General features: G+C 37.4%; 128 protein-coding genes (1 of these 128 running past the window's edge). 49 read left to right on the top strand and 79 right to left on the bottom strand.

Annotated elements, in window-relative coordinates; genetic code table 11:
• Positions 1-362: the final stretch of a MerR family transcriptional regulator gene (locus tag BS34_RS12735; RefSeq protein ID WP_051640855.1), read on the top strand. Its footprint begins 478 nt before the window's first position; only the last 362 of its 840 coding nucleotides appear in the window; its start codon lies beyond the left edge, outside the window; its stop codon occupies positions 360-362.
• A gap of 357 nt (positions 363-719) precedes the next feature.
• Here BS34_RS12735 and BS34_RS0110610 read toward each other — a convergent pair whose 3' ends face one another.
• The gene (locus BS34_RS0110610; protein ID WP_029408487.1) at positions 720-1,178 is read right to left on the bottom strand and encodes a PAS domain S-box protein; all 459 of its coding nucleotides are present in this window, start codon (positions 1,176-1,178) and stop codon (positions 720-722) included.
• Between the two features lie 173 nt (positions 1,179-1,351).
• Positions 1,352-2,326: a YbgA family protein gene (locus BS34_RS0110605; protein ID WP_029408486.1), complete on the bottom strand. Its 975-nt coding sequence runs from the start codon at positions 2,324-2,326 to the stop codon at positions 1,352-1,354.
• Between the two features lie 215 nt (positions 2,327-2,541).
• Between BS34_RS0110605 and hemH the strand changes: the two genes are divergently transcribed.
• The 9 genes from hemH to BS34_RS0110555 all read left to right on the top strand — a co-directional run bounded on the left by hemH (position 2,542) and on the right by BS34_RS0110555 (position 9,377).
• Positions 2,542-3,645, top strand: a complete 1,104-nt coding sequence (gene hemH, locus BS34_RS0110600) for a ferrochelatase (RefSeq protein ID WP_029408485.1) — start codon at positions 2,542-2,544, stop codon at positions 3,643-3,645.
• 48 nt (positions 3,646-3,693) lie between these two features.
• The gene (locus BS34_RS0110595; RefSeq protein ID WP_029408484.1) at positions 3,694-3,942 is read left to right on the top strand and encodes a TIGR02450 family Trp-rich protein; all 249 of its coding nucleotides are present in this window, start codon (positions 3,694-3,696) and stop codon (positions 3,940-3,942) included.
• A gap of 189 nt (positions 3,943-4,131) precedes the next feature.
• Complete coding sequence (locus BS34_RS0110590; RefSeq protein WP_038126753.1) at positions 4,132-4,635, top strand: lipocalin family protein; 504 nt, start codon at positions 4,132-4,134, stop codon at positions 4,633-4,635.
• Entirely contained in the window at positions 4,626-5,216 is a 591-nt protein-coding gene (locus BS34_RS0110585; protein WP_029408482.1) for a hypothetical protein, read from the top strand. Before BS34_RS0110590 ends, BS34_RS0110585 begins: the two co-directional genes overlap by 10 nt.
• A 244-nt stretch (positions 5,217-5,460) precedes the next feature.
• Complete coding sequence (locus BS34_RS0110575) at positions 5,461-6,456, top strand: alpha/beta fold hydrolase (protein WP_051640854.1); 996 nt, start codon at positions 5,461-5,463, stop codon at positions 6,454-6,456.
• Entirely contained in the window at positions 6,453-7,232 is a 780-nt protein-coding gene (pdxH, locus tag BS34_RS0110570) for a pyridoxamine 5'-phosphate oxidase (RefSeq protein WP_084151643.1), read from the top strand. Before BS34_RS0110575 ends, pdxH begins: the two co-directional genes overlap by 4 nt.
• Positions 7,233-7,301: 69 nt before the next feature.
• Positions 7,302-7,934: a hypothetical protein gene (locus tag BS34_RS0110565; protein WP_029408479.1), complete on the top strand. Its 633-nt coding sequence runs from the start codon at positions 7,302-7,304 to the stop codon at positions 7,932-7,934.
• Positions 7,935-8,167: 233 nt separating this feature from the next.
• Positions 8,168-8,998 (top strand): DUF2189 domain-containing protein, encoded by an 831-nt coding sequence (locus BS34_RS0110560; protein WP_029408478.1) that lies wholly within the window; start codon positions 8,168-8,170, stop codon positions 8,996-8,998.
• Positions 8,999-9,137: 139 nt separating this feature from the next.
• On the top strand, positions 9,138-9,377 hold the full coding sequence (locus BS34_RS0110555; protein WP_029408477.1) for a hypothetical protein: 240 nt from the start codon (positions 9,138-9,140) through the stop codon (positions 9,375-9,377).
• Positions 9,378-9,496: 119 nt separating this feature from the next.
• Here BS34_RS0110555 and BS34_RS0110550 read toward each other — a convergent pair whose 3' ends face one another.
• From BS34_RS0110550 to BS34_RS0110540, 3 genes are all read right to left on the bottom strand, one after another.
• A complete protein-coding gene (locus BS34_RS0110550; RefSeq protein WP_038126695.1) occupies positions 9,497-9,937 on the bottom strand; it encodes a hypothetical protein in 441 nt (146 codons plus the stop codon).
• 1 nt (position 9,938) lies between these two features.
• A complete protein-coding gene (locus BS34_RS0110545) occupies positions 9,939-10,751 on the bottom strand; it encodes an FAD-binding domain-containing protein (protein ID WP_051640853.1) in 813 nt (270 codons plus the stop codon).
• Positions 10,752-10,903: 152 nt separating this feature from the next.
• On the bottom strand, positions 10,904-11,416 hold the full coding sequence (locus tag BS34_RS0110540; RefSeq protein WP_051640852.1) for a CIA30 family protein: 513 nt from the start codon (positions 11,414-11,416) through the stop codon (positions 10,904-10,906).
• A 378-nt stretch (positions 11,417-11,794) separates the two neighbouring features.
• On the opposite strand from BS34_RS0110540, the gene BS34_RS0110535 reads away from it, so the two are divergent.
• Positions 11,795-12,649, top strand: a complete 855-nt coding sequence (locus BS34_RS0110535) for a TIGR01777 family oxidoreductase (RefSeq protein WP_029408473.1) — start codon at positions 11,795-11,797, stop codon at positions 12,647-12,649.
• A 316-nt stretch (positions 12,650-12,965) separates the two neighbouring features.
• Positions 12,966-14,333 carry an O-antigen ligase family protein gene (locus tag BS34_RS0110530; protein WP_029408472.1) on the top strand — a complete coding sequence of 456 codons (1,368 nt, stop codon included), beginning with the start codon at positions 12,966-12,968 and terminating at the stop codon, positions 14,331-14,333.
• 133 nt (positions 14,334-14,466) lie between these two features.
• On the opposite strand, the gene BS34_RS0110520 is transcribed toward BS34_RS0110530, so the two are convergent.
• The 3 genes from BS34_RS0110520 to BS34_RS0110510 all read right to left on the bottom strand — a co-directional run bounded on the left by BS34_RS0110520 (position 14,467) and on the right by BS34_RS0110510 (position 15,690).
• On the bottom strand, positions 14,467-14,961 hold the full coding sequence (locus BS34_RS0110520) for a GNAT family N-acetyltransferase (protein ID WP_029408471.1): 495 nt from the start codon (positions 14,959-14,961) through the stop codon (positions 14,467-14,469).
• Positions 14,961-15,236, bottom strand: coding sequence for a type II toxin-antitoxin system TacA family antitoxin (locus BS34_RS0110515; RefSeq protein ID WP_029408470.1), 276 nt, complete (start codon positions 15,234-15,236; stop codon positions 14,961-14,963). Before BS34_RS0110515 ends, BS34_RS0110520 begins: the two co-directional genes overlap by 1 nt.
• A 220-nt stretch (positions 15,237-15,456) precedes the next feature.
• Positions 15,457-15,690, bottom strand: a complete 234-nt coding sequence (locus BS34_RS0110510) for a hypothetical protein (RefSeq protein ID WP_158661011.1) — start codon at positions 15,688-15,690, stop codon at positions 15,457-15,459.
• 267 nt (positions 15,691-15,957) lie between these two features.
• Here BS34_RS0110510 and BS34_RS13005 point away from each other — a divergent pair, with 267 nt between their 5' ends.
• Positions 15,958-16,104, top strand: a complete 147-nt coding sequence (locus BS34_RS13005; protein WP_158661010.1) for a hypothetical protein — start codon at positions 15,958-15,960, stop codon at positions 16,102-16,104.
• Positions 16,105-16,272: 168 nt separating this feature from the next.
• On the opposite strand, the gene BS34_RS0110505 is transcribed toward BS34_RS13005, so the two are convergent.
• The 18 genes from BS34_RS0110505 to BS34_RS0110420 form a co-directional block, all read right to left on the bottom strand.
• The gene (locus BS34_RS0110505; protein ID WP_233993205.1) at positions 16,273-16,539 is read right to left on the bottom strand and encodes a prevent-host-death protein; all 267 of its coding nucleotides are present in this window, start codon (positions 16,537-16,539) and stop codon (positions 16,273-16,275) included.
• Positions 16,540-16,678: 139 nt separating this feature from the next.
• Positions 16,679-18,076: an undecaprenyl-phosphate glucose phosphotransferase gene (locus tag BS34_RS0110500; protein WP_029408467.1), complete on the bottom strand. Its 1,398-nt coding sequence runs from the start codon at positions 18,074-18,076 to the stop codon at positions 16,679-16,681.
• A gap of 591 nt (positions 18,077-18,667) precedes the next feature.
• Complete coding sequence (locus tag BS34_RS0110495) at positions 18,668-18,958, bottom strand: GIY-YIG nuclease family protein (RefSeq protein WP_029408466.1); 291 nt, start codon at positions 18,956-18,958, stop codon at positions 18,668-18,670.
• Positions 18,959-19,172: 214 nt separating this feature from the next.
• Complete coding sequence (galE, locus tag BS34_RS0110485; protein ID WP_029408465.1) at positions 19,173-20,171, bottom strand: UDP-glucose 4-epimerase GalE; 999 nt, start codon at positions 20,169-20,171, stop codon at positions 19,173-19,175.
• A 195-nt stretch (positions 20,172-20,366) separates the two neighbouring features.
• Complete coding sequence (locus BS34_RS0110480; protein WP_029408464.1) at positions 20,367-20,645, bottom strand: Txe/YoeB family addiction module toxin; 279 nt, start codon at positions 20,643-20,645, stop codon at positions 20,367-20,369.
• A complete protein-coding gene (locus BS34_RS0110475) occupies positions 20,639-20,881 on the bottom strand; it encodes a type II toxin-antitoxin system Phd/YefM family antitoxin (RefSeq protein WP_029408463.1) in 243 nt (80 codons plus the stop codon). The genes BS34_RS0110480 and BS34_RS0110475 overlap by 7 nt, the downstream gene beginning before the upstream one ends.
• A 479-nt stretch (positions 20,882-21,360) precedes the next feature.
• Complete coding sequence (locus tag BS34_RS0110470; protein WP_029408462.1) at positions 21,361-22,464, bottom strand: Fic family protein; 1,104 nt, start codon at positions 22,462-22,464, stop codon at positions 21,361-21,363.
• Positions 22,465-22,879: 415 nt separating this feature from the next.
• A complete protein-coding gene (locus tag BS34_RS0110465) occupies positions 22,880-24,091 on the bottom strand; it encodes an ATP-binding protein (protein ID WP_029408461.1) in 1,212 nt (403 codons plus the stop codon).
• Between the two features lie 709 nt (positions 24,092-24,800).
• A complete protein-coding gene (locus tag BS34_RS13000) occupies positions 24,801-24,971 on the bottom strand; it encodes a hypothetical protein (RefSeq protein ID WP_158661009.1) in 171 nt (56 codons plus the stop codon).
• Between the two features lie 3 nt (positions 24,972-24,974).
• Complete coding sequence (locus tag BS34_RS0110460) at positions 24,975-26,435, bottom strand: mannose-1-phosphate guanylyltransferase/mannose-6-phosphate isomerase (protein WP_029408460.1); 1,461 nt, start codon at positions 26,433-26,435, stop codon at positions 24,975-24,977.
• Positions 26,428-26,904: a GDP-mannose mannosyl hydrolase gene (locus tag BS34_RS0110455; protein ID WP_029408459.1), complete on the bottom strand. Its 477-nt coding sequence runs from the start codon at positions 26,902-26,904 to the stop codon at positions 26,428-26,430. Before BS34_RS0110455 ends, BS34_RS0110460 begins: the two co-directional genes overlap by 8 nt.
• Before the next feature lie 3 nt (positions 26,905-26,907).
• Complete coding sequence (locus BS34_RS0110450) at positions 26,908-27,144, bottom strand: DUF2442 domain-containing protein (RefSeq protein WP_029408458.1); 237 nt, start codon at positions 27,142-27,144, stop codon at positions 26,908-26,910.
• A 10-nt stretch (positions 27,145-27,154) separates the two neighbouring features.
• The gene (locus tag BS34_RS0110445; RefSeq protein ID WP_029408457.1) at positions 27,155-27,424 is read right to left on the bottom strand and encodes a DUF4160 domain-containing protein; all 270 of its coding nucleotides are present in this window, start codon (positions 27,422-27,424) and stop codon (positions 27,155-27,157) included.
• A gap of 46 nt (positions 27,425-27,470) precedes the next feature.
• Positions 27,471-27,680, bottom strand: a complete 210-nt coding sequence (locus BS34_RS0110440) for an addiction module protein (RefSeq protein WP_029408456.1) — start codon at positions 27,678-27,680, stop codon at positions 27,471-27,473.
• A 49-nt stretch (positions 27,681-27,729) separates the two neighbouring features.
• A complete protein-coding gene (locus BS34_RS0110435) occupies positions 27,730-28,014 on the bottom strand; it encodes a GIY-YIG nuclease family protein (protein WP_029408455.1) in 285 nt (94 codons plus the stop codon).
• Between the two features lie 450 nt (positions 28,015-28,464).
• Positions 28,465-29,424: a GDP-L-fucose synthase gene (locus tag BS34_RS0110430; RefSeq protein WP_029408454.1), complete on the bottom strand. Its 960-nt coding sequence runs from the start codon at positions 29,422-29,424 to the stop codon at positions 28,465-28,467.
• Positions 29,421-29,909, bottom strand: a complete 489-nt coding sequence (locus BS34_RS0110425; RefSeq protein ID WP_029408453.1) for a hypothetical protein — start codon at positions 29,907-29,909, stop codon at positions 29,421-29,423. Before BS34_RS0110425 ends, BS34_RS0110430 begins: the two co-directional genes overlap by 4 nt.
• Positions 29,906-30,202: a nucleotidyltransferase domain-containing protein gene (locus BS34_RS0110420; protein ID WP_029408452.1), complete on the bottom strand. Its 297-nt coding sequence runs from the start codon at positions 30,200-30,202 to the stop codon at positions 29,906-29,908. The genes BS34_RS0110425 and BS34_RS0110420 overlap by 4 nt, the downstream gene beginning before the upstream one ends.
• A 233-nt stretch (positions 30,203-30,435) precedes the next feature.
• Between BS34_RS0110420 and BS34_RS0110415 the strand changes: the two genes are divergently transcribed.
• The gene (locus tag BS34_RS0110415; RefSeq protein ID WP_029408451.1) at positions 30,436-30,795 is read left to right on the top strand and encodes a hypothetical protein; all 360 of its coding nucleotides are present in this window, start codon (positions 30,436-30,438) and stop codon (positions 30,793-30,795) included.
• Positions 30,796-30,883: 88 nt separating this feature from the next.
• Here the strand turns inward: BS34_RS0110415 and gmd are convergent, their stop codons facing one another.
• The 20 genes from gmd to BS34_RS12370 form a co-directional block, all read right to left on the bottom strand.
• Positions 30,884-32,002 (bottom strand): GDP-mannose 4,6-dehydratase, encoded by a 1,119-nt coding sequence (gene gmd, locus BS34_RS0110410; protein ID WP_029408450.1) that lies wholly within the window; start codon positions 32,000-32,002, stop codon positions 30,884-30,886.
• 62 nt (positions 32,003-32,064) lie between these two features.
• Positions 32,065-32,253 (bottom strand): hypothetical protein, encoded by a 189-nt coding sequence (locus BS34_RS0110405; protein WP_029408449.1) that lies wholly within the window; start codon positions 32,251-32,253, stop codon positions 32,065-32,067.
• A 141-nt stretch (positions 32,254-32,394) separates the two neighbouring features.
• Complete coding sequence (rhuM, locus tag BS34_RS0110400; RefSeq protein ID WP_029408448.1) at positions 32,395-33,336, bottom strand: virulence protein RhuM/Fic/DOC family protein; 942 nt, start codon at positions 33,334-33,336, stop codon at positions 32,395-32,397.
• Positions 33,337-33,728: 392 nt separating this feature from the next.
• The gene (locus tag BS34_RS0110395; protein WP_029408447.1) at positions 33,729-34,943 is read right to left on the bottom strand and encodes a glycosyltransferase WbuB; all 1,215 of its coding nucleotides are present in this window, start codon (positions 34,941-34,943) and stop codon (positions 33,729-33,731) included.
• Positions 34,940-35,806, bottom strand: a complete 867-nt coding sequence (locus tag BS34_RS13130; protein WP_029408446.1) for an ORF6N domain-containing protein — start codon at positions 35,804-35,806, stop codon at positions 34,940-34,942. Before BS34_RS13130 ends, BS34_RS0110395 begins: the two co-directional genes overlap by 4 nt.
• A gap of 79 nt (positions 35,807-35,885) precedes the next feature.
• Positions 35,886-36,815 carry a glycosyltransferase family 2 protein gene (locus tag BS34_RS0110385; protein ID WP_029408445.1) on the bottom strand — a complete coding sequence of 310 codons (930 nt, stop codon included), beginning with the start codon at positions 36,813-36,815 and terminating at the stop codon, positions 35,886-35,888.
• The gene (locus BS34_RS0110380) at positions 36,808-37,365 is read right to left on the bottom strand and encodes a WcaF family extracellular polysaccharide biosynthesis acetyltransferase (RefSeq protein ID WP_029408444.1); all 558 of its coding nucleotides are present in this window, start codon (positions 37,363-37,365) and stop codon (positions 36,808-36,810) included. Before BS34_RS0110380 ends, BS34_RS0110385 begins: the two co-directional genes overlap by 8 nt.
• 119 nt (positions 37,366-37,484) lie before the next feature.
• On the bottom strand, positions 37,485-37,676 hold the full coding sequence (locus tag BS34_RS0110375; RefSeq protein WP_029408443.1) for a hypothetical protein: 192 nt from the start codon (positions 37,674-37,676) through the stop codon (positions 37,485-37,487).
• 185 nt (positions 37,677-37,861) lie between these two features.
• Positions 37,862-38,938: a glycosyltransferase family 4 protein gene (locus BS34_RS0110370; RefSeq protein WP_029408442.1), complete on the bottom strand. Its 1,077-nt coding sequence runs from the start codon at positions 38,936-38,938 to the stop codon at positions 37,862-37,864.
• A complete protein-coding gene (locus BS34_RS0110365) occupies positions 38,935-40,017 on the bottom strand; it encodes a glycosyltransferase (RefSeq protein ID WP_029408441.1) in 1,083 nt (360 codons plus the stop codon). Before BS34_RS0110365 ends, BS34_RS0110370 begins: the two co-directional genes overlap by 4 nt.
• Positions 39,992-41,161, bottom strand: coding sequence for an O-antigen ligase family protein (locus BS34_RS0110360; RefSeq protein ID WP_029408440.1), 1,170 nt, complete (start codon positions 41,159-41,161; stop codon positions 39,992-39,994). The genes BS34_RS0110365 and BS34_RS0110360 overlap by 26 nt, the downstream gene beginning before the upstream one ends.
• Positions 41,158-42,408 (bottom strand): lipopolysaccharide biosynthesis protein, encoded by a 1,251-nt coding sequence (locus BS34_RS0110355; protein ID WP_029408439.1) that lies wholly within the window; start codon positions 42,406-42,408, stop codon positions 41,158-41,160. Before BS34_RS0110355 ends, BS34_RS0110360 begins: the two co-directional genes overlap by 4 nt.
• Entirely contained in the window at positions 42,377-42,814 is a 438-nt protein-coding gene (locus BS34_RS0110350) for an acyltransferase (protein ID WP_051640851.1), read from the bottom strand. The genes BS34_RS0110355 and BS34_RS0110350 overlap by 32 nt, the downstream gene beginning before the upstream one ends.
• 67 nt (positions 42,815-42,881) lie before the next feature.
• Positions 42,882-43,895, bottom strand: coding sequence for an NAD-dependent epimerase (locus BS34_RS0110345; protein WP_029408437.1), 1,014 nt, complete (start codon positions 43,893-43,895; stop codon positions 42,882-42,884).
• Positions 43,896-43,945: 50 nt separating this feature from the next.
• Entirely contained in the window at positions 43,946-44,962 is a 1,017-nt protein-coding gene (gene galE, locus BS34_RS0110340; RefSeq protein WP_029408436.1) for a UDP-glucose 4-epimerase GalE, read from the bottom strand.
• Between the two features lie 16 nt (positions 44,963-44,978).
• Entirely contained in the window at positions 44,979-46,832 is a 1,854-nt protein-coding gene (gene glmS, locus BS34_RS0110335) for a glutamine--fructose-6-phosphate transaminase (isomerizing) (protein WP_029408435.1), read from the bottom strand.
• Between the two features lie 207 nt (positions 46,833-47,039).
• Positions 47,040-48,278, bottom strand: coding sequence for a nucleotide sugar dehydrogenase (locus BS34_RS0110330; RefSeq protein ID WP_029408434.1), 1,239 nt, complete (start codon positions 48,276-48,278; stop codon positions 47,040-47,042).
• A gap of 907 nt (positions 48,279-49,185) precedes the next feature.
• Positions 49,186-49,818 carry a Fic/DOC family protein gene (locus tag BS34_RS0110325; RefSeq protein ID WP_029408433.1) on the bottom strand — a complete coding sequence of 211 codons (633 nt, stop codon included), beginning with the start codon at positions 49,816-49,818 and terminating at the stop codon, positions 49,186-49,188.
• A gap of 482 nt (positions 49,819-50,300) precedes the next feature.
• Positions 50,301-50,579 carry a DUF2442 domain-containing protein gene (locus tag BS34_RS0110320; RefSeq protein ID WP_029408432.1) on the bottom strand — a complete coding sequence of 93 codons (279 nt, stop codon included), beginning with the start codon at positions 50,577-50,579 and terminating at the stop codon, positions 50,301-50,303.
• Positions 50,576-50,791, bottom strand: coding sequence for a hypothetical protein (locus tag BS34_RS12370; protein WP_051640850.1), 216 nt, complete (start codon positions 50,789-50,791; stop codon positions 50,576-50,578). Before BS34_RS12370 ends, BS34_RS0110320 begins: the two co-directional genes overlap by 4 nt.
• Before the next feature lie 718 nt (positions 50,792-51,509).
• On the opposite strand from BS34_RS12370, the gene BS34_RS0110305 reads away from it, so the two are divergent.
• Entirely contained in the window at positions 51,510-52,823 is a 1,314-nt protein-coding gene (locus BS34_RS0110305) for an ATP-binding protein (RefSeq protein ID WP_029408431.1), read from the top strand.
• A gap of 385 nt (positions 52,824-53,208) precedes the next feature.
• On the opposite strand, the gene BS34_RS0110300 is transcribed toward BS34_RS0110305, so the two are convergent.
• Positions 53,209-53,604 (bottom strand): type II toxin-antitoxin system tRNA(fMet)-specific endonuclease VapC, encoded by a 396-nt coding sequence (locus BS34_RS0110300; protein ID WP_029408430.1) that lies wholly within the window; start codon positions 53,602-53,604, stop codon positions 53,209-53,211.
• A 2-nt stretch (positions 53,605-53,606) separates the two neighbouring features.
• The gene (locus BS34_RS0110295) at positions 53,607-53,834 is read right to left on the bottom strand and encodes an AbrB/MazE/SpoVT family DNA-binding domain-containing protein (protein ID WP_029408429.1); all 228 of its coding nucleotides are present in this window, start codon (positions 53,832-53,834) and stop codon (positions 53,607-53,609) included.
• Between the two features lie 479 nt (positions 53,835-54,313).
• On the opposite strand from BS34_RS0110295, the gene BS34_RS0110290 reads away from it, so the two are divergent.
• Complete coding sequence (locus tag BS34_RS0110290) at positions 54,314-55,546, top strand: RNA-guided endonuclease InsQ/TnpB family protein (RefSeq protein WP_029408428.1); 1,233 nt, start codon at positions 54,314-54,316, stop codon at positions 55,544-55,546.
• A 233-nt stretch (positions 55,547-55,779) separates the two neighbouring features.
• On the opposite strand, the gene BS34_RS0110285 is transcribed toward BS34_RS0110290, so the two are convergent.
• Entirely contained in the window at positions 55,780-56,544 is a 765-nt protein-coding gene (locus BS34_RS0110285; protein ID WP_029408427.1) for a hypothetical protein, read from the bottom strand.
• Positions 56,545-56,632: 88 nt separating this feature from the next.
• Here BS34_RS0110285 and BS34_RS0110280 point away from each other — a divergent pair, with 88 nt between their 5' ends.
• From BS34_RS0110280 to BS34_RS12720, 11 genes are all read left to right on the top strand, one after another.
• Positions 56,633-57,109, top strand: coding sequence for a hypothetical protein (locus tag BS34_RS0110280; RefSeq protein WP_029408426.1), 477 nt, complete (start codon positions 56,633-56,635; stop codon positions 57,107-57,109).
• A gap of 94 nt (positions 57,110-57,203) precedes the next feature.
• On the top strand, positions 57,204-57,449 hold the full coding sequence (locus tag BS34_RS12995) for a hypothetical protein (RefSeq protein ID WP_158661008.1): 246 nt from the start codon (positions 57,204-57,206) through the stop codon (positions 57,447-57,449).
• Positions 57,418-58,215: a metallophosphoesterase gene (locus BS34_RS12730; RefSeq protein WP_029408424.1), complete on the top strand. Its 798-nt coding sequence runs from the start codon at positions 57,418-57,420 to the stop codon at positions 58,213-58,215. The genes BS34_RS12995 and BS34_RS12730 overlap by 32 nt, the downstream gene beginning before the upstream one ends.
• Positions 58,196-58,768 carry a hypothetical protein gene (locus tag BS34_RS0110265; protein ID WP_029408423.1) on the top strand — a complete coding sequence of 191 codons (573 nt, stop codon included), beginning with the start codon at positions 58,196-58,198 and terminating at the stop codon, positions 58,766-58,768. The genes BS34_RS12730 and BS34_RS0110265 overlap by 20 nt, the downstream gene beginning before the upstream one ends.
• Complete coding sequence (locus tag BS34_RS12725; protein WP_051640849.1) at positions 58,761-59,558, top strand: metallophosphoesterase; 798 nt, start codon at positions 58,761-58,763, stop codon at positions 59,556-59,558. Before BS34_RS0110265 ends, BS34_RS12725 begins: the two co-directional genes overlap by 8 nt.
• Complete coding sequence (locus BS34_RS0110255; RefSeq protein WP_029408421.1) at positions 59,558-59,941, top strand: hypothetical protein; 384 nt, start codon at positions 59,558-59,560, stop codon at positions 59,939-59,941. Before BS34_RS12725 ends, BS34_RS0110255 begins: the two co-directional genes overlap by 1 nt.
• A complete protein-coding gene (locus tag BS34_RS0110250; RefSeq protein ID WP_029408420.1) occupies positions 59,934-60,257 on the top strand; it encodes a hypothetical protein in 324 nt (107 codons plus the stop codon). The genes BS34_RS0110255 and BS34_RS0110250 overlap by 8 nt, the downstream gene beginning before the upstream one ends.
• Positions 60,258-60,294: 37 nt before the next feature.
• Positions 60,295-60,957, top strand: a complete 663-nt coding sequence (locus BS34_RS0110245; RefSeq protein WP_051640848.1) for a metallophosphoesterase family protein — start codon at positions 60,295-60,297, stop codon at positions 60,955-60,957.
• Between the two features lie 39 nt (positions 60,958-60,996).
• A complete protein-coding gene (locus BS34_RS0110240) occupies positions 60,997-61,716 on the top strand; it encodes a metallophosphoesterase family protein (protein WP_029408418.1) in 720 nt (239 codons plus the stop codon).
• Positions 61,717-61,760: 44 nt separating this feature from the next.
• Positions 61,761-62,057: a nucleotidyltransferase family protein gene (locus tag BS34_RS0110235; RefSeq protein WP_029408417.1), complete on the top strand. Its 297-nt coding sequence runs from the start codon at positions 61,761-61,763 to the stop codon at positions 62,055-62,057.
• Positions 62,054-62,698 carry a metallophosphoesterase family protein gene (locus tag BS34_RS12720; protein ID WP_051640847.1) on the top strand — a complete coding sequence of 215 codons (645 nt, stop codon included), beginning with the start codon at positions 62,054-62,056 and terminating at the stop codon, positions 62,696-62,698. Before BS34_RS0110235 ends, BS34_RS12720 begins: the two co-directional genes overlap by 4 nt.
• A gap of 192 nt (positions 62,699-62,890) precedes the next feature.
• Here the strand turns inward: BS34_RS12720 and BS34_RS0110225 are convergent, their stop codons facing one another.
• Entirely contained in the window at positions 62,891-63,940 is a 1,050-nt protein-coding gene (locus BS34_RS0110225; protein ID WP_038126693.1) for a hypothetical protein, read from the bottom strand.
• A 17-nt stretch (positions 63,941-63,957) separates the two neighbouring features.
• The gene (locus tag BS34_RS0110220) at positions 63,958-64,392 is read right to left on the bottom strand and encodes a hypothetical protein (protein WP_029408414.1); all 435 of its coding nucleotides are present in this window, start codon (positions 64,390-64,392) and stop codon (positions 63,958-63,960) included.
• Positions 64,393-65,336: 944 nt separating this feature from the next.
• On the opposite strand from BS34_RS0110220, the gene BS34_RS0110215 reads away from it, so the two are divergent.
• The 3 genes from BS34_RS0110215 (at position 65,337) to BS34_RS13250 (ending at position 66,681) form a co-directional block, all read left to right on the top strand.
• Entirely contained in the window at positions 65,337-66,059 is a 723-nt protein-coding gene (locus BS34_RS0110215; RefSeq protein ID WP_029408413.1) for a hypothetical protein, read from the top strand.
• Between the two features lie 67 nt (positions 66,060-66,126).
• Positions 66,127-66,312 (top strand): hypothetical protein, encoded by a 186-nt coding sequence (locus BS34_RS0110210; RefSeq protein WP_029408412.1) that lies wholly within the window; start codon positions 66,127-66,129, stop codon positions 66,310-66,312.
• Between the two features lie 81 nt (positions 66,313-66,393).
• Positions 66,394-66,681: a transposase gene (locus tag BS34_RS13250; RefSeq protein WP_084151662.1), complete on the top strand. Its 288-nt coding sequence runs from the start codon at positions 66,394-66,396 to the stop codon at positions 66,679-66,681.
• A gap of 228 nt (positions 66,682-66,909) precedes the next feature.
• On the opposite strand, the gene BS34_RS13245 is transcribed toward BS34_RS13250, so the two are convergent.
• The 4 genes from BS34_RS13245 to BS34_RS0110195 all read right to left on the bottom strand — a co-directional run bounded on the left by BS34_RS13245 (position 66,910) and on the right by BS34_RS0110195 (position 68,444).
• Positions 66,910-67,053 carry an IS3 family transposase gene (locus BS34_RS13245; protein ID WP_369699489.1) on the bottom strand — a complete coding sequence of 48 codons (144 nt, stop codon included), beginning with the start codon at positions 67,051-67,053 and terminating at the stop codon, positions 66,910-66,912.
• A gap of 99 nt (positions 67,054-67,152) precedes the next feature.
• Entirely contained in the window at positions 67,153-67,515 is a 363-nt protein-coding gene (locus BS34_RS12710; protein WP_051640845.1) for a DDE-type integrase/transposase/recombinase, read from the bottom strand.
• 219 nt (positions 67,516-67,734) lie between these two features.
• A complete protein-coding gene (locus BS34_RS12990) occupies positions 67,735-67,890 on the bottom strand; it encodes a transposase (RefSeq protein ID WP_158661006.1) in 156 nt (51 codons plus the stop codon).
• 152 nt (positions 67,891-68,042) lie between these two features.
• Positions 68,043-68,444 (bottom strand): hypothetical protein, encoded by a 402-nt coding sequence (locus BS34_RS0110195; RefSeq protein ID WP_029408411.1) that lies wholly within the window; start codon positions 68,442-68,444, stop codon positions 68,043-68,045.
• Between the two features lie 214 nt (positions 68,445-68,658).
• On the opposite strand from BS34_RS0110195, the gene BS34_RS0110190 reads away from it, so the two are divergent.
• From BS34_RS0110190 to BS34_RS12700, 7 genes are all read left to right on the top strand, one after another.
• A complete protein-coding gene (locus BS34_RS0110190) occupies positions 68,659-69,651 on the top strand; it encodes a site-specific integrase (protein ID WP_029408410.1) in 993 nt (330 codons plus the stop codon).
• Between the two features lie 155 nt (positions 69,652-69,806).
• Entirely contained in the window at positions 69,807-70,364 is a 558-nt protein-coding gene (locus BS34_RS0110185; protein ID WP_029408409.1) for a hypothetical protein, read from the top strand.
• Between the two features lie 12 nt (positions 70,365-70,376).
• The gene (locus BS34_RS0110180; protein WP_029408408.1) at positions 70,377-71,072 is read left to right on the top strand and encodes a hypothetical protein; all 696 of its coding nucleotides are present in this window, start codon (positions 70,377-70,379) and stop codon (positions 71,070-71,072) included.
• Position 71,073: 1 nt separating this feature from the next.
• Positions 71,074-71,559: a DUF2207 domain-containing protein gene (locus tag BS34_RS0110175; protein WP_029408407.1), complete on the top strand. Its 486-nt coding sequence runs from the start codon at positions 71,074-71,076 to the stop codon at positions 71,557-71,559.
• A 573-nt stretch (positions 71,560-72,132) separates the two neighbouring features.
• The gene (locus tag BS34_RS0110170; RefSeq protein ID WP_029408406.1) at positions 72,133-72,486 is read left to right on the top strand and encodes an MbcA/ParS/Xre antitoxin family protein; all 354 of its coding nucleotides are present in this window, start codon (positions 72,133-72,135) and stop codon (positions 72,484-72,486) included.
• Positions 72,487-72,557: 71 nt separating this feature from the next.
• Positions 72,558-72,758, top strand: coding sequence for a hypothetical protein (locus BS34_RS12705; RefSeq protein WP_158661005.1), 201 nt, complete (start codon positions 72,558-72,560; stop codon positions 72,756-72,758).
• Between the two features lie 33 nt (positions 72,759-72,791).
• Positions 72,792-73,181 (top strand): RES domain-containing protein, encoded by a 390-nt coding sequence (locus BS34_RS12700; RefSeq protein ID WP_051640843.1) that lies wholly within the window; start codon positions 72,792-72,794, stop codon positions 73,179-73,181.
• A 360-nt stretch (positions 73,182-73,541) separates the two neighbouring features.
• Here the strand turns inward: BS34_RS12700 and BS34_RS0110160 are convergent, their stop codons facing one another.
• The 10 genes from BS34_RS0110160 to BS34_RS0110110 form a co-directional block, all read right to left on the bottom strand.
• Positions 73,542-74,267, bottom strand: coding sequence for a hypothetical protein (locus BS34_RS0110160; RefSeq protein ID WP_029408405.1), 726 nt, complete (start codon positions 74,265-74,267; stop codon positions 73,542-73,544).
• A 35-nt stretch (positions 74,268-74,302) separates the two neighbouring features.
• Complete coding sequence (locus tag BS34_RS13050; RefSeq protein ID WP_051640842.1) at positions 74,303-74,647, bottom strand: hypothetical protein; 345 nt, start codon at positions 74,645-74,647, stop codon at positions 74,303-74,305.
• Positions 74,648-74,807: 160 nt separating this feature from the next.
• On the bottom strand, positions 74,808-75,071 hold the full coding sequence (locus BS34_RS0110145) for a type II toxin-antitoxin system mRNA interferase toxin, RelE/StbE family (protein WP_029408404.1): 264 nt from the start codon (positions 75,069-75,071) through the stop codon (positions 74,808-74,810).
• Positions 75,068-75,325 carry a type II toxin-antitoxin system Phd/YefM family antitoxin gene (locus BS34_RS0110140; RefSeq protein WP_029408403.1) on the bottom strand — a complete coding sequence of 86 codons (258 nt, stop codon included), beginning with the start codon at positions 75,323-75,325 and terminating at the stop codon, positions 75,068-75,070. The genes BS34_RS0110145 and BS34_RS0110140 overlap by 4 nt, the downstream gene beginning before the upstream one ends.
• Positions 75,326-76,057: 732 nt before the next feature.
• Positions 76,058-76,780, bottom strand: a complete 723-nt coding sequence (locus BS34_RS0110135) for a tyrosine-protein phosphatase (RefSeq protein WP_029408402.1) — start codon at positions 76,778-76,780, stop codon at positions 76,058-76,060.
• 42 nt (positions 76,781-76,822) lie between these two features.
• The gene (locus tag BS34_RS0110130) at positions 76,823-79,066 is read right to left on the bottom strand and encodes a GumC family protein (RefSeq protein WP_029408401.1); all 2,244 of its coding nucleotides are present in this window, start codon (positions 79,064-79,066) and stop codon (positions 76,823-76,825) included.
• Complete coding sequence (locus BS34_RS0110125) at positions 79,067-79,615, bottom strand: polysaccharide biosynthesis/export family protein (RefSeq protein ID WP_029408400.1); 549 nt, start codon at positions 79,613-79,615, stop codon at positions 79,067-79,069.
• A 43-nt stretch (positions 79,616-79,658) separates the two neighbouring features.
• Positions 79,659-80,801, bottom strand: a complete 1,143-nt coding sequence (locus tag BS34_RS0110120) for an outer membrane beta-barrel protein (protein WP_029408399.1) — start codon at positions 80,799-80,801, stop codon at positions 79,659-79,661.
• 68 nt (positions 80,802-80,869) lie between these two features.
• On the bottom strand, positions 80,870-81,349 hold the full coding sequence (locus BS34_RS0110115) for a hypothetical protein (protein ID WP_029408398.1): 480 nt from the start codon (positions 81,347-81,349) through the stop codon (positions 80,870-80,872).
• A 517-nt stretch (positions 81,350-81,866) separates the two neighbouring features.
• On the bottom strand, positions 81,867-82,670 hold the full coding sequence (locus BS34_RS0110110; protein WP_199774099.1) for a fatty acid desaturase family protein: 804 nt from the start codon (positions 82,668-82,670) through the stop codon (positions 81,867-81,869).
• A 94-nt stretch (positions 82,671-82,764) separates the two neighbouring features.
• Between BS34_RS0110110 and BS34_RS0110105 the strand changes: the two genes are divergently transcribed.
• Positions 82,765-83,979 (top strand): multidrug effflux MFS transporter, encoded by a 1,215-nt coding sequence (locus BS34_RS0110105; RefSeq protein ID WP_029408396.1) that lies wholly within the window; start codon positions 82,765-82,767, stop codon positions 83,977-83,979.
• A 118-nt stretch (positions 83,980-84,097) separates the two neighbouring features.
• On the opposite strand, the gene adk is transcribed toward BS34_RS0110105, so the two are convergent.
• The 5 genes from adk to BS34_RS0110080 form a co-directional block, all read right to left on the bottom strand.
• Positions 84,098-84,745 (bottom strand): adenylate kinase, encoded by a 648-nt coding sequence (adk, locus tag BS34_RS0110100; RefSeq protein ID WP_029408395.1) that lies wholly within the window; start codon positions 84,743-84,745, stop codon positions 84,098-84,100.
• 94 nt (positions 84,746-84,839) lie between these two features.
• Positions 84,840-85,775, bottom strand: coding sequence for a fructosamine kinase family protein (locus BS34_RS0110095; protein ID WP_051640840.1), 936 nt, complete (start codon positions 85,773-85,775; stop codon positions 84,840-84,842).
• A 25-nt stretch (positions 85,776-85,800) separates the two neighbouring features.
• Positions 85,801-88,251 carry a penicillin-binding protein 1A gene (locus tag BS34_RS0110090; protein WP_029408393.1) on the bottom strand — a complete coding sequence of 817 codons (2,451 nt, stop codon included), beginning with the start codon at positions 88,249-88,251 and terminating at the stop codon, positions 85,801-85,803.
• 399 nt (positions 88,252-88,650) lie between these two features.
• Entirely contained in the window at positions 88,651-88,860 is a 210-nt protein-coding gene (locus tag BS34_RS0110085; RefSeq protein WP_029408392.1) for a hypothetical protein, read from the bottom strand.
• 279 nt (positions 88,861-89,139) lie between these two features.
• A complete protein-coding gene (locus BS34_RS0110080) occupies positions 89,140-90,057 on the bottom strand; it encodes a YicC/YloC family endoribonuclease (RefSeq protein WP_038126691.1) in 918 nt (305 codons plus the stop codon).
• Between the two features lie 293 nt (positions 90,058-90,350).
• On the opposite strand from BS34_RS0110080, the gene rdgB reads away from it, so the two are divergent.
• Positions 90,351-90,962, top strand: coding sequence for an RdgB/HAM1 family non-canonical purine NTP pyrophosphatase (rdgB, locus tag BS34_RS0110075; protein WP_029408390.1), 612 nt, complete (start codon positions 90,351-90,353; stop codon positions 90,960-90,962).
• A gap of 579 nt (positions 90,963-91,541) precedes the next feature.
• Here the strand turns inward: rdgB and BS34_RS0110070 are convergent.
• Complete coding sequence (locus BS34_RS0110070) at positions 91,542-92,939, bottom strand: MBL fold metallo-hydrolase RNA specificity domain-containing protein (RefSeq protein WP_029408389.1); 1,398 nt, start codon at positions 92,937-92,939, stop codon at positions 91,542-91,544.
• A gap of 336 nt (positions 92,940-93,275) precedes the next feature.
• On the opposite strand from BS34_RS0110070, the gene hemW reads away from it, so the two are divergent.
• The 3 genes from hemW to BS34_RS0110055 all read left to right on the top strand — a co-directional run bounded on the left by hemW (position 93,276) and on the right by BS34_RS0110055 (position 98,604).
• A complete protein-coding gene (hemW, locus tag BS34_RS0110065; RefSeq protein WP_051640839.1) occupies positions 93,276-94,433 on the top strand; it encodes a radical SAM family heme chaperone HemW in 1,158 nt (385 codons plus the stop codon).
• A gap of 153 nt (positions 94,434-94,586) precedes the next feature.
• Positions 94,587-96,089: a putative bifunctional diguanylate cyclase/phosphodiesterase gene (locus BS34_RS0110060; protein WP_029408387.1), complete on the top strand. Its 1,503-nt coding sequence runs from the start codon at positions 94,587-94,589 to the stop codon at positions 96,087-96,089.
• A gap of 232 nt (positions 96,090-96,321) precedes the next feature.
• Positions 96,322-98,604 (top strand): AsmA family protein, encoded by a 2,283-nt coding sequence (locus BS34_RS0110055; RefSeq protein WP_029408386.1) that lies wholly within the window; start codon positions 96,322-96,324, stop codon positions 98,602-98,604.
• Positions 98,605-98,682: 78 nt separating this feature from the next.
• Here BS34_RS0110055 and trmB read toward each other — a convergent pair whose 3' ends face one another.
• Entirely contained in the window at positions 98,683-99,405 is a 723-nt protein-coding gene (gene trmB, locus BS34_RS0110050; RefSeq protein ID WP_029408385.1) for a tRNA (guanosine(46)-N7)-methyltransferase TrmB, read from the bottom strand.
• A gap of 177 nt (positions 99,406-99,582) precedes the next feature.
• Here trmB and mutY point away from each other — a divergent pair, with 177 nt between their 5' ends.
• The 3 genes from mutY to BS34_RS0110035 all read left to right on the top strand — a co-directional run bounded on the left by mutY (position 99,583) and on the right by BS34_RS0110035 (position 102,379).
• A complete protein-coding gene (gene mutY, locus BS34_RS0110045) occupies positions 99,583-100,719 on the top strand; it encodes an A/G-specific adenine glycosylase (protein WP_029408384.1) in 1,137 nt (378 codons plus the stop codon).
• Positions 100,720-100,789: 70 nt separating this feature from the next.
• Positions 100,790-101,059, top strand: coding sequence for an oxidative damage protection protein (locus tag BS34_RS0110040; protein ID WP_029408383.1), 270 nt, complete (start codon positions 100,790-100,792; stop codon positions 101,057-101,059).
• A 96-nt stretch (positions 101,060-101,155) separates the two neighbouring features.
• Complete coding sequence (locus BS34_RS0110035; RefSeq protein WP_029408382.1) at positions 101,156-102,379, top strand: EAL and HDOD domain-containing protein; 1,224 nt, start codon at positions 101,156-101,158, stop codon at positions 102,377-102,379.
• A 91-nt stretch (positions 102,380-102,470) separates the two neighbouring features.
• Here the strand turns inward: BS34_RS0110035 and hemE are convergent, their stop codons facing one another.
• The 5 genes from hemE to trxA form a co-directional block, all read right to left on the bottom strand.
• A complete protein-coding gene (gene hemE / locus BS34_RS0110030) occupies positions 102,471-103,535 on the bottom strand; it encodes a uroporphyrinogen decarboxylase (protein ID WP_029408381.1) in 1,065 nt (354 codons plus the stop codon).
• Between the two features lie 110 nt (positions 103,536-103,645).
• Positions 103,646-104,479, bottom strand: coding sequence for a thermonuclease family protein (locus BS34_RS0110025; protein ID WP_029408380.1), 834 nt, complete (start codon positions 104,477-104,479; stop codon positions 103,646-103,648).
• A 245-nt stretch (positions 104,480-104,724) separates the two neighbouring features.
• Positions 104,725-104,973, bottom strand: coding sequence for a type B 50S ribosomal protein L31 (locus BS34_RS0110015; protein ID WP_029408379.1), 249 nt, complete (start codon positions 104,971-104,973; stop codon positions 104,725-104,727).
• 144 nt (positions 104,974-105,117) lie between these two features.
• Positions 105,118-106,374, bottom strand: a complete 1,257-nt coding sequence (gene rho / locus BS34_RS0110010) for a transcription termination factor Rho (protein WP_029408378.1) — start codon at positions 106,372-106,374, stop codon at positions 105,118-105,120.
• Between the two features lie 149 nt (positions 106,375-106,523).
• The gene (gene trxA / locus BS34_RS0110005; protein ID WP_029408377.1) at positions 106,524-106,838 is read right to left on the bottom strand and encodes a thioredoxin TrxA; all 315 of its coding nucleotides are present in this window, start codon (positions 106,836-106,838) and stop codon (positions 106,524-106,526) included.
• 507 nt (positions 106,839-107,345) lie between these two features.
• Here trxA and uvrD point away from each other — a divergent pair.
• The 4 genes from uvrD to BS34_RS0109985 all read left to right on the top strand — a co-directional run bounded on the left by uvrD (position 107,346) and on the right by BS34_RS0109985 (position 111,645).
• Positions 107,346-109,625 (top strand): DNA helicase II, encoded by a 2,280-nt coding sequence (gene uvrD / locus BS34_RS0110000; protein ID WP_029408376.1) that lies wholly within the window; start codon positions 107,346-107,348, stop codon positions 109,623-109,625.
• Positions 109,626-109,628: 3 nt separating this feature from the next.
• On the top strand, positions 109,629-110,270 hold the full coding sequence (locus BS34_RS0109995) for an ABC transporter ATP-binding protein (RefSeq protein WP_233993204.1): 642 nt from the start codon (positions 109,629-109,631) through the stop codon (positions 110,268-110,270).
• Between the two features lie 32 nt (positions 110,271-110,302).
• Positions 110,303-111,094, top strand: a complete 792-nt coding sequence (fetB, locus tag BS34_RS0109990; RefSeq protein WP_029408374.1) for an ABC transporter permease — start codon at positions 110,303-110,305, stop codon at positions 111,092-111,094.
• Between the two features lie 98 nt (positions 111,095-111,192).
• Positions 111,193-111,645 carry a rhodanese-like domain-containing protein gene (locus BS34_RS0109985; RefSeq protein ID WP_051640837.1) on the top strand — a complete coding sequence of 151 codons (453 nt, stop codon included), beginning with the start codon at positions 111,193-111,195 and terminating at the stop codon, positions 111,643-111,645.
• A gap of 244 nt (positions 111,646-111,889) precedes the next feature.
• Here the strand turns inward: BS34_RS0109985 and BS34_RS0109980 are convergent, their stop codons facing one another.
• Positions 111,890-113,623, bottom strand: a complete 1,734-nt coding sequence (locus tag BS34_RS0109980) for an SWIM zinc finger family protein (protein ID WP_029408372.1) — start codon at positions 113,621-113,623, stop codon at positions 111,890-111,892.
• 403 nt (positions 113,624-114,026) lie between these two features.
• Positions 114,027-114,560 (bottom strand): transposase, encoded by a 534-nt coding sequence (locus BS34_RS0109975; RefSeq protein ID WP_051640836.1) that lies wholly within the window; start codon positions 114,558-114,560, stop codon positions 114,027-114,029.
• Positions 114,561-114,842: the final 282 nt, after the last annotated feature.

Genomic DNA, 114,842 nt, shown 5'->3' with positions numbered 1-114,842 from the left:
CGCGTTTACGTTTTGCTAGTCGCCATATTGCCATGCATTCAGCCAAAATCTTATGGTTATTGCCAGAATCAGAAGATGATTTACGTTCATCATTAATTATTGCTGCGATTAGACTGGCTCAAAAAGGCTTTGTTTGTATTATTAATTCTGAACCCACGCACAATGATGCATTATTGTTTGAGAGGGTTAAAATTTCGAAAAGCCAAGGCGTGGTCGTTGTAGATACTCAAAAGGGTTTTGATGAAAGTCGTTGGACAAATTGGGTAGAAACGCATCCTGGTCTAGAATTGCATTATTTTTCGGAACTTGCTGAAAACACAGACTTAAGTAAAGAAATTCAATGTTACGCTTATAATATTTAGAGAACTTTATTTAAATAGGCTAACCGTATTTTGTGATTGATTAAACAAATCTTTTAACCACGAAGACACGAAAGCACGATGATTTCTAATGTCTAATACCAAACTAAACGTATAATCAAACTAAACATAATAAATTAATCGCTTTTACACTTTACAAATGCAGAGCTGCAGAGCTTATAGGCATGACTTAAGATCGTTAGGCTATGGTTTTCTAATCACTTTTATTTGTGTTTTTAATCTTCGTGCCTCTGTGTCTTCGTGGTTAATTTTTACAAAACTCGATAATCAATCACAAAATACGGATACCCTTTGGGACTCATAAATCTAAAGGTTTTTGCTACGGTCTCTAAAATAGTGTTATTTTTTCAATGCTTTTAATTCAGCGTTTAACTGCGCGATTTCTTCATTCGCTTTGTCTAAAGCCTCTTGCAATAAGACTTCTTCAGTCACATCTTTTTGAATACCAATGTAATAGGTCAGTTCATCAATTTCATCAAAGAATGGGGTAACGCTGAGTTCGTTCCAAAAAACCGTTCCGTCTTTACGGTAGTTTTTAAGAATGGTACGAACAGGGTCAGAGCCATCAATCGCACTTCGGATAATCTTAATAGACTCTTGTTGAGTATCTTCACCTTGTAAAAATCGACAATCTTGGTACAAGATTTCTTCAGATTTATAACCCGTTAACTTCTCAAAAGCGGGATTAACATAAATCAAAATGGTGTCATGGCCTTCTTTTTCGGCAACCACGATGCCTTCTTGCGCGTTTTCAACCAGTTGAAGCAGTAAATTTGTTCGTAATTTTGGATCTTTCATAACACCATCAAAGGATTTGGCTGTTTCTAATTTGTTCTATTATGCCTTTATCTCACCAAGGGTCAAGAGTACAAACCTTTATCCTTGATGATAAATAAAAATACTTAATGATTGCTTTTATTAAGCGTCATGTTTTGGCGATGCTGTTTAGCAATATTATTTAGCAGTATTAATTATCGATAAGCCGATGTTTTGGATCGCAATGCTAAATCGGCTGGGTATGGATGAAAGAAAACTTGAGATTCAAGATAATCGGAACCATAGTGTTTTAAGAACTGTTCTAAAAGCTTCATCACCGCAATTAATGGAATAATACCCTCCATAAATTCAGTCACAGTTTCGTGGTAAAGTTCTTTTTCGCTTGGGGTAATGTCATGTTTAAAGTAGCCATAAATGTGGTCTAAAACATTTTTGACATGGCCTTTTTTAGATCGACAGGCTAATAGTTGAAACATTTTTTGTTCATAATCCGCCATACTTTCAGATAGATTGTGCTTTCGAGTTGTGGCGACTAATGCGCCTAAATTACGATAGATATCTTCATTTTTTGAAAGAAACAGGTATTTATGGTCACGATGAAATTCCTGAAACTTACCAACGGTAGGATTGTTCTCGCTAAAGTCACGCCAACGAGCCGAGGTAAAGGCTTGTACCATAAAGGTTTCACGTAACCATGCATCATTTAAGCGGCCTTCTTCTTCAATGGCTAAATGCGGCATGGCATTTTTTAAATCACCCGTAAATAACCCAGATTGCATTGGATCTTTAGAACCATGCCATTCTCCAGAAGGTTGATAAACCTTAATACGTTCTAAACCACAACTTGGCGAGCGTGACTTAACCACCGCACCATCCATTTTCTTTTCGGCAAGTTTAGGCACAATATTATCGTTATAAGCTTGCAGGCCGTCGGTGTAGTCAGTATTAGATTTTGGCCCTATAACGCGAACTTCGTTATCAATGCCGACTAACCGAATAGTTTCTCTTGGTGTGCCAAGCACGGCGGCTTCGGGGCAAAAAGGATAAAAGTCTGCATATTTGGCAAGATGGTGGTTCACAAAATCATCTTGAGCATGACCGCCGTTATAACGGCATTCTGTGCCTCTCAAACAATCAGAAACCGCAATTTTTAGTCTTGGAAAGTGCATTTTAAATCCTCTTGGTAACTCAATCGATAATTCAGAAAATAATTCACAAAATTAAACCGATACATTCAATATTAAATATTATACAATACTTGTACATCAATTATTAGTTTTAATACACACCTCTCTATCCAGGCATAATTTTAGCTCAGGTTAAGTAAACGTTAAACTTAGTTTAAGCTCAGATTAAGCGTAGGATTTATACATTAAGGAATAACATGCACTATCAATCATACAGTCAGTATCAGCACGGTGATGCTTCCGTTATTGGGGTATTAATTACCAATTTAGGTACGCCAGACGCGCCCACTAAAGAAGCTTTAAAACCTTATTTAAAAGAGTTTTTATCAGATCCTAGAGTGGTTGAGCCGCCACCTGCTCGTTGGTTATGGCGTTTGATTTTAAATGGAATTATTTTAAATACTCGTCCAGCAAAATCCGCTGAAGCCTACAAAACTGTTTGGGATTCAGAAGGTCCAGGTGCGCCGTTATTAAATATTGCTCAGCGTCAGGTAGATGCCATTGCCAAACATGTTACCCCTCATCTTAAGACTCATGTAGAATTTGAATTAGGAATGCGTTACGGCAATCCTTCAATTGCATCGGCATTGCAAAAACTACAAGCCAAAGGTTGCCAAAAGATTTTAGTGCTACCTTTGTATCCTCAATACGCAGGTGCGACAACCGCCTCTACGTTTGATGCGGTAAATAGTGAACTTTTGCACTGGCGCTGGGTGCCAGAAATGCGTTCTATAAATCAGTATTATCGTCATCCCGGTTATATTGATGCCTTAGCAAATTCAATTCAAGAATATCAAGCCGAACATGGTAAACCTGATTTATTGGTTATGTCTTATCATGGCATTCCACAACGTTATTGGGACAACGGCGACTCCTATCCTTGTAATTGTCATTTAACATCACGTTTGGTAGCAGAAAAACTAGGGTTATCAAAAGACGAATATAAAGTGACCTTTCAGTCACGTTTTGGCCGTGAGCCTTGGGTCAAACCTTATACCGATGAAACCATGATGAATTTGCCAAAACAAGGCATTAAAAATGTGCAAGTGATTTGCCCAGGTTTTTCTGCCGATTGTTTAGAAACCATAGAGGAAATTGGTGAAGAGAACCGAGAATATTTTGAAGAAGCTGGCGGGGAGATTTTTGGCTACATTAAGTGCCTAAACGATCGAGAAGATCACACCCAAGCCTTAGGCGAGTTAGTCTTGCAACACCTGCAAGGTTGGGATGTAATTGTTGCCGATGAAGATTTAGCTAAAGTAAAAGCAAATGCCAAACTTCTCGGAGCGGACAATGCTTAGTGAAGCTCAGGCATTGATTTTACAAAATCACCAGGCCTGGTAAATCCTGTGAATAAGACAAACAAAGCGAATAAAGCCAATAAGTTTAACCCTAAAAAGCTATTAAATGCTAAGTGGACTGCCGTAAACCCACAAAATAAAGAACGTCATTTTATTGTTGTAAAATTGTTAGAAGATCCGCAAATAGAAGGCAAGATTGAAGCCTGTATATTGCAATCTGTTATGCATAAAAATGATTATGAAATACGTTGTGAACAGTTAAAGGATGCGGCCACTTGGCTTCAGGGCTGGAAGTGATTTGGTTTGGTTTGATTTAAATCGATTCCATCGACGGGGATAAGATAGTGATAATTAGAAAGTGATAATTACTTGAAAGAGATAATTTCTTTGATAACCATAGCAAAAAGAGGTTTTATGAATCAGGTTAAACCCAATCCTATTCAGAACAGAGTGTTTAATGTATTTAAACGATTCACTTTCAGTTTGATGATTGTGGGTGTCCCGGCTTTGTTAACAGGCTGTACGCAAGTGCCTAAAGGGGTGACACCCATTCAAAATTTTGAGTTAGAGCGTTATTTAGGTAAATGGTATGAAATTGCACGTTTAGACCATAGTTTTGAACGGGGATTAACTCAAGTTACGGCTGACTATTCTATGCGTGAAGACGGTGGGGTTAGAGTTATTAACTCAGGGATTAACACTGAAAATAATCAACCTAAAATTGCAGAGGGTAAAGCTTACTTTATTGGTGCTAAAAATATAGGTAGTTTAAAAGTCTCATTTTTTGGGCCGTTTTATGGAGGCTATCATATTGCAAAATTAGATCCTGATTATCAAATGGCATTGGTGATTGGCCCAAATACCGATTATGCTTGGATTCTATCCAGAACCAAGCAACCAGGCCTGGTTAAGTGTAATGAATATTACCAAACCGCTGAAAGTTTAGGCATTAAGCGTAGTGACTGGATTGAGGGGGAGAAATGCAAGTAAAGGATAAAGATAATTTGCAAGACCAAAACCATAAACAAGGCCATAAACATGACCAAAAGCAGGCAAATATACAATTAACGCCTAAACAAGTTGTGTTCTTGACGAGTGAGAATGTTTTAGCGGAGCGTATGCGTTATTTACTTGCCGCTTTAGAGGGGTATAAAATTCCATGGATGCTAGCAGAAGTGCTGTTGCAGTCGAGTGATGAAGAGCGCAAACTTTGGCAGCAATTAGAAGAGATGTTTGTTTATGCTAAAAAATCAAATGACGTTTTAGCAAAAGAGATAGCTAACAACTTAAAGCAATGGGTTAAGCAAGGGTGGTTAGAGTTTAGAGTTAAAAAAGCCCGTGCCGAGGGTTTGGATTTAGCTCGCTCTTTAGATCCCGAATTGTTAGTTGAACAAGGGCAGCAATTACAATTTTCTGAAAACCCTTATGACCTATTTAAAAAATCGGTCTTAGAATCCGCCCACCACATAACTGACACGGATTTAGATGAAGCTCTTAGAGTTCAAATGATAGAGGCCTGGCGCCAAGGTTTTCATAACTATCTTTGTTTAATTAGAGAAGAATCCTGGTAATTAAAGGTCTCTCATATAAACATTTTCATCATAGTCTCGCCTTCAAGCTTAATTAAAAAATATCAATAACCTTTACAATAGTTATACAGTTGTGTATATTTAATGTGTAATCTAATTTTAGATTCGGTACTTCCTCCTACTTTGCGATAAGAGAATTAAGCCTTACAAGCTTAATTTGGTTAAGTGGTTTACAGCCCGTTGCACGTAAAGTAGTTTTTTATCTTTTCTTTCGCCTGGAGTTTTCATGTCTTTTTTAAAAGCCATTGTTCTTGGCAGTCTTTTATTTCTTGTTCTTAACGTTCAAGCAAGTTTTACAACCCCTCCTTTGTCTGCTAATTGGCAGCAGCAAAAATTTAGTTATCATGTTAAGGGTGAAATTGATGCGCCTAAAGTTTTGTTACTTGGGGGTGGTCCTGGGTTTTCAAGCTGGAATTTAGAACCTATCCAAACCAAAATCGCCGCAATGGACTATCGAGTTTTTTTAGCTGATATGCTAGGTATCGGAGAAAATAGACACCTAAACCCGCAACCCGTTCTAAATGCTTGGGTAGAGCAACTTGATACCTTATTAACGCATCAGTTAAATGCGGGTGAAAAAGTTATTTTAGTTGGGCATTCTTGGGGAGCCCTTATGGCGATGCTTTATGCGCAATCTCATAATAACAAAGTCGCTAAAATTATCTTGCTTAACCCGGTAGATCCAGAAAAAGCCGCCATGCAAAACTTAACGGATGAGATTCATCTACGAAACCAAGAAAATGTGAATGTTGATTGGGATAGTGACCAGGCCTGGTCAAATGAGATTGGCGAGCAAAATCAAGATTTAGAACATTTAACCTTGAGACAAATTCAGCAAGTGTTGCCAACCTATTTTATGGATTATAACTTAGGGGTTAAATATGCCAAGCAATTTACCGTTAAAGACTTTAATATTGATTTAAATATTCAGGCCTGGAAAGAGTACGATCAAAATCCTATTAAATTCAAAACCATTAACCAGTTTAAACAACCGGTGAGTTTTATTGATTGTAACCAAGATTATTTAATGCCTTATAACCTTAATGCGATGCAAAACAAAATGCAGTTTCAACAGGTTGACTTAATTGATCAGTGTGGGCACTTTCCATGGATAGAGCAATCTAAAACGTTTTATCGTTTGCTTAAAGAGCACTTAGTTAATGACGCTACAGTTGCAATTAAACCTTCGCTCAGCCACTCTTTATTAGGAGGCTCTTCATGAGTTCTAATGTAAATCAAACTAAAAACGATGCGCCTACATTGGATACGCCTTTACTGAATGACGAGCAGCAAGAACAAAGTCAATCACAAAAAGACCTCTATTCGGCACGTAAAGCCTATAAAAAAGCGCATTTAACTGAAGACGTGGTGTCTAAAAACCCGTTTGCACAATTTAAACAGTGGTATGAAGAGGCCGAAAGCCAAGGTTTAGAAGAGCCCAATGCCATGGTGATTGCTACGGTAGATGAACATAATGCACCGAATACTCGTACGGTTTTACTAAAGGTATTTGATGAAAAAGGTTTTGTGTTTTTTACCAATTACACCAGCCAAAAAGCCAAAGAAATTGATCGGAACCCCAATGTGTCAATTCAGTTCTTATGGCTGGGTTTAGAGCGCCAGGTTAAAATTAGAGGCACCGCAAAGCGTATTGCCTTAAAAGAGTCGATGCATTATTTTTTTGCACGCCCTAAAGGCAGCCAAATTGGTGCCTGGGTAAGTCATCAAAGCCAGGTAATTAGCTCACGTTTTCTGCTTTCTAGTCAGTACCATAAGCTCAAAGATAAATTTATGCATGGTGAGGTTCCATTTCCTGATTTTTGGGGCGGTTATCGTATTGAACCAGAATATTTTGAGTTTTGGCAGGGAGGCGATAACCGCTTGCATGACAGAATTGTGTATGAACCGACTGAAACCTTAAATAAAAATTTAAACGAAACATCCACAATTCAAGATTCAGAACATAAGCAATGGAATATTAAGCGATTAGCTCCTTGATCAAGTTCGTTAATAATCAAGTTCGTAAATAATCCTGTTCGTTAGTACTTCAGTTGATTGAGGTGGTATATGTTATACAAAATTTATGCAAGTTTTACAAAAATGATACTTTTAGTATTCTTTGCATTCACCATGCAGGGTTGTGAGCAATCTGATAAAGCGCTGTCTACTGAACAGAGTGAGCAATCGAATAGTATCCGCCTAACCCCTAGCGAACTTAAAGCCGATCAAAAACAGATTGCCCAGGCTGTAGGTGAATGTTTACGTAATAAGGTTTCTAGTGTTGAACATTTGGCCGACAGCCGTAAAATCGTTGCCAAGCGTTTGCATCATGTCTGTTTGCCTCAATTTATAGCGTTAAGACAATCAAAATTGGCTTATGTCGATGTACCAGATGTATTTTCACCACCACCTAAAGTTTTGCAAGAAGAGCTTGATATGTCTTATCAAGTGGTTGATATTAGAAGAAAATACATTAAGGAGTTGGTTCATAAGCGTATGCAAGAAAACCCTATGGTGATTAATCCACATCAATACCGTCCTTATCAAAATAATCCTCATAAAAACTTACCTGAAGATTTATATCAGGATTTACCCCAGGATTTACCCCAGGATTTACCCAAAAATCATGGCAAAGATTCGCCACCATCAACTCCTTATCTTCTTGAAGACAAGCCATCAACCCCTAATGATAGAATTTAATTTTGGTTAGATGTTCGCCAAATTATATTTGGTGAATTTCTTGTTATGCCTGTAAAACCTAGTCTAGAAAACATCACTTTCTTCTAATATTTAAAATACCAATGGTACCTATTGATACTTTGTATTAGATATTTATGTATAGACTCTGTATAACTATATTCAGTACCTGAGTAAATTACTTGGTTATTAAATTACCTGGTTATCTAGTTGTTACTTAACCTTAGGAGGTTATCATGTCACAGTCTACATTAAATCAAACTTTACACCATCACTACACAGAAAGTGGTGAACACATTGTTACTAAAGATGCATCCATTGCCAGTATTGGTACTTGGCTAAAGAAAGGATGGTTTGATATGGCAAATGCGCCTGTTGAATCTGCTTTTTATGGCCTGGTTATGACATTGTCTGTCATGCTGGTATATTTTACATTTCAAAATCAACCGATAATGATGTTTAAAATTGCCACTTTCTTTGTCATTTTATCACCCTTTTTAGCGACTGGTCTGTATGCGATTTCATGTCAATTGGCTAAAGGAGAACGTCCTGACTTAATTCGTTCAATGTTTTCATGGAAACGTAATGCTACAGAGTTTGCATTATTTGCCTTGGCGTTAGGAATTATTGTTGCCATATGGGCGAGAATTGTGCCTTTAATTGCGGCAATAGTTAAATCTAATTCATTGCTAATCGTTGACCCTAGTGCCGGAGCCTTAGGGTTTTTAATGTCTGACGCAGGGCAAACCTTTATGTTGATATTTGGTGTTAGTGCCTCATTAGTTGCGGCTTTTGTTTTCACTATTAGTGTGGTGACAATTCCATTGTTACTAAGAGACTCTAAAATCGGAGTCATTTCGGCAATGGTGTTAAGTTTTCAGGTTGTTATGGAAAACAAAAAAGTGATGGCGCTATGGGCCTTAACCATTGCAGCGCTGGTTGCAGTTGGCATTGTAACCGTAGGTTTAGCAATGGTCATTGTTATGCCCTTACTGGGATACGCAAGTTGGCACGCATTTAATGACTTAATTGAAGTGGATGATAATCTAGAGAAATTACCACTTTAGAATAACGCTAATCCAAAGTGCTTTAATTCAATGATTAAGGCAAAGTAAATTTAATATTGACTAAAAGCCTGATGGCATTAAATTCATTAAATGATGTCATTAGGCTTTAATCTTGAAGGCTTTAAACAGGAGAAAAGTGATGGAGCTTAAAAATAAATTACTCATTACAGGGTTAAGCATGATGTTAAGTGCACCCATTTTCGCAGATCAAGCACAACAGACAACAGATATTAGAGCAATACAAAATCAGTATTCTGCTTTTGTAGAAAACGGTAAAACATTTAAAGATGCTTATGCGGCATTAGCTTATGAAATTGCCTATGAAAATGCGGCAGTACAGGCGACTAAACCTTGCCGTAAAATGGTCAGGGGTTTGTAGTCTTAATCAGGCATTTTTAATAGGGTATTAATGAAGGGGGCTAGAGTTTAGCCCCTTTTTTATGCGGGTTATTAAATGAACTTACCAGGCCTGGTAAGTTAGTTTAAGGTTGCTTATGATTAAGCTGACTTTGATAAGTGTGGTTTGTTGGGAAATAAGGTTTGTTCTGCTTGTTTCCAAAACTTAAAGAAGCCAAACGGAACTTTACCCTGGTAAACCAAAAACTGGGGTTGTTTGATTTTATCAATAAAACTCCAGCGGCTGTAATCTAAACGCCTGTCTTCTGGAGTGACGATTTTTATGTCTGGGCTTCTTTGGTAAATTGCCTTTAATACCTGGTCAGTTTCACCTTTAATCACCATTAAATTGCGTTTTTTAAAGTCTTGCAAACACTGCCAAATAAAGTATTGGCGTTTAATAGAAAAGCCCATTTTTTCAAAATAAGCTTCATCCCAAATAAATAAAGTCCCTACTCTGCCATCAATCTCTTGGTAAATAGGGTGGTTAGCATTAAGTTGACTTGGTGCTAACCAAACTAATGTATCCATATTTCTATTCATTTTAAATGCCCTCCAAATTGGGAAATAGCTGTTTTGTTAACACTTCATAAGATTTATCAATTTCAATGTTCTCAGGCCTGGCTGTTTTATATTTGTTATTAGCAAACTGAATAACATTGTCCAAATTAAAAATATAAGGTTTGCTACTGGCCGTACTGGCCACCCACTGCCAAGAATAATTGTTAGACGCTAAATTGCCATCCATTAGGTGGCTTAACATCCATTTAGCTCCAGCTTGCCATTTAATTCGGCGCCAATGCACAATATAAGCGGCTAAATATAAGCGAGCATGATTGTGTAAGTAACCTGTGTTATACAATTCTTCAATAAATTGATTAATGACGGCGACAGGGGTTTGTGCTTTTTGAATATCTTGGGGTAATTCATCCGCATAATCTTCTGCTTTAAACCCGGTTTTATAGTGGTCGGCATCTTTCCAAACTAATGTTGGGTCTTCAAGATACTTTTGTTCATAAAAGGCTCTCCAGCTTAGTTGCTGTAAAAAATGATAAGCCTCAATGCGAGCATTATTGGTATCAATAAATTTCAGAACTTCATCGGCTTGAATTAGCCCGTGTTCAATGTATGGAGACAAGCCACTGACTGCACCATCTAGGTTATTACGTGTTTTTTTGTAAGCAACAAAGTCTAGTGCGGCGAGTCTTTCTTGTGCAGCTTTAAGCCCACCACTAATGGGAGAAGAGACTAAAGGTTTTTCTAACAATGCCCAGTCTGTAAAACGTTCACGAGAATTTTTACCTTCTAGCGTGACCGGTACAAATTTTCCGTTTAGCAACGTTTCATAAAATCGCATAGTGAAATTCCTTACAGCAATAGCCTAATTTTGGTTGTTAAGCTTATTTAAATTGGATTTGAGAGCTTTATTCGAGTCTCTCTCTCGTGTTTATATTTTGTTTATAATGTGTCTATGTCGTGTTGATGCCTTTTGGGTGCAAGCCTATTAGCCTAACGATAAACCCCAAAATTTCTAATACATATATCCGCTTGAAAGACCTCTCCAATCGCCAGTATTCCTAAACGATTTATTTTTTTAGGATTAAGCTTAGAAAGCGTTTTGTACGACTTAAATTTGTCAAACGGCAAAAAGATTCTTTGCCACTCATTAGATGCATAAAACTCACTTCTAAAAGACTGCCAAGGCAACCATAATTGAGAGGTTCTAATGTGTAGGTTGTAGTTATGACTATTTCCTTTAACCTCGATGTATAAGCCTAAATAATCAGAAAAATTAATGGCTAGTTTGTCCAAATTCACCAACTGCATTTGTAAAAAACCGCCATTGTTTTCAAGGCTGACTTGACCGCTTAAGCAATGAAACGTTGAGTTTTGATCCGTTACAACATTAACTTGGCCTTGTGAAACGCCACCCATAACTTGGTCGCTTACAAAGCGCCAGGTTTGGCTTTTATGCATGTTTGGGTTATAGATTTCAAACATTTCATGAGTGCTATGTTGCATGATGAACCTTTAAGGTTTTTTGTGGCCAAATATAACTTTGTGTATAACTAACTATATGTATAACTATATGCTGTCTATCTGTAAATTTTGCTTGTGCATATTTTGTACAAAGGTCTTTAATTAAATAACCCTGATAATACTATGGTTTAAATAGGGTTTTTAGATCATGTTTTTAGATAATAATAAATATTAAGGTTTTCTTATTAGTATTAAATATTATACATATATTTTAAATAATGTATTATTAATGTACAAATATATTTTAAAAGTTGTACAAATGAGCCTAAGTTAACGCTGGAGGTAGTGCTTAAGATAGCGCTAACGGTAAGCGCAAAGGTTTCATCTGTATAAAATTCTAAGCAATGTGGGTAATTAAAAATGAAAATTACAATTTTGGGTGGCACAGGTTTTGTGGGAAGTTATTTAAAAGCAAATTTTGAAGAAAAGGGTTATGAAGTTCAGGCATTTGGTCGCAAAGCCTTTTTAGATGATTTCGACCTAGCCGCCGTGTTAGAAAAGCAAGATTTGTTAATCATGCTTGCAGGCGAAAATATTGGACAGCGTTGGAATGAGTCTTATAAAAAAGCTTTGCTAGAAAGTCGCACTCTAACAAATCAAAAGTTAAAGCAAAGTTTAGAAGCATGCAGTCATCCCCCTAAGCGCATATTTTCAGCATCCGCGATTGGTTTTTATCCAGAAAATGATTGTCAGCATCCTATAGATGAGAGCCAAGTAGAATCAGGCCTTGGTTTTTTAGGCAGCTTAACTAAACAGTGGGAGTTAGCCAGTTTAGAGTTAAGCCCTAAACCACTCATAATGCGTTTTGGAGTGGTGTTAGGTAAAAACGGTGGCGCACTGCAAAAAATGTTACCGCCATTCAAAATGGGATTAGGTGGTCCGGTTGCCGGAGGAAAGCAGTGCTTTAGTTGGATTCATATTGAAGATTTAGCCAGAGCGGTTAACTTCTTTATAGACAAACCCCAACTTAATGGAGTTTTTAATCTAACGGCACCCAACCCAGTGACGAATAATATGTTTGGCAAAAGTTTAGCTAAAGTATTACATAGACCTTTTTGGTTGCCATTGCCAGAGTTTCAACTCAAGTTAATGTTTGGTGAAGGAGCACAAGTGTTAACGCATTCATCAGCCATAGTCCCCACTCGACTACTAGAAAATGGTTTTACATTTAATTATTCAGAAGTAGAACCGGCATTAAAAAATATAGTGAAATAATAAACAAAATATAGGATTTCAAAAAATACTCTGCATTTTTCTGGAACATAAAACTTCAAGAGACCTTTGTTCGAGATAGGTGCGAAAGAAAAATGAGAGAAAATTTGCCTGATTGCGGCGGAAAACGCAGGGAATAGCTAGCTATTCGCAAGTTTTTCAACAAAAATCAGGTGAATTTTTACCCTCAAGGGGCACCTAGAACCATTTTTACTCGTGCATACTCTCGTGCAAAGGTCTCTTCACAATTAATTCTCCCGATTTAAGTATTTATCGGTAGAATAAACCCTATTCAAATTTTGGGTTAGTGAGCCTGTTTATGCAAAGTTTTGAACAAGAAGAAAAATCACGTTTAGAGCGTTTTATTGTAGCGGGTTTATTAGCCGTTATATTTTGGGCTCCTCTACCTTTAGGCAGTAACCGAGATTGGTCTGCCGCCTTACTTATCTTACTCATTGCCATATTAGCCTTACTTCGGGGTGTTAATTTATTGCGTCAATCGCAATCAGATCGCAATGCCAACCAAAGATTGAATCAACCAGGCCTGGTAATGTTAGTTTTGCTCTCTTCTACCCAAGTCTGGGTGGCTGCTCAATGGTTAATCGGTTGGTCAGATAATCCAGCCGCCAGCTTTCAGTATTTAATGCTAGGTATTGCATACACCTTAATGTTTGTAATGATTTTAAGTCTATTTAATACTCGTAAACGTCTTACCTTATTGCTCAGTGTATTTTTAGTGAGTGGAGCATTTCAGGCATTTTGGGGTGCTTCAATGGTGCTTTCGGGGGTAGAGTGGTTGTTTGGTGTGCCTAAAGAGTATTATCTTGGTAAAGCTACCGGTACATTCGTAAACCGTAACCATTTAGCCGGTTATTTAGAAATGACCATTGGTTTGGGCATAGGGTTAATGTTGGCCTTAAGAGATGGTAAAGCGTTTCGCTGGCGTAATATTATTGAATTGCTTTTGGGACCAAAAACCAAAATTCGTTTAGCTATTGTGATTATGGTTATTGGTTTGGTGATGACTCAATCACGTATGGGGAATGCGGGCTTTTTTAGTAGCTTATTAATTGTAGGCTCTATCTTTGTTTTGATTACTAAAGAACACCGTTTACGTAATAGTTTATTGCTGGCGAGTTTTATTATTATTGATATGATTGTTATCAGCCAGTATTTTGGATTAGAACGTTTAAAAGATCGTATTATTAATACAGAGGTGAGCATTTCGCAAGAAGATGGAAAGTTGGTATTTGATATTAATGATCTGCGGGGGTTAGCGTTTACTAACTCAATACCTTTGGCTCAAGAAAAACCCTTGATAGGGCATGGTGCAGGCAGTTTTGAAGTGGTCTTTATGGCTTACGCCGGCCCTAATTTTGGTGGCCATTTTGATAAGGCTCATAATGACTACATTCAATTTTGGGTAGAGTACGGAATTATTGGCGCTTTACCGCTACTAATCTTTGCATTATTTGCGCTTTATCAAGCCTTTAGAGCCTTAAAAAACAAACAATCCGCCTATCGAAGTGGTGTCGGTTTTGGAGCCGCTATGGCGATTATTGCCATTATCATCCACTCCGCTTCAGACTTTAATCTACAAATTCCTGCAAATGCCATGACGTTTGTCATTGTTTGCGCCATAGCCGTACTGGCAAATAGTCATAAAAATAAGAGATTAAGAGCTTGATTGAAAAGAATAACGTTTAAATTGAACCCCGCCAGGAGAGTATTGAAAAATTAAAGTGATTAAAATTTCACTCATCTTTCTTTAGCACCTATCTGGTGCTTATGCCCTTGGGAGCAAGGGGGCTCAGTTTAAATTATTGAAAACTTGCTCGGATATCTGAAATAGTTACAAAAAGACGGTTCTCGGTGTCAATAAAAGAGGTGAATCCATACTTTTGATAGAATTCTTTGGCGCCATCTTTTGCATCAACTAGAACTAAAGGAAAGCCTACAGTATCACTCGCCAGCAGTAGTTTTTTTAAGGCATCAATCAGTAACCACTCACCTAAGCCTTTGCCTTTATAATTTTTGTCAACCGCCAGACGAGCTATTAGGCCTGCTGACTTAGAATGTGCATATTTTTTTTGCAGTGCGGTAGGTAAGCTCTCTAAATTAAGGGTGGTCATCGTTAGAGTGTAGAACCCGGTAATTTGTGAATCATTTAACTCATCTTCCAAAACAAAGGTTCTGGCATTGTCTCTTTTAGAGCTTTGTCCGGCGGTAAGCTTTAGATAATTATTTAGCGAATCTATGCCGCAGTCAAATGTTTTTCGGTCATGCTTAACTTTAGATAGCAAAACGGTATTCATTAAGCTTGACTGTTTTCATAGCGATTGAATGCTGATTTAAGATTGTTATTTACCTGCTCTGGTCTATCCAGTGCTTCTATAAATAACATTGCATCCTTTTGAGATAACTTAATAGATTGTTCGCTTTCTATAATTTGCTTAGCTTTTTCAACAGCGGAATTTAAAACAAACGCATTAATGCTAGTAATGCCAGATAAAGCCGCCGCTTTAGTGAGTAACTCCTGTGTGTCTAAATCTACACGTGCAGTAATACGAGGTAAAGTTTTTGTAGTCATATTTGTACCTTGAGACCTTTACATGAGTCGTGGATGTAAGAAAATCAGAGAGAGAATTCTTTACATTTTTTAGGCTGAAGATTGATTAATAGCTTTTTTTATAAATTCATCTACTCTTGCAAAGGTCTCTCTTAATAAATAAACGTGACAATTTGTCGTACGAGTAAATTATGACACTGCAATATCTGTGTGTCAATATGGCACATTGGTTAATATTAGTTTACATTTTAATAATAGATAAACGTTTTAAAAGTAACTTCCAAACAATAAACGCTAACATCACACCGCTTAAATTTCCAAGCATATCGCCATAACTAAATTGTCTGCTAGTTTGTAAAAGCCCTTGTAAATACTCTAATGTAGGGGCGCAAACGACCAATACTATCCAAACTAGCCAAATCGCCTTATTACAAAATGCAAAACGTGCTGCTAAACTAAAACCAAAAAAAGCCAATGTATGCCAGATTTTATCCGCATTCTCGAAAGGTTGTGGGGGAGACTCCGGTCTAAAAATTCCCCACAATAAAATACTTAGGCATATCAAAAAAATAACATAACGAAGACGATATAAAAGAGTCAAATTGCACCTAGTTTCAATGAGGGATTAAATGGCTAAAAACAGATTACCCGATCAAGTCGGGTAATGACGATATAGAAATAGATTACCGGATTAAGTCGGGTAATGACGATATATTTATAGATTACCCAATCAAGTTGAGTAATGACGCTTGTTTGTTGTGTCATGTCCGATTGGTTTGGGTACAAAGGACTGTTATTACACTTCATCATGAGTGCCAATGCTGATTGGGATGATTTCTTCTTCAAGCAAGATAAAGTCAATCACAATCCGATATTTCATACTGATTGAAACACTGTGGTAAGTTTTTAATTTACCCTGAAGTTTATGTAAACGGAGCAACGGATGAAAAGGATTTACCTCAAGTAGCCCAATCGTTTTTATATATTTATCTAAAGCGTCAGGGTGCTTTTTTATAATTTTTTTAGTTTTTTAAAATATTTTTCGGTTCGAATTATTTTATAGCTCATTCATAAGCTCTTTGGTATGCTCTGAAGCGGTTTGAACTTTAAAACGCCCCTCCTTGATGTCTTGCATTACTTTTATATGAGCAAGGTCGAGTTCATTCTGTCTAAAATCGTTATAGCGCTCAATGTCCAAAACGACGTACTTGTTTTTCCCTCGTACATTAATGATTAATTCATCAGCCTTTTCAAGCATTCTTCCAAAAAGAGCAACTCTTTTTGTTTTAACGTCATTTGCGGTAATAATCATAATCGTATCCATAATAGTGCTTTTTAAAGAACCTTAACACGAGCTAACAACAAAAGTATAACTTAGACACGTTAAAGGTTATTAAATCAAGCCTGATGATAGCGTTGTATTTCTTAGGCAATGACTTTCACGATTGAATAAAAGCAATTTATCAATAAGCGTTTTTGTTGATAAAACCTTTAAATACGGTTAAAAATACAATTTTAATGTCCCACCATAATGACCAGTTACGAATGTATTGCAGGTCATATTCTATGCGTTTTTCCATTTTATCAACGGTATCGGTTTCTCCGCGCCAGCCGTTAATTTGCGCCCACCCAGTAATGCCAGGCTTAACCTTGTGACGTAACATATAGTAATCTACTAATTTACGATATTCTTCATTATGCGCTACCGCATGCGGTCTTGGGCCAACAACAGACATATTACCTATTAGCACATTAAAAAATTGGGGTAGTTCATCTAAAGAGGTACGTCTTAAAAAATTACCAACGGGAGTGATGCGGCTATCATTTTTAGTGGCTTGAGTAACTTTTTCAGAATTTTCCATCACTCGCATCGATCTAAATTTATACACGCCAATAAATTTACCATCTAAGCCATAACGATCTTGTTTAAATAACACCGAACCTGGTGAGGTCAATTTAATAGCCAGGGCAATAATAATAAATACCGGGCTCAATAATATGAGTACGCTAAGGCTAAATAAAATATCAAAAGAACGTTTATAAAACTCTTTACTGCCTCCCATAGGTTCTTCAAAAACACTAATGGTATCTAATTTTCCCAAGCTACCTACGTTGCCGTGCATTAATGTGCTTAATAAAAAGTCAGGAACCATAAATACATTAATGGTTGAATCACTTAAGGTGTGAATAATATTTGCAATACGAGATTCTGCAGTTAATGGAATGCAAATGTAAATACTATCAAGTTCTCCACTCTGAGCAAGTTTTAAGGCATCTTCAACAGACCCCTTTAACTGACTTAAATCGCCTTTTAAACGCTCTCTTTCTCGGTCGTCATAAAAACCAATAAATTTATAGCCTAATTCAGGGTATTGGTTAATTTCTTTTAATAAGGTTTTGCCTACAGGAGTTAATCCAATAATGGCAATATTTCGTACATTGATGCCTTGTGAATAGAGTTTTCTTTTGGTTAACCGGTATAAAATTCGCCAACTAATAAAACCAGCTAAAGAGACCAAATACCAACTAAATACCACGACTCTAGAAAAAGCTTCTCCTTGTTTTAATAAGAATAATAAGGCTGTAACCAGTAAAAAACTTAATGTGGTTACCGCAAAAACCGTCATCACTCTTTGTGTAAAACGCCCAAGTCTAAGCTTACGGTAGAGTTGCATTGATTCAGAAAGGTATAGAAAAGCTGCTATCGTAAAAGTCAGTAATAGTAAATATTCATCATTTAATTGGATTTTATACAACGCAGTAATAATGACTAAACTTAATGAAAGAATGACTAAGTCATACACTCTAAATAGAGAGGGCGCATTGTCATTAAAACGTAAGCTATTAAGATTGCTATCCATTTAGGTAAACCTATTTAAGTTTTGTTGTGAATTTAACTATACATCGTGTAAAAAGCTAAAATTGAATTACGTAAATAATGATACGTAATAATTAGCGCCTAGCTACTGATTTTATCATGAAAAAAAAGTATGTGATAAGTAAAAAAAGAATTTAAATAATCTACTTTTTTAGTTAGAAAATAGGGGGGGGTAAAGGTTATAAAATCATGTTCGATCATGACAATAATAAAAATGGATTACCCGATCAAGTCGGGTAATGACGCAAACGAAGCTTTATTACCGGATCAAGTTGAGTAATGACAATCTCCTAACGTCATCCTCGGGCTTGACCCGGGGATCTTGTCTAGGTAAAAACGAGATTATTGGAATACGTTTGATAACGACGAAATATTTAGAGATTACCCGATCAAGTCGGGTAATGACGTTATGGTGTCAGCTAATGATGAATCAGGATGCTCATATTCGAATAAAAACAGCTCATCATTATTCTTCAGTGTGAATAAATTGGCGGTAATTCCTTGAAACCAACGACTGTCATCCTCGGGCTTGACCCGTGGATCTTTAATTATTTATCTCAAATCTAAAATTTAATCAAGAAGTGATGGTTTCCCATAAGTCCTCCCATTTTGGGTTTTCTTGTTCAACTAATTTGTTCTTCCAATCACGATTCCACTTTTTTAAAGCCTTTTCGCGTTTAATCGCATTTTCCATATCTTCAAATTGTTCAAAATAAACAAGCTTATGCACTTTATATTTTTTAGTAAAACCATCGGTTAAATGGTTTTTATGCTGGTAAATACGTTGAACTAAATTAGATGTGACGCCAATATAAAGAGTAGAGTTGGATGAGTTAGACAAAATATAAACAGCAGGGGTTTTCATATGACGTTTCCTTTGAGTTTTAAAGGAGATTACCCAATCAAGTTGGGTAATGACGTTGGGGCGTCGGGTAATGACGAAAACTGGAATGGATTACCTAATTGAGACGGGTAATGACAATCACCTACCGTCATCCTCGGGCTTGACCCGGGGATCTTGTCTAGGTTAAAACGAGATTATCGGATCAAGTCCAATAATGACGAAAGATTAAGATATATTACGTTTTTCTGTTAAATACCTTTTTCTCCCAAGACCAGGCGTGGCGAATAATGGTTTCTAAATCGGCAAACTTGGGTTGCCAGTTTAAAACGGCTTTGGCTTGGGTGGCATCGGCGACTAATACAGCTGGGTCGCCAGGTCGGCGCTCACCATCTTCTACCTTTAAAGAATAACCATCTTCAGCCACCACCTTAATGACGGCATCAATCACTTGCTGCACAGAAAAACCTGTTCCATTACCCAAGTTATAAGCTAAAGCGCCGGATTGCTTTCCAGATAAAATTAAGTCTAATGCTAAGGCATGAGCTGAACATAAGTCATTAATGTGAATGTAATCTCGAATACAGGTTCCATCTTCAGTCGCATAATCGCGTCCAAAAACAGTAATGGATTTTCTGCGTCCAGAAGCCGCTTGTAAAATGAGTGGAATCAAATGCGTTTCAGGGTCGTGGAGTTCACCTATTTCACCTTCTGGGTCAGCTCCACATGCATTAAAATAACGTAAACAAACCGAATTTAAACCATAAGCATCTGCATAGTCTTTTAAAACACGTTCCACCATCAATTTACTTGAACCATAAGGGTTAATGGGGTTTTGAGGATGTTTTTCATCAATGGGTGAATACTCAGGTTCACCAAAAGTAGCAGCAGTCGAAGAGAAAATAAAATGTTTCACATCATGGCGAACCATTACATCAAGCAGGTTTAATGTATTAGCAACATTATTACGATAATATTTCGCTGGCAGAGTCATAGACTCACCCACCAAACTATTAGCGGCAAAGTGCATTACGCCATCAAATTGATGTTCAATAAAAAGGTTTTCTAATAAGTGAATATCGGCCAAATCACCAATGACAAGCTTGCCATATTTAACAGAATCTCTAAACCCTGTAGATAGATTGTCTAATACAATCACTTCATGGCCAGAATTAGCCAGCATTTTAACCATGTGAGAGCCAATATAACCCGCACCACCTACCACTAAAACTTTCATGTACATTCCTTGGAGTTACGATGGGATTGTTTAGCTATTCGAGTAGCTAAATAAGTATTTTTACATTTAGGGGGTAGCTTATAACGTTAAGCAAATGAAAACAACCAGGCCTGGCTGTTTCGTTCACTAATCGAGTTAGGTAATGACAATCTCTTTTCGTCATCCTCGGGCTTGACCCTGGGATCTATAAACGATTTATTCATAATGAGTCCAAAGGCGTAAAACTTTGATTATTTTTTGCTCTTCAAAAACTTGGTATACGATGCGGTGTTGAATATTAATTCGTCTAGAATAAGCCCCTGTTAAATCACCAACAAGCTTTTCAAAACGTGGTGGGTTTTTATAAGGGGCTTTTTCAATAATGCTCAGTAATGATTGTGTTTTTGATTTTAAATCACTGGCAGATAATTTTTTAGCGTCTTTTTGCGCCTGTTTGGTATAAAGCAATGTCCACTTTGTTGATGCTATTACCATTCTAAATCTTTACTACATTCATCAAGAGGCGTTTGTATGCCTTCAACAATAGATTCACGTAACCCTTTGATATTCAAGAGTGTAAGTGTTTCGTTAATGGCACTCCAGTCATCTTCTGAAATCAAAATAGCGTTGCCTTTCTTACCAGTAATGGTCACAGGCTCATGCGATTCATTCACCTGGGCAATTAAACCGTAAAGGTTTGAGCGTGCTTCAGTAGAATTTAGTGTTGTCATAAATTATATCTCCTAACTCAGATTAACTGTATCGTACGCTTTTACGTTCGCATGTTCAAGAGTTATGAAAACAAAGGCATTTTGAAACTAAATTTGCCACACCCCGCAAGGGGGTATAAAGGCCTGGTAAGTATAGTCGTTGTTTAAAGTGGCAAGCTAAGTAATAAGATTATCAGATCAAGTCCGATAATGACGAAACATTAAGAGATTACCCAATCAAGTCGGGTAATGACGTTCTGGGAGAGGGGAATGTAGTTGGGGGAGAGCTTTGCCTAAAGAGATTGCCACGTCGCTTTGCTCCTCGCAATGACAGTGGGGCAACAACTACCGTCATCCTCGGGCTTGACCCGGGGATTTTATCTAGGTCAAAACGAGATTATCGGATCAAGTTCGATAATGACGAAAGATTAAGAGATTACCAGATCAAGTCGGGTAATGACGATATGCGTCTCTAAATCCAATAATTGTCATTCTGAACACTAGCTTAAATCTATAAAATACTTAACAGATCGACCTTTTCCCTGTGTAAGTAATACACCAACGGAAACCAATTCGCTTAAATCACGAGCGGCTGTTGCATCAGATGTTGAAACCAAGTTCTTGTACTTTCGTTTTGCTATGCCGTCATCAAAATCACTGGTTTCCAAAAGACGAACTAAAAGTTTGCGCTGTCTATTATTAAAGGTTTGCTGGCGGTATTTATCCCAAAACTGTGTGGCTGCGCGAATTTTTTCTAGTCGCTTTAGGCTCGTTTTTGCAGCAGCTTGCACGCAGTGCAAAAACCAAATAGTCCAATCCGTAAGGTCACCAAGGCCTTTTTGGCTCTTTTCTAAGATATCGTAGTATTCTGATTTTCTATTTTCTATTTCTGAAGAGAGAGAGTACAAACGAACATCGGTGTAATCTGCCTCAGCCAAACAACGTTCTGCGATAATACGAGACAAACGTCCATTACCATCATCAAATGGGTGAATGGTTACAAACCAAAATTTGGCAATCGCAGCCCTAAGATAATCGGAAAAACCTTGTTTATTATTGAGCCATTCAAGAAACGTATGCATGTAAGTTTGTACGCATGCTTGGCTATTACAAGGCGCCTTAAAGTGAACCGTTTCATTTCTTCCAAAATGGCCTGATACAACAGACATCTCTTGTGTTCGGTAAGCTCCAATCGTAATCGTCTTTAATACAGGCTTATCCATAAACAACATTCCATGCCATTTTTTTAACTGATCAGCGGTTAATGGTTGGTTGGCCGTACGGATAGATTCAAAGTAAGCTTCAGTAAAAGACTCATAACGTTTGTCATGCATATTTACAATAGGCAAGCCAAGGTGGCGAGCGATACTAGAACGAACAGAGTCACGGTCCAGGTATTCTCTTTCTATACTCGAGGTAGACAAGGTTTCATCAAGCAGGACTTTGCTTTCAAACTCAGCCAGTTTTTCGGGTGATAATTCTTTTGATAAGGCCACAAGCGGAGCGACTGTTCTCACCGTGTTAAGAAGATGCGGCATGATGAGTTCATGATTAATAAAAAAGTTTGGCCAGTTTTCACTCTCCCAAATCCATTGCTGCGTCATCTAAGTTCCTTGATTCGATTAATATATGATAATCATATCAAATAATGATTCGAATAAGGAAGCTAATCGACCCAAACAAAACTAAACCCTGTCATTGCGAGTCACGCAGTGGCGAAGCAATCCACCCTGAATACCGTAAAACCTTTTAGAGATTGCCACGCCTAGCGGCTCGCAATAACGATTTTCCTTATTCTCGTTTTACCAGGCCTTTATACCCCCTTGCGGGGTGTGGTAAGTTTAATCACTTTGTAAACTGGAATAGATTACCCAATCAAGTTGGGTAATGACGTGTGTTCTGGGTGATGATAAGTTATCCACCGTCATCCTCGGGCTTGACCCGGGGATCTTTAAGCTACCAATAAATAGGCCTGTTTCTTTCTGGCATCGATACAAAAACGCTTGAAGAAATATGGGGTTAGTATAAAAATCCAAATAACCATAAAGGGATTTTTTTATCTGAACCGACTTCTATGTTATCTAAGGCCAAAAAAGTGGGTTTTTCAATGTTTTTCAATTGGCTAAAATCTTTGGATTTGCCGCCTACTTCAAACACTTGTTGTTCATCAATAATGAAGTCTGCTTGTTGTGCAAACTCTACTGTGTGATTAGCTGCTGCGAGTTGTGAGGCAAAAAAGGTCTCTCTAATGGTTCCAACGTCTGCCTGTGAGCACAAAACATTCAATAAGTTTGGATGAAATAAATAAAGCTTGTCAGCTTTACGGATACTTTTATATTTTTTTAGCTCATGTGGTACAAGTCTTAATAACTCTCCCTTTTGGAGATAATCTAAAAACTTATAAAGGGTAGGTTTAGAAAGTTCAACATTGGTTGTCAGTTTTTCAATTGAGAGCTCAAGAGGTTTTGAACGACAAATTACGACTAACAGCTTTTTAAGTAAATCGACTTTATCCGGTTGGATTGAAAAGAGTCGGCTTAGCTCAATCTGAACCACTAAATTAAGAGTGTCGTTTAATTTTTGAGCAAAGCTTTCAGGAGATTCAAAATAAAATGGATAGCCACCATGTTCTAAATATTGATTAAACAGAGGTAGTATTTTTTGCTCCTCGAGTTCTTTAGTCACTTCAAAGCAGATGTCTACGGAGTTCTCAAGAGCTTGTTCAAGACTATAATGATTTAGACGTTTATGGGTTGATATCTCTATAAACTCCCTAAAAGAGAGCTGTGATAGTCTATGCATAGCAAATCGACGACTTAAATCTGGATTACTTAATGAAATGGCAGATGAACCAGAAAAAAGAATTTTAATATCTAAAAAATCATAGATTGATTTAAGGGATTGTTCAAAGTCTTGTGCTTCGTGAATTTCATCAATAACAATCAGTTTTCCACCGTGTTGACTAAAGAACTCCACCAAGTCAAATAAGTTAACGCCTTTAAAAATAGCGTGGTCACAAGAAATATAGAGTGTTTCTGATGGGGTAAAAGATTGCTTACTCAGCCATTGCAGCATTAACGTTGTTTTGCCAACGCCTCTAGAACCGTAGATGCCTATGATGTCAGATTGTGCAACCATCAACTTATCTAACAGACTCCTTTCATAAGAAGGCAATTTTTTTTGTAATAAACCTAAGTAAAGACGCCTTGAACTTTCTAGTATTGCTTGCATGTAATAGACCTGTTGGTTTAATTAGTAAAACTTACTTTACTAAACTAGAGTAATTAAGTAAAGTCTACTTTACTTATTAGAAAGAAGTTATATAAGAAATGGAGTGAAGAATCCCCTAAAACCTTCGTGGTTCCCTAGAGATTATCCGATCAAGTCGGGTAATGACGTGTGTTCTCAGGTAGTGGTTTTGGGGGAGAGTTTTGCCGAATTAGATTGCCACGTCGCTTTGCTCCTCACAATGAAAGTGGGGGTAATAACTACCGTCATCCTCGTGATAACCAATCCCAAACCGTCATCCTCGGGCTTGACCCGGGGATCTTATTTGCGGCAAAATAAAACCCTGTCATTGCGAGTCACGCAGTGGTGAAGCAATCCACCTTGAATACCGTAAAACCTTTTAAAGATTGCCACACCTAAAGGCTCGCAATGACGATTTCCCATTATTCTGGTTTTACCAGGCCTTTATACCCCCTTGCGGGGTGTGGTAAGTTTAATGGCTTTGTAAACTGGAATAGATTACCCGATCAAGTCGGGTAATGACGTGTGTTCTCAGGTAGTGGCGTTGGGGGCGAGTTTTGCCTAAAGAGATTGCCACATCGCTTTGCTCCTCGCAATGACCGTGGGGTCAATAATTAACGTCAACCTATGATAATCAATCCCAAACCGTCATCCTCGGGCTTGACCCGGGGATCTAAAACCACAACAGAGATTATCGGATCAAGTCCGATAATGACGTTGGGTTGTCATATAATGTTAGATTAGATTGCCACGTCACTTTGTTCCCCGCAATGACCATAGTGGAATGGTCATCCCAAGCAACTAACACCGTCATCCCGAGTGGAGGCGATGGATCTACCAAAGACCAACGACTAAAGACCAACGACTATCTCCCATAAACATCTTCAATTCTTACAATATCGTCTTCGCCGGTGTATTCACCTACTTGGACTTCTACCATGACCAAATCAATTTTACCTTCGTTTTCTAAGCGGTGGGTTTGTCCCATTTTGATATAGGTTGATTCATTGGGTCTAACCAAGCAACGGTGATCATCAACGGTTACCGTGGCTGTTCCAGACACCACAATCCAATGTTCATTACGGTGAAAATGCTTTTGCAGTGATAAACGACCGCCAGGCTTCACAATAATGCGTTTAACTTTATAACCTTCGGTATTTACTAACACTTCATAAGAACCCCAAGGGCGGAATGCCAAGCGGTGAATATCCGATAATTCTGGAGCCTGTTTTTTGATTTGAGCAACAACGGCTTTAACTTTTTGTGAGCTACCTTTTTTAGAAATTAAAATGGCATCAGAAGTATCCACTACCAATAAATCTTCCACATCCACTAAAGCTATTTGGCGTTCACGTGCCACAATCAAGTTGTCTTTAGAATCAATGCAAATCGGTTCAGGTGAATCATCTAAGCGCGATAAAACGGCATTACCCAGGCCTGGTTGTTTTACTTCATCATACAAAGCATCAAAACTCCCCAAGTCAGACCAACCCATATCACAAGGCACCACTTTTACTTTTTGTGATTGTTCCATTACCGCATAATCAATACTGTCTTCTGGAATGGCGTTCATGGCATCCAGATCAATACGAATTTCAGAAGCATGGATTACTTCGTCGCTTTGCTCCTCGCAATGACGATGGTTTTTTGGCACGGCATTTAAGCAGGCCTGGTACATTTCTGGCGCGTATTGTTTAAGTTCATCTAAAAACACCCCGGCTTTAAAACAAAACATACCGGAGTTCCAGTAATAGTTTCCTTGATCAATATACGATTGAGCCGTATCCGCATCGGGTTTTTCTTTAAAAGAAGAAACATCATTACCATTCGCTTCAATATACCCAAAGCCCACTTCAGGGTAAGTAGGTTTAATCCCGAAGGTGACGAGATTATCTTCTTCAGCTAATTTTTTCGCTTCTAACACAGCGGTTTCATAAGCCGCTTGATCTTTAACTAAATGGTCAGAGGTTGTCACTAACACTAAATCATCAGCATCCAATGCCATACAAGCTAAGGCAATAGCCGGCGCGGTATTTCGGCCAACGGGTTCTAATAAAAATTGTGAACGACTAAAATCACACGTCATCCTCGAGCTTGACCCGGGGATCTCACTCCCTGATATTTGGTCTAACTGATCCACTGCCAAAAAGAACTGCTCGTTATTAGACACCACAAACATACTAGAACAAACCGGTTGGTTTCTTAACACCGTATCTTGAAACAGAGAACGATTATTAAACAAACGCACAAATTGCTTTGGCAACATTGTGCGGCTCAAAGGCCAAAGGCGTGTTCCAGAACCGCCGCATAAAATAAGGTTAATCATGGTTTTTCATCCATCTCTTTAATTCGGTTAAAAATATTTTACTGTATTTGTGAACGTCGTTGTTTTGTTGTAAATCATCAATTGAAATCCATTGGTAATGGCTGTGTTGCTCTTGCGGCAAGCTAAGTTGTTCGCTTGAAAGCTTAATTACATGAGTTGCATTGATATAGTGCGTTGATGTTTCAGTGCTGAAAAAACTATCATCATAAAAATGGTCATACAAACTTAATAACCAGGCGTGGTGTCTTTCTATTTCTAGCCCCAATTCCGCTTTAGAAATACGTTTAAAGGCATCCTCTAAAGATTCATTTTTATAAACACGGCCACCTGGTACAAACCAACTGCCTTTAGCAGGTGCATTTAAACGCTCACCAACCAGAATTTGGTTTTGATTATTTACTACAACCAAATCGATGGCAAATAGGGGTGCGTTTTCAACTATTTGCTTAAATATATCTAAACTTAACAAGGATTAAATTTTCTCAGAATATTGGTAAAGTGTTTCGGGCGCAATATCAATATTGCCCGGCCAAATTAAAGTTCCATATTGAACTTTGACTTGATTGAAAATTTCAGCCTTCGCGATTTTATTGAACGGTTTCTTGTTTAAGAAATGATTCATATCAAATTTACGTAGTTCACCATTTTCAAATTCAAGTACTAATCCAAAGTTTGGTTTTGTTTTTACACTAATGACGTCTAAAAGCATTTAAAATCCTCTACTGTAAAGGCGCTATTTTATAGGGTTCTTCACCACTTTGAGCCAGCTCCCAGTCCGCAAATAATTCATCTCTATGAATCTCTATCCAAGCTTGAATTAATTTTAATTTCTTAGGTGGAAAGTCACCAGCTAAAACATCACCTGTTTCTATGCAAATAGAAGCTTTAAAATTTTGATAACGAGCATGAATGTGTGGCTTATTATGTAATTCAGTTTCTCCATAGAAAATGGAAATCATAATTCCATAAAACATAGAAATTGTTGGCATATTTAACTCACTATTTAATTAAAATATTTAAAGCGAATAGTCAAACTCATGACTTTAGGGTTTCACGAACTTCCTCAAAAGTTAGCCATTTTTCAGGCTCATTAAGCTCTTGAGCGCGTGCTTCTAAATCATCCAAATGCCACGCTGGAGGTTCAAAGTCAGTCTGATTCTGACCTAAAGCCCCCATCACGGCTTCCATTAACTCGATTTGACCACTTAAAGGTAGTTTATCTATTTTTTTCGTATCGATTAACATCAAAAACTCCTTTTTTCTGAGATAGTTTATTATTCTCTAAATGAAATGATTAATATTCAAGATTAATTTCATTCCAACTAGGGTTTTGACTTTCAACGAGATTGTTTTTCTTGTCTCGTCTCCAGCCTTTAATTTGTTTTTCTCTAGCTATTGCAGATTGAATACAGTTCGTCTCTTCAAAATATACTAATTTTATAACGTTGTACTTTTTAGTAAACCCATCAATTAAATGATTTTTATGCTCGTAAAGCCTTCTTATTAAGTTGTTTGTTACACCTACATACATCACTTTATTGTTTTGTGTGGTCAAAATATAAACATAGTAAGATTTCAAAATTAAGCACCATTCCTGTCATTCTGAACGAAGTGAAGAATCTACCAAGGCTAAACACTTTGCCAAATAAGATTGCCACGTCGCTTCACTCCTCACAATGACAGTTGGGTAGATTGTCATTCTGAACGAAGTGAAGAATCTCCCAAGGCCTAAACACTTTGTCAAATAAGATTGCCACGTCGCTTCGCTCCTCACAATGACAGTTGGGCAGATTGTCATTCTGAACGAAGTGAAGAATCTCCCAAGGCTAAACACTTTGCCAAATAAGATTGTCACGTCGCTTCGCTCCTCACAATGACAGTGGTGCCGATTGTCATTCTGAACGAAGTGAAGAATCTTCCAAGGCTAAACACTTTGTCAAATTAGATTGCCACGTCGCTTTGCTCCTCGCAATGACAGTGGTGCCGATTGTCATTCTGAACGCAGTGAAGAGTCTCACAAGGCTAAACGCTATCCTCTATAGTCATCTTGATGCGCTAAAAACCACTCATAAGTCATCGCTAAACCTTCTTCTAAAGACGTTTTAGCTTTCCAGCCTAATCTTTCTAACCGCGATACATCCATTAGCTTTCTAGGTGCGCCATCGGGTTTGGTGGCATCAAATTCAATTTGGCCTTCATAACCCGTCACTTTAGCCACGGTCTCTACCAATTCACGAATCGTACAATCCACCCCTGTTCCCACGTTAATATGAGAGAGCATGGGCTGAGTTTCTTTTTGATAAATTTCATTATCTAAGTTCATCACAAAAATAGAGGCTTTTGCCATATCATCTACATGCAAAAACTCACGCATTGGCTTACCAGAACCCCAAGCCATCACAACCGGGTCATTATTTAACTTTGCTTCATGAAAACGTCTTAATAAAGCAGGAATCACATGTGAGTTCTCTGGGTGAAAGTTATCGTTTTCACCATACAGATTGGTTGGCATCACTGAACGGTAATCACGACCGTATTGACGGTTATAACTTTCACACAATTTAATGCCGGCAATCTTAGCAATGGCATAAGGTTCATTAGTGCATTCCAGTTCACCCGTTAGCAACGCATCTTCTTTCATAGGTTGTGGTGCAAGCTTAGGGTAAATACAAGACGACCCTAAAAACAGCAGTTGTTGCACATCATTCATATGCGCAGCGTGCACAATATTGGCTTCAATCATGAGGTTTTCATAAATGAATTCTGCCGGGTATTCATTATTAGCATGAATACCGCCCACCTTAGCTGCGGCTAAATAGACTTGGTCAATTTGGTTAGCCACAAAATAATCATTGACTGCTTGCTGATTAGTTAAGTCCAATTCAGAACGAGTAGCTGTAATCACCTTGTTACTGCGGTCTTGTTCTAACTGACGAACAATGGCAGAACCTACCATGCCTCTATGGCCTGCTACAAAAATAGTTGTCATTTATTTTCCTTTATTCCTCGCGCTTTTAAGTCGGCGATGATTTCATTTGCAAATACAAACAGGTTTTCTTCATAATCGTGTGTAAAGTTAAGAGCATTTAAAAAGACTTCTTCTGCTTCAATGTATTCATGCACCATCTTATTGCGTAATTGTCGTATAACTAGCCATTCATCAGGATCAACTGTAAAGCCTAGTTTGCTAGCCTTATCAAGGTTATCAATTACAGACCGGCTCGATTCGCCCAGAAACTCCAACCAAGCAGGCAATAGTTTGTCGCCCAATGTATCTTGTAGACGACAAAAACGGCTTGTATAGGCTTCGAGTTGCTCAGCAAAAACCGGATTGTCTTCCAAGGTTTTAATATGCACATCATTTAAGGGGACTGAAAAGATTTTATTTGAAGTATATTTCAAATGTTTTACTTCTTTTTCAATCACGCGTATCAGAAAAGATAGCTTTTCAAAGTCAGCTTCTGCAATATTCATAATAAAACACCCGTTTGAACAGCAATATCAAAAATAGGCTGAGGAGTTGAGTTCGGTGCTTGAACAACATCAACTTTTCGACCATGTTGTAACTTCATTACTTTAACAGACACTTTGGCTGCTAATACAGCTGGATTCAAGAGCGGAGTTTGAGTTTTAATTAATAAGTCAACATCGCCACCCTGAGCATTATCATTTACCCTTGAACCAAACAACCAAACAGAAGCTTGCTCACCAAATATTTGATGAACGACTTGTTTTATTTGAAATGCTTGCTCTGTTGTTATTCGCATAAACCTAATGCCCTAAATTAACCAAATAAATAAGCCTATTTTGCTAAGTTTTTTGGCTAAAAGAATTAAATGTACAAATTACTTGTCGCGTTACTCTAAACCACACATTGTCATTCTGAACGCCACATTGTCATTCTGAGCAAAGCGAAGAATCTCCAAAACCACCGTGTCTCTCAGGAGATTACCCGATCAAGTCGGGTAATGACGTTGAGGGAGAGTTTTGCCAAACAAGATTGCCACGCCTAAAGGCTCGCAATGACAGTGGCGCGGATTGTCATTCTGAACGAAGTGAAGAATCTCCAAAACCTCGGTGTCTCCCAGGAGATTACCCGATCAAGTCGGGTAATGACGTTGGGGGAGAGCTTTGCCTAAAGAGATTGCCACGTCGCTTTGCTCCTCGCAATGACAGTGGTGCCGATTGTCATTCTGAACGAAGTGAAGAATCTCCAAAACCACCGTGTCTCCCAGGAGATTACCCGATCAAGTCGGGTAATGACGTTGGGGGCGAGTTTTGCCTAAAGAGATTGCCACGTCGATTTTCTCCTCGCAATGACAGTGGGGTGTTAGATCCTTCGGCTAAAGCCTCAGAATGACCCAACAACTTGTCATTCTGAACGCAGTGAAGAATCTCCAAAACCTTCGTGTCTTAGTGCCTTCGTGGTGAAAATCTTTGTAGTAAAACTACTCCACAGAAACAGCTATATCATGTCCATGTTCTTTTAGCAAGGCATGGCGTTGTGCGACTTTTAGGTCTTCTGCTACCATTTCTGCACACATTTCTTGTACGGTAATTTCTGGTGTCCAGCCTAGTTTTTCTTTGGCTTTAGCTGGATCACCTAATAACGTCTCTACTTCAGCAGGGCGGAAGTAACGTGGGTCAATTCTCACAATCACATCACCTACATTAAGTGCTGGGGCATTATCACCTTCAATCGCGGTAATGGTTCCAATTTCATCTAGGCCTTCACCAGTAAATTCTAAAGTAACGCCTAACTCTTCTGCAGACCATTTTATAAACTGACGAACTGAGTACTGCACGCCGGTTGCAATCACAAAGTCATCGGCTTGTTCTTGCTGTAACATCATCCATTGCATACGCACGTAGTCTTTGGCATGTCCCCAGTCACGCAAGGCACCTATATTCCCCATATATAAACATTGCTCTAACCCTTGTGAGATATTGGCTAAACCTCGGGTGATTTTACGGGTTACAAAGGTTTCACCACGGCGCGGTGATTCGTGGTTAAACAAAATCCCGTTACAGGCATACATGCCATAAGATTCACGGTAGTTCACTACAATCCAATAGGCGTACATTTTGGCCACGGCATAAGGTGATCGCGGATAGAAAGGAGTGGTTTCTTTTTGTGGAATCTCTTGTACTTCACCAAACAGTTCAGAGGTAGAGGCCTGGTAGAATTTGGTTTTCTTTTCTAAACCTAATAAACGAATTGATTCTAATAAACGCAATGTTCCCATACCATCAACATCAGCAGTATATTCTGGTGATTCAAATGATACGGCTACGTGAGACTGAGCACCTAAGTTATAAACTTCATCAGGCTGTACTTCTTGCAAAATACGCGTTAGGTTTGAAGAATCGGTTAAATCACCGTAATGCAGAATAAAGTTTTTATTATCCACATGCGGATCTTGGTAAATATGATCTACACGCTGAGTATTAAATGAAGAAGCACGACGTTTAATACCATGAACTTCATAGCCTTTTTCTAATAAAAACTCGGCTAAGTAAGAGCCGTCTTGGCCGGTGACACCGGTAATAAGTGCTTTTTTCTTCATGTTAATCTTCTCGCTAAAAGGGTTTAAAATCGGTTTTGCTAATTAGTTTATTAAGTTGTTTATTAAGTCGTTTTTAATTCGGTTTCAAAATTACGCATAATTGCGATATATTCTAAGTTGTTTTCTGCATAATTTCTAGCCTTTAAGACAAGTTCAATGCGTAATTCTGGATTATTTGCTAAGGCCTCTATCGCTTGGGTAAAATCGCCGTTGTCGGCGGGCACAACGACAGTCCCTTTTCCTTCAATCACTACACCTTTTCACCCTAGTGTTTACCAATGCCCGTGAGCTTTGGAGAAAAGTGAGTGGAGATTAAAAGGATTTTCATGCAAGTCATTTTCCTATGAGAGTTTGAAGAGCAAAGATTATTTAAGAGGTAAAAAATGCATTATTTAACGAATCATCAATTCCTTTTGATTAGGTTTACTTTCTGCCACAAGTAAAGCCAATGCTACCAACGTATTATCGTTAATTAACTGCTCAATATTTTTAGCAAGAAAAGCTTGATTTAACCTCAAATACCATAGAAATAAAAAGGAACCACTTCTTTTATTGCCGTCTGCTAACGGATGGTTTTTGATAATGAAATACAGCAAATGAGCAGCACGGCTCGCAACATTTGGGTAAAACAGCTCATCACCAAAACCCTGCTCAATTGTCGCCAAAGCAGAAGCCAGTCCGTTACCACGTAATTTCCCAAAAAGTTCAGTTGCTTCGCCTTTAGAAATCAATTCTAATTTAAGTGTTTCAATGGCTTTTAAAGCATCATGTAGCTGGATTGCCAACATATCTTTTTGACTGGACTTATTATCCTCTAAACTCTGTTCATCATAACCTTGTAGTAATGACCAGCTTCGTGCATACTCATGCACAACACCTAAGACTAACTCACCATCTTGATTAACTAAAGATTGATTGCTCAGTGTAGATGTGAGTAGTGAAAGCACTTGTTCAAACTCAATATTGCGTTCTTGAAGACGCTTTTGATTTAACGCATAGCCTTCAATCAAATATTGTTTTAAAACACTGGTTGCCCATTTACGAAATTGAACACCGCGTTCAGATTTGACCCGATAGCCCACAGAGATTATTACATCAAGGTTAAAGAATCTTACAGGCTTGTCTGAATTTGCAATATGCATTTTTTGCATATTGCTTTTTTCCTCAAGCTCACCCTCTGTAAAAACATTTGAAATGTGTCGAGCTATGGTTGACTGGTTTCTACCAAAAAGCATGACCATCTGTGCCTGAGAAAGCCAAACCGTTTCTTCGTGCAAAGAAACTTCAAGGCAAACTTCATTATCCTGTGTGGTAAAAATTTTAATGTTACTCATTAGACAATTCCATTCGCTCAAATACCAAAGCGTGTTGATTAACAAAACGTCACATCACAACAACAGCATCAATAATTTGTACACTGATTTCAACAGCCACTTTGCTGCGTAATTTGACGCTAACAATCTCGGGTAACCGCATTTTAGTGTTGATTTGGCATTGCAGTTATTATCCGACTTTGCGTTAACAACAAAACATAAGCAGACTAAAGTCTGCGCCCCTGTTAAATCACGAATCAATTGGGGCGAAGGCTTCAACCTTCTTAAATAAGATTTTGAATGATGAACTTTAATTAAATCAACATGGATTAGATATTTTCAAAAACTTATGATTTTTGGGTTATCAACACCATAATACGGAAAGCCACTATTTCATTCTCGCTAAAAGGGTTTTAAATAAGTTTTTTTAATTCGGTTTTAAAATTACGCATAATTGCGTTGTATTCTAAGTTGTTTTCTGCATAATCTCTAGCCTTTAAACCCAATTCAATGCGTAAGTCTGGGTTATTTGCTAAGGCCTCTATTGCTTGGGTAAAAGCTTCTGTATTTGCAGGCTCAACCACAGAGCCTTTTCCTTCAACAACACGAGCGACTTGAGTGCCTTGCTGTGCCGTGGCAACAACCGGGCGGCCAGAAGATAAAATGCCCGTGAGTTTAGAGGGCATCACCAAATCTGCCGCCCCAGCTTGTTGCGGCAAAAGGTGAATGTCTGCTAAATTTAAAAATTGGTTAAGGCGCTCAAAAGGCTGTAAAGGCAACCAAATTATATTATCTAAACCCTCGGCTAAGGTTTGCAAACGTTCTAAAGCCGCACCAGAACCACATAGTATAAATTGAATGTTTTGGTCTTTAAGGTTTCTAGCCGCTTCAATCACAATCTCCAAACCTTGCTTTTCACCCATGTTTCCCGAATACAAAACCACAGGCTTATCTAATGGAATATTGAGTTCAGCGCGATATTCAGAAACGGTTTCTAAAGGATGAATAAAAGAAGTATCAACCCAGTTAGGAAAAAACAGTTGTTTGTCTTTAGGTATATTTTTTTGATCAAGCTTATCTAACATCGCTTCAGAGATGGTCGAAACTTTATCAAAACGGCGCATTAAAAAACGTTCAAACCCATAAATAAATCGTTTCAACCAATTGGCTTTTACAATGCCTAACTCAAAAGCCGCATCCACCTCAAAATCTTGAATATGTAAAATAGATTTAGCACCCGATAGCTTGCTAGTCAAAATAGCGCCAAAACTATTAAACAAAGGCGGTTCAATACAAATCACCACATCCGCTCGCCAAAAAATATGGCGTAACACCACAGGTAAACTGGTTAACGCAAAAGAAGCCAAGTGAACTAAACGCTTTAAACCACTAGGTTTAGCAGGCACCCAAATAGGGCAACGGTAAACGGTTAAGTTTTCAGAAGTTTGTTTTTGATATTTCCACGCAGAATAACCTTCACTGACTTTCCACTCAGGATAATAGGGTGGAGAACAAATTACCAGCACATCATGCCCATTATCAGACAACCATTGCGCCATTTCACCAGAGTATTTACCTATACCCGTGAGTTCAGGAGAGTAGTTGGTGGATATTAAAAGGATTTTCATGCAAGTACCTTATCCAAATTGAGCAGCCCCTTTTTAAGTTTAGAAAAACCAAATAATTTATTACCTAAGTCTTTTAAGCTTGCACCAATTAAATAACACTCGGTGTCATCAATTATTAAAAATCGGTCATGCACGTTTTTAAGCACTTTAATTTTAATAGGGTGGTACTGGCTATTGTATTTATCTAGATCTAATTGCAATTGTTTATTAACGGTCTGGGTATAGATAGTAATTTCAATATTTTGATTTTTGCTCAACAAGGTTAGAGTGGTATCGTCCACATAATTATCAATAAGAACAAGGTGAGATTTTGCGCTACGAATTAAATCGCCGGCAAATTGATAAGCGTCGAAGATTTGTCCTTTATAAAACACACCTTGATTTGGTATGGTTTGATTAGACTCAATCGCATTCAAAATCGCATCTACTTTAGAGTCTGTGGCGTATTGTTTATGTTCTAAAGCATTCATTCTCTCAAACACCAAAGCGTGTTGGTTAACAAACCGACGCATCACAACAAAAGCATCCATAATTTGTACACTGATCTCAATAGCGACTTTGCTGCGTAATACAGCTGATAGCATAGAAACCCCCTGTTCAGTAAATACATATGGAAGGGTTCTTCGACCACCGTGTTTACTTGAGGTCACAAATTGTGACCTCAAGTTTTGATGCTCTGCTTCAGACAACTGAAAACAAAACCGTTCTGGAAAACGTGTAATGTTTCGTTTAACAGCCTGATTCAATACTTTGGTTTCAACCTCATAGAGTTCAGCTAAATCAGAATCCAGCATCACCTGCATACCACGAATAGTAAAAATTTTGTCTTGAATAGTCTCCGCTTGCACAACTAAATCACTCATGATTGAAGCCATGAGTAAAGCAACTGGTCGCAATTTGCGGCCCGTTCAGGGGAATAGTTGGTTGAGATTAAAAGGATTTTCATTGTTTATACTCATCCAATTTATAGCCAGTGTACTGCTCTAAAATTTTAAGCTTGTCGTTAGTGGAAGCAACTTTAATCAATTCTCGCTCAACTTCTAAACACTTTAAATCGACTAAAGCTCTATACCAGAAGCCCTGCATAAAGTGATATGCAAAACCTCTAGCCCCATCTAAAAAGCCAAGTTGAATGAAGTAGCGGTAGTTGAAATAAAGAAAAGGGCGAACAAAGTAGGGAAGTTTCATGTAAATTGACTGCTTTAAAAAACGCTTTAAACGAATTGCCAGGCCAGTTCCTTCTGAGATAGATTCATCCGAATTAAAGCCATGTTTTTTGAGCATAATATCAAGCATTTCACGAGTAGCGTATTTGTTGTGCTTGTCAATAAACCAAGAAACGGAGTTTAAATTATTGTCTTCAAACCCACCCTTTAAAAAGGTTGAAGTACCCTCATCCAAAACAATATGTTCGTCCATCCAACGTTGTTCAACGTGAGCTTTTCCATTTCTAAATAAACGCAACATAGCCAATGGGTAGCGCCCACCAAATCGAACCCACTTGCCTAAAAAGATATGTTTACGGTGAAATATAGCGCCATTATTGCCAAAGCCATCGTCATCAATAAAGGTGTTTATGTTTTGAACTAACTCATCATCGATGGTTTCATCGGCATCTAAGCGAAATACCCATTCGGTATTGATATCACAATTGTCCATTGCCCATTGAAATTGCTGGGCCTGGCTAATAAATGGATTTTGAAATACTTCGGCACCTAAGTTTTTGGCAAGAGAGCAGGTGGAATCGGTAGAGAAGGAATCTACAACAATAACTCGAGCATTCAAATTTGAACAGGAGTTAATACAACGTTCAATGTGTAAAGATTCATTAAATGTGAGAACAATTAAAGTGATACCAGGAAGTTCATTCATTATCTTTAATTACTCTTTGCTTAATCGGTTTAGCAGGCATACCTGCACACACCATCCATTCTGGTATATCTTTAGTTACAACTGAGCGCGCCCCTATGACGGCACCATCACCAATTTTTACACCAGGACTAATAAAACACTCTGTGCATAGCCAGGCTTGTTCACCAATTTTAATTGGTAATGCATAAAGTTGAAAGTTAGGATCGGTATAATCATGTGTACCTGTACATAGATGAGATCCTTGCGAAACGACTGCTTTTTTTCCAATTTTAATTTTAGCCATGTTGTAGCATATTACTTCACTGGCCAACCCAGCATTATCATCCATTTCTAAATTCCAAGGAGCCCAAATTTTTGCAGTCGGGTACACATGACAATCCTTGCCAAGTTTTGCTCCAAAAAGCTTTAAGATAAAAGCCCGATAGCCATGCAAAGGGCGAGGGCTGAATCTAAAAAAAAGAAGGTAAATCACCCCCCAAAAAACTCTAGCCAAACGATTTTTTAAACTAAAGCTAGCTTGTTGATATGGATTAATACCTTGTTTGATCATTTTGTATCTTCTCGAATTAAGCTAATAAGATTTTTAGCAGCTTGTGCAATATCAAATTTTTGCCCATAGCATGGAGTGGTGTTTTGTTTAATGGTTTGTTTTTATTCAGCTGATAAATCTTACCAGGCCTGGATAAGATTTTGTGTACCTTCTAAAGTATCACTTTCTACCAGGCTTGCTTGCATTTGTTCAATTTCACGCGCTATGTTGACCTTGTCGGATATTAAAACACGGGTGCCTAACGCTAAAGCATCGGGTACCACAATTCTAAAGTTTTTATTAAAGTGAAAAGTTAATATGCCGATTTTCATTTTGTATTCCAAATTTATAAAGTAAAAGTATTTCATTTTCTTGTATTCAATTACACATCAATTAACAAAATTCATCTCCTAACCTTATATTTCTAGATAGTGGAAGACCGCTTTTTTGTATGTACTAATCTTATATAGATGTTTTTTCAATTTCGGTAAACCGAATACGAATTAATCTTGCGATATTATTTTGTACTTATCAATTGTTCCCAAATCTTTTTTAGTGCTAAAGCCATCTGTTCATTTGTTAAGTAGTTTTGGTATTCACTTAAAGAATTGAATGTTGATGAACTTGAGCTTTCACTCGAAACTATTGACTGCTTTAATTGGTTAGCGAGATTATCTATATTTCCAACTTCAACCAAGCTACATACCGATTTATCATTCAAGTAGCTATAAAACCCACCAACATCTGTTGATATTAAATGACATCCATAAGCAAGTGCTTCGGTTAATACAAATGGAAAACCTTCGCTATAACTTGGAAGTACAAAGAATTTGGCTCTCCCTAAGAGTGCATTCATTTGTTCTCTGTTTAGTTGCCCTACGTATTCAATATTATTTTGGTTAGATATTTGCTGTGTAATGAGTTGTTTATAATTATTTTGAGAAGAGCCTGCTAAAATTAATTTAAAGTGTTTAGCCTGTTCTCCAAGTTTAGACCAAGCGGCAACTAGATCAAATACTCCTTTTTGTGGAATTATCCACCCAGCATAAAAAAATATATTTTCTTTTTCAGGATAGTTCGTTGGTACGAATTTAATTTTTCCAAAACCGTTAAAAATTGAAATGTATTTTTGTTCATTTAAGTGATGCTTTGAAGGTTCGTCAAAAATCAATACTTTGTTGGATAATAAGCAAGCTACTTTAAACACCGAGCTATTAAATATGTTGTTATTCCAAGCATTATAAAAATTAAAGTGACAATGGAGCACTACAGGTTTACCTGATAGTTTCGAAATTATAATCAACATAAGGTCTCTAAAATGAGCTAGACCGCCAGATGAGTTTATATGTACTAAATCAACACCATTCTCCTTTGAGTTAACAAGTTTATAGAATGAACTTATCTTTTTTCGTAAATGTTTTATGCCGTCAAATATTCGACGACCTGAACTATAAATACCAGATTCTTTTCTTTCGGAATTAGTTTTAAAGAAATAGAGTTCTTTTTCAGTAAAAACTCCACTCTTAACCAGTTCGGAATTCCAAGTAGTAATACCACCTGTAGGTGGTGGCATTGGAGTACAAATTAGAATCATTTACTTTTACCTTTATAAATTAGTTTTAAATGATTTTTGCCTAATGAGCCATTTTCAAAGTTATTTAAGGCAAAAGTTTTTGCTTTCGCAATAAGAGTAAAACGTTCTTGTTCATTTAAAGTGAAGTATTTTTTTATTTTTGCTAATAGAGCCTCTGAGTTGCCTTCTTCATATATAAAACCGCGCTCATTTTTGCCTAGCAAAAGGGGTATGTCTGATACATTTGAAGCGATTACAAACACACCATTTGCCATTGCTTCAAGTACAACATTAGGTAACCCCTCGAATCTTGAAGTTAATATTAGACATCCTGAGTTTTGGTATGCGTCAATGATGTTTGTCGTTGAACTATGAAAAGTAATAGGTATGGCGTGCTTTCTTATTTTTTGTTGTATTCTTTCGCGCATATCTCCAATTTCTGGGTCATCATCACCATACCAATCCATTGAAAAATCTGGCGGTAACAACTCTTTGCCAGCTTTTATTGTATCTACTAAAAGTTCAGGGTTTTTTTGATATGAGATTCTGCCAATTGAAAGAAATTTATTGGGCGCCCCACTGGAGCTAACTTGAAAGAACTGAGGTGCAACAGAGTTCCATATCAAATGTGATTTGCTTTTTTTTACTAACTTATTGTTTTCAAGCCATTCTTTTTGTGAATAACTATTCGAAACAACGGAATCAGCAAAGAAAAACGCAATTTTTCTCCATAACAACTCTTTTAGTTTAGGCTCTTTGACAGTATTTCTTTCTGAGGCAATCCAATTTGTTCTTGGGCGTAATAGTTTACACATAAGGCCTATCATATTTGGGGTGTTTAAATAAGAAATTAATACGTCAGGTTTTTCAGTATTAACACGTTTAATTACCTTAAATAATAAGCTTATATTTGAGTTTTTATTATGCCCTATCCTCACTAGTTTGACAGAGGAGGACAGGTCTTTTTGGTAATGAGTTAAATCTCTGTAGTAAATAAGTGTGACGTTAAATTTTAAACAAATTAAGTCATTAGCCAAATTTACTATTTGTCTTTGCGCTCCGCCACTCCCAAGATTATCTATTAACAGGATAATGTTCATGTTCATTCCTTAAAATATATAAAGCTGTGATAAAAAAGATTTGAGTTGATCTTTCAAAAAAAGTGACACCAGTAAAATCATTCAACAAAATTAACAACAAAAGAAATAGAAACATAGTCTTATGGTGTTTATGTTTAAAAGTACTTTTCAGTATGTATAACATGTAGCTATAGTAAAGAATGAATCCGAAAACACCACCAGTAACCAAAATCTCAATCAAGTTGTTATGAGAATAGTAGCCTAGTCCGCTTTTTACAGCGAATGAACCTAATCCAGATCCGAACAGAATATTGTCAGTGAAAATATTGAATCCTATAAAAATCATCTGTGCACGCTCTAAGGTTGACTCATCCCCTTCGAGCATAAGTTGTAGTCGTCTAATAACTTCTAAATCAGAACCTGCCAAACTGATAAGAGTTAAAATGAATACTGAAGTGAAGATGACATAAGCAAAAAGCTTTGTATGTTTAAAGTAAATCTTGGATGTGAAAAATCCAAAAAAAATAATTGATATAACACCAAATATGACTAGTTTTTTTGATCCTGTGACAGTAATAAAGAAAAGAATTAATGCAATGCTGAGTATGCCGTTGAATATTAACTCTTTTTTTGATAAAAGCGATCTAAAAGTCAATAGAGTCATTAGCATTAATGGTAGAGCAGCTACTAAGGACAGAGCACTTGGGTGACCTGCCAAGCCACCAAATCTTAGTTTAGCAAGGTCGCTGTTGATTTCGTAAATTATTGTTACGTAATTAATATCTAGAAAATAGGCTAAAACATTAATTAAGCCTGGAATATAGGATAAATATAAGATATCTATTGGTCTAATTAGCTTCTCTTGAAGAAGTGCACCAATAATTAGAATTAGAAAGAATAGTGTTATTAGCCTAAATAGTAAGTTGAAATTATAGCCTTCCGTCCAATACCAGCTTAGAGCCGTGAATAAATAAAAAACAAATATATATCCAAAGCCTGATGGTAGTTTTATTTGAAGAGATTGAGCATTTAAAAAGTAGAATACTAAAGTTAAACCTAATGATATATGTGCAAGTTTAGATAACTGAGTTGCACTCATTGCTAAGCCGAAAATAAATACCCCTGCGAGCAAGAACACAAATATGATTCTTTTTGTAATAATCATTCGTGAACCTTTAATTGATTCCGCAAATAAAAATTATAAATAAAAAAAGAAGTGATGTTTATTGATGTGAGCATTATGAATAAGTGGTTTAAGTAGTTTATTCCATTGTAGTTAAGCCATAGTAGATATACACCTAACACTTTGAAAAGCATGCCTATCATGTCAATTTTAAATATTATTTTTTTGCTTGGGCTATGCTTTAGAATTTCAACCGGTATTGCTAATAATAAAGAGCTGGCAAGCCAGATTAATGTAACTAAAAGAAAATTAGAATAATTTGTATAGTTTTTTCCGAGATAGAAGCCAAAAATTAGGTCACCATAAATAGGTTCCAAAATAGCTATGATAAAAATAATAATAGATAGTATTAATACTGCTTTTTTTTGGAAGGAAGTTAAGCATATTTTGTGATCAATATATGATCTGTATATTGTAAGTTTAACACCTGAAGCGACAGCATTTACAGGTACACCAACAAGCCTATAGAGTAATACATAAATTGCGAGCATTTCTGCTGAGCTGATTTTAAGTACCCACATTAAAAACACATTAAATCCTGCAGAGTTTACAGAAGATGGGAGTATGTACTTTGAATAAGACCATGCAACATCATCAATGTACATTTTTTTTTGAATTTTTAATCTTTTTAATAAAAAAATGTTTTTCCTAAAGATATAAAGTATTGCAAATAGTGTTAAAAGCTCCGCAAATAAATATGATATGTAGAGAGAGTAAGGTTCGTTTAAAAAGTAATAACTACCCAAGGTACAAAATATAAATAACAGTGGCTTAGATACTGCAAAAAGAGCAATAGTTTTAATTTTTTTAAATCTGGCGAGCAGTATATTAAATGTTAGTATCCATGATCCAAGCAATGAATATACTAAAGCAAACCAAAAGTAGCTTTCAATATCGGAAAATAAAGAATAAATAAACGTAGCAATTATGATAGCTGTGAATAGCATAAACGCTAGGGAGATGCTTAATGATAGTCGTTTTATAATTGAAAATATTGAGTTTGAGCTAAGAATAGATTGATTGACATTCAGGTTCAAAATTATAATGAAAAACTGTGTTAGAGCTACTGCAAAATAAAACTCCGCAATCTCGTTTTCGCTATACAATCTTGTGATTATAGGAAGACTTAAAAAGCTAATCAATGGCCCTAACATATTTGCGAAGCTTAATGAAAATATATTAAAAGCCAATCTATCTTTATATGTTTTCAAACTTTCTTCCATATTCATTAATCGTCTTAATTTTTTTTGCAGGTATGCCAGCATAGACCCAGCCAGATTCAAGTGTTCCGTGTACTAAAGAACCTGCACCAATTACAACGTTGTCTTCAATCACAGCACCAGGGGTAATAATACATCTAGTACCAATAAAAACCTTGTTCCCTATTTTGATTTCTTTATAAAATCGCGGCCAGTCATTTTCATTTTTAAAAACCCATCCGCCACCATCGTGAGTAATGAATATGCTTTCAGTGATGCTGACATCATCACCAATCTTGATCAAGTGAGGCTCTGACCCGATGCTAATAGCACCTAACAGGCGGCAGTTTTTACCTATTTTTACCCCTTGCCTTCTGAAATAGTTTTCATTTCCAAGCATATATCTAAATAATCTTTCTTTTAATCCGCTAAGCATGAAACGCCTTTATCTAATAATTTCTATAATCAAAGCATAAGGATGCAATAATAAAGCAATGCATTTTTTATACTCTCTTATTGATTATTTTGTAATACTCAATGTACCATTGCACAAACTTATATATCCCATCTTCAATGGATGTACTTGGCTTAAAACCGGTGTCAGTAATTAAATCATCTATATCAGCGTAAGTAATTGGAACATCTCCAGCTTGCATTGGTAGTGGGTTTTCTTTGGCTTTTACACCACAAGCATCTTCTATTGCTGTAATGAAACGACGTAGTGTTACTGGTTGGTTATTACCAATGTTGTAAATTTTATATGGTGCTTTAGCGGTTGAAACTATAGAGTCTTTAGATTTTGGAATATTTTCCATAACGCGTATAACACCTTCGATAATATCGTCTATATAAGTGAAATCTCGTTTCATATCGCCATTGTTATAAACATCAATTGGTCTACCTTCAAGGATGGCTTTAGTGAATTTAAAATAAGCCATATCAGGCCTTCCCATTGGCCCATAAACTGTAAAAAACCTTAATCCAGTTGTTGGAATGTTGTAAAGATGACTATAGGTGTGGGCCATTAATTCATTTGATTTTTTAGTCGCTGCATATAAGCTAATAGGAAAGTCTACGCGGTCCTCTGTGCTAAATGGTTGTTTTGTGTTCATACCATAGACTGAGCTAGAGCTTGCGTAAACTAAATGTTTTACATTGGTGTGTCTGCAACCTTCTAGGATGTTTAAAAACCCAACCAAATTAGAGTCGACATATGCATGCGGGTTATCAATGGAATATCTAACACCCGCTTGTGCTGCTAAGTTCACAACAATATCAAATTTTTCAGTGATGAATAACTTTTCAATTTTATTTCGATTAGTTAAATCAATGTTTAAAAAAATAAATCTGCCATTCTGCTCTTCTTTGTCTAGATGTTTTAGTCGGTCAAGTTTAAGGGCTACATCGTAATAGTCATTAAGATTATCTATGCCAATAACTGTATGACCTAATTTTATTAAGGTCTTTGTTAAAGAAAAACCAATAAACCCAGCGCTACCTGTTACTAAAATTTTCACTTATGAGGCCTCTTTTGTTACTTACAACGGTACTTTATGTTAAAAATATTTTACTTTTGATACCCATTAGGGTTTGCACATTGCCAATTCCATGAGTCTTGGCACATTTCATTAATATCTAAACTAGCCTCCCAGCCTAAGATATCTTTTGCAAGGGCTGTGTTTGCATAGCATTCGGCCACATCCCCAGGGCGTCTGTCAACAATTTCATAAGGCACAGATTTTCCAGACGCGTTTTCAAATGCTTTTATAACCTCAAGAACTGAATACCCTCTTCCGGTCCCTAGGTTTAGAGTAATGACCCCTTTACTATTTTCTATGGCTTGTATGGCTTTTAGGTGACCTTTTGCCAAATCCACTACATGAATGTAATCTCGAACACCTGTTCCATCAGCCGTATTGTAGTCATCGCCAAATACACTTAAACATTCACGCTTACCAATAGCTACTTGAGATACAAATGGCATTAGATTGTTGGGTGTGCCATTTGGATCTTCACCGATTAGGCCAGACGCATGAGCACCCACTGGATTAAAGTAGCGCAACAAGGCGATTGACCAATCCTGGTTGCTGGTATGTAGATCACGTAAAATGTTTTCGATCATTAATTTAGAGGCCCCATAGGGGTTGGTAGTCGATAAAGGGAAGTCTTCTTTTATTGGAACACTGGCTGGGTCACCATATACTGTAGCGGAAGAGCTAAACACTAATTGATTGCAACCAAACTCTTCCATAACTTCAAATAATGCTACCGAGCCTGATACATTGTTGTCGTAATAGCGTAACGGCATTGCTACCGATTCACCCACCGCCTTTAATCCGGCAAAGTGAATTACTGCTCTGATTTTAAAACGTTCAAAAATCACTCTCAATAACTTTTGATCACGAATATCACCATTAATAAATTCAATTGATTTATTAGTGATGTTTTCAACACGATGAATAGCTTCAATTGAAGAGTTGCTAAGATTATCAAGTACTACCAAATGATAACCTGCTTGTAATATCTCAATAGATGTATGAGAACCAATATAGCCAGCACCGCCGGTTATGAGTATACTTTCCATAGAGTTTCCTTTGAATTTATTCAACTGTTACTGATTTTGCTAGGTTTCTCGGTTGATCGACATCTGTTCCCTTTATTAAGGCAACATGATAACTAAGCAATTGAAGTGGAATATTGAAAGTTATGGGCGCTGTGATACGTCCAACATGTTTAGTCGTTTTTATTATTTCTAAGCCAGGCACGCTATCTACATTAGACCATTCATCTTCAAATACTATCATTTGACCGCCGCGGGCTTTAACTTCTTGAAGGTTTGACTTTAATTTTTCTATTAAATCGTCATTTGGGGCAATGGCAATTACTGGGGTTTGTTCGTCAATTAAGGCTAATGGCCCGTGTTTTAATTCGCCAGCTGGGTAGGCTTCAGCGTGTATGTAACTTACTTCTTTCAGTTTTAAAGCACCTTCCATTGCAATGGGTGCCATTGTGCCACGCCCAAGGAATAGGGCATTATGTTTATCGGCAAAAGAATTGGCTAATTTTTGTATTAGGCTTTCGTTTTTTAAAACATTTCTTATTAAGTTAGGTAGCTTCAGTAAACCATCTACAATAAGCTGTTCTTGCACTTGTGACATTACACCTAAGCTTTTACCAATACAGGTTAACAGTAAAGACAGTGCAACTAACTGTGTAGTAAAAGCTTTGGTAGAGGCTACGCCAATCTCTGGGCCTGCATGAGTTAAGAAGGTTAAGTCACTTTCTCTAGTTAAACTGGATTCTGGCACGTTGCAGATAGTTAAAGTTGGAATGTTGAATTTGTTTTTTAGTTGTTTTACTTTCTGTAAAGCTGCTAACGTATCAGCGGTTTCTCCTGATTGACTAATGGAGATAAACAATGTGTTGTTTTGTATTACAGGGTTTCGGTAGCGGTATTCGCTGGCGACCTCTACATGGCATGGTAAACCGATAATATCTTCAAACCAATATTTGGCAACAAGACCAGAGTGGTATGAGGTACCGCAGGCAATGATTTGAATTTGTTTAATACTCTTAAAGATTTCTTCTGCTTGGTGTCCAAATGCTGAGATTAGCACGGTATCTTTGGTAACACGGCCTTCAAGGGTGTCCATAACCGCTTGCGGCTGTTCAAAAATTTCTTTGTGCATGAAGTGACGGTGTTCGCCTAGCTCTATTGAATTTGTGGTTAATTGCGATTGTTTAATTGGTCGTTCTATTAACTTACCATCAAGGTCGTAAATTTTAATTTCTTGGCGTGTGATTTCAGCAATATCACCTTCTTCTAAAAAGATAAAGTTTTGAGTTACTGGTAATAGTGCAGAAACATCAGAGGCAATAAAGAATTCTCCAATACCTACGCCAATAACTAATGGGCTACCTTTACGAGCAGCAATTAGTGTGTCTGGATAATTTGTGGTGATCACACCAAGGGCAAATGCACCTTTAAAGTGATTTATAGCTTGTTGTACTGCTCGCAGCAGTGTTGATGAGTTTTGTAATTCTTTATGAATGCAATGAGCAATTACTTCAGTGTCGGTTTCTGAGGTAAAAACATAACCTTCAGCTATTTGATCTGACTTTAGAGACTGGTAGTTTTCAATAATACCATTGTGAACGACAGCAACTTGATTGTTGCAGATGTGCGGGTGGGCATTGTGTTCGGCGGGTACTCCATGAGTGGCCCAGCGGGTATGGGCAATACCAATATTGCTATTAAAATCAGTTTGTTGAGCTTGAATGCAATTTTCTAAATTTACAATTTTACCCAATGAACGAACTCGTTGAAATTGGGACTGTGAATTTAATAAAGCAATCCCTGCAGAATCATATCCACGATATTCTAGTCGCTTTAAACCTTCTAAAAGAATGGGAACAATATTTCTTTCTGCGACGCCGCAAACAATTCCGCACATGAGTTTTCCTGTCAATATAGCGTGGTTTAAAAGTTGTTAATAAGTAATATAAAAGAAAATTACCATAGCTGTTTTGTATGATTCAGTAAATGATAATACGTAACTAGTTTTGGCTTTTTTCTGTTTGGTGTTTCTTTTACCAGGCCTGGCATTCCCTGTGGCTATTTCTGCATTGTGAGCACAGGGTAAATTTATTATTCAAAATTTTTAATCATTCCCAAATAAATCACGGGTGTAGACTTTATCTGCTACATCTTGTAAATCATCAATCATACGATTGGCGATGATTACGTTGCTTTGTTGTTTAAACTCATTGAGATCACTGATAACTTTTGAGTGAAAGAATTCGGTTTTGCCTTCTTCGGTTAATACGGGTTCGTAGATTACGACTTCAATCCCTTTGGCTTTTATGCGTTTCATTATGCCTTGTATTGCACTGGCTCTAAAGTTGTCTGAGCCTTGTTTCATGACTAGGCGGTAGATGCCGACTTTGCTATTAGGAGATCCTTCGCTTTGCTCAGGATGACTGCCAGCAGTCAATTTTTTAATGACTTGACTGGCAATAAAGTCTTTACGGGTGGTGTTTGAGTCTACGATTGCTTTGATGATGTTGTTGGGTACATCTTGATAATTGGCAAGTAGTTGTTTGGTGTCTTTGGGTAGGCAGTAACCTCCGTAACCAAAGCTTGGGTTGTTGTAGTGATCACCAATGCGAGGGTCTAAGCCTACGCCTTCTATGACTTGTTTTGCACTTAATCCGTGAGATTCGCAGTAGGTGTCTAGTTCGTTAAAGTAGGAAACTCGCATGGCTAGGTAGGTGTTTGAAAATAGTTTAACGGCTTCTGCTTCGGTGTTGTCGGTAAATAGAACGGGAATGTCTTGTTCTGGCTTTTCTGCGCCTTCTACTAACAGGCCTGCAAAGGTTTTGGCTTGTTGAGATTGTTCTCCCACAATAATGCGTGATGGGTAGAGGTTGTCGTAAAGCGCTTTACCTTCTCTTAAAAATTCTGGTGAGAAGAATAGTTTAATGTTTAATGCGGGATTTTGACTTTTTAATTGTTTTTTTAACGCTTCAGTGTATCCAACAGGGATGGTGCTTTTAATAATCATGGTTGTGTTGGGGTTTATTGCGATTACGTCATTAATAACGGCTTCTACTGAACGTGTATTAAAGGTGTTTGTTTCTGTATCGTAATCTGTTGGCGTGGCAATGACGACAAAATCGGCATTTTGGTAGGCCTGGTCTTTGTCTAAGGTTGCGGTAAAGTTGAGGGTTTTGTTTTCTAGAAAGTGGGTGATTTCATTGTCAACAATCGGTGATTTTTTGTTGTTAAGTAAATCAATTTTTTCAGGAATAATATCTAACGCCACCACTTCATGGTTTTGTGCCATAAGCATAGCAAGTGATAAGCCAACATAACCGGTTCCAGCCACTGCGATTTTCATGTATACACCTTTATAGATAAATTTTGTTTATCTTAGCGAATATTTATCACAAGGTAAATAAATATACGTAAATAAATTTAAGTGATTGCTAATGTGTTTGGTTTTGAATGGATGAACCATGAAGTTATGAAGTTATGAAGTTATGTTGTTTTTGGGTTTTTGTTATGGGTTAACCACGAAGACACGAAGTCACGAAGGTTTTTGGGTTTGTCATTACGAGCGAAGCGTGGTAATCCAGGGTTTGAGTTTGATGCTTAGCTTTGCTGATTGCGAACTTACCAGGCCTGGCAGCTTCCATTTTTTAGTCATTAGGTTTTTATCGTGCCATTGGGAGATCCTTCGCTTTGCTCAGGATGACATGGGTAACGCAAGATTGCAAAATAGTTCTGTCATTCTGAACGCAGCGAAGAATCTTCCAAGGCTAAGCACTTTGCCAAATGAGATTGCCACGTCGCTTTGCTCCTCGCAATGACGGTCTAGTGGTTCGTCATTACCCGACTTGATTGGGTAATCTGTTTCATTACATCATTATTCAGCTTGACTGGATAATCTGTGTTTTGCCTTTGAAAGATCCCCGGGTCAAGCCCGAGGATGACGGCGTTGCTCAGACCGAGGATGACGGGATTGATTGATCACGAAGACACGAAGGTTTTTGGGTTTTGTCATTACGAGCGCAGCGTGGTAATCCAGGGTTTGAGCTTGATTCTTGGCTTTGCCTTTGGAAGATCCCCGGGTCAAGCCCGAGGATGACGTAGTTGTTCAAACCTGAGAATGACGGTGTGTGTTCATGGATTGCCGAGTTGTTTTGCTTTTTGTAAATAAGGGGAGAAGCTCTCTCAGTTTTTGTATGTATTTGCTTTATTTACCAAAACGTGAGGAGATATTATGAATTTAAATACTTAGATTTTTACAACTCTTTAAGGTGCTTTTTGAGCATGTCTATTAATGGTTCAATATTTCCTTCAAAAGATTGTTTTAGGGTTTCATATACTTCCCACTGGTGGATGTTATTCCAATTAAGTTCAAAGCCATGATAATTAAAGTGGATGTTAATGATATTGCGCTGGGTTCGTCCATTTCCATCTGGAAAAGGATGTAGGGTGTTAATTAAATTTAAAAACTTTGCACTTTCTTTAATAAAATGAGTTTGATCTTCAAAGCCTTGTTCTACATGAGTTCTAAATTCATTAAAGACTTTTTCACCATAAAAAACTAATTCCTTATAGTTGGTGAAAATATGTCCGTCATATGACATATCAAAATCTCTAATTTTACCAGCCCAAGGGTATAGGTCAGAAAATAGGCGCTGATGAATCATCGTGAAAGTTTTAAAGTTATAGAGGTATTGGGGGATGGTTATTTTGATAATAGTTGATATATCTGAAATAAGCTCAGCTTGTCTAACTGAAGTTATTTCTCTTTCTAGAGATTCAAGTTCTTTTTTGTTTAGAATATTAAAGTTATTTGCATAAATCCCTTTGGCTTGAGGGTAGGGATGAAGCTGCTTTTCTGAGACCTTTTCGTATAATAATTTGCTCAATGACGTCGTCCGCTTTTGATTTTTTTGAAACTACTTTTAAAGAGTTTTTAATATCCGTAAAGCTTAAACGTTGACCTTCTAAGGCTGAGTTAGCTTTTATAAAAGAGATTGATTTTTGAGTGGTTGGTTGAGTTAACCCGTCTCTGTGAAATATCATTAATTGCTCCTTATTGGATATTAATCATAGTTTATTTGAGAATGAAAGTCTAAGATTTTAAGTGGCTTGTGCAGAGGTTAAGACAGGATGAATAGTAGTTTTATTCATGTGTTGTATTTAGATGGTTAATTCTTGCCTTTGGAAGATCCCCGGGTCGAGCCCGAGGATGACGGTGAGTGTTCATGGATTGCCACGTCGCTTTTCTCCTCGCAATGACGAGATTGGTTAACCACGAAGTCACGAAGACACCAAGTTTTTTTGGTTTGTCATTACGAACGCAGCGTGGTAATCCATGGTTGTTGCACTATTTTGTTTGATGGTTTTCTTAGGCAACATTTGTTTTTTTGTGTTCTATATGCTGATTTAGATATATATCTGCTATGGGAAAGCAAAGCTCATAATTATTCCATTCTAAATCCCCATCTGTAATGGAGTAGTTTTTAAATAGATTGATGTCTTGATATTTTTTGATATCAGGATGCTGGTGATTGAATAGGAAGTGTTCAAAATTTATCAACTGCTGATGACCATCACTAAAAGAGATTAATAATTTATAGTTGCTTAAATGTTTCACATTTGTGATAGCTAATTCTGTTGGAATCATTTTATTTTTCCTTCAACTTTTATGCATTTAACTGATTTATGATAAATAAAGTAGTCAACCCAGCGTTGAACGATTTGATCAGAGAATGTTTCTACAAATTCTTTAAAAGCCTTTGATTTATTTAGTTCGAGAGGTTTATGGCCGGCAACGTCTTTTAAGATTACATTTATGACTTTGCCGTCTTCTATAATTATTTCAGCCTTGGTTTCCATTCCTTGAAATTTACCATGGACATGAATGGGTTCATGTTAATTGGAGAAAAACATAATGATGATACCAAGATACTCGAATAATTTAGGCACGATTTTCTCTGTATAGATATTGATTTTTGGTGATTTAATTATAATGATTTCTTGTTTGTAATGGTAGATAAAGGTTTTGAGTGTATTCTTATTTTTTGAATGTAGATTTGGGTTTAGCGATTTCTGATGGTCTTACTTGCAGAGATTGCTAGTCCAGAGTTTGAGTTTAATGCTATTTACCAGGCCTGTCATTCTGAACGCAGTGAAGAATCTTCCAAGGCTAAGCATTTTGCCGAATGAGATTGCCACGTCACTTTTCTTCTCGCAATGACGAGATGGGTTAACCACGAAGTCACGAAGACACGAAGGCATTAAGGTTTTTGGGTTTGTCATTACGAGCGCAGCGTGGTAATCCATGGTTTGAGTTTGATTCTTTGCTTTGCTTTGCTTTGCCTTAGGAAGATCCCCGGGTCAAGCCCGAGGATGACGGCGAGTGTTCATAGATTGCAACGTCACTTCGTTCCTCGCAATGATGGTCTAGTGGTTCGTCATTATCCTGCTTGACCGGATAATATTTATTGGTTTTTACATTTTTACGTACATATAAGTGTGTTTTTTTACAAAAAAATTGTACATAAAAGTGTATTTGTTATAATGGAAAGGGTGTGTAAATTAATAAGGTCTATAGATGAAACGCCTGTTGTTGGATAAGCTGATTGCTTGGAAGAATCGAGATAAAAGAAAACCATTATTAATTGATGGTGCTAGGCAAACTGGAAAAACTTTTCTATTGGAGGAGTTGTTAGGTAAGGAGTTTGCTCAGGTTTTACGTTTAGATTTTCTTGAAACCCCTGATTTGATTCAGGTTTTTTCAGGAAGTCTTGATCCTACTGAATTAATTGCAAATATAGAAGTTTTTACCGGAGTTGCGTTTGATCCTAAAGCCGATTTATTGATATTAGATGAGATTGGCGAATGCCAGAGAGCGGTGACGTCTTTAAAATATTTTGCGGAAAAGGCTCCTGAATATTTTGTTGCTGCGAGTGGTTCTAATATCGGTTTATTGAGTTCTTTTCCGGTTGGTAAGGTAGAGCAGTATTATTTAAGGCCGTTTACTTTTAGAGAGTTTTTATGGGCATCTAATGAGGCTATGCTTATTAAGGCTTTTGAATCCCAGGCTAACTCAGAAATCGTTCATACTAAGTTATTTGAAAAATTAACAGATTATTACTTTACGGGTGGTATGCCTGAAGCTGTTAAGTGCTGGTTTGAAAATTCTAATGTGGGCAGTTTGGAGAGAATTGCGGCGGTAAGTCAGATACATTTGAACTTGATTGAGGGGTATAAAAGAGATTTTGGAAAATATTCTGGCAAGTTGGATTCACAGTTAATTGAGTCTGTTTTTAGTGGGGTGCCTTCTCAATTGTCTTTGGTGTTAGATGAGTCGGTTAAGCGCTTTAAGTTTAAAGGTGTTTTTGAAAAAAAATCACGTTATTTAGAGTTTGAGGGGGCGATTAACTGGTTGCATCGTTGCCGTTTAGTTTTAAAAAACTATCCTATTGAAGGTAAGCCTAGATCGCCTTTGGCGGCGTATAAAAAAGATAATATGGTTAAGCTGTTTTTATTTGATGTTGGTCTGCTTAATGCCATGCTGGAAACAAGCTTTAAGGAGATTAAACAGCAGGGTTATGCGTATAAAGGATATATTGCAGAAAATTTTGTGCAACAAGAGTTGGCTGCACTGGGTATAGAACCAAGTTTTTCGTGGTTAAGTGGGCGAGCTGAAATTGAATTTGTTGTAAGTAATGATTCTGGGAAAATTGTCCCAGTAGAGGTAAAAAGTGGTAAGCGGACTCGAGCTAAGTCCCTTAAATCTTATATTGATAAGTATGCTCCTCATAAGACCATTAAACTGACAGGCACTCAAGGCTCTAGTGAGTTAGAGCAAGATAATATTGTTATGCCGCTTTATTACACTGAATTTCTTTTATCTCGTATTTGAGTTTGAGAGTGTGAATCACCAATTCATGCAGGCATGAAGTTTTTTGTGTTTGTCGTTATGGGAAACTAGGGTTCGTCATTACCCGGCTTGATCGGGTAATCTTTTTTTCATCGTTTTAGGATTGATCCGATAATCTGTTTCATTACGTCATCATCCAACTTGACTGGATAATCTGTGATGGCGGTTGGTAGATCTCCGGGTCAAGCCCGAAGATGACAGAGAGGGTTTTATTGGTGATGAACGTGGTGGGCAATGCAGAGGCTGACGAAAAGCTCTCACGTCATTACCCGACTTGATCGGGTAATCTTATTTTTATTGGATGTGAGAATTTTATGGTTTGTAATTAAAAGGGCTAACATTTTGTAAAGACTTAAGCTGTTTGGATTTATACCCAGTTCTCTAATTGAAGGTGTTCTACTCTTTCAAATTCTTTGATATTGTTGCTTACAAGAGTGTAGCCAAGAGAACGGGCGTGAGCAGCAATCCATAAATCATTATTGCCAATAAGAGTTCCTTTGGAGGCTAAATCAGCTCTAATGCTAGCGTACTCTTTAGCAACATCAACCCCAGCAAGCAATATAGGAATGTAATTCGCCAGCTCTTCAAGTACATTTAGGGCTTTTTCTGAATTGTTACTCCTTAAAGCACCGTATTCAAGCTCTCCATAGGTGATTAGCGACATGGATACTGAGCCAATAGGTAGTTGTTCGAATTTTTTAAAAACTCCTGGAGGTTTCTTTTTGATTATGTAGATGCAAATATTGGTATCAAGAATATACATGGTTAGAAAGCTTCTCTTTCTTGAGGAGGAGAAACATCTCGATCGTTTTCCATAAAATCACTTGGCATATCACAAAGAAGCTTAAAGGCCACCCCAAGGTTTTTAGGTTTAGGTTTTAGGATGATTTCTTCGCCACGTTTGAAGATTTCTACTTCTGAAACATCAAAGCGAAACTCTTTTGGAATCCTTACTGCCTGGCTGTTTCCGGACTGAAAAATTTTTGCTTCCATATTTTTGCGCTCCCCCCAATCTTTTTTGTATATCCATTATTGTATATACATTGTACCGGGATATCAACAAATCACCACTAACCAATTTTCATGTAGCACCAAGCATCATTATCCAGCTTGACTGGATAATCTTTGTTGGCGGTTTTTAGATCTCTGGGTCAAGCCCGAAGATGACGGAGAGGGTTGTACTAGTGATGAACGTGGTGGGCAATGCCGAGGCTGACAAAAAGCTCTCACGTCATTACCCGACTTGATCGGGTAATCTCTTGATTTCTTCAATAAATGGTTTAATGATTTTTTTGAAGTCTTCTGAGATTAAAGGGTGATCTATAATCATTGACCAAAAGGTTTTTGCAATCTTAAGCGCGTTTTTTATCACTCAGTTCGTAAAACCCCGCCCTTCAGGTCGGGGATATAAGCACAACAGGCGTAGCCTGTTTTAGATTGTGTCATTAATTGAATACTGTTACGATATTCATATGAAAAAAATGATTCGCAAAGCTTTTAAATTCAGGCTCAATACGACATCTGAACAATCTCAAAAAATGATTGAGTTTGCGGGTGCAAACCGCTTTGTGTGGAATAAAGCTTTGGCCATGAATCTGTTTCGATTAGAGCAGAAGCAACCATTGCTTTGGTACAACGAGTTGGCATTTTGGCTAAAGCTTTGGAAATCCTCAGAAGATTATGGATTTCTAAAAACCGTTCATTCTCAACCGTTGCAACAAACCTTAAAAAACTTAGAAAAAGCGTTCAAAGACGGTTTTGATAAAAAGCAGTCTTTGAAGCGTGTGCCACGATTTAAAAAGAAAAGGGCTTCCGATAGTTTTCGATACCCCCAAGGGTTTAAACTGGAGCAAGAGTCTAACAAAGTGTTCTTTCCTAAAATAGGTTGGGTGAAGTATCGTAATTCACGCCAAGTTATCGGTGATGTTAAAAACATGACCATTTCTCGCAAGGGAAAACATTGGTATGTGTCGATTCAGACTGAGTACGAAGCTGAAATTCAACACCATAAATCAACATCAATGGTTGGTATAGATATGGGCATTACCCGTTTTGCAACGTTATCGGACGGTTCATACATAGAGCCTTTAAACAGTTTTAGGAAGTTATCAAAGAAACTGGCTTTTGAACAGCGCAAGCTGTCTAAAAAAGTCCGTTTCTCTGCTAATTGGAAAAAACAGAAACAAATCATTACACGACTGCATGAGCGTATTGCCAATGCTCGTTTAGACTTCTTACACAAAACTTCAACCGAAATCAGCAAAAACCACGCAATGATTGTTGTTGAGGATTTAAAGGTAAGGAATATGTCTAAAAGTTCAAAGGGAAATATTGAGCAGCCTGGTAAAAACGTCAAAGCGAAATCCGGTCTTAACAAATCTATCCTTGACCAAGGGTGGGGAATGTTCGTTTCGTTTTTGGAGTATAAACAGGCCTGGTCAGGCGGAGATGTTATGAGGGTAAACCCTCAATACACCTCGCAAATCTGCCCTAGCTGTCATCATGTTAGCCGTGACAACCGCAAAAGCCAAAGTGCTTTTGCGTGTACAGAATGTGGATTTAAAGCCAATGCCGACTTGGTGGGGGCTTTAAATGTACTTGAGCGAGGACATCGCTTGTTAGCCTGTGGAGTTGAAACGTTAGTTTCGTCTGTGAAGCAGGAACCAGTAGGTAGTAGCAATACAAGCCTACTCTTAACGGCATAACGCCTGCTAGGAATCCCTGTCCTTTAGGGCGGGTAGGATGTCAATAACTCTTTGTTTGAATGCTTTTAACCAGGCCTGGTAACTATAATGAATAGATTATTGAATATATTAGCATTGTCAATTTATTATTTATTATCAGCTGGTTAGAGTAGGGTTATATTGATTTTATTAATGATTGCTTTAATAAGATGAATAGATAAATAGTTGATTACCGTCTGTGTAAGTTTAAACCTTTACAGTCCAGGTGATGAAATTTGAATATCACTAAATCCAGGTATGCTGATGCGATGTTCTTTAGTTGCTCTTTTTCTTAAAGGAAAGTCGATTTCTTGTACATCAAAACTTTGATGAAATAAATAAAAACCAGCATTGGTTCGAATTGTGTCAGAATTAGTTTTGAAAATTGCTTTAAATCTTTTACCCGTCTTTTTTCGTATTTGTGCATCCTCCCCAAATTGATTGATTAATTCACTTTTTCTTAGATAGCAGAAAAACTCATCACTGTCTCTTGCTGGTGGCTCATAAGAATCTTCAGAAGCATGTTTACTACGTATACGTATATTGGCATTAGATTCTTTTAACTTATTTTGAATGCGCGATAGTTCTTTTCTTGACACTGTCCCCAAGTTGTAAATTGCATTAATATTTTTTATTTTTTTTGATGAAAAAGCATTCTCAAACCTTATTTGTGCTTGTTCTATTTGATGTTCATTGGTGTCAAAAATAATAGGAAAGCGTTCGGGCATTTTTTTTGTTTTATGGGTGTTCCCTGCATAGTGTTCTAGATAAAATTTTTGTAGGCGCTCTATTTCAGATTCAATACCAGCAATGTTGGATATATCAAAAAAAGCTTTTATTTTGTACGATAGATACTTAGCACCTTTTTGTTCAAAATGTGAAGGAGGGTAGATATCTGAATATTGTTTTGATTTCCATAAGCAATTAGCCTCATTAAAAATATACTGATAAAGTTCATATTCAAAATCTAAATAGTTCATGTTGTAACCAAAAAATTAAAATTAATTGCCCTAATTATACCTGATGATTTACTATATAGGTTAACGGTGTTTATTTAGGAGGAAAAATATGAACATAAGGACAGCAAAAGAAACTTTTGAATGTATTAAGAATGACACAGATCCATTTCCGTTGTCTTATTGGAATAAAGAGTTTTTAGATGGGATATGTCTTCATATAAATCGTTATGAAGGTGATATTCGTGATTTATTTAAGGATAAGCCTTTTGAGCTGGATGAAGTAGAAGGTGATCAAATTCTAGAGTTAGAAGCAGCATTGATTTCTGGATTAACTGAAGAATTATTTGAAATGTACGATATTCTTGATGACTTGCCAGAATGGTTCTTTACAAGCTCTTTTTCTTTATCAGAGCCTACTTTCGGAACAAAAAGTGAGGTAGTAAAGGCGATTAAAAAGAAGGAAACACCTTGCTACTATGCAAAGCGGGGACTTTATTGCGGGAAAATAATTGGAGGACCTCTTGAAACAGAGCTTAGAAAGTCTATACGAGGAGTTTCTGAAGTTAGACAAACAATGCAAAGATGAAAAAGAAAAAAATGCACGTAAATTTAAGTTTAAACAGAGAAATCTAAATAAAGGTTTGACTTGTTATGTGACTATTTCAGAAACAGGTAAGACTGTGGTATACGACATAGTTTATGGATCTCAAGAATTCAACAGCGTAGAAGAGGCGGTGGATTTGTATTGGATGCTCGTCGAGCCTTACGATGATGAAAAGAAAAACAATCCTAATCATGTCGAATCAGATAATGAAAAAGAAATTAGATATATCCTTTTTCAACTTGAATCTTACAACACTGAATTTACAGGGGAAGCAAAAAGGAAGTTCGATAATGCCCAATTTTCACAAAAAATTACCCATTAATAAAAACGGGCGTGATTTCGTGATTGGCGATATTCACGCAAGACTGAAAAAATTTAAAGAAGCTTTGGATAGCGTGAATTTTGATGAATCTAAAGACCGTTTGTTTGCTGTAGGCGACTTAATTGATGGTAGAAAACATAATCTGAAAATCCTCGATTTACTATACAAAAAAAATTGGTTCTATTCTATTCGTGGCAACCATGAACAGCTTCTAATTAATCGATACGACTTCCCAGGAGACATTCCTTGTTGTAGTCCTGAAGATGCTAAAAAAAAGACTAAATGGGATGCTGCTCAGCTTCATAACTACAATGGTGGAAGTTGGTTTGAAAAAGTGCGAAGTGATACTGCTCGATTAAGAATTAAGACCCTTCTTAAGAAATTGCCTCTCGCAATAACCCTTGAGACTGAGTATGGAAACTTAGGTATTTCACACGCTGGCGTTCCCCTTGAATTCAAGAATTGGGGCGAATTTCTAAGTGCCTTAGAAACCGATGCGTCAGTTCGTGAAGAGTGCATTTGGACACGAGATGTTATCGGTGAGTTTTATGATTATTATCGAAAAAGACCTTGGGAAGAAGGTGTACCGGTTGAACAAAGGTGGCTCGATGGCATCGGTGCAACAGTTCATGGTCATTCAAGTGTTGCTGAGCCGATAGCCTACAACAATCAGGTGTTTATTGATGTTTCATCGGGTTCTACTAAATTAAACATTTTGGAAGTAAGTGAAGTATTTAGGTTGGTTGATGAGCAAAGAAATGCTTGATTATCTAAACACCAAAATGGAAAAGCCAATATTTATTGATTTTGAAGCAAGTTCAATCAATGGCTTCCCTCTTCAAGTGGCTTACGGCTCTTGCGAGGAAGATTTGAAGTACTTTTTAATCAAGCCATTAGCAGAATGGAACAATGAAGAGCATCTTTGGAGTTTCGACTCTCAAGAAATTCATGGCTTTAGCAAGAGATACATTAATGAATACGGAATTAATCCTGAATCGGTCGCTCGTGAAGTCTCTGATGACCTGAATGGCAAAGTTATCTATGCAGACAGTAAAGCAGATATGGCATGGCTTAACATGCTACTAAATGATGTAGCGAGACTAACTGGTGAGGACTACCCTATACCTGAATTTAAGCTAATCTCAACATTAGCTTACGAGCAAAAGATACCTTCTTCTATTGCAGTGAAAGCCCAAATTATGGCAGAAAAAAAGTTTAAGGTTTATGGATTAATTGCACATAAAGCAGATAGCGATACTTTAAAGCATATTTGGACATGGAATGCGATTCAGGAGATAAAGAGTAACAACTATGAATAGCAATAGTTTATACATTCAAATTATGCAACTAAATCATCAAGGCCAAGATTTTATTGTAGGTGACTTGCATGGTCGATATTCTGAGTTAATGACTCAACTTAAAGAGGTTGGCTTTGACTTTGATAATGACCGTTTGATTGCGGTTGGTGATTTAGGCGATAGAGGATTGGAGAGTGAGAAAGTCATTCAACTGCTAGAGCATGACTGGTTCTTCTCAGTGAGAGGTAATCATGACCAATTTATTCTTGACCAATTTGAGCCTGAGCGCATTCAACTTTATAACAGATATAGCCATTATGAACCTGCGGAATTACATCGAAAAATAGAAGGCGCTTGGTTTTTTAAGCTTGATGAACAATGCAGGGAATATCTAGCAAAGCTATTAATGCCGTTGCCTTATGTGATTGAACTACAAACACATGGCTATCGCATAGGTATTAGTCACGCAGGCGTTCCAAGTCGCTACGGTAACTCGTGGAACGACTTTGTAAATGACTTAGAAAAACGTGATACTCGTGAGCTTTGTTTACGCACTAGAAGACATGCTGAGTTTCATGACAAAGGGATTGAGAGAACGCTACTTGATATTGATTACACGGTGCATGGTCATACTTGTTTTGAAAAGCCAGTTTTTAAGACGTTTAGTGCTTTTATTGACACCTTTGATAAGTCAAAAAGATTAACCGTCTTAAGTGTTAAAGAACTTTTAGCAAGGCTAGATAAAAATAAAGATTGGCGAGAAACGAAAATTTCAGAGGCAAAACATTCTCTTAAAACAGGTATTGAATAGTGAGTTTATCCAAAAAAGAACCAATTTATTTTCATACTTTTTTTAGTAATGATTTTGGACAAAATAAAGCTGAAGGACAGGTTATTTTTTATCGGGATGGAAGAGTTACTTTTAACTCAATGGGGATAATGATTCTTGGCGTTCCTATTCAAAATATTAAATGGAATGTTGAGGGAGCTGATGGGGTTTTGCGATTAAAGGATGTATTAGCGATGTCAGCATCAATAAAATCACTAAATACAGATATTAGATTTAATGTTTCAGGCAGATTAAAAGAATTTGAAACGCTTGTAGAAGAAGAGCTTGAATGCGCTGAAGCTACCTGCAGTGATGAAAGAGTTGAGTTTATTGAAGGGCTTATAGGTGTTCAAAAAAATGATTAACGAGCGTAAAGAGCATCGATACAGAAGATTTCTATACATCGAAATTGCCCGTAAATTTAAAGAAAATCCCTCTCTTTTTAGAAAGGCTGGATTAGAGCGATTGCATACTAAAATGAATGATATGAGCCAAGTCTATATAGATAGTTGGGATGAAATTCTTACTTCTTACTCGAATCAAAATTTATTAAAGATTTTATGCTGCAAAGGCGAACCTTACGAATCATTAAGACAAGTATGCCCTTTAACATTCATTGTTCCTAATGAAGTAATGCAGAACAGGATTTTGCAATGGAAAGAAAGGGCTTATAAAGGGTGAAAAAAGGGCTTACGAATGGCTTATAAAGGGCTTCAAAATGAAAATTATTCATATCAGTGATACTCATGGATACCACCGAGAGCTTGAAAGGCAAAAGAAAATACCGTTGGCTGATGTGATTATTCATTCAGGTGACGTGTGTGATAGAGGAAATGATGAGCAAGTAAAAGACTTCCTTAATTGGTTTTCAGAGCTACCACACAAACACAAAATCCTTGTGCCAGGTAATCATGATTTTTACTTTGAAGAAAAAAACTTTTATGCTCCTGATAATCTGCATGTGCTTATTGGCCAGGGTGTTGAATTAGATGATGTTAAGTTTTATGGAAGTCCATTTACAGTGCAAGAATTTAGTTGGGCATTTCAGTTTTTTCAGCATAATCAAGAAGTGCATTGGAAAGAAGTTCCTGATGACACGAATGTTTTGATTACTCATGGAGGGGCTTATAGAGGGCTTGATTTAGATTCCATGAATCTCAGAACAGGTGATAAATACCTGAAAGATAGACTGGCAGAATTAGCTAGCTTAAAACTTCATTTGCATGGCCATATCCATGCTGCACATGGAATGCAAAATGTTAATGGTCTGACAACCATTAACTCTGCTATTGCAGATGAAAAGTATAAACCAACCCAAAATCCACATTTCGTAATATTGGAAGAAAATACTGTAATGGTAAAAGAAGTAATAGGATATTGATGTTGATGTTGTTGTTCAAGGTCATGCATAGGTGCTTAAATGAAAATTATACATATTAGTGATACTCACGGATTTCATGAATCCATTGATTATTTGTTAGAAAAAATAATTGAAGAGCATCAACCTGATGTTCTTGTTCATAGCGGTGACTTTATGCGTCACTCAAAAAAACAACAAGACGTAGAAGATATACTTGAATGGATGCAAAGTAAGGACGTACCACACAAAATCCTTGTGCCAGGTAATCATGACGTTTGGTGCGAACAGTTAGAGCATGATAATGAATTAAGACAATTAACCGTTCCTGATGATATCCATCTGTTAATAAATGAAGAATTGGTTATTGATGGAGTCAAATTTTGGGGAAGCCCTTATACACCCGGATTTATGAATTGGGGGTTTCAGTTAAATGAGAATGAGGCTGAAGCATTATGGTCTACGATTCCTGATGATATAGATGTTCTGATTACGCATGGTCCTGCTCAGCATGTTCTTGACGATAAACATGCTGAAAATCTGTGGGGTGTAACCGTGTGTGAATCAAACAGAAAAATAATTGAGAAAGAGTCTGCATTGGGCTGTCAGTATTTAGCCAATAGAGTTAAACAATTAAAAAACCTTAAAGGGCATTTGTTTGGACATATCCACGAGAGTTACGGGCGAGATGAAAGTCATGACTATATTGCCTTAAATAGCTCTATTTTAAACGGTGATTACAAGGTTAAAAATAGACCTCAGATTATTGAAATTTTAGGTTAAAGGTCAATTTAAGGACTTATAAAGGGCTTATAAAGGGCTTAAATATGAAACCATCAGAGTTTTTAGCAGATAAGGTCAATTTGGAAAAGATAAAGTCAATTATCTTGAAGTACAGTGTAAGTAATCCAGTTATTTTTGGCTCAGTAGCTAGAGGCGATGATAGAGAAGATAGCGATATCGATATTCTTGTCGAGGACTCTAATGAAACAGACTATCTTGAGCTAGCCGATATGATTGCAGAGCTTGAAGCATTTTCAAGTTTTAACATTGACCTTTCAACGACTTATCCGATATCTGAAAGGACTTTAAAAAGAATAATGAAAGAAGCAATTATATTATGAGTTGGTTAGAAGAATTAAATGAAAATACATGGATTGTAAGTGACACTCACTTCTACCATTTCAATATCAATAAATATGAACCATCTCGCCTTAAGGCTATGAGCAAAGCAGGATTTAATGAGCCTGATGAGTTTCTAATTTACCAATGGAATAGTGTTGTTAAGCCTGGCGACTTAGTGCTGCACTTGGGAGATTTTTCAACCAAGAAAGGTTTTGATGTGATTCAGAAGTTAAATGGCAGAATCATCCTAATCCTTGGTAATCATGATATTCCAATGGTAAATAAGCTTAAAAAGTTTGTAGAAGAGTTCCCAGGAAAGTTAGAAGTAGTTTACGGAGTCAAAGATTGTCAGCCTTGGCTGTTAGACCCTCAGTGGTCTAGTGGTTTGATCAGAGAAATGTGCGGTTTTAGAATCATGTTTTCACACTATCCGCTAGTGAGTGATAATCCTTACATGCGAGGCAATGCAAAAGAAACTAGAGATGCTATGGCCGAAGTGTTTAAACGTGAAGCTTGTGAGGTAAACATTCATGGCCATGTTCACACTAATGATGAGCACACTGATAAAAATGAGATTAACGTAAGTATCGAGCGTATTGGCTTTAAGCCTGTAAAGATTATCGACTTGCTAACAAAATAAAAAAAGTACATTGTTGTAAGCAAATTTATATGCATAAATACTCATTTTTTTTAGAAGAATTTAGTTCTAAAAGGCTAGTATAAAAATTTAAACGGAATTATAGTCTATTTAGTTGTGCAAAAGGCAATAACAAAGTTATGGGATTTTAGACTAAAGTGACGCGCTATCAGATTTAGTCTAAACATCGATGCTTTATTTATAGAATTGAAGTTGATTGTATTTCGTCAAGCTGATTCCGTTGGGTAATATGATCGAGTTTCCAGCAGCTTTAATGGCTGTTTTAGGATTATTTTTGAATTCAAAAAAACAAAACAAGTCATAAGCATTACCAAAGCAACAGACAACACCGCCAGTTTTTCGAGATTTGCCAAGATTGGCTTTTCTATCAGATTCATGATAGCTAACCCAACTATTATCTTTATTTACAATCACGCCCGCTTCTTTGCTTGAAGACAGAGGGGATAACCATTTTTCGTTAATGAGTTCATAGCCGTATCTAAGTAATAAATCCTCCGTTTTAAAGTACTGATTGAATAGTTCAACAGTTCTAATATAGCTATTATCAATTTTTAAGAGATTTTTAATTGATTTTGATGATGCGGCTTTTCTAGCCGTTATTTTTTCTTTCTCAACTGGCTTGTTAACGATTTTAGTCTGCGATTGATGTAAACCAAGCTTTGCTGAATTGATGAGTTCTCCTTCAATAATTCTGTAATCATAATAGTCACCGCGGTTAGGTAAATAGCAAATTTGATTTAAGCTTTGACTACAGTCATCTACTTCGCATTTCCATGCCTGAATTATACTTTTTAAATATTTTTGGATTTCTAAATAAACTTCATGTTTTACAGAGTTTAATAAAGGTATGATTATGCGATACCTAGGGTTGTTTTTAGTCGCGCTTTTCGTTGTATACAAAAGTGCAAAATAACCTAGCTTTTCGAATTTTTTGGCCAGTTCTTGCATGTCTAAATTTGTATAGTCAATATCAAACCAAACTGCACAGAACAGCCCCTTAGATTTAAGGTACTGATTGCTTCTTGCGTGCTCGTTAGTGGTGCTAGAAAAAATAGCCCATTGCGCATTCGACTTTGCACACTGTTGCGGGACTTTCATTAACTCCGTAACATAGTTTATATTGATTTTACAATAGGGCTTTCTAGACTTGCTTTTTAAAGAGTTTGTGTGTGAACGCCCATAGCCAGAACAAAACAAACTCTTTATTTTATTCACTTTTTTCATATTTGTTTATTCCCCAATTAGGCACTTTTAAGCTCACCATTTAAAAACCATTTATCGCAATAAACAGGGTTGAGTGGTTTTATTTTTTTAATTTTGAAACTATTATGGAGCTTCATTGTTGAACCTTCATCAAACTCTATAATGAATTGATTACATTCAGATGAAGTAAGTTTTTTCATAAGCTGTTGTGCTTTGTAGTAACGATTTCGTCGTGGGTTTAGACCAGTTGCTAATCTAAATAATTTAGCAAACTTACTATCTATGCCGACTGATGCATTGGGCTCTGTATACTTTTTTATATTGAAAAATGCAATAAATTCTTCTTCGATATTATTATCTCTGTCATAGCAGGTTAATTTAATTGATGTACCAAAAGGTGTCTTAACAATAGAAGCTTTATTGCAAATTACAGTTAATGTTGTTTGCTTCTTCTGTTTTAAATGATCTTTCATATATATATCCATTGTGAAATTTATAATTGCCTTGATGGCTTATTTAGAATTTCATCACAATGAAAAATGTAAATATATAGAATTTTTTATTTTACAGGTAAAACTTAATAAGAATTATTTACAGTCTTGGGAGTTTCGATAAAAGGCTGGTATTTTAGGCTACGATGAATTATTTGTTCTGTAATAAAACTAATATATAAAGATAGGTGGTGTTTTTGTTTATTTTTCGATATTATAAAAATTATAGTATTTCCACTATGTGCTTATACCTTGATTGTGACTTTTAATTCATTTGTTGTTGAATAAGGATTTGGGGTAATTATTGTTTATCTTCAAATTAACTAAGATCCAAATCATTTCACTCAGTTAGACATAATATGCACTCTAAATACACTTGTACGTTGCGTCTAGTAACAGTGTTAGAGAGACAGCTATTCCAATTTTAATCCTGTTTTGTTTCTATATTTTTTTGGCTTTTGATGCTTATGAAAGCTTGTGTGTAATAAGGTGCCTAGAGTCATCTCAATAAATCTCATGTATTTTTGCAAATCACTTCGTTTGAACGAGAAAAACATTAATAAAGTCAGTTTTATATCTTTTTTGTGGCTTAGAAAGCCTTTTTATTAGGAAATTATACGAGTTAAACTCTTTTGAAGGGCTTATAAAGGGTGAAAAAAGGGCTTATAAAGGGTGAAAAAAGGGCTTATAAAGGGTGAAAAAAGGGCTTATAAAGGGTGAAAAAAGGGCTTACGAAGGGCTTATAAAGGGCTTAATGAATATTTCTGATATTTTGGGTTAAAACCAAGATTTCTAATTTTTTTAACAATCTTTCTGCAAAATAAAAAAAACTATATATTTTTAAATTTGTAAAACATATTATTGAAATCAAGCGGTTACAAAAAGTTGTAGTCGATTTTTTTTATTTGTAAATAAGAGTATATAAAATGATTAAAAACATTTTCGTAGTATTTGGTAATAATGAGTGTTTAAAGTCTGAGATTGCAACTAGAGCGGTTAGTAGGCTAGCCAATAACTCAAAAGCGGTTCGGGTTGAGACATGTGAAGCTTATAGAAACTCGAATCCAAAAATGAAAGATTTTTTGAATATGATTTCTTCAGATAAGGTTATTGAAGGTAATAATTATTATATGAACGAGTCATTGAAAGATATGCAAGCTAAGCTATTTGATAAAATTTGTGACACAAGTTTTAACAGCTATGTAGTTTTGATGGATAACATTGTAAGTGAGGCATTGATGACTGACGATGGTGATTTTTTCTTAGCATTAGAATCATTAGACTTCAGAGTTGTTTTGCTTAATGCACTTAATGATTTTGATGAGGTTGAAGAAGAAAAAAATAAGTTATATGATTCACTCTCTTTAAAATATGTTTCTGAGGTTTACCACTTCACTAAAGGAACTATCAAAGAAGCGAGACTAAATCTCGGATTACATAATCATATTATCATTCCTAAACTGGCAAAGAATGTTATGGATCAGCTTGATAATGGTCGTGACCACCTTTTATTCAATGCAATTGGACATATTAGTCACTTCCAAGATATACAATTGGGCTCTCATTTGAAGTATCTTGAAGACCAAGGCTTTTGGAAAGTTTTTGATAGCCGAAAGTCTAGTAAAGATAAAGTAATTAATATCAGGTAGGTATCTGCAACGGGAGTGTTCAAAAAACTGTGTCATTAATTTTTGATTATTCAAAAAGGAATGACACATGAGCAAAACAGATTTCTATTTCAATAAAGCAATTGAGCAATTACACGCCAGTAAAAGGTTAACGGCGAAATACGGTGTGCTAACACCGTTGATTAAACAACTTACCGAAGCTGCACTCAAAGCTGAAATCAACCAGTATCTAGAACAAGTGTCTTCTCCAAACCTTAAAAATGGTGTCTCTTAAAAGACTGTTAAAACCGGTGTGGGGCAATTAGAGCAAGAATATGCATTAGAAACACCTCGTGATCGCTAAGGCTCTTTTTGGATCTCAACTGGTCAAAAACATCAAACCAAGCTCAACCCAGAAATTGATCAAAAGGTTCTAGGCCTTTATACGCTGGGCACCAGCTATCGAGATATTCGTTTCCATATTGAAGAACTCTACGGGATTGAAATCTCAGAGTACACTATCAGTGCTGTTACCTACCAACTGATTCCTGAAGTCAAAGCGTGTCAATCACGGCCATTAGATGGGTCTATCGGTATATCTGGCTCTCAGTCCTTACCGACCTACATAATCGTGGCGTCAAAGATATCCTTATTCCAGTGTTGATGGAGCTCACAGGGTCACCAGAAGCAATTGGTAGCCTCTACCTTAGAGACCGATGTTTAGATCTGTGTGATTCATCAAATCCGCAATTCAATGAAGTATGTGGCGTCTAAGAATTAGAAAGAATTTATTTGGTATTTAAAGCCTTGGAGTGTTAACAGATTATCTATGCTTTGCTTCAAAACTTGCAGGGGCAACGTTGTTGTTCTTGCTGTGTAATCGAGAACTGTTTTAGTAACCGATATACTCCTGTATTTGCCACAGAGTTTCTTTTAAACTTAATCGCTTTACTAGCTGGTAAATCATTTCTGTTTTCAATGTTTTGAAAAAGCTTTCAATAACGGCATTATCCCAACAATTTCCTCGTCGACTCATGCTGGGTTTAAGATGCCAACTCTTGAGTAGCGCGAGGTAATTATCACTGATAAATTGTCTACCTTGGTCTGTATGCACCATCAAGCCATTTGGTGGCTTTCAATTCCATAGTGCTCTTTTTAAGGCCGTTTCAACAAGCTCTGAGCGCATATGAGACTCAAAATCCCAACCAACTACTTTGCGTGAGAATAGGTCAATATAGGTAGCGAGGTAACCTTTTCCTTCCGTTGTCTTGATTTCGGTGATGTCGCCTACCCATACTTGATTGGGTAGAATTACATTAAAATTCCGATTAAGTCGATTCGGTGCAATCTTTTGGCGACTCATGACAATGTCATTTTTTAAGTGGGCTTTTAGTGTTCGAGTACCTGCGTTTTCTTTGAATTCATAAAACGCATTGGTGACTTTGGCTTGCTCTGATTTTTTAATCAATTCTCGATTTTTATGGCTAATTTTCGCCAACTAAAGTAACTGCTTTTAGGCACGTCTAGTGCATGAATCATGGCTTGTAAATTAAACGCTTTTTCGTGCTGCTTAATCCAGGCGTACTTTACTTGTCTTGGCTTGCAAAGTACGCCGTTGCTTTTTTTAATATGTCTCGCTCTTCTTTTAACTGGCGGTTTTCTGCTTTAAGTCGTGCTAACTCTTGTTCTGGTGTTTCGCTGTTTAATTTAAGAACCGCTAAATCATTGTCTTGTTTGTAATTGTGAATCCATGAATAAACGCACTGGATGAAATATCATAGTCACGAGCCACTTTTGCAGCAGTTCGATTTGCAACCAGCACGGCTTCGATCACGTCTTTTTTCAGTTTGTCGTCGTATTTACGTTGAGCCATCATTTTCTCCTTAGATGATGAAATTATATCAATCATCTAGGTACGAAATAGTGAAGCCACTGCACCTGTTTATCGAGCGGCTACCAAGCAAAAACCGGAAACCACACTGGATGCGCTAGAGGAGAAATGGGGCAAACAACATCCCTTATTAATTAGGCTGCAATTTTGTAACTTCTTCTGAAAATTTCAACAAGTTTTTGGTCTTGAACTCGAGTTAATAACAGTTTTTGCTTACCGCAATCTTTATTCAAAAAGCAGAGTTCAATTTCTGTGATAAACCAATCTTTGCTACCTCTTACAAGTTTTACATGCGTAGCTCTTCGGCTATATTTATATGAGTTTGGAACTGACTCCCCACTCTTACTTTCGTAAATAGCTCTATTTCGGTAGGTTTTGGGCAACCCTAATTCTTCAAGCATCGCTTCTGCTTGCTCAGCAAGTCTTTTTATTTGATAAAACTCATTATAGGTATGAGCTTTAGCTTTACCATTCTCTTGACGTAATGCATTCTCAATAGCCAATTTATTTTCAGTACAAACTTTTAATTTAGTCATTTTAAAATTTCTCTTTATATTTAATTTATTGAATCTTGTGATTCTATTTTCAAATTTACAGAGAATATTTTCCTAAATATATAGTTTTTTTTATTTTTTGAGCAATTAATTTTTAAGTCGTCGTTTTTAAAAAATAATTTAATCCACTAATCCTTTATATCTTTCTCTATCATTAAAAGTATCTATGTAACGAGTAGTTTAAAGAGAAATAAATATGACAACTGAAATTAATTCTATAACGATAGAAGAATACTCAAAAAGGTGTTTAGCTTTAATTAAAGAGTTTGAAGTAAAGACAGGTTATGCATTTGAAAATCACCAAAATAATTTTTTGGTTTGGTTAGATATCAAGTCAAACACCCTTTCTCCAGCGACCAACCGACTATATCGTTCGGCGGTTCAGTATTGCTTTAAGCATTTCTTTGACATTGATGTTTTGAGTTTAAATTCCAATTTTATGCAGAGTGGTGTCTCTAAAAAGCAGATAAGGGCCAAATTTGGTAAACGTACTTCAGCAAAAAAAGCAAAGTCAATAGATTTAAAAACATGGAATCTTCTTAAGCCAGTATTGAAAGTGTCAAAAAGCGCTCATGCAAAGCTAGCCTTGCATATCCTTCAAGCGTCAAAAGTATTTGGATTACGGCCAGTAGAGTGGGCTTATGCAGAAATGATTTATCTAAGTAGAGATGATTATGCTTTGAAAGTAAAAAATGCCAAAGCTACTCAAGGCAGGTCTTTTGGCAAGTTTAGAACAGTTGAATTTAATACTTCAAGTTTAGAAAAGGAAGAACTGGATTTAGTAGAGGGGATTAAATCAGCAGACTGGTTAATTAATTTTTTTTCTTCTACAGGGTTAAATAACAATCCAGAGGCTTATCGCAAATACGTTGATGTTCAACTTATTAAATCAAGGCAGTATTTAAATCAATTGTTTCGTAAAAACAATAGGTTAAAGTCAGTGCCTATTAACAAACGAATTTCACTTTATAGTGCGAGGCATCAGTTTGCAGCGGATGCAAAAAGGAATGGTCTTTCTTCAATAGAAATAGCAGCTTTAATGGGGCACGGTTCTGTAGAAACAAACGGTAAATTCTATGGAAGAAAAATTAATGGTAAGCATGATTTCTTTGTAAAAGCAGCTACTGAGGATGTTCTCAAAATATCCTCTAAAACCTCTCATCAATCATTCGTACCGAATTCTAATTAGACTCAAATTAGGTTTAGATTAGATTCAAATTCTCCTCATTTAGTTTTCATTTTCATTTTTTCTTAAAAACTTCCGAAAAAAATAAATTAATTCCTGACTTTTCAGATTCAAAAATGTACCTTGGATTTATAGCATGAAATTTATTAGGAGTGAATATGCAGTGGCAGGACAAATTATCTCAGTTATCAAATGTTTTCAGAGTCGGTCTTGATAAAGGGGTAACCATTCAATATTTGGTCGATAGTCATTCAGTTGAAATACTCACTTTACTGAGAACACATAAAAACAAAGGACCGTTGTCTTTGAAAAGCCTCTCTCAAGCTTTAGGTATAAATCCGAATAGTCTGAAGACATGTTTATCAAGAAAAACCAAAGTGTCTTCTGATTTACCTAAACCTATTTCAACTCAAACATTCATGTCGAAAAAAATACTAACAAATGCAGAACAACCTCTTCTTGAAAGAAGAGCATCTGAGGATTCAGAAAGAATTGAACGCTGTATCTATTTTAAGGGTGAACCTATAAACAGTATAGAAATCAATTGGGTGTTGTCAAAACAAAATTTTCATCTTAACTACAAGAACAAAATATTTGAAATGTTTTACAAGTCTGAAAAATCTGGACTTATGTTTTTCAATGCTAAACCCTTCGAAAATGAAGTTCTTATTTCACAAATTATTAAATTCGATATTAAACATCAAGTTTTCAAATAAAAGGAGAATACTATGAAAACGATTTATTTAAGCCACGGTGATAAAGGGGGCACAGGTAAAAGCTTTGTTGCCAATACGATTGGAAGTTTTTTTGAAATGAATAAACAGCCATTTTTGTTAATAGAGTCAGATGCAAATGAAAATGGGGGGCAGCCTGATGTGGGACCTAGGTTTGAGCTTTCTGAATATGCACAAGTCGCATCAGCACCCATATCAGGTGCGGGATCTTCTCGAGATTTAATTGCTCAGCTTTTCGAGTTAATCGATTCAACCGATGTAGAACACATTGTTATTAATACCCCTGCTGGGGCTAGTGATGTTTTAGAAGACGTGGGCGAACTGCTTGGAATGGCTTGCAAAGAACTGGGCTTCCGTCTTGTTATCTTTTATAGCTTATTTAAAACTGAAGTTGCCATAAAGCAAGCTGAAAAGGTTATGCATGGAAAATTAGCTAAATATGCTCATGAAATTTATCTCGTGAAAAATCGCTTTTTTGGCACAGCTAAGATTTCAAAGGCACTAAATTCGTACCCCGTTTTTGAGTTTGATGTGATACATGAAAATGTTATGAGACTGATTAAAGAAGATGAGAGTTTAGCAGAGGCTTTGATTAGATTGCCAGTTTTACAACGTATTCAATTAAATCAATTTTTTGAAGCTTTGAAGCGACAAGATATTGAAATCGTTCTGCAACTTTTGGAGGCTTGATATGGTTATGTTATTTGAGAAGTTTGAAAGAAAACAGTCAGAACAAATTGAAAAGGTATCAATTAAGGATTTGGTTTTTAGAGAACTTGGTTCTGATAAAAATAAAGGACAGATCTATGATGCCTTGAAAGATTACCCTGATGATGACCCAATTTTTATACTTTTATATATTACCTCAAAGGCTGCAAATAATAATGAAAGGTATTTGATCAATAATGGAATATTGCTAACAGAGTTAAAAAGATTATCTGAAGAAGATTCAAACCTTTTTGCTAATGCTTTGATTGATATAAAGAAAGATACTGAAGCAACTAACCTTGCCCTATGTTCTAGGAAAAGGTCAGAATTTCAGAAGAGAAATAATCTGTTATTAAAAGCTATTAAGAAACACATTTCTGAGCCCAATAGCTATTCTCAGAATAAATTTTTGTATTGGCATTTTTGGGGAATTTATTCTTTATTCATAATCCTTTTTTTGGCTCAATAAAAAAAATGAGAAACTGCTCATTTTTCTAGTAGTGATAAATAAAGCTTCTATTTATTTCTATGATTGATAATCTTGATTCGACATTATCATTAACAAATGGCTATTGAGGATATATGGGTAGTTGAAATGTCTGTGTGTATGACTCAGCTTGTATGGCTCTTGATTGTGACTTAAGGATTCCTGGCATTAATTCATCAAGTTAATGGATGTTGTGTTGACACTAGAAGCTTAAACGGATTTGTAGAACATTCTGATTTATGCGATCAATCATTTTGGTATAGCTCAATCTAAAGATTATTATGATGGACTGGCTAAGACAATGGATACGTTAACGTTTTATCCTGAATTCGGTTTGCCTTCTGGCTTAGTCAAGGTCGGCTTACTAAGGTTTATATATTAGAAGCATGTTATTAACTCCTGCTTAAGGAATCATCAGTTAAAGGTTATGTGAATCTTAAAACATAAACAAGACCCTTTAAGTTAAGCACAAAAGTCTGTTATTGATCTTATAGAAATAGCCTCTAAGCTTTAATCTGAAAAAAGATAATCTACAATCTCAACCTGGAAAAAAGAATGACAGTTGAAAAAACACAAGTGGTTGCAAAAGCCTTAATGAATGTTAAAGAAGAGTTTTCAATTTCTAATGAAGTTGTGGGTGGAATTATTGGTGCGGATGCCAGTACTGTGTTTCGCATTGGTAAAAAAGGTGACATGAAAGAGAACAAATCATATGAAGCTGCTCTGTTATTGATTCGTGTATATCGCTCTTTATATGCTTTGTTTGGCGGTTCTAAAAAGGCAATGTATCATTGGCTTAATACTGAGAACCAAGATTTCCAAAAGCAGAAGCCTGTCTCTATCATGGCAAGTTGGATAGGTTTAGTTGAGGTTGTTCAGTACCTTGATGAAATGCGAGGTCATGCTTAGTAGTTTTTTCACTTAGCCAGTGCCAATTAACTGGCCATCGCATTGTGGAATCTCAAGAGAAAGTAGCTACCATGAAGATTGTCGATTCTTTTGAAGAGCAGTCTTTGCTTGAAGCGTTGATAGACAACACGAAGCCTAAATCAGGTGAGCGTCACTATTTAATTCAAACCCCTTTTCGTTATCCACCTCTCAATCATGGTTCACGCTTTGCCACACGATTTGAGCCGTCATTGTTTTATGCAGGTTTAAGTTTAAATAGTGCTTTGTGTTAGTCTGCTTTTTATATTTTTTATTTTGCAAGCCGCATGCTTAAACCTTTTGAGGATATTATTATTAATCACAAGACTTCGTTTGGTGTTGGAATTGAATCTGATTGCTTTGTGGATTTAAAGGGTGACAAATCTATATGTGATAAACAGGACTACAATAAATCTCAAAGAACCGGCAAACAAATGAGAGAGCAAGGTGTGCAAGTGTTTTCTTATACCTCTGCCAGATGTACACATGCTGAAGATATTGGCGTTTTTGATATTGACGCAATTAAAAGTGTAAAACCTGACGAAATGGTTGAATGGGAAATTAAACAGACTTCTGATAGTATTTTGTTTTTCTGCTCAGCTTATCCAGATAAAAGCACTGAGTTTTCTATTGAGAAATTTTTGGTTGATGGGGAATTGCCTGTACCAAGTAATTAGGACCGTCTTAATGATCATTTGGAGTTGGTTAACTTAAAATAGAGTCATGAAAAAAATTAAAAAGTTCATTATAGACATGTCTCATGTCGAATTAAAAAATGATGTTGCCTCGTTTTAAAAACTTCTAGCATAAGGCCATCAACTTTAGTCAAGTTGCGCTTAAGGTAGAAGTGTTAAGAACCCGTTTGAAAATTTCGACTTCTCATACATCAAAAGAGAACTCTTTTGGTATACATCATGCCAAAATTTCAACAAGTCACAATAAGCCAATTTTTTACAAAACAAGCTACATTTCTATAATATCTAACGTCATTATTCAACTTTGGCATCATTACTCGATCAAGTCATGTAATCTGTTTTTTATTTACACAACTCGTAGGTGTTTTCTTTGATGGCTCTTGCGTAAATGCAGCTGACTTCTAGTAAGTTATAGGCTTGTAATAGTGGCTTGAGGTCTTGGCTTTGTTTTTTGCCTAGGCCGGCTTCGTTAATAATGTTTTTTAGCACTTGGTTTTTGGCTGAGTTGTTTACATTTGACCAGGCCTGGATACTTAGTAGTGTGAACTGAGTGCTTACTTCTGGATTTTGATTAGCGGTTATTTTTGCCATATTAAAAGCGTTATAGAACTCTTTATCATACTCGTTTAATTCTATTTTAACGGCTAATAGGTTTAACCAGGCTTTGGGCCATTTTGGCGTAATTTTGGTTTGTTTTCTGAAGGCTTCTAAAGCTTGTACTCTATTGCTTTGACTTGCTTGATTACCGAACGGTTGATCGTATGTTTTCCATTGATAAATTTTGCCCGCACTTTCTTGTAAAAAGGCGTTGTTTACAGGACTCATGTTAATGGCTTTTTGGCTAGCTTGATTGGCATTTGACCAGGCCTGGTCAATCGGTTTAAAGGCGATTTGGTCTGATATTTTGGCTTTGTTTTGCCAATCTTCTAAAAAAAGAGTGGTTTGTAAGCCGTATAGGCTAGAGAGTAGCATTTTAGTGCTTACAAAAATTACCAGCCCTGCTATAAATATTAGGCTTATGGCTTTAAGTTTTTTGTCTTTGGTTTGTAGTGTATGGCTGCTTGTCATTTTGTTATATCTTTGTCTGATTATTCTGATATTTTTCAGATTTTTTGTAGGTTAACTAGAAAAGGACTTTTAGGCTCTTGCAGGGTTTCTAATAAATTAGGTAACAGTTTATCTCCAAGCGTATCTTGTAGTCGACAAAATCGGCTTGTAAAAGCTTCTAGTCTTAAAGATAAGTCTGGTTCATGCTCTAGGTCTTCAACTAGTCTTAGTGTAAGTGGTGGATTAAAGGCTTTAGATTCGGCATAGAGAAGTAAATCAATTTCTCCACCTTTTGCGTTGTCATCTGTTCTGGATCCAAACAGTTTTACTTGTGCTTGCTCATCAAGACAATGATGCACAGTTGTTGTGATAGTTTGAATTTGATGATCTGCGAGTCTCATTGCAAAATCTTCTAATTAGCTTGTTTCTATATTAATCCAATGCTTTAGACTTTGCCAAACAGTTTTAGATTAAGGGTGGGACTCGCTAAAAAGCCTTTCTCTTATCTTGTTTGGACGGTCTAAGTTTTATGGTTGATAAAATTAAATTGTTAATTTAAATCTATTCTTCATAATGCGTTTTTGCGCGTACTACTAATACAACGCAACAATTATGTTCTATTCTATAAACAATACGGTCCTGAAAACTCAAACGAACGGAATAGTAGCCTTTTAAGTCACCAACTAATGGTTTGCCTGTTTCAGGCATGATTGATATTTTATTTCTGAGTATGTCTTTTAGTTTGTTTTTGAGTTTTGGGCTTAACTTTGTAATATCTTTTTGGGCTTGTTTGGTAAATTCAATTTGATAGTTTTGACAGCTCACAAGGGCTCACCAAAGACTTCTTCAAAACTTGAAACCTGCCCTGCATCGGCTTCTTGTAAAGATTGATTAAACTTCTGTTTAAAATCTGGCTGAGACAAAAGGTGTAATGTTTCTTGTAAACTTTCATAGTCTTGAGCCGACATGATTATGGCGTTACCAGACTTGTGTTGGATCTCAAAAATTTCATGTTGCTGGTTGGTTTGTTTAATGAGTTCAAAAAAAGTTTTTCTAGCTTCGGTTGCTGTTACTAGCATAACGGTATCCTTTTACTTGATGTACCGAATAGTGTACCATTTTTTTGTTGCGCCACACTTATCAAATAATTTCTATTATTACGTTATTACACGACTTGATCAGGTAACCTTTTTCATTACGTCATTATCCAGCTTGACTGGGTAATCTGTGTTTTCCTTTGTAAGAAACCCGGGCCGAGCCCGAGGATGACGGAGTTGCTTAAACCCGAGGATGACGGTGTGTGTTCATGGATTGCCACGTCGCTTTGCTCCTCGCAATGACGGTTTGAGGGTTCGTTATTACGTTACTAGATTGGTAATCTGTTTCATTACGTCATTATCCAGCTTGACTGGATAATCTGTGTTTGCCTTTGTAAGATCCCCGGGTCAAGCCCGAGGATGACGGAGTTGTTCAGGCTTGAGCATGCCGGGATTGATTCACCACGAAGTCACGAAGACGCGAAGTTTTTTGTTTTTGTCATTACGAGTGAAGCGTAGTAATCCAGGGATTAAGTTTGATGTTTGCTATGCCTTTGCAAGATCCCCGGGTCGAGCCCGAGGATGACGGAGTTTCTCAAGCTCGAGGATGATGGTGTGTGTTCATGGATTGCCACGTCGCTTTGCTCCTCGCAATGACAGTCTAGTGGTTCGTCATTACCCGACTTTATCAGGTAATCTTTTCATTACGTCATTATCCAGCTTGACTGGATAAGCTTTGTTTTGACCTTTTTTGGGTTTAACCGCGTAGAGTGTTTAAAATTTGTTTTTGGTGATTTCAATCGGGTTGTCTAGCACTAGTTTTTTTGCTTTGGTTTCTCCGATTAAATCAATGGCTATTTGTAGGCTTTCTTGTATAACAGGCCGGCGATAGCGTTTATTGTGAGCATCGGTGGCCATTATTGTGATTTTGTCTTCTAACAAAAGTTGTTCTGCAAATGCTTTTGATTGCATGCCAAAGTTACCGGTTAAGGCACTGGCGGTAAGTTGGGTTAGGCAGCCTTGGTCTAAAAAGGGTTTTAGTTTGTTAGGGTTGTCGATAATGGCTTGATTACGCTCTGGATGAGCAATGATTGGTACGATGTTTTGGGAGAGTAACCACTTTGTTAGGTTGTCACTACCAATAGGAATCATGTTATTGGGAAATTCAAGCAGTAATACGTTTTGGTTATTCCATTCGCCAAGAAACGGCAGGGTATTTAGTTTTACTGCTTGGAGTATTTCTGGCCCAATACGAACTTCGGCGGCGGCACTAACTTGTAGGTTAAGTTTTTGGGTTTGTAGTTCGGCTTTAAACTGCTTTAGGGCATTATCGATTGAATCAAGAGTGTTGTCATATCTCCCAGGATGAATATGCGGTGTGCATACCATATGGGTGAAGCCTTCTTCGATGGCAACTTTAGCAAGTTCAATAGAAGTTGCTAGGTCTGGTGCGCCATCGTCAATGCCGGGTAGAAGATGGTTATGTAGGTCGTACATAATTTAACCTAACTTTACTTAACTTAACTTAAGTTAAGTGAATTATGCTTTTTTAGATTTTGGGTCACTGTAACCATAATAATCGTAGTAACCTTCATAAGAGTATCCTTGTTTTTTGGCTTTTTTGATATCGACTTGGTTAAGAATTACTCCACGAATAGGGGCGTTATTTTGTAATAATTTGCCTACACCTTTAACAACGGTTTGAGTTTTAGTATCGTCTGATTTGACTACATAAATAACCGAGTCTGCATAAGTTGAGAGGACAATTGAGTCGCTCACTGCTTGAATTGGAGGACTGTCGATTATGATTCGCTCATATTTGGTTGAGAGATCAGTGAGAATTTCTTTAAAACGATCCGAAGCTAGTAGCTCTAAAGGGTTTGGCGGAACCACTCCCGCTACAATGGTGTCTATACCTCCATATAGAGATTTAACGCAGTCTTCAAATGTGTTGCTGCCCGCAATTAGATTTGCCAGGCCTGGTGTGCCAGGAGGTAATCCCAGGATTTTTGACATAGTGGGGCGACGCATATCTGCTTCTATAAGCAGGGTGTTTTCCATTTGGCTAATCGCATCTGCCAAGTTAATGGATACTGTACTTTTACCTTCACCAGGTACAGAAGAGGTGACTACTACTACTTTATGAAGACTTTCTATTGAAGATAGCATGACACTAGTGCGAATGGTTCTAACGGATTCGGTAAAGATTTTGTCGCTATTTTTATGAAAAGTTAGAGCGACCTTTTGGTCTTTAGAGGTGTGTTTTATATAAGGTAGAATACCTAAAACAGGTAGGTTGAGCTTTTGTTCTACTTCATCACTTGTTTTAAAGGTATTATTTAGGGCATTAAATAACAACGTTAAAAATACTGCTAATAACCCAGTTAAAAGACCCGCTAAAATCACAATTAATGGCTTTTTGGGTTTGATGGGCTCATTTGGTACAACAGCTGGATCAACAATACGAGCATTGGTTGTGTTTAGGTCTGATGTAGCTGTCGTCTCTTTTAAACGAGTCATAAAGGTATCAAATATTGCTTGGTTAGAATCTACTTCTCTCTGAAGTTCACGAAGCTTAAATTCATTTTTTGAAATGTCTTTAATCTGTTCTTTATTCTCTTTTACCGAACTTTTTAATGAGTATTCATTCGCGGCAGCAATTTGATATTTGCGCTTAATTCCTGCCACAATTTGGGCAACTTGAGATTTAAGGCTGGCTTGAGCCGCATTTAAATCACTTAAGGCTGCTTGCATAGCAGGATGGCGTTTCCCGTAACGTTTTGAAAGTTCTTCTACTTTGGCTTTAGCGCGAGCTTCTTCTGCTTTAAATGTTTGGATTAAGGGGTTACTTAAAACCGCAGGTACGCTGGATAGTTTTTGCCAGTCATTCTTTTTAATCGTTCTTACTTGGCGATATTGGCTTTCCGCTTCGGCACGTTTACTACGGGCATCAACGAGTCTTTGGTTGATTGCTGAAAGTTCATTGGCGGAAACAGTGACTATTCCATCAACATCGATTAGACCTTCTTTTTCTTTAAAGGCTTGTAGCTTGTTTTCTGATTTCTGAAGATTAATTTTTAGCTCTTCTAAACGACTATTCATCCAGGTGCTAGCTGTTATGCTGGCTTGCATTGCCGCATCTAACTGGCTGTTAATGAAGTTTTCGCCTAGTTTGTTAGCCGCTTTTGCCGCCATAACGGGGTCTGTCATATCTACTTTGATAACGACTAATTGACTCTTTTTTATTGGAGAAATGGAGACTTTTTTCATAAAAGATTGGACAACACCATCAAGAATTTCTTGTTCTGTCGGTAGTGGCTCGGCTTCTAATTCTTCTGGAGTGACTCCAGGAATTAATTTTTTTACATTCAGGTCTTTAAGCCAACCTTTTATGTCAATTAATGGGGGTTCTTGTTGTGAGGGATCAAATTCTTTATGGGTGGTTAAGTTTAAGTCTTTAACGACACTTTCCGCTAAAGCTCTTGATTTCAATAGTTCAAATTGAGTTTGTAAATACTCACTACTGCCGCCGTCAAGACCATATACCTGTTCAATAGAGACAACATTGGAACCTTTTTCTTCAATTTGCATTGTTGCTGAGGCTTGATAAGTTGGAGCTATGCTCATGACTACTAACGCTGTTAGCAGCATGACAACAAAAACTAGACTTATAATCCGCCATTTTCTTCGCCACACTAACTTTATTAACGGGAGCAGGTCGATGACATCATTATTAAGTGGGGTATTTTGGTTTTGTTCAAGAATTTGCGAATTAGTAGACATTTAAAAGAAGCCTTGATCAATGGTAATAGAGTCGCCAGGCATAACAAGGTCTTCCATGTCGACATATTTGGGTGTTTTCGAAGCGTCGGATTCCCGAATAATTGTCATGCGTCTTTCTGAGGCGCGTTCTGTTAAGCCTCCCGCTAATGCTATTGCTCTTCGTACGGTAAGGCCTGGTTGGTAAGGATAGCCATCGGGATCTTTTACTTCTCCGCTGATATAAAACTGACGATATTCTAAAACAGTGACTGATACACGAGGTTTAACTAGGTAATCCCCTGTTAGAGCCTTGGTTATTTTTTGTTGTAGTTGCGAGGCGGTTAAGCCTTCAGCTTTAACTTGACCTATGAATGGGTAGCTAAAACTTCCCGATTCATCAAGTTTAATCGATTCAAGGCTTAAGTCCTCTTCTGAAAAGACGGTAATCGATATGACATCTCCCGAGGAGAGTGTGTAATCAGTATTCGTGTTTTGTGTTGCAGCGGACCAAGCTATAGATGGCATTAGAATTAAGTTTAGAGTGATGATTAGGCGAAAAAAATTTGCCATATTGCTTTACCAGATTTGTGTTGTTGAATTTTTAATGTTGATATTATAGGCCAACATTAAATGTTAACTTATAGATATTTCGATTGTACTCTTGAGTACTGTCTGTTGATGTTCTATCGCTATGTTGGAAGTCAAATGCAATATCCGCCCAACGTCTAATGTTGTAGGTAATTCCAGCTCCAATTGAATTGGTAGTGTCTTTTCGAATGCCATTGTAATCATCGGTTCTATTGTTTAATGAAACCTGGCTAGCGTAACCTCTGCCCCAATCGTGCTTCCATTGTATTCCATTATTGGCTGAGTCTGTGTATGAAGCCCCGTAGCTTCCTTCATCAATTTGTTGGTTGGTTGTTAAGGTAACGGTTGAATAGGTTAGAGGGCTCCAGTCTACACTAGCTTCCCATTTTGTTAAATTAGCGTTAGCTCGACTTGAATCATCAAAATCTTTGGTTTCACTACCAAATTTTGCATGTCCAGTTGTTTTTGCAGTAGCTTCCCATCTTGCTCCGAGTAAGTAGGATATGTTTGTAGCGTCTAATGCGGTATTGGTAACGTAATCATGTCTTGATCCGTTTAGTTCTGCAACTAGTTTGGTTTTATCTGTAATTTTATACAAGAATGCAGCTCTGTAAGCAGTTGAATCTCTTTCTCGGTCTAAATTTAGACCATTACCTGAGCGGTGGATTTCATGATTTACACCAAATTCTATGTTGCCTGTTGCAGAAGGAGCTCCATAAACATAGCTGGCGCCAATATTAGTCTGTTTAAAGCTATTAATGGTGTTTGCAACAAAGGCATTTGCGGCGCTTTCAGTTTTATCAAGCCCAATTTCAATGTCAAGTTGATTGCGAACATCAAAATTAAATGTCGCTGTACCTGTCACAAAGTAGCTTGTTAGGTCTTTTGCGTTTGAAGCACTATAAAGTTCGTATTTAATACCTGATTTTAATTGATAAAGTGTTTTATCACCATAAGCGGTGACTAAGACACCAGGAGTAATTGCAGTAATCCATGAATCTGGTCCATTATTGACAGCCTGATAGTTGTCATCGTATGTCCCTGAAATTTCTACGGCAGGGGTAACTTCAAGACCTTCAAAATCGATAGCAGCCGGATCTAAGGCGTAGCTTGAACCACTATAGATTAGGGTTAATGCCGTAATGAGTCGGTTTTTATACGTATTCATAATGCTCTGCTCGCAATTACCCCTGAAAAGCTGCGCTTAACAGGGTAGGGTTTTAGTTTGAATTTTATTTAGTTTGGACTAGATGAGGTACCACCACCAGCTGCGGCAGGCGTTGGTATGTTTGCAGCGATGTTTGCTGTTGGATTTGTTACTCCACCAGCTGCAGTAGGCGCCAATTGAATCATGAGTGAAGCAATTTGGGCAACGTTATCTGGCGATGCAGCGATTGAAGCATCGGCAAATTGTTGTGATAACTCTGGATGAGCTTCAACCGCACCGGTAAAAATTGCATTAACCATGTTTTCATCAGCAGAATAGTTTGCAATAAGCTCAGCAACTTTATCTACTAGGCTTTGGCAGCTTTCAGATACAACAAACTCTTTGTTTGGATTGGGCTTTTTGCATTGAATGTCTTTAAGACCAGCGGCTTCTTCTTTAGTTAAAGTTCCTCCCGCTTTTTCAATCGATGCAACAGTTTTTTGGTCTGCATTAGCATGGGTTGCAAGTAGCAGCAATGAAGTCGCTAATACAGTTAAGATGTTACGCATTTTAGTGCTCCTAATTATTTGTTTGTTTAAATTTGTTTTATGTAAATTTATTAAATTAAAGCTGTTTAATTTAAGTGATGTCATCATTTACTTTCATTAATTACATAATACACATCGATGTATATTGATATTAAATACGTATTTTATATAAGAAAAAACTGATTAGCAAATTTATTTATCTTATTTTTAAGCCAACCTGGAGTTGTTTTTTACTTAAAAAATAATGAGTTATTACAAAAAAGACTTAACTCCGGTTACAATTAACTACTTTGGCGTAATTACTTAATTACTTAATTACTTAATTACTTAGGTATGCAGCTTTGTAAGCTATTTATGTATATCAATTAGTTTTGTTACTTCTTGTTAATGTGTAGCTTAATGGAAGTTTTTACATGTGTATGTGTAATATTTGTTAATTTTTATTAATATTTGATAAGTTTTATTACACGGGAAGAAAATCTGATATTTATTTTGATTCCACCAGGCCTGGTGGAATGCATTGAGGTTTGTATTGTTGCTATTTGCCTATAGGGAGGTAGCGGCCAATATTTTGAAAAAATGAGGGTCTAAAACATTCTGTGGGGATTTTATGTTTAATTTCTTCATGTAACTGTGGTAATTTTGACCAGTGCACGCCTTGTTTGAAATGGTGCGCGGTATGAAAGCCTAAGTTTCCGGTTAGGGTGTTAAACCATTTGTCAGTAATGTTGTGTGAGCTGCAAAATTGATCACTGCTCTCTAAACCGGTGTGATGGCCGTAGGTTGCCCATGAGGTATAGGCTAGACTGCCTATCATTGGCAATATAAATATAAATAGGGCGTTAACCGGATTTAGGTAAGTTAATACTCCTAGCAGTATTAATGTAATGGTTCCAAAAACCAAAAACTGACGTTGGAGTTTAGGGTAGTTTTTGCCTACTTTATAGCCTCTTGGGTAGGCAGTTAGTGTGACGTTAAGAGTGTATTCCAGCATTCCCATCTGTGAGCCATCGGTTCGTTTCCAGCGGCTTTCGTCTTTTTCTTGATCTAAAAAGTTACGGTGATGTCCTAGGTTGTGATGCAACACCCATAGGTTAGTGGTTACCCCCGTATGCAAGGCATAAAAGAATTCTAAAATTCGATTCAGTGTTTTACCTTTGAATACATGGCAGTGTTGATGGTGATGGTTCCATGCAGAAATAATGCCTTTGGGTATAATCATTAATAACCAAAAACCGACTAAGATCCAGATATTTTGTAGTTCAAAATAAACAATAAAATCGACTAATGAGATTAATAAAATTAAGATGACGGGTAGGCGGTCAGCAGAGTGTTTAAACAATGAAATTCCAGAATACGAGATAACAAAAAAACGTATCCTAACTGATTGACAGCATTAACACTAATTTAGCATTAAATGAGTACTAAGGAAAATTATGACGGCAGGCAATAAATCGGCTAATCAGCAGGCAAAAACCATGTCTAAATTTTGGTTGATTTTGTTTGCTTCTATGGCGAGCATGATTGCGCCATTTTCAATTGATACTTATATTCCCTCTTTTCCAGCTATTGAGAATTACTATGGTGTTTCGCGCGAGTTATTGAGTTCTTCAATGGGGGCGTATTTAGCAACCTTTGCAATTACAACGCTATTTTGGGGACCTTTAGCAGATCGATTTGGTCGTAAATATGTGGCCATGGTTTCTTTGTTTGGCTTTGGATTAGCTTCTGTGGGCTGTGCTTTATCCCCGAGTTTTGATGGCTTTATGATTTTTAGGGTGTTTCAAGGAATGTTGGCTGGTGGCGTGATTATTGCCGCTAGAGCGATGGTAAGAGATTATTTCCCACCGCAAGAAGCGCAAAAGAATATGGCGTTAATTATGATGTTTTTTGCGATAGCGCCTGCAATTGCGCCCATTATTGGTGGCTACTTACAAACTTGGTTTGATTGGGAAAGTATTTTTTGGTTTTTAAGTCTTTATGGTTTGTTAACCATTTTAATTTTAGTGTTTTTTATTGTTGAAACACAACACCCAGATCATGCGCAATCCATTGCGCCAAAGGCATTAATAAGCTCTTATTGGCATAGCCTTAAGCATCCTTTATTTATTAAGTTAGTGTTTGCGCAAGCGTTACTTTTTGCTGGGATGTTTGTTTATATTGCCGGGTCTGCGAGTTTGATGTTTGATCATTTAAAACTGCAAGCAGAAGATTTTTGGTTACAGTTTGTGCCGATGGTGGGCGGTATGATGCTGGGCTCTATGACGGTGCACAGAATTACTGGGCGTTATGCTCCTAATCATATCGCTTACTTTTCTTATGTGGTAACCGGTTTGGCGGCGTTAATGGGGTTGTTGAGTAGTCTATGGTTGGAGCCGAGTGTGTTTACCATCATTCCATTTTTAAGTCTTTATGCCTTTGCTATGTCGATGAGCTTTCCGGTGCTGTCTATTTTAGCTTTAGATTGTTTGCCGACTAAACGTGGCATGGCAGCTTCTTTACAAAGTTTATTGCAGATGGGAATGGCTTCTATTATTGCGATATTTGTTGTGCCTTTTGTGCATGAATCGCTTGTTGAAATGGCTTTGGCAATGTTTGTTATGTGGTTTGTTGCGGTTATATTGTGGATAAATGTGGCTAAGAAGGTTTAGTCTTTATAATCTTGTGCAAACTAGTTAATACATCGTTAATACAGAGTTCATACAGAAAAACCGGTCAAACACGAGTAGCTCAACCGGTTTTTTCTACAAATGTAATGCTTAAATAAGATTATTTAAGGTTTTCAATAATTGCTTTTTCAACTGAATCAATTGGCTGTGTACCATCTACTTTAATGTATTTAAGAGCTGGATTTTTAGCGGCTACTTCAGTGTAGTAGTTAATTAACGGAGCCGTTTGTTTATGGTAAACATTTAGGCGGTCTTTAACGACGTCAGGTTTATCGTCATCACGTTGAACTAAATCTTCACCCGTTTGGTCATCTTTGCCTTCTACTCTTGGTGGGTTGTAAACAATGTGATAAGTACGGCCAGATGCTAGGTGAGCACGACGACCAGACATACGGTTTACAATCTCTTCATCCGGAACATCAATTTCAATAATAGCATCGATTTCAACACCGGCTTCAGCAAGCGCATCTGCTTGTGGAACGGTACGAGGGAAACCATCTAGTAAGAACCCGTTGGCACAATCTGGTTCAGCAATACGTTCTTTAACCATTCCAATGATAATTTCATCTGTTACAAGTTGTCCCGCATCAATCGCCGCTTTAGCTTGTTTACCTAATTCGGTTCCTGCTTTAATTGCCGCACGAAGCATATCGCCCGTTGAAATTTGAGGAATATTGAACTGCTTAGTTAAGAACTGCGCTTGAGTCCCTTTACCGGCACCTGGCGCACCTAATAGAATGAATTTCATTAGAAAATCCTAGATTTGAAGTTAAAAATAAGTTGGCGGTATTATACGGTTTTTCTGCAAGGCATAAAAGATTAACTGCTTTAGGCTTTATGGCCTAGTGTTTTGCACATGTATGCGCACTTGTATGTGTATTTGCTTGTGCTTGTTTGAGTAGGGCGTTAACAAGTTGTAATGCTTGCTGTTGATAGTGCCCGCCAAATAAATTGTAGTGATTTAGAATGTGATAGAGATTATAAAGTGGCTTTCGCTGTGCATAACCTGCATCTAAGGGAAACACTTGATTATAGCCAGCATAAAATTCGGGGCTAAAGCCGCCAAACAGTTCGGTCATGGCTAAATCGGTTTCTCGATCTCCATAGTAGCAAGCGGGGTCAAAAATGACTGGAGTTCCGTCTTTGCTAAAGGCGCTGTTTCCTGCCCATAAATCACCATGTAGTAATGAGGATTGAGGTTCATAGCTTTTAAACCAAAAGGGGAGTTCTGCGATTAGTTTTTGCCCTTGCGTAAAAAGTTCGGTGTTTGCACCTCTAAGTTGCGCAAGCTCGAACTGGGGTTTTAAGCGTTGTTGTCCGTAAAAGCTGACCCAGCTTGAATGCCATTGGTTGTGCTGTAAGGTATGACCAATATAGTTATTTTCAAACCAACCAAAGGGTTGGGTTGCTTTGTAGACTTGATGATGCATTAATGCTAAGTCTTTGCCTCGTTGAGCATCATCACCTTGATGGGTTAAATCAAGGTATTCCATAAGTAACCAGGCCTGGTGGGATTGACCATTTTCAAAAAGACCATAGCCCAACACTTTAGGGCAACGTATGCTTTGTGACTGCGAAATGGCATTAAGGTTGTGAGCTTCAGTTTCAAATAGGGGTAATAGGTGAGCTTGGTTAAGCTTAAGAAACAAGTTACCTTGGTTGGTGTGTAAATGAAACGATTGATGAATGTCGCCGCCGCTTACAGCATGAGCGGTTTGAATGACTATGTTCTGGTTAAGCTGTTGACTGAGTGTTTTAGAAAAAGTTAACCAGTTCATAGATTGCCCTTGTGTTCAAATGTCTCTAATAAAACAGGTCTTCTGTAATGTCTTCAATTTGTTTTTGAGAAACGCTTGGAATCTCTGGAGCATTTTCTTCACGGAATATCTCCATTATCGCTCCAGGGGTGCTCTTTGGAACAGCTTGCCCAGTTTCTCGGTCAATTGGAATATTGACTAAGCCATCAGGTTGGGTAAAGGGAATATTTGGATAAGGTTTTAGCGCTAACTCCATATATTCCATCCAAGTCGGTAAAGACGCTCGCCCACCTACTTCACTACGACCAAGCGTTTTTGGGCTATCAAATCCTACCCAAACGGTGGTGACTATATTGGAGTTAAAGCCTGAGAACCAAGCATCTTTTTGATCATTGGTAGTTCCCGTTTTACCTGCAATGTCTTTACGTTTAAGTGCTTTGGCTTTTTTACCTGAACCAATACGAATCACATCTTGCATGATGGTGTCCATAATATAGGCGTTACGTTCTTCAATAATGCGAGGTGCATTGTGTTCTTCGTCTCCGGCAACACATTGATTGTCAGTGCAGGCTACTTTAGGCTCCGCTTTGTAAAGTATTTCACCATCAAACGCTCGGACTTCTTTAATGTAATAAGGATTAATTAAATAACCGGTGTTTGAGAAGGTGGCGTAAGCTCGAGCCACTTCCCAAGGGGTAAATTGCACACTCCCTAACGCGAGTGATAAATCACGGTGTTTATTGATTTCTTCTTCAGGAAAACCAAAACGTTGAATATATTTAGAGGCGGTATCAATCCCTAGTTTACGTAACAGGCGAATAGAGACTAAATTACGTGAAAACGCCAAAGCATTGCGTAAACGGGTTGGACCATAAAAACGACCAGAGTAATTTTCGGGACGCCAAACATCTTCTAAGTTGCGGTCATGAAACACTACCGGTGCATCATTTATGGTAGAAGCCGCGGTCAGTCCGTTATCTAAGCCGGCTGAATACAAGAAAGGTTTAATGTTTGAACCGACTTGACGACGACCCTGTAGAACACGGTTAAACTTACTTCTGAAAAAGTCGTAGCCTCCCACTAACGCTAAGATGCGTCCGTCTTTTGAATCAATGGATATAAGAGCCGATTCGGTTTTAGGGTCTTGCGCAAGTTGCCACTGGTTTTCAAACCACTGTAGGTAAATGAGGTCACCCGCTTTAAGAAATTGTTGCGGTTTTTTTGGGGTTTTGCCTTTATGGTTTACGCTCTTGTACTCAGCGGCCCAGGTCATTTTATTAAAAGGTAAAACTAACTGCTCACCGGTTTCCATTAAGACTTTAGTATCCGTTTTGGCAAAGCCGGTGACTACGCCTACTTTAAGATCACCATAGTTAGGGGTGTTTTTTAGTTTTTCTAACAGTTTATCTTCATCTTCGAAGGTGGTTAAATCGACGTTAGTAATAGGACCACGATAACCGTGACGACGTTCATAACGTTGTAAGCCATCACGAACCGATAAATTAGCTTGAGCTTGTAGCTTACTGTCAATAGAGGTCACAATGGTTAATCCATTATTTAAGGCCTCTATACCAAATTTTTCTAAGGCGAATGAACGTGCCATTTCAGCGACATAGTCGGCTTCAACATCAATAATTGAGGCATGTTTTCTAGCGTGCACTTCAATGGCTTGAGCGGTAACCATCTCTTCTTCAGTTATAAAGTTGAGGTCATGCATTCTGCGTAACACATAGTTACGTCGCAATTTGGCGCGGCTTGGATTAGCAATAGGGTTATAGGCAGAAGGGGCTTTGGGAAGCCCTGCTATCATTGCATATTCATCTAGAGTTAACTCGTTGATGTTACGGCCATAGTAAGTTTGTGCGGCAGCCGCAACACCGTAAGAGCGATAACCTAAAAAGATTTTATTTAAGTAAAGGGCTAATATCTCTTGTTTACTGAAATCATGTTCGATTTTATAAGAGAGTATAATTTCATTGAGTTTACGAAGATAGGTTTTCTCTTTACTTAAGAAAAAGTTACGTGCAACCTGCATGGTAATCGTGGAACCACCTGACTTCTTTTTACCCGTCGTTACCAGCTCAAAAACAGCTCTTCCAAGACCTTTATAATCTACGCCGCCATGTTCAAAAAAATTCTCATCTTCAGAAGAGATAATGGCTTGAGTCATTCTTTCAGGAATTTCAGAATACTCTAGGGGTAAACGTTTTTTGGTTCCAATTTCACTGATTAATTTATTGTCTTGCGTCACGATACGTAGAGGAACTTGGTAGCTGACCTCTTTAAGTTCAGCGGTGTCAGGTAGAGTAGGGTAAACCGTTACATAGTAATAAGTTGCGGCGGCAATCGCTAAGGCACTGAATGAGATAACGTTAATGGCAAATAGCCATAACAGCCAGCGAGATTTCTTTTTAGGCGGCTTTGACGGTGGAGTTTGTTGAGTGTTATCGGTTTCACTCGGAGAATCATTTTTAACTTGAACGTCTATTTCACTCATGTAATGGCTCTGTCTAGTATCCCGCGCTTATATTAAATACAAACAAAAAACGCAGGATAACTTAGTTGTTTTTATATGAAAATTTTTGGGTATTATAGCGTTATTGGGTAGTAAATAGAGAAAGGATTTTAAGGGTATTCATATTTTGTGATTGATTATTCAGTATTGTAAAAATTAACCACAAAGACACGAAGATTAAAAGAATAAATAAAATCGATTAGAAAATCATAGCTTAATGAACTTAATGAACTTAACTCATGCTTATAAGCGCAGTATTTGTATAGTTTAGGCAAAGTTTAATTTTGATTTACCTAAGAAGAGGATTGGGCAGGCTTGTCTTTTAGATACAAAAAAGCCCAGCTAGGCTGGGCTTTTTAGCAAAAATCTGTAATCAGCAGCTTATTTGCTATAACGACCTGTTTTGATGTCGCTCCACATTAGGTATAAGTTACCAACAATGATAAACGCGGCAGCTAATCCTACGCCTGCAAGACCAATTGCGATTTGAACTGTTTGAGGCAGAATATCTGCCCAAATACCTAATAATACTGCAAGTGGAATCACCACAGTTGCAACGATAACAAGTAACATATTTACAAAGTTATTCATGATTTAATGCCTCAGCTAGAAGTTTTTTTGTTTTTTAACATCTCGAACTATACTTACATTTAAGGGAAAATTCAATTAATTTACATGAGTAAGATTGATTTATATCAACTTTTACAAGCTAAGTTTATAAGAGACCTTTGAAGGAATCGATGAATGGTTAAAAAAGTGATGATGCTACTTTATTCTTAAAATCTCCGACTTGTGTTTATGTCATTGGGTGCAAAGGTCTCAATAAGTAAAAGCTATGATTTATTTTTTCAGTTTAATGAGTTTTTTTGGTTATTCAATGTTTTGAACTTGTTCTCTCATTTGCTCAATCAGTACCTTAAGTTCCACACTGGTTTGTGAAATTTGAGTGTCTATGGATTTTGATCCTAAGGTGTTGGCTTCACGATTGAGTTCTTGCATTAAAAAGTCTAAACGACGGCCAATGGGTAAAATTTTATTGTTTTGGTCTGGCTGGGTAGAAAGGATGTGTTTAACCTCAATAATATGAGTCTTTAAACGATCAATTTCTTCGAAAATATCCATCTTTTGCGCAAGGATGGCAATTTCTTGGTGAAAACGCCCCTCATCTAATTGTTCTGTTAAGGTTTTAATGCGTTGTGTCAGTTTATCGATATGTCTCTGTAGAATTTCTTCAAGTTGTGGCTCTAAGTTTTGAATTTGTTTAGAGATGCTTTGGCAACGATTGTTTATGAGTTCTGCTAAGGCCTGGCCTTCACGCAAACGGTTTTCATTAAACAATGTAGTGGCAGTTTGTAAGGCATTAAGCAGTTCTGAATCGAGCGCCTTTTGTAACTTTTGGGCATCTTCATCATGGGTATTGGTTTGTAAAACACCCGGCCATTTTAGAATTTCTAATGGATTGACTTGGGTTGCCTCTATTATTGATTGCTGTACTTCATTAATTGCTTGGGTCAGCGGCTGTAAAACCGTTTGATTAACCTGCATTTTATTGTCATTATGGCTATTTTCAAAACTTAAGCTAATATCTATTTTGCCGCGAGCAATCTGTTTTTTTAACAGGTTGCGAATGTCAGGTTCAAGGTGCCTAAACGCATCTGGTAAGCGAGGGTTGATTTCCAGATAACGTTGATTAACGGAACGAATCTCCCAGCTGAAACGTCCAAGAGAGGTGTTTTCTTGAGTACGTGCAAAGGCTGTCATGCTTTTAGCGTTGTATTTTTTTTGCATAGCTTGTTTTATCTTTTTTGTCTGTTTTGATCGGTTTAAATAGGATTATGCGAAATATTATTGTTTTGGAGACCTTTGCACGAGAGAATGCACGAGTAAAAATGGTTAAAATTCACCTGATTTTTGTTGAAAAACTTGCGAATAGCTAGCTATTCCCTGCGTTTTCCGCCGCAATCAGGCAAATTTTCTCTCATTTTTCTTTCGCACCTATCTCGTGCAATGGTCTCTTTAGGTTTTTTATAATGAGACCAACTTAACCAATTTAACAAGCTTTATAATAAAAAGGAAACACTATGACTCAAACGGTGGTTTTGGCAACCGGTAATGCCGGTAAATTGCGTGAAATATCTGATATTTTGGAGCCGCATGGCTGGGACGTTAAGCCGCAGTCTGAGTTTTTTGATAGCGAGGCCGATGAAACCGGGTTAAGTTTTATTGAAAATGCGATTTTAAAAGCGCGTTATGCGTCAGATAAAACCGGCTTGCCAGCCATTGCAGATGACTCTGGTATTGAAGTTTCTGCTTTGCAGGGTCGTCCTGGTATTTATTCTGCACGTTATTCGCAAGACCTTTATGGTGATAAGACCTGTGATGAAACAAATATACAGAAATTGTTAAGTGAATTAGACGGTAAACCCGCAGAACAGCGCCAAGCCAGTTATTACTGTGCGATGGTTTATGTTGAACATGTACAAGACCCAACGCCTATTATTGGTTTAGGGCGTTGGTATGGTGAAATTTTGACTGAAAAGCAAGGCGATGGCGGTTTTGGTTATGACCCTATTTTTTGGGTAGAGGAGTTTGCTAAAACAGCGGCACAAATGCCAAAAACACAAAAAAACCAAGTCAGTCACCGTGCTCAAGCTCTAAATGCATTGGTAATGCAATTAAGACGCGGCGCTTGATTTTTGGTTCATTAAAATACCTTTGCAAGAGTCAACTTTAAGCATGTAGTGCTCTATTTTATAAGGGGAGAGCACTTATACAGATTCATTCTTTGAATAAAATCTAGGTTTGAAACATAGATCTTACCATGCTGTCCAACTTATTGGGGTCACTTCACAGTACAGCAATTGAGAAGCCTTTATAAATATTAGCCTTTGCCTTAAATATTGTCACTCAGGCTTCCCGTTACTTTTTGCAATTTGGCAAAAAGTAACCAAAAAACAAACCCCGCTCCATAAATGGGCAAGTTCTAAGCTTGTGAACTGAAAACGCTGAACTCGCTACGCTCAAACGAAGAACTCGGCTGTAGAGACGAGAAACAGCAGCGTTTTTTAATCGTTCACTACGCTAAGAACCTTGCACCATTTATTACAAGGGGACTTTAGGCGTTTGCCCAAGCTTCAATATTAAGCATCAAAAAAGTGGAAAATAACTCAAATCTGATAATGAATTTTTTTCAAGTTAGATTAGTAATTAACTGTTGTCTTGCCAGATTAAATTTAATTTTTTACAACTTAACCTAGGTTTTAATCGAGTTTTTACACCCAAATCTCTTCAGCATGTTCAACAATATGTACCGTTTTGTGAAGTTTTTGTTGTATGGCTTGTTTGAATATGGCTTGTTTATCGGGTTCTCCGTGAACTAAAAAGACTTTGTCTAACGTTTTAAATTCACTCATCCAGTGTAATAAATCAGATTGGTCTGCATGGGCTGAAAAACCGTTAATCATGTGAATATTGGCGCGGACTTTGATTTTTTCATGATAAATACGAATCTCTTCTGCACCATCTACTAAAATACGACCTAAGGTTCCCACGGCTTGATAGCCGACAAATAAAAGACTATTACGAGGGTTCCATAACCGATGTTTCATGTGATGTAAAATTCGCCCACCGCTGCACATTCCACTACCGGCAATAATAATACAACCGCTTTCAATATCATTGATTAACATTGAATCTGCGCCTTTTTCTGTGTATTGCAAGTATGGAAAATCAAACACTGAACCATCTTTATCAAATAGTTCTCTAGCGTCTTTATTTAAGTCTTTGTGATGTTGGTCATAAATTTTAGTGGCTTTTATAGCCATGGGGGAATCTAAAAATACTTTGCAGTTTGGAAGTTCATCGTTGTAATACATCTGTTTTAACAGAATTAATATCTCTTGAGTGCGCTCAATGGCAAACGAGGGAATAATGACATTACCTTGATTGATTAAGGTGTTTTTGATGACGCTTTTAAATTCATCGTCACTCTCATCTAATGAGCGGTGGTCTCTATCGCCATAGGTTGACTCTATATAGAGTGCATTGGCTTTTTTGACGGCCTCTGGGGCTGGCATGGCTGTATCTGTTTGATTACCCAAATCTCCGCTAAAAACAATGGTTTTAACTTGTTCCTTTTCTTGGAAATCAATTTGAATGGTTGATGATCCTAGAATATGTCCTGCATTTCTAAAGGTTGCGGTGACGTTTTGAGTTAGCTTTATGATGTCATTATATTGAGCGTACTGAATGGTTAAATCAAATACGGCTCTTGCATCATCAAGGGTGTAAATGGGTTTTCTAACGGAATCTTCTTCCCCACGTCGTAATGCTTTTTTAAGTGCGGTTCTGTAGTCTTCTTCGGCAATTTTGGCGCTATCCAAAAGTACCACTTCAGCCAGTTCAAGAGTGGCTCTTGTGGCTACAATTTTTCCATTAAAACCTTCTTTTACCAGTTTAGGAATTCGGCCTACATGGTCTAAATGGGCATGGCTAATAAGAAGAATATCAACTTCTTTAGGGTCAAACCCAAAAGGGTCGCTAGAGTGGTAGGGCGTTCTGCCTTGAAACATTCCGCAATCAATTAAGATATTTGGTCCGTGTTTAGTTTGTAAAAGATGGCAAGAGCCGGTTACCGTCTGTGCTGCACCAAAAGATTGAATTAGCGTCATAATAGCTCCTTAGAGGAATTTGCCATGCATGTAGTTAGTATTTAAAGAATAGCAGGTTTGCCTGCTGATCAACTTATGTAATATCAATAAACTCGTTAATGCAATTTAGTGTACTCCGTAGACAACTTTAAAATTATGAAGCAAGTTTTATTGGCTTTTTAACCCATAAAAAAGAGGTAAAATACCGTGAGACATTTTCACGGATAGATGACTCTAGAAAAAGTAGAATTTATTTTTTCTTACCTTGCCGTTTGTTAAAAAGGTCTTATCCTTTTAAGTACTTGGCTTTAAAACTGTCTAGTGAAAAAATTGTTATAAACCCCTTTGGAATCTTTTGTGAATTTTACCCAACCCTTACCTTTAAGCCTTTATGTTCATTATCCTTGGTGTGTGCAGAAATGTCCTTATTGCGACTTTAATTCGCACACCCTTAAAACGGATATTGATGAAGCGGCTTATATAAATGCACTCATTACACAATTGGAACGGGTTTTGCCTCAAATTTGGGGGCGCCCGATTAAGTCGATATTTTTTGGTGGTGGAACGCCAAGCTTAATTTCAGAAGAGGGGTTAAATCGTTTTTTATCACAAGCTCGTGCTTTGCTAGGGTTTTCACCTAATATTGAAATTACCCTTGAAGCTAACCCGGGTACGGTAGATTTTGAAAAGTTTGCGGGTTTTTATGAGGCGGGCATAAACCGTTTGTCGATGGGGATTCAGAGCTTTGATGATGAAAAGCTTAAAGCTTTAGGACGAATACATTCTGCAGATGAAGCACACAAAGCGGTTGAGGTAGCTAAATCAGCTGGGTTTACTAATTTTAATTTGGATTTAATGTTTGCCTTGCCTAACCAAACTGTAGAGCAGGCCATAGCAGATGTGCAACAGGTTATTAGCTACCAACCGCCGCATTTATCTCACTATCAATTAACCTTGGAGCCAAATACACCGTTTTACAAAAATCCCCCAGTATTACCTAATGATGACCAGGCCTGGGAGTTTCAGCAAGCTTGTCAGCAGTTAATTGCAAATTCTGGTTATGAACATTATGAAGTTTCAGGGTATGCGCAAAAAGGTAAGCAGTGTCAGCATAATCTTAATTATTGGCAGTTTGGTGATTACATTGGCTTAGGTGCAGGAGCGCATGGCAAAATTACGATGGCGCCAGAAGGTCGAATTTTTAGAACGCAAATGCCAGCTTCACCTGGTGGCTATTTGGAGGCCATGAAACAAAATCAAGCGGGTCGAACTTATGATGTGACTGAGGACGATGCTATTTTTGAATTTATGCTGAATGCCTTACGTTTGCAGCAAGGTTTTGATTTAGACTTATTTGCATTAAGAACGGGACTTTCTTTAACTAAAATTAAACCACGCTTAGATGAGCTAATTCAGCAAGGTTTAATCACGGTGAGTGAACAAAATAGGTTGTTATTAACCAGTAAGGGTCAACAGTATTTAAATGATGTGGTGAGTGCGTTTTTAAATGACTAAGTTAAGAGACCTTAAATGAACAACATAAAATAAGCAAAATAAAACAAGCAAAACAAAACAAAAGATTATTTCTACCAGGCCTGGTAGGTTAAATGTATAAGGCTAAATGTATAAATTACGCTTCAATTATAAGCCACATATGAGCTAAATGTTATGAGTAAAAATCAGAAAACAAAAACTGAAAAAATGGCAGAAACCGAAGCTCAGTCTGATATAGCGAGTGGTTTAGATAGCTTAACCCAACTACCCAATCGTGCAGCATGGTTAAGGTTTTGTGAGAAAGCCTTAACGAAAGATGGCCAGTTTAAAAAAGGTAAACAAGCCAATAAAGAGATTGCCTCAAAAGCGGTTTTGTTTATTGATTTAGACCGTTTTAAGTGGGTCAATGATTCATTAGGTCATGATGCTGGTGATGAACTCCTCATTAAAGTCGCTAAGTGTCTTCAGTCAGAACTTAATTCAGAGCTTCATTCAAAGTTTCAATCTAACCCTGCGCTACAGTTGAATGAATCAAATTACAATACCATCAACCTAGTCGGACGCATGGGGGGAGATGAGTTCGTTGCGTTTATTCAGAATCCAGAATCTATTAAGCAACTTGATACCTTAACTCAACGCTTAGTGGATGTACTTTCTCAGCCTATTCAATTAAGCCATTCTGAAGTTGAAATTGGAGCTTCCATTGGTATCGCCCATTATCCTCAAGATGCTGAAAATTTAAGCGATTTACTTAAGTTTGCTGACTTAGCTATGTACCGTGCAAAGCATTCTGGACGAAATCAAGTGGTCTCTTACCATCCTCAAATGATTCGTAAAATTCAATACCGCCGAGACATGCAAACCGCAATTCGTAAAGCCTTAAGAGAAGAGTCATTACGTTTAGATTTTCAGCCTATTTTTGATGCTAAAAATAGTGAAATTGTATCGATTGAAGCCGTTTTGAACTTGGAATACTGCGCTGAATTGTCGGTTTTAGATCAAGTTGAAGTTTTCTCAATTGCGGATGAATCTCAAGTGGCTATTCAGCTGAGTGAGTGGATAATTAATCAAGGTTTAGAGTTTATTTGTGGTTTGCAAGAGAGTGAGGTTGAGGTGTCTTTGGTGGTGCCGGTTAGGCCGAGTCATTTTCACGCTAAAGAGTTTGTAGATTGGCTTGAAGAACGCCTAGAATTTTATGACCTTAGCCCTGAAATTATAGTGTTAAATTTAAATGATCAATGTCTAAACAGTCAACGCTTTCCGGTAGAAAAACAGCTAAAACAACTTTCTAAGCAAGGCGTAGAAGTGGCTTTGCAAAATTTTGGTTCAGGCCATTTATCTCCCTTACGTTTACATGACTGGCCCATTGAGCGTTTGCACTTAAGCCCTTTATTTGTCAGTGAAGTGGCAAATAAACGTTCAATGGAAGCCATGGCGATTGCATTGATTCAAATGGGGATTATTTTAAATAAAAAGGTGGTCGCCTATGGTGTGCAAACCGCAGAACAATTTGAGTTTTTAAAAAGTCAGCAATGTTATTTTATGCAGGGAGATTTTTTAAGTGAATCTTTATCTGCGCAAGAAATAGAGTTTATGCTCTTAAAAGATAAAGATGGTAGTCATCATGATGGTGCTAGTCAGGGTGGATTTTTAGATGAATTCGCTGACGATTATTAATTAGAGACCTTTGCACGAGAGTATGCGCGAATAAAAATGGTTAAAATTCACCTGATTTTTGTTGAAAAACTTGCGAATAGCTAGCTATTCCCTGCGTTTTCCGCCGCAATCAGGTGAATTTTTCCTCATTTTTCTTTCGCACCTATCTCGTGCAAAGGTCTCAATTAATCTATAGTCAAATGTGCAGTCAAAACTTTAATCAAAATATACACACAATTAAGAGAAATTTAGCGTGACCAAAACAACAATAAAATGGAGCAAACGTGCCGCTTTAGTGCTGGCGATTATTCCTATTCTAATATTCTTAGCCTTTGCAGGAGCGGTAAGCTTAATTGATTTTAATCAGTACAAGCCGCAAATAGAGCAAGAAGTTAAAGCGTTAACGAATCGAGACTTTAAAATTGAAGGCGAAGTCGAAGTTTCTGTTTTACCTTTTAAATTTCACTTGGGAAAGATGACATTAAAAAATCCATCTGCTTTTAAAGAAGCAAACCTGATGACCATGAAAGAGGCAGAAATTGAACTTTCTTTAAAAAGTCTATTTTTGAGCAAAACGCTTAAAGTCACTAGTTTAGAATTAATTGAACCCAAATTTAATTTTATTAAACAGTCTAATCAAAACAACTGGAGCAATATTCCACTTTTAGGATTTGCGGAGCCATTGATTAAAAAAATGGATCGACAAGGGCTAAAGCCTCAAAAGGTATTGGCACAAATGGGACTTTTAAAAGATGATAATTCTGGGTTAACTAAGGTGGTTTTAAATAGTGAGAACAACCCCGTATTAACTTCAGTTTCCGATCCAGAGCAAGAGTCGCTAAAAAGCACGGCAGAACATGAATCAAATAACACTGAAATTGAAAGGCCGGTTTCATTAGGTCAGGTTGCTGAGAATTGGAAGTTAGAGAGTTTGGTTGTTAAAAATGCTGAGATTAACTACAGCAATGTTGAGCAAGACTTTACGGTCACACTCTCCCAAGCGAATTTATTGGCGTTTGATGTTGTTCCCAATAAGCCATTTAAAATGACGAGTGATTTTGTTTATAAGCACAGTCAATCGCCACGAACGTTTGATTTTCAATTAAACAGTAACTTATTGCTAAGCCATCATTACACTCAGCTTCATTTGGCTAATTGGCATGGGGTCTTTAGATTGAGTTTACCTAAAAAGTTGAATAAGCCTGATATTCGTTTAACGACTTCAGGTGAAAATTTTATGGTAGATTTTGCTCATCAAAAAATCTTTGTAAACCAGGCAAAACTAGAAGGCTTAGATGCCCTAGTATTAATGAGTTTTGAAGGTGGTTTTGGTGCTAATCCGGTTTATGAAGGCGTGTTTGAAGCGGATAAAATTAATCTTAAAAAATGGATAAATCATTTAGGCCTGCCAGCACCTAAAATGGTTAAAAAAAGTGCATTAACTGAGGCGTCAGGTAAGTTTAATTGGCGTTGGAATGGGCAGGTTTTAAATATAGAAAAGTTAGACGCTAAGTTGGATAAAACTGAGGTTTTAGGCCGCATTTTTTGGCCTGTAAACAACCAAGAAGCTGAGTTAGATTTAAAGATTAAACAACTCAATACCAATGATTATTTAGCACAAGCTAGGTTGCCAATTAATGAATCTAACAGGCCTGGTAGCATGACGGGTAATATGTCTGACGCTGAGGTTTTAAGCGATGATGTTTTAACCGATGATGTCTTAACCCAACAATATTATCCAATTCCATTGTCTTTTCTGCAAAATTTGAATGCCTCTGGGAGTTTAACGTTTGAAGATTTAACGGTTGACCAGGTTTTTATGAAGGAGGTGAACTTGGCATTGAATGCCAATTTGGGAAAGTGGCAAGTTGCACCTCTTGATATCAAGTTTAAGCAAGGGCGTGTTGAATCTAAATTAATGGCAGATATCAGCAAGCCTAATGCTGAATTGTTTTGGAAAGGGCAAGTTAAAGATTTGGCTTTGGCTAGTGTATTAAGCTCTAGCGAGGTTAACCAAAGTGAATTTCTAGCCACAAAGATGGGTATGTTAAATAGTCATTTTAGGTTAGCTACCATTGGTAAAGATTTCAAGGAATGGTTAGCTCATTTAAAGGGTTCAATGAATGCTGAGTTGGAGCAGTTGAAGTTACCAGGCCTGGACATTAATGAAATATTATCGGGTACTTTAGCGTTAAATCAAGATATAAACCGCTCAACCGAATTTGAATTTATAAAGTTAGATGGCTATTTTAACCAAGGCGTTTTTAGCCCTAAAAGAATGTTAGCTAAAAGCAAATACTTTAATGCAACGGGTACCGCAAAGATAGATTTAACCACTCAAGACTTGATTGGTGATGTTTTACTTAATATCTCTCACGCCAAAACCGTACAGGCTGATTTAAGAGGGGTATCTTTGCCGTTAACGTTATCAGGCAAATTGAGCCAGCCTGTTTGGGCAATTGATAGTGAGGCATTAAACCCAAAGCTTGTTCAAAATTCACCGAGTTTAAAATCATTAAAGAGTTTATTGCCATAATCACTGCATTTTGTGGCGATAACCAGGCCTGGTTGGTTCATTAAACCTTATGCCTAAAACCTTAAATCCGTTCAAATATTAAACACGTTCAAATATTAAATCCCAAACACCGTGCCCTAATTTATGACCGCGTGCTTCAAACTTAGTTAACGGGCGATATTCTGGGCGGGGAGTGTACTGACCCTCACCACTAATATTATTGTAGTTTGGTGCGTTATTCATGACTTCCATCATATGAATCGCATAATCTTCCCAGTCTGTTGCCATGTGAAATTGCCCACCAGGTTTTAGATGAGTCGCAATGGTTTCTACAAAATGCGGCTGTACAATACGTCGTTTGTTGTGACGCTTTTTATGCCAAGGATCTGGAAAGAAAAGATAAACCCCTGCCAAGGCATTTTTAGGAATGCATTTTTCAAGCACTTCAATCGCATCATCGTTATAAACACGAATATTGGTTAAGCCTTTCTCTTCAACCAGCTTAAGTAATGCGCCGATACCTGGACGGTGAACCTCAATGCCAATGTAGTTTTGTTGTGGATTTGCTTCAGCCATTTCAGCTAAGCTTTTACCCATTCCAAAACCAATTTCTAATATGGTTGGGGCATCGCGGCCAAAAAGTTCAGTAAGGTCAAGTAACTCATCTTTGAGGGTTAAACCAAACTTAGGCCATTGTGTATCAATGGCATTTTGTTGCGCCTTTGATAAACGGCCTTGGCGAAGTACAAAGCTTTTAATGCGGCGAGTAATATTGGTTGAGGAGTTTTCTTTTTCTTGGGTTGAATTGTGGGTATCAGTCATAATCTATTCTAGTGTGGGTTGTGTTAATTTTGAATGCGTATAGTATAGCGTAAATTATTAAATGAGACCTTTAAGCGAGAGTCTCTAAAAGTAAAAAAGTTAACATTAGTCTGATTTTATCGGCTCGTCACAGGGTCATCATAGGCTCTTCGTAAAGTTCTCTTATAGGTATTCTTCATGCTTGAAAAGCAAACAAATCCATTTTCTCAACAACTCTTAAGTTGGTTTGATACGTTTGGTCGGCATGACCTGCCTTGGCAGCAGAATATTAACCCCTATAGAGTTTGGGTTTCAGAAATTATGTTGCAGCAAACTCAAGTCAAAACGGTGATTCCTTTTTATGAAAAATTTATGCAGAGTTTTCCAGCGCTAAGTGATTTAGCGAGAGCTTCTCAAGAAGAAGTGTTATCTCATTGGGCAGGACTCGGTTATTACGCACGTGGTCGCAACTTACACAAAGCTGCACAGTTAATAATGGAAAATCATGCGGGAGTTTTCCCAGGCGAGTTTGAAGAAATTTTGGCTCTTCCCGGGATTGGTCGCTCAACTGCGGGGGCGATTCTGGCTATTTCATTACAACAACGGTTTGCCATTTTAGATGGAAATGTAAAAAGAGTCTTAAGCCGCTATTTTGCTATTGAGGGTTGGCCCGGTGAGAAAATCATAGAAAATAAAATGTGGCTATTGGCTGAAGAACTGACCCCTCAACAACGCTTTAATGACTACACTCAAGCTATTATGGATTTAGGAGCAACTGTTTGTAAACGCAGTAAACCTAATTGTGAGCAATGTCCGGTAAAATCTGGATGTGGCGCTTTTAAAGCAAATCAAGTTAGTGTTTATCCATTTAAAAAGCCCAAAAAAGATAAGCCCACTAAGCAGGCCTGGTTATTGATTAATCAAAATAGTCAGGGAGAAATTTGCTTAGAACAACGTCCCCAAAAAGGGATTTGGGGGGGGTTATGGAGTTTTCCAGAATTTGAAAGTTACCAGGCCTGCTTAGATTTTTTAGCACAAAAAAACTTATTAAAATTCAAAGCCCAAACCCAAAGCAGTGAGCAGAATAGTTTGATAGAATGGAAAGTATTAAGGCATACGTTTTCACACTATCATTTAGATATTCATCCTGTCTTTTTTAAACAAGATGTTTCTTTAAAACTAAATGAAAATAGGGCTGCGTATGCCCTGGATTCTGAAAAGGCTTCTGAAAAGGCTTCTGTTGAGGCCTGGTATTCTCTAGCAGCAATAAAAACTGGAAAAGTGGGTGTACCAGCTCCAGTGACAAAACTGTTAGAGAGCCTTGAGAAGAGTTAAAATATAATAGAATTTTTTCAAGAGTTTATGTGTTTAAAACACAAGTCACAAACGGGTTACGGAGAGCAAAATGAGTAGAATGGTTGATTGCGTGAAAATGGGTGAAAAATTAGAAGGTTTAGATTTTTTACCATTTCCGGGTGAATTAGGACAAAAGGTTTTTGACCATGTGTCTAAAGAGGGATGGAAGCAGTGGCTAGCCCAGCAAACGGTTTTGATTAATGAGTACCGTTTATCTAGTTTAGATCCCAAAGCACGTACTTTTTTATTAGAAGAAATGCAGAAGTTTCTATTTGATGATCAAGATATTGATATGCCTGAAGAGTTTAAATCTATTTAATCATCCCCCTTAGTTTTAAGGTATCAAAACTTTAGTTGGTCACAAGGCAAACTGAAAAGTTATGAAAAGTTACGAAAAAATATGAAAAGGTGTTAAATGAGTACTTCTGCTGAAAAAAGTGATTTTGTTGATATTTTTGTTGGTCGTCAACCTATTTTTAATCAAAATATGGAAGTGATGGCTTATGAACTGCTTTTTAGAGGGAATACTCAAGATAATCACGCCATGATTATTGGTGGCGATGCCGCTTCTGCTCAAGTCATGATGAATGTTTTTGGAGAGATGGGACTGACCGAAGTTTTAGGTGAGCACCGAGGTTTTATTAACTTTACCGAAGGTTTGTTGTTAAGAGAGTATCAACCATTTTTTCCGCGCAGATCGATCGTTATTGAAGTCTTAGAAGATGTCAAAGTGACCCCTAAGTTGATTAGTTCTTTAGCTAAGTTAAAAGAGATGGGCTTCACGATTGCCTTAGATGACTACATTTTTAATCCTAAATTAATGCCGCTTGAAGAGTTTGCCGATATTATCAAGGTCGAAATTCTAGAAGTCGGTCCCAAACAGTTAATAGAGCATTCAAAACGCTTAAAAGCCAAAGGTATTAAGTTACTGGCTGAAAAAGTGGAAACCCGTGAGCAGTTTGAGTTTTGTCTTAAGTTAGGGTTTGATTATTTTCAAGGTTACTTTTTTGCTAAACCGAAGATTATTCAAGGTAAACGTTTACCCAATAATAAATTGACGATGCTGGAATTATTAGCCAATGTCTATAATCCTGATATTGATATGCATCAGTTGTCAGACATTATTGGTAAAGATGTTTCTTTAAGTCAAAAATTACTTAAATTTGTCGCGGAGACAAATGGCTCTGGTGTGCAAATATCTTCGATTCATGATGCGGTATTACGTTTTGGCTTAAATCGTCTGAAAAGCTGGGCAAGTATGCTGGTTTTATCGGGGGTGGATGATAAGCCAACTGAGTTATTTAACACGGCGTTAACCCGAGCGAAATTTTGTGAATTAGTTGGCGGTAAGTTGGGACACTTCTCTAAAGACAGTTATTTTACCGTAGGCCTGTTTTCTTGTTTAGATGCGGTCATGGATACGGAGTTATCGGTTTTATTAGAAAAATTAGGCTTAGATGATGCGATCTATTTGGCCCTGTTAAAGCAAGAGGGGGATTTGGGTATTGTGCTTGCCGCGGTTAAAGCGATGGAGCAAGGTAAAACAGACTTTGAATTACCAGCAAATATAAGTGCAACTGAATTATCGGGATTATATTTAGAAGCTATGCAGTTTGCTGAGACAATTGATCTAGGTTAGCTTGATTAGCGGTTTAAACACTCGACACTAAAAAACCCGCATTGCGGGTTTTTTAGTGTCTTTAACAATGCGAATTGTTTTTTTGAAACGACTACTTGTGATACTCAGGGCTGTAATCTACAACCGCATTGATAAAGGCATCCACGTTTTCAGGATCAATTCCAGGGTGAATACCATGGCCTAGGTTAAAGATATGACCTTCACCTTTACCGTAGCTATCTAAAACACTTTTTACTTCTTGACGAACTCGTTCAGGTGACGCATATAGAACGGTTGGATCCATATTACCTTGTAAAGCGACTCGGTCACCTACTTGGGCGCGGGCGTCTGACATGTCCATTGTCCAGTCAATACCTAAACAATCAGCACCAGTATCTGCCATGGCTTCAAGCCACTGACCGCCACCTTTGGTGTATAGAATACAAGGCACTTTTCGGCCGTCTTTCTTTTTAATTAAGCCATCTACAATTTTAGCCATATAGTCTAAAGAGAAGGCTTTATAGTCGCGTGGTGTTAATATCCCGCCCCAGGTATCAAAAATTTGAACCGCTTGTGCGCCGGCTTCAATTTGAGCGTTTAGGTAAGCGGTAACTGAGTCAGCTAGTACGTCTAAAATTTGGTGCATCATTTTAGGCTGTTCAAAAAGCATACCTTTAACTTTACCAAACTGTTTGCTTGAACCGCCTTCAATCATGTAAGTGGCTAATGTCCATGGGCTACCAGAAAAACCAATTAAGGGAACACGACCATTTAAGTCTTTACGGATAGTGCTTACCGCATCCATTACGTAACCTAAATCTGAACCCATATCAGGCACAAATAGGCGGTCTACATCAGCTTGAGTTTTGATAGGTTTATCAAATATTGGACCTTCACCGGTTTCAAAACGTAACCCTAAGCCCATTGCGTCAGGAATGGTTAAGATGTCAGAGAATAAAATGGCTGCGTCGATTGGAAAACGCTCAATGGGCTGTAAAGTGACTTCACAGGCCAATTCTTTGTTTTTACACAGGTCCATGAAAGAGCCGGCTTTGGCGCGTGTTGCACGGTATTCTGGCAGATAACGACCTGCTTGACGCATCATCCAAACCGGAGTGCGGTCAACGGGTTCTTTTAGAAGTGCGCGTAAAAAACGATCGTTTTGTAACTCTGCCATAATAAGGCCCTTTCTTTAACTAGCGAAAATAAGAGAGTTATTTTAGCGGAAAAAGGCATTAAAGCAAGGATTTACCCTGCTGAATAGTTAAAGAGTTATGAAGCTGAAGTTTATGGTGAAGAGTCGCCAATAGGGCTTAATGGAGCGAATGCATAAGGGGTTTTAATAATCATATACATCACACGTTTATAAAGATATGCGTAACCGCGTACTTCGATGGTTTGCCCTTTAAGAGCTTTGATTTTATTGTAATCAAACTGATCCCAATAGTCTTTAGGAACACGAATACCCGTGGTGTCCATATTAATAATATAGTTGGTTGACGATTTTTCTACCTTTACCACTTTACCTTTAATAATTCTAAAGCCTGTATCTTGAGTCGTGAGTTTAGAGCTCTCAACTACTGGAAAGTGGTCTTCAGGATGTTTAGCTAAATAATCCCACAATTGATAGCCACCTTTACGAGCTTTTTCTTCAGCCTGATAATAACATTTGGCATGTTTTAGGTTGTTATACATGGTGCGGTTTACTGCAAAACCACTTTCTAGCATTTTTTGTTGAACACTAGTGCCATCCTTTAAAAATAGGTGTACGAGCTGTCTATTTCGGTTGTCTAGGCGTGTGGTATCAAATTCAACACCCACTTCTAGATCGTTATTAGCAAGCAGTTTATTTAGAAAGGTTTGCGACTCTTTTGCAAGCGGTTCTCCAGAGGCATTAAATTTTTGTTCTTTGGCTATTTTGGGTGCATGAATACCAATGAGTCTTACTCGTTGTTTGTTAATAACCAATGTATCGCCTGTGAGAGCATATTCGGCTTTAGTCCAGAGTAATTTGCTAGTATCAATTTTGCAGTTTTGTTCGTCCTCTGCAGAAGCATTTATAGAGAATAAAGTGCTCATTAGAATGGCAAGGCTAAAAATGGGTAAGGTAAGTAATTTCATGATATTGATTGTAATGATTTTAAGAGTAAATACCAAGCAATTGATAAGCCAAAAAAATAACATTTCTGAGTTTTACCAGGCCTGGTCATTTAAAAGGGGTTTTGTAAGGGGTTCACAAAAAAGAAAACATAAAAGAAAACATAAAAGAAAATGATAAAAGTGAGAGGGTAAAATATTTAGATATAAAAAAAGCGCTAGAGGCTTTTGGCCAATAGCGCTTTTTTTGATTAACCAAAAAGATTTGATTAACGGCGAGCGTACTTCTGCTTGAACTTCTCAACACGACCTTCTGTATCCACAAGTGTTTGTTTACCTGTGTAGAAAGGGTGAGATGCGCTAGAAACTTCAACACGTACTAGGGGGTAGTCTTTACCGTCTAGAGTAATAGTGTCGCCAGAAGTCTTTTCAATTGTTGAGCGAGTAATGAAAGTTTCGCCAGTTGAGATATCCTGGAAAACTACTTCTTTGTACTCTGGATGAATGTCTGCTTTCATGATGACGGTCCAATAATATTTAAAATTCGATAAAAAAGAGCATTATATTCATAAAAATTAGAATTGCAAGTTTATTATTTAAAACTTGCGACTCTTTTGTGATTTAATTGTTGACGAAATAATGCGTTGATTTGTGGTGAGATTTTAGCCTTTCATTGCGTCAAATAAAGCGGCGTTAGTTTTTGACACTTTCATTTGATCAATTAGGGTTTCAATCGCTTCAATTTCATTCATAGATTGTAAGAAACGACGAAGAATCCATATATTTTGTAACTCATCTGGCGTAGTCAGTAGCTCTTCTTTACGAGTACCCGATTTAACTAGGTTAATAGCAGGGAAGGTGCGTTTTTCAGCAATGTTACGTGATAAATGAAGTTCCATGTTACCGGTACCTTTGAATTCCTCAAAGATAACTTCATCCATTTTAGAACCTGTGTCGACCAATGCGGTGGCAATAATGGTTAATGAACCACCTTCTTCAATGTTACGTGCCGCACCAAAGAAACGTTTTGGACGGTGTAATGCGTTGGCATCAACACCACCTGATAGAATTTTACCTGAAGCAGGTGTTACTGTGTTGTAAGCACGAGCTAGACGGGTAATGGAGTCTAAAAGAATAATGACGTCGGTTTTATGCTCGGTTAAACGTTTAGCTTTTTCAATTACCATTTCGGCAACTTGAACGTGACGGGCAGCAGGCTCATCAAAGGTGGATGAAATAACTTCACCTTTAACGGTACGTTGCATTTCAGTCACTTCTTCTGGACGTTCATCAATCAATAATACAATTAGATGAGCATCAGGATAGTTTTCCGCAATAGATTGTGCCATTTGCTGAAGAATAACCGTTTTACCAGACTTTGGCGGAGCCACAATCAAACCACGTTGACCTTTACCAAATGGAGAGGCAATGTCAATAATACGTGGGGTAACGTCTTCTGTACTGCCGTTACCAATTTCCATTTTTAGGCGGTCTTGGGCGTGAAGAGGGGTTAAGTTTTCAAACGCAATTTTCTTACGCGCAATTTCAGGGTCTTCAAAGTTAATTTTTTCAACTTTGAGTAGTGCAAAATAACGTTCACCGTCTTTTGGAGGGCGAATTTTACCTTGAATAGTATCCCCTTTACGCAGTCCGAAACGTCGGATTTGGCTAGGTGAGACATAAAGGTCATCTGGGCCAGCTAAGTAAGAGCCGTCTCCTGAACGCAAGAAACCAAAACCATCAGGCAATATTTCTAAAACACCTTCACCATAAATATCTTCACCCTTTTTGGAGTGCGCTTTTAGTATGGCAAAGATAATGTCTTGTTTACGTAATCGCGCAAGATTGTCTAAACCCATGCTTGAAGCAAGGTCTAGAAGTTTAGCGGCAGATTGTTTTTTTAAATCGAGTAAATGCATAATTTATAGTTTTTTATTTGATGGTTGTTTTGAGAAATTGAAATTAATGTAAATTAATTTAATAAATTGATTGATTGTTACGAGGTTCAGGTGGATAGTGCTGAGAGATAAGGTCACTCCCAAATTTATAAATTTGGGAGTTTAATCATTTAAAGGTTTCCGTCTAAGAAAGCCGTTAATTGTGATTTAGATAATGCACCTACTTGAGTTGCATCGACTTCACCATTTTTGAATAACATTAATGTAGGGATACCACGTACACCGTATTTTGGAGGCGTACCAGGGTTTTCATCAATGTTTAACTTAGCTACTTTTACACGGCCTTCATATTCTGAAGTGATATCTTCTAAGATCGGTGCAATCATTTTACAAGGTCCACACCATTCAGCCCAAAAATCAACTAATACTGGAATGTCTGATTGTAAAACTTCTGCATCAAAGTTTGAATCGCTGGTTGAAATCATGTTTTCTCCTAATTCTAATAAACATACAGTCAATTCTAATACGAATGAACGAATTCATTATAAAGATAACGTCTAAGAATTTTATAGGAACTGTATGGAGTTATATCTGTTTATGATGTGATGTCGAAAAATACGTTTTTCGAACGGATTATGTAATCATTTTTTCGGTATTTGGCTAACATTACCCTAACAATTTTTAAATATCAAGTTATATTTAATAAATCGCTTTAAAAACTCAGTTCTTTTCAGTTCTTTGATTTGAGTATACGTAATGAATATAAGTAAATTAAGTTGTTGAATAGCTTATTCGCTTAGGCAAGTGATTATATACGCTTTTAATTAAATGGAGTGTAAATAGATGGCGGAATTCACCAAATTTACCCCAATTTATCGTACGATATGAGCCAACTAATATTGAGAGACTTTTGCAAAACTCTCATTGAACTTAATGCCTACACAGTTAGCTAAAGAACACAAGAGTCCCTGTTTTAGGCTTGGAAAACATGAATGGATATTTCTTTTATATTAAATGATTTAAATGATGCTCAGAGAGAAGCGGTTACTGCAGATGAAACACATGCGTTAATTTTAGCGGGTGCTGGTAGTGGTAAAACTCGTGTCTTAGTGCATCGCATTGCTTGGCTAACACAGGTAATGGGGCATTCGCCTTATAATGTGTTGGCGGTAACTTTTACCAATAAAGCTTCTAATGAGATGCGTGGTCGAATCGAAAAGCTTATTGGGCAACAAGCCAATGGTTTAACCATGGGAACTTTTCATGGTATTGCTTACCGAATTTTACGCCAACATCATCAAGAAGCCGGGCTGCCAAAAGATTTTCAAATTTTAGATTCTGATGATCAAAAACGCGTGATTAAGCGTTTATTAAAAGCCATGGAATTAGATGAAGCTCAGTGGCCGCATAAACAAATCCAAGCCTTTATTAATGGTGAGAAAGAAGAGGGGCGTCGTCCTCATCATATTGATATTGGGCATAACCCTTTTGTTGCCAAAATGGTTCAAGTTTATAAAGCTTATGAAGAGCAGTGCCAACGATCAGGCCTGGTAGATTTTGCTGAACTACTGTTAAGAGCTCATGAGTTGTGGTTAAAACAGCCTTTGGTTTTGGCGCATTATCAAGCACGTTTTAAACACATTTTGGTGGATGAGTTTCAAGATACGAATACTTTGCAGTATGCTTGGTTACGTGTTTTAGCTGGTGGTGCAGGTAAGCTGTTTGTGGTCGGGGATGATGACCAGTCTATTTATGGTTGGCGTGGGGCCAAGGTTGAAAATATACGCCAGTTTGATGAAGATTTTGCCAATGTCAAAATGGTGCGTTTAGAACAGAACTATCGTTCTACCGAAACTATTTTAAAGGCGGCAAATGGGTTAATTGCTAATAATACGTCACGTATGGGTAAGGAGCTGTGGAGTGCGGGTGAAACGGGCGAACCGATTAAGGTTTATGAGGCGTTTAATGAAGTGGACGAAGCCCGTTATGTTTGTAATCAAATTGAGCAATGGTGTGAAGAGGGTGGCGCGCGAAATGAAGCCGCTATTTTATATCGCTCTAACGCGCAATCCCGAATTTTAGAGCAAGCTCTAATGCAGGCACAAATTCCGTATCGTGTTTATGGCGGTTTACGTTTTTATGACCGTGCAGAGATTAAAGATGTTTTAAGTTATTTACGCTTATTAGTAAATCGTGCTGACGATGCAGCTTTTGAACGTGTTTACAATCACCCTCCAAGAGGCATTGGTCAAAAAACGGCTGATACCATTCGTGAAGTCGCCAAACATAATCAAATCTCTTTGTGGGATGCCGCACAACAATTGCTTGAAAATGGGTTAACTCCAAGAGCTAAAACGTCAATTTCAGGGTTTTTAGAGTTAATAGACAACTTGGATGAACTCACACAGTCTCTTAATCTTGAAGATCAAATGCTGAAAGTAGTCTCTCAGTCTGGCTTGCAAGCGCATTTTGAAAAAGATCGTTCTGAACAAGGACAAGGTCGTTTAGAGAATATTGATGAACTGATAAACGCCGCCAGTCAGTTTAAACAAGCTAATGCTCAGCAAAATGCAGATGGCGTTGAATCAGAATCAGAAGCACAAGCATTTTCCTCTCAAAATGAGATGGAAGGGGTTGATGAAGATGGCAACACCATATTATTGACCCCTGTATTTGATAATCCTTTAGCAGAATTTTTAGCACAAGCCGCTTTAGAAGCCGGGGAACGCCAGGCAGATGAATGGGAGTCTTCTGTTCAGTTAATGACTTTACATGCTGCCAAAGGGCTAGAGTTTCCGTTAGTGTTTATGATTGGTGTAGAAGAAGGGCTGTTTCCATCCCAGCAATCGCATGAAGATGCCTCTCGTTTAGAAGAGGAGCGACGTTTAGCTTACGTAGGCGTAACTCGTGCTGAAAAACAATTAATGATTACCTATGCCAACCGCCGAAGAATTCACGGTAAAGAACTGTTTCCTACGCCATCACGTTTTATTAAAGAGATTCCACAAGACTGTATAGAGGCCGTGCGATTGTCTGGTTCTGTTACTCCTGCCTTTGGTGGTTATTCACAACAGCCTGAGTTTGGGTTAAGCAGTAAGGTCAATGAAACGGGGTTTAGTGTTGGCGAAAGAGTGTTTCACCAAAAGTTTGGTGATGGTACTGTTGTGGCTACAGAAGGTAGTGGCGACCATGCACGCATTCAAATTAACTTTTCGCATGCCGGATCTAAATGGTTAGTGACAGCTTATGCCAATTTAGAGAAAAAGGGCTAAATAATGCCACAGACAGAGACTAAATCGGCTGATAAAAAAGGCTTTTTTAAGATTGAAAAGCTGCAAGCGAAGGGAATGTCTGTCGCCATTGATTTGCAATTAAATTCTCAAGATATCTGTATGGTTTCAGGGCCTTCTGGAAGTGGTAAATCACAGTTTTTTAAAGCTTTGGCAGACTTAATTGAACATACCGGAAAGGTTCAATTAGATGAGCAAGCTTTACAACAAATTTGCCCTGAAAACTGGCGAGTGCAAGTTATGTATTTTTCAGCAGAAACCGCTTGGTGGGAGGATATGATTGCTACGCATTTCGAGACTTTACCAAATGCGCAGCAGCTTGAAACAATTGGCTTGGATATTTCAATGTTAAATGCTAATCCTGATTCACTTTCATCGGGCGAAAAACAACGTTTAGCGTTACTTCGTGGTCTGCAATATCAACCTAAAGTGCTATTGCTCGATGAGATAACCGCAAATCTAGACCCTAGTAGCGAACACCTTGTTGAAACTATGGTTAAAGAGTATGTTCAACAAAACCATGCAATCGCATTGTGGATTAGTCATGACTCAGAGCAAACTCAAAGAATGGCAACAACCACACTGACCTTTGCAAAACAGGGTTATAAAATTGAGACCATGGGTTAGAAGACATAGGTTAGAGGGTATAGGTTAAACATATGATTTTAATTAGTTATTGGGATTTAGCGAGCCTTTCCATATTGGTTTTTTTACTTGGGGTTTTTCTATGGCTAAATGGCTTTAGTAAGGTAAAACAACTTTGGCTTGCTACAGCCAGAATGGTTGTGCAATTGCTCTTTATGGGAGTGTGGTTAAGTTATGTGTTTTATGCTGATAATCCTATTTGGATTATTTTAGTCGGGCTAATTATGCTCACCGCAGCGGGTTATGAAATTAGTAAACGCCAGCAATACCGTTTTAAAAAATTAAATGGTTGGCTATTCGGCTTTTTAGCGCTTTCAATGACCTCTTTGGTACTTTTAATGATTACCTTAACCGTTATTATTCAACCCACACCTTGGTATGAACCGCAATATGCTATTACGCTTTTAGGTATGTTGTTGGGCAACAGTATGACGGCAATTGGCTTAGGTATGGACAGCTTAACTCGCAGTGCCGTGCAATCAAAAGCCAAAATTGAAGCCCAGTTGGCATTGGGCAAAACCGCTAAACAGTCAATGAATTTTATACGTCAACAAAGTCTGCACTCAGCAATGATTCCCATCATCAATATGCTTGTAGCGGCAGGAATCATTTCACTTCCAGGGATGATGACCGGGCAAATATTAGCCGGTGCAGACCCCATGGAAGCCGTAAAATATCAAATTATGATCATGCTATTAATTGTTACCTCAACTGGTTTTGGAACCTTGATTGCAGTAAATATAGCAAGCCGAAAATTATTCGATTCTCGTCAACGATTAACCCTAGATGTATTGCAAAAGCACTAATAATTAGAGTAGGTTTCATTTCTATGTCATCTTTCGTTTAATCGATTTATGCTAAATTAAAAGCAAATGTATTCTTGAATTAATTGGGGAGAAATAACATGCCAGCAAGATTAAAAGACCTAGTTTCAGCCGCTAAAGCCAATATAAAAGAAGTGACGACTTCTGAAGCTAAAGACTTATTTAAATGTGGTGGCTATAAGCCTCTTGATGTGCGAGAAGCAGCTGAATACTTAGATGGTACTATTCCCATGTCAGTTCATGTGCCCCGTGGCATGTTAGAGCCTATGTGTGATAAATGTTATGAAGGTCATAGTGGGGATTTAGCTGACTTGGAACAAGGTTGGGTGGTTTTTTGTTTATCTGGTGGGCGTGGAGCCTTAGCAGTAGATACTATGGTTAAAATGGGCTACAAAAATGTGGTTAATTTAGCCGGTGGTTTTAGTGCCTGGAAGAAATGTAATGGCGATATTTCTGTACCGCCTGTTGATAATGGCTTAATTCGTCTAGATCACCCATGGAATCCAGGATTTCAAGAAGGTAATGTTTGCTAAAAACCTGACTATGGGCGCAGGCTTTATCCTGCAGGTTGAGATTCCGTGGTTTAAAGAAGGCTAAAGCCTTCGCCCGATTCTTGTTTTACTCTTTTATGTTTTGTTTACCTTGAATCAATGTTAGCAGGCCTGCTGGCTTTTGAATTTGTGTAGAAAAAAACATCGGGGCGCAGGCTTTAGCCTGCTGGTTGAGAAGCATAGTGTTTACAGTAGACTACAGACTTCGTCACTACAATTTTGGTTTTTATTGTTTAAATAGTTTGGGCAGCAGTTCATCAAACCATTTGGTAAAGTTGATTTTACGTTGGTAATCGGTACGCAGTTCAGCTAGTTGGTTTTTAAGATACTGCTCATCCAGTGCGTGTTGAGTTTTGCTGGCAACCTCTTTGATTAATCCAAGCCCTTTTTTATAAGCTTTGTTATTGGTCATATCTAATTCCGTTTCAATTAATCTACGGTAGATATGCCAGGTTAATTTGAATGGGGTTTTAGGGTGGTCTGCTAGTTTTTTCCAGACGTGTCGAGACGTTTCATAGTTGGCAATAATGTCATAGGCCTGCTCATTTTTATCTTGGTAAAGATACAAGTCCACTAAATATTCGGGTGGCGAGTCGTTCCAAGCATAGCCTTTATTTGGGTCAAGCTTAGCTTCAAAAAAATCCTCGGCCTGTTTTAACCAGAGGGCTTTTTGTTGCGGGTTATTTTCCCAACTAAGTAGAGTTTCGAGCACTTCAATATCGCCTGTCACTTGGTAAAGATGCCATTGCGCTTGGCTCTGTCTTTGCGGTTGATTAAGCTGTTTAGCCAGTTCAATCTCATGCGGATAAAGACTGCTCTGATCGTATTTAGATTTGGCTTGTTGTTTGAGTTTTTCTAAACGTGTTTCTGCTTGCGAAAAAAGCGCATAGTCAATCTCACGCTTCAGTTGCAGGCATTGGGTATTAAAACAGGTGTCTGTTTTTTCATAATAGTCGACAATTTGAGTCCAATTTTTTTGGGTTTCAGCGTGTTTTACAAGTAGCGATTGTAAGCTGTAAATATCGTGCTCATAGTCATATGAAAAGCCAATTTGATTGGGTAGTTTGTGCCATAACGCTTCTGCTTGGCTGATTAAGTCGGCTTGCTCAGAAACAGAGAGTGAGAGTAATAGGTTGCTATAGTCAGGCTTGATATCGCTCTTTTTCAGGATAGCGTTGAGTAACCAATCAGTTTTTTGTTTGGGTTTCCAGTCAATTTCTAAAAAGCCATCTAAGACGAGGGTTTCAAAATATCCCAGACTTGGAAAACGAAAGCCGCCTGAGTCATCAATGGACTCTAATGCTCTTTCCAAACGCTGCAGTCCGTATTCTCCCAATTTAAAAAGCTCTTCTTCTGTAAGGCTTAACTGGTTATCTTTAATCTGTTGGACGAGTTGGTCAACCTTTTCAAAGTAATTTCTGACTTGATCGTAATAGTAAAGGTCTCGGTTATAAGGGATCGCTGCGGTCATTTTCTTACGTAACGTTTTAAAGTCGATTAGACCTAACGCGGTTTCCGCTTTAGCGAGCCACATAACTCTAAGATCGGGCTGGTGTTCAATATATTCCAGCAGAGCCTTCTCTAAATCTGGTTTGGTTAGACTGTTAAAGTACTGGGAGATGGTTTGTAATTGCTTCTCTTTGGCCGTAACTTTTGTTTGTTTATCTGCTTTGCTTGTCGTTTCTGGATTACTTCCGGCCATAATATGTAGCCCAACAGCAACGCAATGTTTACAAAAATCGATGTTATCCGAAGCTGGGCAGTTGCAAGAACCTTCAAATATACTTGCGGTATGGGAGATATTTATCGCATAAAGTTGCGTGCCTTGCACTGTTGCTAGAATATGGTTTTTAAAAGGTTCAATAGAGCGAACTTTGCCTTGTTCAAAGAGTTTTTTTCCACGCTCAAAAGCGGCTTGCCCAGCAAGGTTGATGAGGAGTTCTTCAGTAATTAACTTCATTTGGGTAGACTTTTTTGTAAAATTTACCCCGATTATATTCAACTTCAGAGCTTATTTCTAAGGTAGTAATCAAATATAAACTCAACACACCCCGCAAAAGGGTATAAAGGCCAGCTTGGTTTGGAATTTGTGAAAAAAATGGGGCGCAGGCTTTAGCCTGCAGGTTGTGCGGTTGTTTGTGTAAAGAAGGCTAAAGCCTGCTGGTTGTGTGGATGTTTGTGTAAAGAAGGCTAAAGCCTTCGCCCCGTTGTTGTCTGATATTTTGATGTTTAGCTTTTGTTGGTTGGGATTAACCAGGCCTGGTAGAAAGCAAATATACACTATATTGGGGCGCAAGCTTTAGCCTGCTGGTTGTGCGGTTGTTTGTGTAAAGAAGGCTAAAGCCTTCGCCCCACAATATTTTTTATTTTGGTTTGTCTTCAGTTTCATAAAGCCCCCAAAATCTTTGCTCTGCATCCTTCAATCCGGCTTTAATGGCATTGTTTTTAATGTATTCATACGTCAATTCAAAATGTTTTTGATTACGAATAGCTTTGTCAAAATAACTCTTTTCCCAAAAGTGGCCTTGCCTCTCTAACGCTCTGTTAATCATTAAAGCGCTGCTACCCTTTAACTTCTGCATAATTTTTGCTGTTGTTTGCTTTTGTTGAAAAAGCAGATGCACATGGTTTGGCATAATGCTAACCGCAATTAAATGGTAAAAATCGGGTTCTAAAGCTTGGATGATGAGCATCAATTCATCCAATATCACATCATTTAAGTCACGACCGAGAAAGGATTTATCGCAATACTCATCAATTAAAGTTTGCTTGTGGGATGTGTTCAAATTGGAGGGTAGATTTAAACGTTGTTGATAATCTTCAATGCTCGCTTGAGTGCGAAAAGTCACAAATTGAAAAGTGTCTAATTCACTAAAATGCACTAAGGTTTTTCGCATAATGATCTCTTCTTATAGCCGAAATGGTTAACAAATATTAAAACATAAATCTTGGGGCGCAAGCTTTAGCCTGCTGGTTGTGCGGTTGTTTGTGTAAAGAAGGCTAAAGCCTTCGCCCCTTTGTTGTCTGATATTTTGATGTTTAGCTTGCGTTGGTTGGGATTAACCAGGCCTGGTAGAAAGAGAATATATACTATCTTGGGGCGCAGGCTTTAGCCTGCTGGTTGGGCTGATGTTTTTAAAGAAGGCTAAAGCCTTCGCCCCTTTGTTGTCAAATATTTT

This window comes from Thiomicrorhabdus sp. Milos-T2 (genome assembly GCF_000702325.1).
GTDB lineage: Bacteria > Pseudomonadota > Gammaproteobacteria > Thiomicrospirales > Thiomicrospiraceae > Thiomicrorhabdus.
The sequence above is the reverse complement of the archived record's forward strand: the minus strand, read 5'-3'. Positions and strand labels throughout refer to the sequence as shown.

Coding starts and splice junctions, on each gene's coding strand:
- BS34_RS0110610 (WP_029408487.1), bottom strand. CDS start 1,178: ATGAAAGATCCAAAATTACGAACAAATTTACTGCTTCAACTGGTTGAA.
- BS34_RS0110605 (WP_029408486.1), bottom strand. CDS start 2,326: ATGCACTTTCCAAGACTAAAAATTGCGGTTTCTGATTGTTTGAGAGGC.
- hemH (WP_029408485.1), top strand. CDS start 2,542: ATGCACTATCAATCATACAGTCAGTATCAGCACGGTGATGCTTCCGTT.
- BS34_RS0110590 (WP_038126753.1), top strand. CDS start 4,132: ATGATTGTGGGTGTCCCGGCTTTGTTAACAGGCTGTACGCAAGTGCCT.
- BS34_RS0110585 (WP_029408482.1), top strand. CDS start 4,626: ATGCAAGTAAAGGATAAAGATAATTTGCAAGACCAAAACCATAAACAA.
- BS34_RS0110575 (WP_051640854.1), top strand. CDS start 5,461: ATGTCTTTTTTAAAAGCCATTGTTCTTGGCAGTCTTTTATTTCTTGTT.
- pdxH (WP_084151643.1), top strand. CDS start 6,453: ATGAGTTCTAATGTAAATCAAACTAAAAACGATGCGCCTACATTGGAT.
- BS34_RS0110565 (WP_029408479.1), top strand. CDS start 7,302: ATGTTATACAAAATTTATGCAAGTTTTACAAAAATGATACTTTTAGTA.
- BS34_RS0110560 (WP_029408478.1), top strand. CDS start 8,168: ATGTCACAGTCTACATTAAATCAAACTTTACACCATCACTACACAGAA.
- BS34_RS0110555 (WP_029408477.1), top strand. CDS start 9,138: ATGGAGCTTAAAAATAAATTACTCATTACAGGGTTAAGCATGATGTTA.
- BS34_RS0110550 (WP_038126695.1), bottom strand. CDS start 9,937: ATGAATAGAAATATGGATACATTAGTTTGGTTAGCACCAAGTCAACTT.
- BS34_RS0110545 (WP_051640853.1), bottom strand. CDS start 10,751: ATGCGATTTTATGAAACGTTGCTAAACGGAAAATTTGTACCGGTCACG.
- BS34_RS0110540 (WP_051640852.1), bottom strand. CDS start 11,416: ATGCAACATAGCACTCATGAAATGTTTGAAATCTATAACCCAAACATG.
- BS34_RS0110535 (WP_029408473.1), top strand. CDS start 11,795: ATGAAAATTACAATTTTGGGTGGCACAGGTTTTGTGGGAAGTTATTTA.
- BS34_RS0110530 (WP_029408472.1), top strand. CDS start 12,966: ATGCAAAGTTTTGAACAAGAAGAAAAATCACGTTTAGAGCGTTTTATT.
- BS34_RS0110520 (WP_029408471.1), bottom strand. CDS start 14,961: ATGAATACCGTTTTGCTATCTAAAGTTAAGCATGACCGAAAAACATTT.
- BS34_RS0110515 (WP_029408470.1), bottom strand. CDS start 15,236: ATGACTACAAAAACTTTACCTCGTATTACTGCACGTGTAGATTTAGAC.
- BS34_RS13005 (WP_158661010.1), top strand. CDS start 15,958: ATGACGCTTGTTTGTTGTGTCATGTCCGATTGGTTTGGGTACAAAGGA.
- BS34_RS0110505 (WP_233993205.1), bottom strand. CDS start 16,539: ATGGATACGATTATGATTATTACCGCAAATGACGTTAAAACAAAAAGA.
- BS34_RS0110500 (WP_029408467.1), bottom strand. CDS start 18,076: ATGGATAGCAATCTTAATAGCTTACGTTTTAATGACAATGCGCCCTCT.
- BS34_RS0110495 (WP_029408466.1), bottom strand. CDS start 18,958: ATGAAAACCCCTGCTGTTTATATTTTGTCTAACTCATCCAACTCTACT.
- galE (WP_029408465.1), bottom strand. CDS start 20,171: ATGAAAGTTTTAGTGGTAGGTGGTGCGGGTTATATTGGCTCTCACATG.
- BS34_RS0110480 (WP_029408464.1), bottom strand. CDS start 20,645: ATGGTAATAGCATCAACAAAGTGGACATTGCTTTATACCAAACAGGCG.
- BS34_RS0110475 (WP_029408463.1), bottom strand. CDS start 20,881: ATGACAACACTAAATTCTACTGAAGCACGCTCAAACCTTTACGGTTTA.
- BS34_RS0110470 (WP_029408462.1), bottom strand. CDS start 22,464: ATGACGCAGCAATGGATTTGGGAGAGTGAAAACTGGCCAAACTTTTTT.
- BS34_RS0110465 (WP_029408461.1), bottom strand. CDS start 24,091: ATGCAAGCAATACTAGAAAGTTCAAGGCGTCTTTACTTAGGTTTATTA.
- BS34_RS0110460 (WP_029408460.1), bottom strand. CDS start 26,435: ATGATTAACCTTATTTTATGCGGCGGTTCTGGAACACGCCTTTGGCCT.
- BS34_RS0110450 (WP_029408458.1), bottom strand. CDS start 27,144: ATGCTTTTAGACGTCATTAGTGTAAAAACAAAACCAAACTTTGGATTA.
- BS34_RS0110445 (WP_029408457.1), bottom strand. CDS start 27,424: ATGCCAACAATTTCTATGTTTTATGGAATTATGATTTCCATTTTCTAT.
- BS34_RS0110440 (WP_029408456.1), bottom strand. CDS start 27,680: ATGTTAATCGATACGAAAAAAATAGATAAACTACCTTTAAGTGGTCAA.
- BS34_RS0110430 (WP_029408454.1), bottom strand. CDS start 29,424: ATGACAACTATTTTTGTAGCAGGCCATAGAGGCATGGTAGGTTCTGCC.
- BS34_RS0110425 (WP_029408453.1), bottom strand. CDS start 29,909: ATGAATATTGCAGAAGCTGACTTTGAAAAGCTATCTTTTCTGATACGC.
- BS34_RS0110420 (WP_029408452.1), bottom strand. CDS start 30,202: ATGCGAATAACAACAGAGCAAGCATTTCAAATAAAACAAGTCGTTCAT.
- gmd (WP_029408450.1), bottom strand. CDS start 32,002: ATGAAGAAAAAAGCACTTATTACCGGTGTCACCGGCCAAGACGGCTCT.
- rhuM (WP_029408448.1), bottom strand. CDS start 33,336: ATGAGTAACATTAAAATTTTTACCACACAGGATAATGAAGTTTGCCTT.
- BS34_RS0110395 (WP_029408447.1), bottom strand. CDS start 34,943: ATGAAAATCCTTTTAATATCCACCAACTACTCTCCTGAACTCACGGGT.
- BS34_RS13130 (WP_029408446.1), bottom strand. CDS start 35,806: ATGAGTGATTTAGTTGTGCAAGCGGAGACTATTCAAGACAAAATTTTT.
- BS34_RS0110385 (WP_029408445.1), bottom strand. CDS start 36,815: ATGAATGAACTTCCTGGTATCACTTTAATTGTTCTCACATTTAATGAA.
- BS34_RS0110380 (WP_029408444.1), bottom strand. CDS start 37,365: ATGATCAAACAAGGTATTAATCCATATCAACAAGCTAGCTTTAGTTTA.
- BS34_RS0110375 (WP_029408443.1), bottom strand. CDS start 37,676: ATGAAAATCGGCATATTAACTTTTCACTTTAATAAAAACTTTAGAATT.
- BS34_RS0110370 (WP_029408442.1), bottom strand. CDS start 38,938: ATGATTCTAATTTGTACTCCAATGCCACCACCTACAGGTGGTATTACT.
- BS34_RS0110365 (WP_029408441.1), bottom strand. CDS start 40,017: ATGAACATTATCCTGTTAATAGATAATCTTGGGAGTGGCGGAGCGCAA.
- BS34_RS0110360 (WP_029408440.1), bottom strand. CDS start 41,161: ATGATTATTACAAAAAGAATCATATTTGTGTTCTTGCTCGCAGGGGTA.
- BS34_RS0110355 (WP_029408439.1), bottom strand. CDS start 42,408: ATGAATATGGAAGAAAGTTTGAAAACATATAAAGATAGATTGGCTTTT.
- BS34_RS0110350 (WP_051640851.1), bottom strand. CDS start 42,814: ATGCTTAGCGGATTAAAAGAAAGATTATTTAGATATATGCTTGGAAAT.
- galE (WP_029408436.1), bottom strand. CDS start 44,962: ATGGAAAGTATACTCATAACCGGCGGTGCTGGCTATATTGGTTCTCAT.
- glmS (WP_029408435.1), bottom strand. CDS start 46,832: ATGTGCGGAATTGTTTGCGGCGTCGCAGAAAGAAATATTGTTCCCATT.
- BS34_RS0110330 (WP_029408434.1), bottom strand. CDS start 48,278: ATGAAAATCGCAGTGGCTGGAACCGGTTATGTTGGCTTATCACTTGCT.
- BS34_RS0110320 (WP_029408432.1), bottom strand. CDS start 50,579: ATGATTCCAACAGAATTAGCTATCACAAATGTGAAACATTTAAGCAAC.
- BS34_RS12370 (WP_051640850.1), bottom strand. CDS start 50,791: ATGGAAACCAAGGCTGAAATAATTATAGAAGACGGCAAAGTCATAAAT.
- BS34_RS0110305 (WP_029408431.1), top strand. CDS start 51,510: ATGAAACGCCTGTTGTTGGATAAGCTGATTGCTTGGAAGAATCGAGAT.
- BS34_RS0110300 (WP_029408430.1), bottom strand. CDS start 53,604: ATGTATATTCTTGATACCAATATTTGCATCTACATAATCAAAAAGAAA.
- BS34_RS0110295 (WP_029408429.1), bottom strand. CDS start 53,834: ATGGAAGCAAAAATTTTTCAGTCCGGAAACAGCCAGGCAGTAAGGATT.
- BS34_RS0110290 (WP_029408428.1), top strand. CDS start 54,314: ATGAAAAAAATGATTCGCAAAGCTTTTAAATTCAGGCTCAATACGACA.
- BS34_RS0110285 (WP_029408427.1), bottom strand. CDS start 56,544: ATGAACTATTTAGATTTTGAATATGAACTTTATCAGTATATTTTTAAT.
- BS34_RS0110280 (WP_029408426.1), top strand. CDS start 56,633: ATGAACATAAGGACAGCAAAAGAAACTTTTGAATGTATTAAGAATGAC.
- BS34_RS12730 (WP_029408424.1), top strand. CDS start 57,418: ATGCCCAATTTTCACAAAAAATTACCCATTAATAAAAACGGGCGTGAT.
- BS34_RS0110265 (WP_029408423.1), top strand. CDS start 58,196: ATGAGCAAAGAAATGCTTGATTATCTAAACACCAAAATGGAAAAGCCA.
- BS34_RS12725 (WP_051640849.1), top strand. CDS start 58,761: ATGAATAGCAATAGTTTATACATTCAAATTATGCAACTAAATCATCAA.
- BS34_RS0110250 (WP_029408420.1), top strand. CDS start 59,934: ATGATTAACGAGCGTAAAGAGCATCGATACAGAAGATTTCTATACATC.
- BS34_RS0110245 (WP_051640848.1), top strand. CDS start 60,295: ATGAAAATTATTCATATCAGTGATACTCATGGATACCACCGAGAGCTT.
- BS34_RS0110240 (WP_029408418.1), top strand. CDS start 60,997: ATGAAAATTATACATATTAGTGATACTCACGGATTTCATGAATCCATT.
- BS34_RS0110235 (WP_029408417.1), top strand. CDS start 61,761: ATGAAACCATCAGAGTTTTTAGCAGATAAGGTCAATTTGGAAAAGATA.
- BS34_RS12720 (WP_051640847.1), top strand. CDS start 62,054: ATGAGTTGGTTAGAAGAATTAAATGAAAATACATGGATTGTAAGTGAC.
- BS34_RS0110225 (WP_038126693.1), bottom strand. CDS start 63,940: ATGAAAAAAGTGAATAAAATAAAGAGTTTGTTTTGTTCTGGCTATGGG.
- BS34_RS0110220 (WP_029408414.1), bottom strand. CDS start 64,392: ATGAAAGATCATTTAAAACAGAAGAAGCAAACAACATTAACTGTAATT.
- BS34_RS0110215 (WP_029408413.1), top strand. CDS start 65,337: ATGATTAAAAACATTTTCGTAGTATTTGGTAATAATGAGTGTTTAAAG.
- BS34_RS0110210 (WP_029408412.1), top strand. CDS start 66,127: ATGAGCAAAACAGATTTCTATTTCAATAAAGCAATTGAGCAATTACAC.
- BS34_RS13245 (WP_369699489.1), bottom strand. CDS start 67,053: ATGAGTCGACGAGGAAATTGTTGGGATAATGCCGTTATTGAAAGCTTT.
- BS34_RS12990 (WP_158661006.1), bottom strand. CDS start 67,890: ATGGCTCAACGTAAATACGACGACAAACTGAAAAAAGACGTGATCGAA.
- BS34_RS0110195 (WP_029408411.1), bottom strand. CDS start 68,444: ATGACTAAATTAAAAGTTTGTACTGAAAATAAATTGGCTATTGAGAAT.
- BS34_RS0110190 (WP_029408410.1), top strand. CDS start 68,659: ATGACAACTGAAATTAATTCTATAACGATAGAAGAATACTCAAAAAGG.
- BS34_RS0110185 (WP_029408409.1), top strand. CDS start 69,807: ATGCAGTGGCAGGACAAATTATCTCAGTTATCAAATGTTTTCAGAGTC.
- BS34_RS0110180 (WP_029408408.1), top strand. CDS start 70,377: ATGAAAACGATTTATTTAAGCCACGGTGATAAAGGGGGCACAGGTAAA.
- BS34_RS0110175 (WP_029408407.1), top strand. CDS start 71,074: ATGGTTATGTTATTTGAGAAGTTTGAAAGAAAACAGTCAGAACAAATT.
- BS34_RS0110170 (WP_029408406.1), top strand. CDS start 72,133: ATGACAGTTGAAAAAACACAAGTGGTTGCAAAAGCCTTAATGAATGTT.
- BS34_RS12705 (WP_158661005.1), top strand. CDS start 72,558: ATGAAGATTGTCGATTCTTTTGAAGAGCAGTCTTTGCTTGAAGCGTTG.
- BS34_RS12700 (WP_051640843.1), top strand. CDS start 72,792: ATGCTTAAACCTTTTGAGGATATTATTATTAATCACAAGACTTCGTTT.
- BS34_RS0110160 (WP_029408405.1), bottom strand. CDS start 74,267: ATGACAAGCAGCCATACACTACAAACCAAAGACAAAAAACTTAAAGCC.
- BS34_RS13050 (WP_051640842.1), bottom strand. CDS start 74,647: ATGAGACTCGCAGATCATCAAATTCAAACTATCACAACAACTGTGCAT.
- BS34_RS0110140 (WP_029408403.1), bottom strand. CDS start 75,325: ATGCTAGTAACAGCAACCGAAGCTAGAAAAACTTTTTTTGAACTCATT.
- BS34_RS0110135 (WP_029408402.1), bottom strand. CDS start 76,780: ATGTACGACCTACATAACCATCTTCTACCCGGCATTGACGATGGCGCA.
- BS34_RS0110130 (WP_029408401.1), bottom strand. CDS start 79,066: ATGTCTACTAATTCGCAAATTCTTGAACAAAACCAAAATACCCCACTT.
- BS34_RS0110125 (WP_029408400.1), bottom strand. CDS start 79,615: ATGGCAAATTTTTTTCGCCTAATCATCACTCTAAACTTAATTCTAATG.
- BS34_RS0110120 (WP_029408399.1), bottom strand. CDS start 80,801: ATGAATACGTATAAAAACCGACTCATTACGGCATTAACCCTAATCTAT.
- BS34_RS0110115 (WP_029408398.1), bottom strand. CDS start 81,349: ATGCGTAACATCTTAACTGTATTAGCGACTTCATTGCTGCTACTTGCA.
- BS34_RS0110105 (WP_029408396.1), top strand. CDS start 82,765: ATGACGGCAGGCAATAAATCGGCTAATCAGCAGGCAAAAACCATGTCT.
- adk (WP_029408395.1), bottom strand. CDS start 84,745: ATGAAATTCATTCTATTAGGTGCGCCAGGTGCCGGTAAAGGGACTCAA.
- BS34_RS0110095 (WP_051640840.1), bottom strand. CDS start 85,775: ATGAACTGGTTAACTTTTTCTAAAACACTCAGTCAACAGCTTAACCAG.
- BS34_RS0110090 (WP_029408393.1), bottom strand. CDS start 88,251: ATGAGTGAAATAGACGTTCAAGTTAAAAATGATTCTCCGAGTGAAACC.
- BS34_RS0110085 (WP_029408392.1), bottom strand. CDS start 88,860: ATGAATAACTTTGTAAATATGTTACTTGTTATCGTTGCAACTGTGGTG.
- BS34_RS0110080 (WP_038126691.1), bottom strand. CDS start 90,057: ATGCAAAAAAAATACAACGCTAAAAGCATGACAGCCTTTGCACGTACT.
- rdgB (WP_029408390.1), top strand. CDS start 90,351: ATGACTCAAACGGTGGTTTTGGCAACCGGTAATGCCGGTAAATTGCGT.
- BS34_RS0110070 (WP_029408389.1), bottom strand. CDS start 92,939: ATGACGCTAATTCAATCTTTTGGTGCAGCACAGACGGTAACCGGCTCT.
- BS34_RS0110060 (WP_029408387.1), top strand. CDS start 94,587: ATGAGTAAAAATCAGAAAACAAAAACTGAAAAAATGGCAGAAACCGAA.
- trmB (WP_029408385.1), bottom strand. CDS start 99,405: ATGACTGATACCCACAATTCAACCCAAGAAAAAGAAAACTCCTCAACC.
- mutY (WP_029408384.1), top strand. CDS start 99,583: ATGCTTGAAAAGCAAACAAATCCATTTTCTCAACAACTCTTAAGTTGG.
- BS34_RS0110040 (WP_029408383.1), top strand. CDS start 100,790: ATGAGTAGAATGGTTGATTGCGTGAAAATGGGTGAAAAATTAGAAGGT.
- BS34_RS0110035 (WP_029408382.1), top strand. CDS start 101,156: ATGAGTACTTCTGCTGAAAAAAGTGATTTTGTTGATATTTTTGTTGGT.
- hemE (WP_029408381.1), bottom strand. CDS start 103,535: ATGGCAGAGTTACAAAACGATCGTTTTTTACGCGCACTTCTAAAAGAA.
- BS34_RS0110025 (WP_029408380.1), bottom strand. CDS start 104,479: ATGAAATTACTTACCTTACCCATTTTTAGCCTTGCCATTCTAATGAGC.
- BS34_RS0110015 (WP_029408379.1), bottom strand. CDS start 104,973: ATGAAAGCAGACATTCATCCAGAGTACAAAGAAGTAGTTTTCCAGGAT.
- rho (WP_029408378.1), bottom strand. CDS start 106,374: ATGCATTTACTCGATTTAAAAAAACAATCTGCCGCTAAACTTCTAGAC.
- trxA (WP_029408377.1), bottom strand. CDS start 106,838: ATGATTTCAACCAGCGATTCAAACTTTGATGCAGAAGTTTTACAATCA.
- uvrD (WP_029408376.1), top strand. CDS start 107,346: ATGGATATTTCTTTTATATTAAATGATTTAAATGATGCTCAGAGAGAA.
- BS34_RS0109995 (WP_233993204.1), top strand. CDS start 109,629: ATGCCACAGACAGAGACTAAATCGGCTGATAAAAAAGGCTTTTTTAAG.
- fetB (WP_029408374.1), top strand. CDS start 110,303: ATGATTTTAATTAGTTATTGGGATTTAGCGAGCCTTTCCATATTGGTT.
- BS34_RS0109985 (WP_051640837.1), top strand. CDS start 111,193: ATGCCAGCAAGATTAAAAGACCTAGTTTCAGCCGCTAAAGCCAATATA.
- BS34_RS0109980 (WP_029408372.1), bottom strand. CDS start 113,623: ATGAAGTTAATTACTGAAGAACTCCTCATCAACCTTGCTGGGCAAGCC.
- BS34_RS0109975 (WP_051640836.1), bottom strand. CDS start 114,560: ATGCGAAAAACCTTAGTGCATTTTAGTGAATTAGACACTTTTCAATTT.